The following is a 115,343-nucleotide window of genomic DNA, read 5'->3' on the forward strand; positions in this document are numbered from 1 at the left end:
TTCCTAGCTTGAGCTCTTCTTTAATCCGCTCATAGGTGATAATGTTGGCGTCAACAGCCATCCCGACACCTAAAATGAGAGCGGCAATTCCCGGAAGTGTAAGTACAGCATTCATCCAGTCAAAAATCTGGAGCGTAATGTATACATAAACCGATAGTGTTATCACCGCGATTAATCCCGGCAGACGGTAATAGAAAAGCATAAATAAGAAAATAATTGCGATACCGACAATACCGGCAAATACTGTATCATGGAGAGCCTGCTGGCCGAATTGTGCGCCTACTGATGTTGAATATTTTTCAGTCAGTTTTACAGGAAGTGCGCCTGCGTTTAAAATGCTGGCTAAATCTTTCGCTTCTTGAGCTGTGAAATGACCTTCAATTTTTACATCAGTTGTATTTAGCTCCTGACTTACATTTGGAGCGGATACAAATTTAGGATGCTCTTTTTGAACTTCTTTCTTAAAGGAATCACCTTTATCATAATCCAGCCAAATGACAAGCTGGTTGTTTGGCGCCATTTTCATGACCTTTTTGGTCACTTCTCCAAATTTATCAGCGTCTTTCAGCTTAATCGTGACAATTGGCTCATTTGTTGTGCTATCATAAGTTTGTTTAGCGCCGTTTTCGACTAGATCAGCACCGTTTAACAGTTCCTTATCATTTGCATCTCTGAAAGAAAGCTGCGCTTCAGTCGCCAGAATTTCACGCGCTCTGTTTTGGTTTGTCACACCAGCAAGCTGAACGCGAATCCGGTTATTCCCTTCAATTTGGATGTTCGGTTCGCTGACACCGAGAACATTGGCCCGGCGGTTCAATGCCTCTACAGTGCTGACCAGAACGTCTTTTGTGATTTTGTCACCTTTTTTTACAGGCTGTACATCATACAGCACCTCAAATCCGCCTTGCAAATCCAATCCTAACGTAATATTGTTAGCAGCAGGCTTCGTAAAGTAGCCCAAGCCCGTGCCGATCAATAGAACGAAAAGGAAAAACGCAATCAAGCGTCCTTTTTTCATTATGTATATCCTCCCTTAAACCTGTGCGAATCAACCTGCTATCTCAGCAGTTCTTCCAATGCTTCCTGGCCCTCTTCACTGCCCAGCCAATTAGACGTTTTAAATGACTCAACGGTTGCATAGTTCATAAATTCGCCAATTTTCACTGATAAAATATCACTCGCCAGTTCATAAATGTTCAGTTCCGTTTTCTTTTTCCACTTCTTATCTGTTAAGTATGACCACAAACTTTCGAGTTCAACATCATCATACCCGAGAATCTTAAACTCTTCCAGTTTGCTGTAAAGAAACGGCCTGACGTGGTCTTTATATAGATCGGCTGGATGCTTCTCCACGAATTCCACGCTCCTTTTTTATTGTTTTTCAAGAAGACTTGTCATGCTTGGACGACATATACGCATATCTTTATTGTATATGATTCCAGGTAGTTTGAGAAGGCAGGGGGTAAAAATGGCGAAACAGACGTTTTTAAAGGGCACTCTTATCCTTATCGCAGCAGGAATGGTTACAAGAATGCTCGGGTTTGTCAACCGGGTGGTTATCGCCCGTTTTATCGGTGAAGAAGGAGTCGGGCTTTACATGATGGCAGCGCCCACCTTCTTCTTGGCCACTACATTAACTCAATTCGGTCTGCCGGTCGCGATCAGCAAGCTAGTCGCTGAAGCTAGTGCGCGCGGAGATCATCAAAAAACGAAAAATATTTTAGTCATGTCTCTGACCATTACGGGAGTGCTCAGCCTCATCTTTACACCGCTGTTTCTGTTTTTCGCCCCGGTTATGGCTGAAACGATGCTGACAGATAAGCGAACACTGTATCCGCTCTTGGCCATTACGCCGGTTGTGCCGATTATTGCTATATCGAGTGTGCTGAGGGGATACTTTCAAGGAAAACAAAATATGAACCCGCTTGCTATGTCACAAGTCCTTGAACAGGTTGTCCGCATTTCACTCGTGGCTGTCTGCACAACGATTTTTCTCCCTTACGGAATTGAATATGCTGCAGCGGGGGCAATGCTATCCTCAGTGGCAGGGGAGCTGGCATCACTTCTTTATTTATTCGTTTGCTTTAAGTATAAAAAGACAATTAAAATCAGAAAGCATTTTTTCCAGTCAATTAAAAACGGAAAACAAACCTTTACCCAATTAATGAGCGTGTCACTTCCAACAACCGGGAGCCGCTTTATCGGAAACCTCTCTTGGTTTTTCGAGCCAATTGTCGTCGCTCAAAGCCTTGCCATCGCCGGTGTGGCAACAGTTGCCGCAACAAAGCAATACGGGGAACTGACCGGCTTTGCCATGACGCTGCTGACTCTGCCCAGCTTTATTACATATTCTTTGTCGACCGCGCTTGTTCCTGCGATCAGTGAAGGAATGGAGCAGAAAAAATTGCAGGTGGTGGAATACCGCTTGGAACAGGCGATGCGTCTCTGTCTGCTCAGCGGAGGCATTTCAGTTGTTATTTTATTTGTATTTGCAGATGAGCTGATGAGAGTGATGTACGGTTCCTCAGGCGCAGCTGTATTTATAAAAGTAATGGCCCCATTTTTTCTGCTTTATTATTTCCAAGGCCCGCTTCAAGCTGTGCTGCAGGCGCTTAATTTGGCTGGAGCTGCGATGATGAACAGCTTAATCGGAGCGCTTGTCAAAACAGGCCTTATTTTTGTCCTTGCCACAAGGCCTTCTCTTGGCATTATGGGCGCGGCATTAGCCATTGTGACAGGCATGGTGCTCGTCACGCTATTGCACGCAGCAACCGTAAGCAAAGTGCTGCCGATCAGCATCAAAATCAAGGAGTACGCGCTCAGCTTCGCTGTTATTGTAATTTGCGGATTTATCAGCTCCGCCATCAAACAATATATAAGCTTTGGAGCATCTGAGGCTGTCAATCTAGCCGGATGGATTGCGGTGAGCGCCGCCATTTATATAATCCTCCTGCTCGTTTTCCGTTTAATTAAAAAAGATGAGCTTCGCCGCATTCCCATTATCGGACGTCTAATCGTCCGATAACGGTTACGGGCGGTGCCCATCTTTTTCATCAATAAATAATTCTCCGTCTGTAAACGAGCAAAAAGAAATATCTGAAGGGTTTGTGTATCCGTGTTTTTGCAAACTTTCGAGCAGCCATTTTTTATCTTTACTGATTCTGGACAGGTTTTCTGTTTGAATGAAGCCGTCTATAATGAGCGGCATTTCGAGCTGTCGATGCTCTCCGCTGTTTTCTTTCTTAACAATAGTCAGTTTGCCCGACGGCTCTAAAATAGCAAATGATACGTCAGCTACTCTGTCGATGCTATTTTCTCTGAGCTGAACCATTAAATCATCAAAATTATAACGCTGTGATTTCATGGCGTCTTCGTCAATTTTTCCATATTTGATAATTATGGTCGGCTTACCGTCAAGAAGCTGGCGGACTTTTCGGTTTTTTAAAGAAAAGTATGCCAAAGTCACTTGAATGATCATTAATACAAGCATTGGCAAAATGGTATGAAATAGATGATCGTCTACGTTTTCTATGGCTAAAACGGCAATTTCAGCCATCATGATAAAGACAACGAGATCTAATATACTAAGCTCTCCGATCTCCCGCTTGCCCATGAGACGAAAAATGATCAATATCACAAAATACAATACGACTGTGCGAAACGCAATAGTGAGAAGCTCTTCCATCATGCACCTCCAACTCATTATAGGTTGCAACAAAATGATCAATTTATGTAAGAAAAACCGATTGCATTTCACAAAGCTTTTACGTCTAATTCATGGGATAAGGGAATACATTTTTACAAAGACGAGCCATCAGCATGTCTGACGGCTTTGTGCAAAAAGAACAGAAGCCTTTTAATACAGGCAGAAAGGAGACAATCATGGAGGAGACGAAACAAGTTGGAAAAGGCATTCTTTACGGCTTAATCGCCATATTTGCAGCCATGCTCCTGACAAGTTTGGCGGTTTCACTTTTATTGACCGCAACCTCGCTGGAAGAATCATCATTTAACTGGCTGATCACAGCTATCTCATTTCTCTCTTTATTTATCGGCGGGTTCATTTCAGGCGGGAAAGGCAAGGAAAGAGGCTGGATGATTGGAGCATTGACTGCCTTAAGTTTTTCTCTGATTATCTTATTGTTTCAGTATTTAGGATTCGGAAAGACATTTACAGCAGAACAGCTGATCTTCCATCTGGGATTTTTAGGGGTGTGCATGCTGGGCGGGATTTTCGGCGTGAATATGAGGGGAAACAGGTCTTCCACATAAAAAAGAGCGGGCTCACTCGCCCGCTCTTTTTTGTTTGCTATGTATAGCTCCTGCTGTTATTCAGCAGCAGAAACTTCTCTGATCGCGCGGCGGTCGAACGTAAGACGTGTGTTATCACCAGTCTTAATTACGACTTTGCTTTCGTCGATAGAGTCAACAGTACCGTGCAATCCCCCGATTGTCACTACTGAATCGCCTTTTTTCAGTTCCTCTTGCATTTGGCGTACAGCCTTTTGCTGCTTTTGCTGAGGACGAATCAGCAAGAAGTAAAGGACCGCAAACATTAAAATAATAGGAACCAATGTACCTAAAGTGCCAGTCATCATTTTCACCCCTTTCTGTAAGCCTGTTATGTTTATTTAGAAGCTTTTCGCATTTGGCTTGTTATAGCCGTAACGCTCAAAGAACTCTTCTCTGAAATCACCCAGACGATCCTCGCGAATAGCCTGTCTTACCTGCTCCATTAAGTGTAACAGAAAATGAAGGTTATGGTAAGTTGTTAATCGAAGGCCGAATGTTTCATTGCAGCGAATCAAGTGCCTAATGTACGCGCGAGTGTAGTTTTTACATGTATAGCAATCACACTCTTCATCAATCGGACGGAAGTCTCTTTCAAATTTCGCATTTTTCATATTGAGTCGTCCTTCAGCAGTAAACACTGTGCCGTTTCTTGCAATCCGTGTAGGCAGCACACAGTCAAACATATCGACCCCGCGGATCGCTCCGTCGATCAGTGCATCCGGAGAACCTACTCCCATCAGATATCTCGGTTTATCCTTCGGCAAGAGCGGTGTTGTAAATTCGAGTACACGGTTCATGACATCCTTCGGTTCACCTACAGACAATCCGCCTATAGCATATCCCGGAAAATCAAGGGAAATCAAGTCCTTCGCACTTTGTGTCCGCAGATCTTCATATTCTCCGCCTTGTACAATACCAAACAGCCCTTGTTCATCCTGACGATTGTGGGCATTCAGGCAACGTTCCGCCCAACGGCTTGTCCGTTCAACTGACCTCTTCATGTAGTCGTACTCCGCCGGGTATGGCGGGCATTCATCAAACGCCATCATAATATCAGAGCCGAGTGCGTTTTGGATCTCCATCGCTTTTTCCGGAGATAAAAACAGCTTGTCTCCATTTAGATGATTGCGGAAATGGACACCCTCTTCCTCTATATTACGAAACTTGCTTAAAGAAAAGACCTGAAAACCGCCTGAATCGGTTAAAATTGCGCGGTCCCAGTTCATAAATTTATGGAGCCCGCCCGCTTCTTTGACAATGTCTTGGCCCGGACGAAGCCATAGATGATAAGTGTTGCTCAAAATGATGCCTGCATCCATTGCTTTCAGCTCTTCAGGCGACATTGTTTTGACTGTCGCCAGTGTGCCGACCGGCATAAAAACCGGCGTTTCGAAGGAGCCGTGAGGCGTATGCACTTTGCCCAGCCGCGCTCCTGTTTGTTTGCATTCTTTTATAAATTCATAGCGTATTGGTTGTTCAGCCACTTTTGATGAGGCCTCCTGTTCTCAAATTATATAATCAGCATCGCGTCTCCGAAGCTGAAGAAACGGTATTCCTCTTCCACTGCATGGTTATAGGCACGCAGAATGTTTTCTCTTCCAGCAAGCGCGCTGACCAGCATAATCAATGACGATTTCGGCAAATGGAAGTTTGTAATCATTCCGTCAATGGCTTTAAATTCATAGCCCGGATAAATAAAAATAGATGTCCAGCCGCTTGATGCTTTAAATTCCCCGTCATGTTCCCCGGCAATCGTCTCAAGCGTGCGTGTCGAGGTCGTGCCGACAGAAATGATTCTGCCGCCATTTTCTCTTACTTTGTTTAAGGCTGCAGCCGTTTCTTCTGACATTTGATAAAACTCTGCATGCATATTATGCTCTTCCACTTCATCGGCACTCACAGGGCGAAACGTTCCAAGGCCTACGTGGAGTGTGATGAACTCAATTTGCACGCCTTTGTCTTTCAGCTGCTGTAAGATTTCTTCCGTGAAGTGAAGGCCAGCTGTAGGCGCAGCAGCAGAGCCGATTTCTTTTGAATACACTGTCTGGTAGCGCTCTTTGTCATCAAGCTGTTCTTTGATATATGGAGGGAGCGGCATCTCTCCAAGGGATTCGAGCACCTCGTAGAAAATACCGTCATATTGAAATTCCATCTTTCTGCCGCCGTGCTCAAGCTCTTCCGTGCAGATTGCCTTCAATCTTCCGTCTCCAAATGTGACAACAGTTCCTTTTTTCACCCGTTTCGCCGGTTTGGCAAGTGTTTCCCATTTATCACCGGTTTCCTGTTTCAACAAAAGAAGTTCCACTTTCGCGCCGGTATCCTCTTTTGTGCCGAATAACCGCGCAGGCAGCACCCGGGTATTGTTCAGGACAAGACAATCGCCTTCGTTAAAGAAGCTGATAATGTGTTTAAACGAGCTGTCAGTAAGCTCTCCTGTATGTTTATCGAGCACCATCAGCCTTGAAGCATCACGCTGCTCCAACGGCACTTGTGCAATTAAACGTTCTGGTAGTTCAAAATCAAATAAATCGACTTTCATGATGATTTCACCTTTATTCTAGTCTTTTGTTATTTCATTCTGCCAAAAAGATTGAGCAAAATTGATAATACCACACTTATAATAATACAAGTGACAACCGGGAAGAAAAACGTGACATTTCCTTTTTTTACAAAAATATCTCCCGGCATCTTGCCGACAAAATGCAAAACTGCTCCGATAATAAGCAAAACAGCACCAAGAATCATAATGATCTTAGGAAATTCAGTCATATCGGGGAGCCTCCATTTGGAAATGATGATAAACGGCCGGTGTCACGATCCTTCCACGCGGCGTTCTTTGTATAAATCCAATTTGCAGCAGATATGGTTCATATACGTCTTCAATCGTATGCGATTCCTCGCCGATGGTAGCTGAAATCGTATCAAGGCCTACTGGGCCGCCGTTGAATTTTTCGATCATGCCCATCAGCAGCTTATGATCAATATGATCCAAACCGAGGCGGTCAACCTGAAGCCGCTCCAGCGCATTCTGAGAAATGTCTTCCGTAATCCTGCTGTCACCCAGCACTTGGGCGAAATCGCGCACCCTTCTCAGCAGGCGGTTCGCCACGCGGGGCGTCCCTCTCGATCTTCTTGCAATTTCAAGAGCCGACGGTTTATCAATCTCAACCTCGAATACATCAGCGGTTCTTGTGACAATATCCGCCAGTTCTTCTTGTGTATAGTACTCAAGGCGAGACATCACGCCGAATCTGTCTCTTAAAGGAGCCGTCAAAAGCCCCACCCTCGTCGTGGCTCCCACCAGCGTAAAAGGCGGAAGGTCGAGCCGAACCGAGCGGGCAGATGGGCCTTTGCCAATCACAATGTCCAGGCAAAAGTCTTCCATTGCAGGATAAAGCACCTCTTCGATCGATCTGTGCAGCCTATGTATTTCATCAATAAATAATACATCTCCCGGTTCCAGCGCCGTTAATATAGCAGCCAAATCACCAGGCCTTTCAATCGCAGGCCCTGATGTCGTCCGCAATTCCACTCCCATTTCATTGGCTACAATGGAAGCAAGCGTTGTTTTTCCGAGTCCGGGCGGCCCGTACAGAAGAACATGATCCAGCGTCTCCTGTCTCATTTTCGCCGCATCTATAAACACGCGCAAATTTTCTTTTACCTTATGCTGCCCGATATACTGTGCCAGATTTTGCGGCCTCAGGCTTTGCTCTATCACTGATTCATGGTTGTCTGCTTCACTTGAGACGAGCCGTTCATCCATGAACATCACCTTACTTTAATAGTTTTTGTAATGCTTTTTTCACATATTGGTCTGTTGTCAGCCCAATTTCTTCTTTAAGGTGAGGAAGCACCTTTTTGATTTCTTTTTCAGCATATCCGAGAACCCTGAGGGCTTCAAGTGCTTCTTCAAGAGCCGTTTCCGCTGTTTGCTTTTCAAGCCTTTCTTCATGATTAAACAGATTTTCAATCATTTCAGGCACAACATCTGCCAGCTTTCCTTTTAAATCTAGAATAATCTGGCGTGCGGTTTTCTTTCCTACTCCAGGAAACTTGACCAAAAAAGCTTCATCCTCATTTTCAATTGCTTGGATGACCGCTCCGGGATCACCCGAGCCCAAGATGGCAAGTGCTCCTTTCGGGCCAATTCCGGTCACGTTTAACAGCTTTGTAAAGAGCGCCTTCTCCTCTCTTGTTGAAAAACCGTAAAGCGAAAAAGCATCCTCTCTGATATGATGGTATGTAAAAATCGTTTCTTGGCTTCTCTCCTTATATATAAACGGATTCGGCGTGAAAATCTGATAGCCGATGCCGCCGTTCTCTATGACAATATATTGGGGAGATACATAATCAATCGTCCCTTTAACAAATTCAATCACGCAAATTCACCTCTTTGACTGTTCTTCATTGTACCATAAAAACAGCCAAAGTCTTATAGAAAAGTTAACATATGTTCGCTTCTCTCTCATTCTTTCACGAAAAAAAAGACATGAATACATGTCTTCAATCAGCGGACGCTACCCGCTGTATGTCTTCATATGTTCGATGACATCCTCAAACTCCGCTTTTGTCCGAAATGGAATGCCTTTCAGCAGATTTTTTTGCATATGGCTTTCCAGCCTTTCTAAATCAATTTGAAAAAAAGACTGAATTGGTTCGGAAGCTGGCTCAGGCCGCCCATGAAAAGTGGAAATCACTCCATTATCCGATACACCGATATACCCGTTGACCTTGCTGAGCGGAGAAATATCGTCCATTTGCTTCCGGAAGAGCACATATCCCTTTTTTTGTTCCACAAGCGTCCATCCGGCATAAGCTGCCCAAAAATCATCCATAGAAAACACTTTTTCATGCTTATGCTCAATGCTGACATCGCCGTCCAAATACACCTTTTCAAGCTGCACATGCACCTGCAGCGGCTCATAGTGCTCCACTTCCGCGCCAAGTGCGCGGGAAGGAGCTACTATTAAAAATACTGCCGCTGAGCAAAGAATGCCCAGCAAAAGATACGCCGTGCTGAATCGTTTCACCCTCTACACCTCTTTGCACACGTTTATGATTAGTTTGACCAAAGAGGCTACTGCTTAACCGTTTTATCAAAATTTGTCTGCACATTTTCCCTGACAAACCGTTCCTCAGTATACACATCTGTGCTTTGCTCAGAAATTGTCAAGAATCGCGTCAGAAAGGCACTGAAAAAATACAATGCCGCAAAGATCCAAATCACGCCGCCTGCACCGAGCGGCCCAATGAAAAGACTCACGATGCCCGGCGCGATAAACGCACATAAACCAGATCCCAAATTCAACACTGACATGGCAGCACCTTTATTATCAGGTGCAAGCGTCGGCAAAAGCGCGCTTAATGGAACGTACCCTGCTAAAGCCGCGCCGTAGCAGCAGGCGATAATCATGAGCACCCAATACTGATGCCCGATCAGCTGAGGCGTGTAATACAGCGCCAGCGTAAAAATACCGCATCCGACACCGCCAAACCACATGACCGTATTGCGCCAGCCAAGTTTATCTCCGACTGCACCGAAAATGATATTAAACACAATATTCACAAAAAACAGCGTCCCCCATATTTGCAGCCATTCCGAAACCGAATACCCGTATCGTGCTAAATAAGTAGGAAGAAAGATGGCAAATCCAAATTGTCCTATCGCATTAATCGTCTTGACCACTCCGCCGATGCCTACCTTAGGGTTTTCAAACATAATCGTAAATGCCTTCGACAGTTCTTTCCATTTCGGCTGATCTTGTTTTTGTATCGGAGTAAATTTATCTTTGTTAAAAAATAAGGCAAGAATTCCGCCTGCCGCCACAAACAGTAAAGCGCTCCAAAGCGTATTGATTTCTCCAAAGGCCGGAACTGCATAGCTGGAATAGAACGGGCCGAGCACGTTAAGGCCGCACGTAAACATAAACCAAAACCAGCCGACGGCTTTTCCGAGAATATTTTGAGAGGTGCTGTATGACACCCATACGAGAAAAGAGTATGCAAACAGCGGATATCCCAAGCCTCTAAGAGCATAGCTGCCCAAGAGAGCCGGATAATACATATGAGGAATCGCCCAGCCGATAAAAGCGGCCGAACCGAGGATAAATGCAAGCAATCCGACAGTCATCGTTTTTCTCGGCCCCCAAGTTTGGACAAACGTTCCTGAAAGCCAAGCTGAGATGGTGACAGCAATGCCGTACATGGTAAATAACGATGCGGATTGCTGCATACTGAGACCATGATCAACGAGAAAAGGAGACAGCCAGCCTTGTTCGAGGCCATCTCCAACCATAAAGATGACAACGCCAATATAACCCCAAACCATGTGAGAAGGAATTCCGATTTTGTTCAAAACATTTCCTTTAGCATGTACTGTATTCATTTTCTCCACCGCCTACTTAAAGTATCAATGGAGTATATACCCAAGCTTGCTGAATTGTAATCCTGTTAGATTAAAAAGCGATTTTTTCAGTGTGCTCAATGCTGACAGGCATGCCAAAAGCAAGCGATTGCTGTGCTGCTCTGGCGATCCTTCCGGCCTGTAAACCGTCATTACCGGTGCAGGGAGTCTCCTGGTTTGTGCCGATCGCTTCTGCAAAACGGAGAATCTCCTCCTCATATGCATCCTTATAGCGTTCAAGGAAAAAGAAATGCGGTTTATCCTTCATCACAAAATCAGCTGTTGACACCTCAACCGTCGTCGGCCTGCTATTGTCAGCCGCTGCAGAGCCTTTCGTCCCGAAAACCTCAACCCGCTGGTCATATCCGTACACAGCTTGGCGGCTGTTATCAATCACAGCCATGGCACCGTTTTCAAAGGTCAGTGTAATAACAGCTGTATCAATATCACCCAGCTCCGCAAAAGAAGGATTCACCAAAGCCGCCCCTTTGGCATACACTTCCGTCACTTCGCTTCCCATAATATATCTGGCCATATCAAAATCATGGATCGACATATCCATAAACAATCCGCCTGACGTACGGACATAATCTATATTCGGGGGTTCTGGGTCCCGGGACGTGATTTTTAATAAATGAGGTGTGCCGATTTCACCATTTTCAACAATCGTTTTGATTTTCTTAAAATGAGGATCAAAGCGGCGGTTAAATCCGACTTGAAGTGTTACCCCGTGTTTCCGGACAGCCGCAAGCGCTTCACTCGTTTCGGCCAGAGAGAAACTAACGGGCTTCTCACAAAATATATGCTTTTTCGCCTCGGCTGCTTCTTTGATCATCTGTGCATGTACGGCTGTAGGAGAACAAATCAAAATAGCATCAATATCAGGATCATGTAATAAATCACGATAATCAGAGGTTATGTATTCAATCTGATGACTGTCGGCCCAGCTTTTTATACGGCTTGCCTGAATGTCAGAGACTGCTTTTATTTTCATGTGAGGAATCCGGCTTATATTTTGAACATGAAGTTTGCCGATGCGGCCTGCACCGATAATCCCTGTCACAATCTGTTTTGTCATGGCTTCTTCCCCCTTGATCATTCACGAAAGCGCTTTATTTAAAATTAATACTATCCCATTTGTAAGCGCTTTTCAAGAATGGAAATTAAACGTTCTATGTCTCTTTTATCACAATTCATGCTTATAAGTAGCCTTCTTCTTCAAGACCAGATACACTAGAATTAGGCTCTTTTTCCTGAACAGTTTATGATTTTCCTATAAACAGCTGCATAAAATAGAGCAAAGAAGGTGAATGAAATGCTGACAAAAGCAGAGGCACTGGCCCATTCCGTCATATACCGCAAGAACAGCAGATTTGATAAAGTCAAAGAGAAATCCGAGGAATTAACACTAATCGGCAAGGGAAGAAGCGCCTATGTGTTTGCCTTAACAGAAGGCGGTCGAAAAATGGCGCTGAAAGTATTTTTTCCGGAATATCAAGCGACAGCAGTCAAAGAAGCAGCGATCTATGAAAAATTAGCCGGGTCCGCATTCTATCCTGACATTTACGAAACTGGCGATTCATTTATTCTCATGGAATATATTAAAGGTGAAACCTTTTATAACTGTCTGAAGAAAGGCATTGCAATCAGTGATGACATGATTCAGCAGGTTGAAGAAGCGCTTTCTGACGCCCGGGCAGCCGGACTGAACCCGTCAGATATTCATTTGCGGAATCTGATATTGACAGAAACCGGGGCGGTGCGGGTGATTGATGTTGCGAGATTTGAGCAGACAAAAACATGCACGCAGTGGGACGATTTAAAATCCGCATATCATGCACTCTACAAAAAACCGATATTCCCCAAAAAGATTCCGGGTTTTTGGCTGGAGATCATCGCATTTTTATATAAGAAAGTTTGGTTTCAAAAGCATTTCGCACAGCGGAAAAGAAAATATTCTTAAATCAAAAAGGCAGCCGCACAAGCGGCTGCCTTTATCATGTATTTTTTACTTTCTGACGGCAGAAATCAGTTTCATTTGTTCAGGCGACAGCTTAATTCGATAGCCTCTCACAGTTAAGTAGACCGCTTCTGGGTCCTTCTCGCCGGAATGACAATACGTTTTTTCCATTTCTGTCTCCCCCCACCCTTTACTGGCTTTATTTCATCTTATCATTGCTTTATTGAGGTAATTTTAAAGAAATGTAAAGATCATATGAATCCGATATATAGTAAAATGAGAGAAAAAAAGGGAGAGAGTCACATTAAGACACGCAGCAACATCCCGCTTATTATGTTTGCCCTGCTGGTCTTCTTCGGCGGCGCCATCTATTGGATGTTATTTTCACTAAAAACGTTCCGAAAGGCAATCTCGTCCAATCGGTTGAATCGCCGGACGGCAGCTATACGTTAAAAACTTATGTATCCGAAAACACCTTGAGCTTAGATGCAGCCAGAGGTGAACTTGTAAATGAAAAAACACTTGTCAAGAGAACAATCTACTGGAATTACCCGGACAGCCGCCCAGCAGTGACGTGGATCAATCACAATACAGTGAAAATCGGCAATCAGACTTTACATCTCGATACTGATGAAACGTATGATTGGCGAAAAGATGATCATTGGATCCGAGAAGAACCGCCGCAGGCGTCAGTGAGGTGATGAAACATGAATAAGATGAACGGAACAAATGATGAAAAGCATTTTAATCATTTTGTGATTGCTTTATCCTTTATATACGGTTTGACTGAACTAGGCTATTTGTTGCTGAAGGATTTTATAACAATTGCCATAAGTTTGCCTCTGTAGAAAAACGCAGCGTAGTCGATACGCCGCGTTTTTTCTTTTTCCCTTCCTCTTCTTATTGATAATTGCAGGTCATATAATGTGACAAATCGATTGTAGAAATAGTTCGATTAGACCAAAATCCTTTTTATACATGTATTCGAATTTGAAGTGAGGGGGAAGCTTGATGGCAGATTTTGTTGCTAGTTTGAATGCGGTCTTATGGAGTACGCCCGTCATTTATATTTTATTGGGAATTGGATTCGCCTTTTCAATTATGACCCGTTTTTTACAAGTCCGACATTTAAAAGAAATGATTGTTCAGATGTTCACAGGCAAGAGCTCTGAAGCCGGCGTTTCATCTTTCCAAGCGTTATCGATTGCGCTGTCCGGCCGTGTGGGCACAGGAAACATCGCGGGAGTGGCGACAGCAATTGCATTCGGCGGACCCGGTGCAGTGTTCTGGATGTGGGCGATTGCCTTTATCGGGGCGGCGAGTGCCTTTGTAGAATCAACGCTTGCTCAAATTTACAAAGTGAAACAAGACGGTCAATATCGGGGCGGTCCTGCTTATTATATAGAAAAAGGCTTAGGCATTAAGTGGTTTGCCGTCTTATTTGCCGCTGCTGCCCTTATTGCAATGGCCTTTCTAATGCCGGGCGTACAGTCCAACTCCATTGCGGCTGGGATCCAAAATGCATTCGGCATCTCTCCTTTCGTCACAGGGTGTGGTCTGGTTTTATTATTAGGGTTTATTATTTTTGGCGGCGTCAAACGAATTGCCAATGTGGCGCAAATGATTGTTCCATTTATGGCCATTGGATATATCCTGCTGTCTTTGATTATTATTGTCATGAATGTGTCTGAATTGCCTGCTGTGATCTCATTAATATTCAAAAGTGCTTTTGCATTGGATTCCGCTTTTGGCGGCTTGATCGGCATGGCGATTTCCTGGGGCGTTAAACGTGGCATTTACTCAAACGAAGCCGGCCAGGGAACAGGCCCGCATCCGGCAGCTGCTGCAGAGGTTTCTCATCCGGTCAAGCAGGGACTGGTTCAGGCATTTTCTGTTTATATTGACACCTTGTTTGTATGTTCCGCTACAGCTTTCATGATCTTGTTTACCGGCATGTACAATACCCAGGCTGCAGATGGTTCCTTTATCGTTCACCAGCTTAAAGGCGTAGAAGCAGGACCTGGTTTCACACAAGCGGCAATTGACAGTGTTCTTCCCGGATTCGGTGCAGGCTTTGTTGCCATCGCTTTATTCTTCTTCGCTTTTACAACAATTATGGCGTATTACTACATCGCAGAAACAAATATCGCCTATTTAGCACGAGGCAGAGAAAGCAAATGGGCAATGCTTGGCTTAAAACTGATTATTTTAGCCGCCACGTTCTATGGTACTGTGAAAACAGCTTCACTTGCTTGGGCATTAGGGGATGCAGGGCTTGGCATTATGGTATGGCTGAACGTCATTGCCATTGTGCTGCTTGCCAAGCCGGCGCTTCTTGCTTTAAAGGATTATGAGCGCCAAAAGAAGCAGGGCTTAGACCCGGTCTTTGATCCAAAAGCGCTGGGTATCAAAAACGCTGATTTCTGGGAGAAAGAATACACTCATGAAAGTGAACGTGTCTCCTGAACATACTTAAACCGGCCCGATATGACCTCGTGCCGGTTTTTTATGAACGATAGTTTGTATACACTTCTTGAACATCATCGTCATCTTCAAGGACGTCTATTAATGTTTCCAGCTTCTCAACAGCCTGATCATCGGCTTCTGCATAGGTATTGGGAAGCATGGTCACCTCCGCCGAAGAAATTAGATATTTCGATTCGAGGGCTGTTTTCACCTCTTCAAAATGCTCAGGCTCTGTGAAAACCTCATATAGGTCTTCTTCAATTCGCAGCTCTTCTCCTCCTGCTTCAAGCACATCAAGCATGAGCTCATCTTCTTCTATTTGCCGTTCAGTACAGTCTATCGTAATGTACCCCTTTCGTTCAAATAAAAAGGCTACACATCCGCTTTCTCCCAGACTTCCGCCATTTTTATTAAAGGCTGTCCGCACATTTGACGCCGTTCGGTTTTTATTATCTGTTACGCATTCAACCATGACGGCAATCCCTGAAGGGCCGTAGCCTTCATAGGTGATTTCTTCATAGCTGCTTCCGTCTTGGCCTCCCGCAGCTTTTTTAATGGCCCGATCTATATTTTCATTCGACATATTGGCGCCTTTTGCTTTTTCGATGACAAGACGCAATGCTGAATTTGCTTCTGGATCCGCTCCGCCTTCTTTCGCTGCCACATAGATTTCTTTTGCCAGCTTCATAAATATTTTCCCGCGCTTTGCATCCTGTGCATTTTTTCTTTTTTGAATGTTTTTCCACTTGGAATGGCCTGCCATGTTTTCACCTTCTTTTACATTTTCTATGTACACTTTAATGGGAATTGTTCGCTGATGCAAAGAAAAAGGCTGCCGAATATCACTTCCGGCAGCCCTTCCTTCCTAGCGGTTGTTCATTTTATGAAGTTTTCTGAACAGCCCTTTATCTGTTGATACTTGGACGTCACGGCCATTTGCATAGTTGCGCGCTGCTTTTACGACATTATCTCTGTCAGACTTTGTGAACTCTCTGTGGCTTTTGACTGCGATAACTACTCGGTCATCCGATACCATAACTTGTGTGTCATTGACGTTTTTCACTTGTTTCACACGGTTGGCAATTTTTGCAGCCAGTCTTCTGTTTTCTTGGTTGTCATACCCGTTGTTCGCTGCATTCCGATTCATGTTTCGGTTATTCGTGTTGTTATATGTTCCGTCAGTTGCCAAAGGAACACGATCGTCAGCGGTAACACGGTCACGGTTATTTACATTCGTGGTGTTTCGGTTACCGTCGTTCTGATCCTCCATTAATTCAGAAACAGGACCATCGTGGTCGATTCCGTCTCCCTGTCTATCGGCGTCATTTTCATTTGTATAATATCCGATTGGACGGGTATTGCCGTTATTGCGCGTATCATTCATAGCATTATCGTTTGCTCCGCATGCTGTTAAGCCGGCTGTCATTAGAATCAGGCTAGCGATCGTCATTTTTTTACCCAATGGAAAAACCCCCCGTGGACGAATTGAGCATGTTTGCTCGCTTTTATCATGTGCGTATGGGGGGCATGTTAAGCGTGTCAGTTCTCTCCATTTGGCAGTGATCTGCTTGAAAACAAAAAAAGGAACGATTTACATCGTTCCGAACGATCACTCATTTTCTTCTTCTGGCCGGCCAAACATTTGGTTTACAGAAGGCTGGTTCGTCATTGGCATAGAAACTCCTGCCGAATATGGGTTTGGATTTGGGTTAGCTGTGCCATATGGCATATTAGGGCTTCCATAAGCTCCCATTCCCGAATGGCCAGGCGCAGAGAAATATGGCTGATGATCACCGTCACAGCCGCAGTCGTCATGATCTTTGTATGGCATGTAACCATGAGCCGCAGCAGGCTGGTATGCTCCCATTACTTGGGGAGTGCCGTAATAAGGGCCATACGGCATATGTCCATACGGAGATCCATAAGCCGGAGATGCGTATTGCGGCGCACCGTATGAACCGTAATGTCCATGATGGCTGTTTTCATGATGCTGGTTTTCATAACCCGGGTCATACTGAGGCGATACAAAGCCTGGCTGGTATCCATGCATCGGATGCATTGGATAAGCTTGTGCCGGATAGTACGGATAGCATAACCCTGATCCTGGAAGAATTGGCGAAACAGGCACCGGACACGGTACGAAATGAGCCGGATAATGATAATAAGGCTGAACAGCCGGCATATTCGGAACTGTGTGATGAACGTTTTCTTCTTCTACACCGCCTACCTCTGGCGCCTTTGGCATATTAGGCATATTCGGATAATTTGCATTTTCCATATTACTCATAGCCTCCTGTTGTGGAAATTGGTCTTGCATATGATACATATGATCCATATTTCCGTCATGATGTTTTTTCGGCTCCTCCGGTTTAGGAGGCGACCAAGGCTGGAAAAGCTGTTTCATATCATAATAATCGTTCACATCAGCTTCAGGGTACACATTTTCCTGCAAATTAGGCATCGGCGGGACATACGGCATGGACTTCTTTTCTTTCGGCTTTGTGTCTTCTACATCGACAACGGATTTAGGCTTCTCTTTCGCATACGGATGTTCTTGCTTCACACTCCCGGCCGCAGGACTTTTGCCCGCTTTTGGCTCTTTTCTGACCGGGACTCCTTCTGACGGCACTTTTATTTTCATTCCAGGCATGATTAAGTCTGGATTGCTAAGCTGTGTATTGAGTTTTTTCACTTCCTCAACATCGACTCCGTACTTTTCAGCTATTTTCCAGAGCGAATCGCCTTTTTGAACGATATGGATTTTCAACGTTTTCCCCTCCTATGCAAAACGTGAACAGTTCAGCTGTGATTACAATATGTTTCTTCACAACATATGACTGAACAAAAGAAGTTATGAGTACAGGAAGGGAAAATATTTCTGATCTACGTGATCGAAAGCATTCGATTCAGGGCAAGGAGTGCATCTTCCTGAATGGCTTTTGGCACCTTGATGACGCCTGAAGGTTCTCCTTTTTCAATTTGTTCCAACGACCACAACAAATGCGGCAAATCAATTCGGTTCATTGTCAGGCAAGGGCACATGTCAGGGTTGAGTGATTCAATTTGTTTATCTGGATGCTCGTGAATGATCCGCTGAACAAGATTCATTTCTGTCCCGATTGCCCACTTGCTTCCCGCCGGAGCCTGGTTGATTGTGTCGATAATATATTTCGTTGATCCGTTATCATCGCTTAGTGTCACGACTTCGTGTGAGCATTCCGGGTGCACAATGATCTGAATGTCGGGGTCTCGCTCTCTCATATCATGGATATTTTTAGTGGTGAATTTCTCGTGAACAGAGCAATGCCCTTTCCACAAAATCACTTTCACATTCGTATGCCCGGATTCAGCTACTAATTCATCTTTCATCGGGTCCCACACAGCCATATCTTCAAGCGCAATGCCCAGATCATAAGCCGTATTTCTCCCTAAATGCTGATCAGGCAAAAATAAAATTCTTTTTTTCTGTGTAAACGCCCATTCAAGCACTTTTTTCGCATTCGAAGAAGTCACAGTTGCTCCGCCATGCTTTCCGACGAATGCCTTGATCTCCGCAGTGGAGTTCACATAAGTTAAAGGTATGATCGTATCTCCAAATATATGCTGAAGCTTCTTCCATGCCCTATTGGTCTGCTGCATGTCAGCCATGTCAGCCATAGAACATCCAGCTCTCATATCTGGCAGGACGACCGTTTGCTGCTCGCTTGTCAGCATATCGGCGGTTTCTGCCATAAAGTGAACGCCGCAAAATACGATATAATCCGCTTCTTTGTTTTTTTCCGCTACTTGGGCCAATTGCAGGGAGTCGCCTGTTTGGTCAGCAAATTGTATCACTTCATCCTTTTGATAATGATGGCCTGGTATAAAGAGCCTGCTGCCGAACTTTTTCTTAATGGCGGCAACGCGCGTTTCCATATCCTTTCTCGATAGTTCTTTATAACTTTCGGGCATCATATCATTCGATTGTTTGATCACATCAAGAATTGACATAACGGCATTCCTCCACAGATTCATTTGATAACGTAACATCCATGCTGATATCTAAACTTTTGACGGAATGAGTCAGAAATCCTAATGAAATATAATTCACACCCGTCCCTTTAAAAGCAGGCAAAGATTCTAACGTAATCCCGCCGGAGGCTTCAGTTTTTATATGCTCCGGTGTGAGCTTTGCAAAATGACGGACCGTATCAGGCGGACAGTTGTCAAACATAATAACATCCGCGCCAGCTGCAATTGCTTCCCGCAGCTGTTCCTCCGTTTCAATTTCCACCTCGATATTTACCATGTGCCCTGCGGCCTGACGGGCTTTTTTGCACGCCTCTAAAATAGAACCGCATGCTGCGATATGATTATCTTTAATCATGATGCCGTCATACAAACCGAATCGATGATTATACCCGCCGCCGGCTCTGACAGCATATTTCTCCAGCATTCTGAGCCCCGGTGTTGTTTTTCTCGTGTCACAAATTTTAATCTGTTCATCATCCAGACAACGAACAGCCTCTCTTGTCATTGTCGCAATTCCTGACAGCCTCTGAATAAGATTTAATACGACCCGCTCTCCTGAAAGGAGCGCAGCTGCGGGACCTTGTAACTCGGCAATCACTTCACCTTTATGCAACATGTCCCCATCTGATTTGCGTAATATGGTTCGAACACTTTCGTCCAATAACGAAAAGCCTTCTTTTATGATCGCTGCTCCTGCAAAGATACCCTCTGACTTTGCAACAATCTCCGCTTCACAGCTCTGTACTCCAAAAATAGACTGCGATGTAAGATCCCCTGTCCCAATATCCTCAAGAAAAAAGTGATTCAGTAATTTTTTCAGCTGTAAATGATTCATTGTTCCAAATCCCCCCGTTTTTTCTGATCTTCGTTCCTTTTTTTGTATGGACAATTTGTCTTCCTTGCCAGCTCACCTCAGCATGAGGAAAATCGGTGCGGAAGTGAGCCCCTCTGCTTTCCTCCCGCAAAAGCGCAGAAAACGTCATCAGCTTTGCAGTTTGCCATAGATGAGAAAGCTCCATCTGCCGAATTGTGATATCCTTCACATTCATTTCCTGAAAAGGCAGCGTATGAAGCCAGATGCTAAGCTCAATCAAACTGCTTTGTTCCCGCAGAATAGACATGTGGCTTGTCATTTTGCTTTGCAGTTCATGCATCTCTATATCCGGCACCTCGTAGACGACACTGGTTTCTAGCCTTGATTGATATTGCCTGTTATAAACCGGTTTTTGGATAATATGCTCTGCTGCCCTTTTTCCAAATACCAGCGCTTCCAATAAAGAATTGCTTGCAAGCCGGTTTGCTCCATGTAAACCGGAGCATGCTGTCTCGCCAATCGCATAAAGTCCCGGCACTGTCGTTTCTCCCCAGCGATTAACTGAAACACCTCCCATTAAGAAATGCATTCCCGGAGCAACAGGAATTTTTCCGCTGTGGATATCAACCCCTGCTTTTTCACAAATAGCGGTGATGGTAGGGAAACGCGTTTCAAAATCAGAAATCTCACTGAAGTCTATATAAACGCGATTTCCTTTTGCCATTTCTTCGTGAATAACCCGTGAGACAATATCTCTTGGAGCCAGGTCACCTAAGGGATGCCGTTCAGCCATAATCCTGCGGCCATTTTCGTCTACTAAACATCCGCCTTCCCCTCTGACAGCTTCTGAAACAAGCCCGTAGGAAACACCATTTTTCACAAGCAGTGTCGGGTGAAATTGAGTAAACTCCAAATCCGTTAATTCCGCCCCGGCCCGGTAAGCCAGAGAAAGACCGTCACCTGTGACAGTAGGATCATTCGTATGGTGAAGAAACAGGTTTCCACAGCCGCCGGCAGCCAGCACAACTTCGTCTGCGTGCCTTACCTTGAGCCGCCCTTTGCTGTCTTTTGTCATGACGCCGATACATCGTCCGTCCTCTATAAGCAAATCTGCTGCCATTTCATTCTCGATTAACTTGATTTTGCTGTTGATCCCTTTGAGCAAATAATCGATAAGCAGCCTGCCTGTTGCGTCTCCGCCTGCATGAAATATGCGGTTGTATGAGTGGGCCCCTTCTCTTCCAAGACAAACACCGCCTCGTTCATTGCGGTCGAATGGAAATCCACGCTCCAATAGGCTTTGAACCATCATTTTTCCATCATGTAAAACGTCTGCTGCAATAGCTAGATTATTATGGCCGCACCCTGCGTATAACGTATCCTCCAGATGGGCTTCAATCGAGTCATCTTTTGCATAGGCCGCAGCAATCCCGCCTTGTGCATAGACAGAATTGCTGTTTTTGACGCTTTTTTTTGTGATAACAGTCACTTCGTATGATGGCGGGAAAGCTGCAGCTAAGGAAAGTGCCGCCGCCCCTGAACCGATGACTGCAATCGTCTTTTTAGACATATGTCATCCTCCTGTTGTTTACACCTGTCTTGACACCTATATTTACACAAGGATAAAATAAACTCAAGAGTTTTTTATGGAGAACGGATGGAGGAAGACCGGATGATTTATTTAGATTATGCAGCGACAACGCCTATTTGTGAGGAAGCCCTTACCGTATATCAGAAGCTTAGTATGGATGTGTACGGAAATGCCAGCAGCCTGCATGATGCAGGAGGAAAAGCAAAGCACATACTGGAGTACTGCCGTAAAAAAATCGCCAACATCATTGGCGGAGAAGCAAGCGGCATCTATTTTACAAGCGGCGGCACTGAATCCAACTTTCTGGCCATTCAATCATTGCTAAACGGTCTGCCAAAAACGAAAAGACATTTTATTACGACTGCCATGGAGCATCAGTCCATTCATAATTGTGCTGCTTTTTTGGAACAGCAGGGATATGATGTAACAGTCATTGAACCGAATGAATACGGGCTTATTACCGAGGAAATATTACTAGCCCATATTCGGCCGGAAACAGGCCTTGTATCTATTCAGCATGCAAATTCTGAAACCGGGATCATTCAGCCCATTCAACGCCTGTCTTCATACCTGCACAATAAGGGGATTCTTCTTCATTGCGACGCTGTTCAAACGTTTGGAAAGATCCCGATCAATACAAAAAATCTGGGAGTAGATGCACTCTCAATGTCCAGCCATAAAATCCACGGTCCTAAAGGAGTAGGGGCGGTCTATATCCGACCGGATGTCCCTTGGAAACCCGTTTATCCTCTGACTACTCACGAATACGGATTCAGAGCCGGCACCGTAAATGTTCCCGGGATCGGTGCCTTCACTGCCGCTGCAGAATTGATCGTAAGCGAAATGGAAAAACAGATATCCCGTAATGAGGCATTAAGAACTTACTTTCTAGACCAAATCCGTATTCGGTCTCTCCCTGTAACCCTTGCGGCAGACACTTCGCAAGCAGAATGTCTTCCGCATATTATAGGGTGTTTTTTTCACTCATTTGAAGGACAATATGTTATGTTAGAATGTAATCGGAGTAATATTTGCATTTCAACCGGCAGCGCTTGTTCTGCAGGTTACCACGGTCCGTCTGAAACAATGAAAGCATTAAGAAAAACCGAACAAGAAGCTCTGCAATTTATCCGCATCTCTTTTGGCAGGCATACAACAGCTGAACAGCTGGAACAGTTATTACATACGTTTACAGTGCTTTGGGAACAAAAGAAAGGAGAATTTGATATTGACCGAAGAATTAAAGCTAATGGGCGCCAACAGGCGTGACCAGCTTCTTCTGTGGCTGAAGGAATCTAAATCACCGCTGACAGGAGGAGAACTCGCAAAAAAAGCGAACGTTTCAAGACAGGTTATTGTACAGGATATATCCCTCTTGAAAGCGAAAAATGTACCGATTATCGCCACAAGCCAAGGATATGTATACATGGATGCAGCCGCTCAGCAGCACCAGCAGGCAGAAAGAATCATAGCATGTATGCACGGTCCTGAACGGACAGAAGAGGAACTGCAGCTCATCGTCGACGAAGGCGTTACAGTAAAAGACGTAAAAATCGAGCATCCCGTATACGGAGATTTAACTGCAGCCATCCAAGTAGGCACCCGGAAGGAAGTTAGCCATTTCATCAAAAAAATCAATTCTACGAATGCTGCCTACTTATCACAGCTGACCGACGGCGTGCACCTGCATACACTGACAGCACCTGATGAACATCGCATCGATCAAGCCTGCCAAGCACTTGAAGAAGCCGGCATTTTAATTAAAGACTAAAAAAAGCCCTCTAGTGGGCTTTTTTTATAATTGGTAAGACTGGTATGCACCCAGAAGCCTCACTTTGCAGCCGAGCGCTTCAAGCTCCTGCATGGCCCCTGGAATCAATACATCATCAAACGATTTCTCAATATCAATAATAAAGAAATAATGGCCTAATCCGGTTTTAGTCGGACGTGACTCAATTTTTGACAGGTTTAAATTTCTCCAAGAAAATGCAGACAGCACTCTATGCAGCGCCCCGGACTGATCATCTTGCGGCAGCATGACCATTAAGGTCGTTTTGGGCCTAGAGCTCAATTTTGAATTCACTTCAAAAGATATGTTTTCATCAGGAGATAGAATAACAAATCTTGTATGATTGTCCCTATAGTCCTGTATATCCCGTTTCACGATTTTTAATTCGTATGTAGAAGCTGCCATATCATTGGCAATGACCCCGATATTCAGCTCGGGATGGTCACTGACAAACTTTGCTGCCGCCCCGGTAGAATTGGCGTATTCATATGGAACGGAAGGAAAATGTCGATGAAGAAATTTATGGCATTGCGCAATCGCGTGTGAATGTGAGTAAATTTTGTCGAGCTCTTTCCATGCATTCTCTCTAGAGGGATGGACGAGCAAGTGCTGATGGATCGGCAACGTCATTTCACCCACGATTGGCAAGGGCTGTTCATGTATTAAATAGTCTATTGTTAGATTAACAGATCCTTCTAAAGCATTTTCCAAAGGAACAAAAGCAAAATCAACTTCGCCTGCAACGGCTGCATCTATACACTCCGGAATGGTGCGGTAAGCAACATGTTCGGCGCCGTTTTGAAAACAAGAACTGACTGCTAGATGTGTAAATGTAGCTACTGGACCTAAATAACCGACTTTCATGACGATTTTCTCTCCCTTATGCACCTGAACCTAATATTTCAACCTTTTCTACAAAATCAAACTTCCTGAGCTTATTCATTAATGTATGAATGTCTTCTTCCATTGCCGACGTACTGATAGACAGTGTCACATTTGCTCTGCCTTGAAGCGGAATGGTCTGGTGAATGGAAAGAACGTTGCTTCCAGAATCAGCTACCGCCTGAAGAAGCTGAGATAACGCACCTGACCTATCCTCTAAATGAAAGAAAAGTGTGATAATTTGTTCTTTTACCATGGTGTAGAATGGAAAAACAGCATCCCTGTATTTATAAAACGCACTTCTGCTTAAATCGACCTTTTGAACGGCATCTGCTACTGAATCTGCTTTTTTTCGATCAAGCAGCTTTTTGACTTCCAATGTTTTTCTCATTGCATCGGGCAATACATCTTCACGGACAAGATAAAATGTCTCCTCTTTCATTTGCATCCCCCCTTTAAAATAGAGAGCCTGACACCAGGCTCTCTTTTCAGCCAACATTCATTAATCAATAAATTCAAATTCAAATTCCAGAAGCCTGATTATATCTCCATCCTTGGCTCCGCGTTCTCTGAGTGCTTCATCAACACCCATTCCGCGCATCTGTCTTGCAAACCGTTTAACCGATTCATCACGTGAGAAATCAGTCATCTTGAATAACCGCTCAAGGCTGTCTCCTGAAAGCACAAATACACCGTCTGGATCGCGTGTAATGTTAAATGGCACTTCTTCATTTTCCATCGTGTACATGACACGGTTTTGTGTAAGCTCTTCCTCGTCATACAGCGGGAATTCCGGTGTGTTCTCAAGCTGATTGGCAACCTCAAACAGAAGCTCACGCAGACCTTCTCTTGTCACCGCACTGATCGGGAATACCGGATAATCATCCGTCAGCTTTTCTTTAAAGGCTTCGAGATTTTCCGCAGCCTCCGGCATGTCCATTTTATTTGCAACGATAATTTGCGGACGCTCAGTGAGACGCAGATTGTACTCGCTCAGCTCCTGGTTAATCGTAAGATAATCCTCATACGGATCGCGGCCCTCTAAGCCCGACATGTCAATGACGTGAACAATAACCCTCGTCCGTTCAATATGGCGCAAAAACTGGTGGCCCAGTCCGACGCCTTGGTGTGCGCCTTCAATCAGTCCTGGCAAATCAGCCATGACAAAGCTGCGTCCGTCATCCGTTTCAACCATGCCGAGATTCGGGACAAGCGTTGTAAAGTGATAGTCCGCAATTTTCGGTTTTGCAGATGAGACAACAGACAGCAAAGTCGATTTTCCCACACTCGGGAACCCGACAAGTCCGACATCTGCAAGCACTTTTAATTCAAGAACAATGTAGCGTTCTTTTCCCGGCTCGCCGTTTTCTGAAAGCTGAGGCGCGGGATTAGCCGGTGTAGCAAAGCGGCTATTTCCTCGTCCGCCTCTTCCGCCTCTTGCAATGACAGCCCGCTGTCCGTGCTCTGTTAAATCAGCGATGACCTGTTTCGTATCATCGTCTGTCACAACGGTGCCCGGCGGAACTTTAATGACCATATCATCAGCATTTCGTCCGTGCTGGTTTTTGGACATGCCATGCTCGCCGCGAATCGCTTTAAAGTGTTTTTTGTATCTAAAATCCATCAGGGTGCGGAGACCTTCATCTACTTCAAAAACGACGTCTCCTCCCTTTCCTCCGTCACCGCCGGCAGGGCCGCCTTTCGGCACATATTTTTCACGGCGAAACGCAACCATACCGTTGCCGCCGTCGCCGCCTTTTACATATACTTTGACCTGATCTACAAACATAATGTCCTCCGTTCTAAACCGTTAAAAACTCCGCTAGTCCAACCCAATTTCAATCAGACATTCGTGACTCGTGATTTCAAAACGCATGATATCAATGTCCTCATATCCATTCTGCCGAATATCATTAAAAGCAGATGGATCGGCAAAGGCGCCGTGAAAATCAAGGTACAGAATCAGCTGTCTGTCAGGATGATCTGTTTGAAGCGAAACCGTTAAATGATTTTCACTCTCTCTGCTGACTGCTTGATCAAACAGATGAAACAGCTTTCTCATCAGTTTCGCCAGCTTTTGATCATAAGCCGACAAATCCTTAATTTCTCCGAGAACTTCATATTCAAGCGTCATATAATGGGTTTTCCAATTAAACGTAAGAAAATCAAACGCCAAATGCGGTGTTTTCAGGTTTGAGAGCTTTGATTCGTGCTTTGCGTCTATAACCATTTCTTCAATCATTTCAAAGACGCGGTCATACTTCTGCAAGCTTAAGTTTCCTTTAATCAGCTGCAGCTTATTCATCCAATCATGCCGGGAATGGCCAAGCAGATGAATCAGTTCGTTTGTTAATGCCGTGTCGTCGCTTATATTTTCTTCTTGATTTTTTGAAACATCCTTCATTTTCGCACTCCCAATCATTTAATTTCTTATTTAGGAGTCTGTATAAGTGTGTATTATGAATTATAACAGAGAAGGCTTTGTTAGAAAAACAATTGTTTTTCCCAGAAATATCATGTTCCTTTTTTCTGGCTTTGGTTGATTTGCAGCCAGGCAGAACATTTTATGTATTACTGCTTGGGGAACATATCCAGTGGGTTTGAGATGTTTATTCTCATTCTTGGCGGGGTCTGCTCGCACATACTCTGCATTTCATTCTAGGTGTTTACTCCGCATATTGCAAAAAAAACTCCAGTCATCATCGACCGGAGTTTTTTGAATCATTATTGAGCTACAGGATATACGCTCACTTTTTTGCGGTCACGGCCGAAACGTTCGAATTTAACAGTTCCGTCGATTTTCGCAAATAGAGTGTCATCTCCGCCGCGGCCCACGTTTTCACCTGGGTAAATTTTTGTTCCGCGTTGACGGTAAAGGATAGAACCGCCTGTTACGAATTGACCGTCAGCACGTTTAGCACCTAAACGTTTAGCCTCAGAGTCACGTCCGTTCTTTGTAGAACCTACTCCTTTTTTAGAAGCGAAAAACTGAAGATCTAATCTAAGCATGTAGCTCACCTCCTATATTATGTTTGTGGTCACACGCAAGTTGTCTTTGTAATCCCGTTCGATTGTCTCCAGCGAAACAATCATGCCTTCAATCAGCAGCTGAGCTTTTTGGCGTGCCTCTGGATCAAGAGATTCAGGGAATTCAAAATAAAAATAACCCCCGTCCTCCCCTATATCAAGAAGCGGCTCGAAGCCCGCGAGCACAATGACCGCGTTAACGGCTCCAAACACAACGGCTGTCACTCCGGCACAAACAAGATCTTGTCCATGTTCAGCAAAATTCGCATGGCCCGTCATTTCAAAAGACAATATGCCTTTATCATGAGACCTTCTGATTGTTGCCTGAATCATGCTTACGCGTTGATTTTTTCGATCGTCACTTTAGTGTAAGGCTGACGATGACCTTGTTTTTTATGAACGTTTTTCTTTGGTTTGTATCTGAAAACAGTGATTTTTTTCGCGCGGCCTTGTTTTTCAACTTTAGCCGTTACTGTTGCGCCTTCAACTGTAGGGTTGCCGACTTTCACGTTGTCTCCGCCAACAAACAAAACGTCTTCAAAAGTAACTGTTTCACCTGCTTCAGCAGCAAGTTTTTCGATGTAAACAGTTTGGCCTTCTTCAACTTTGATTTGTTTACCGCCTGTTTTAATGATTGCGTACATTCTCTGCACCTCCTATTAGACTAAGACTCGCCAGATACCAGGGGGCTGTAAAAGCTCTTAACACCTGTACTGAGCGGTTGTAGCAATGGTGCTACATCCATAACATTAAAAAATATACCAAAATACAAGGCGTTTGTCAATCAGTTTTAGTAGGGCAGCAGCAGTTCCTCCATGGAAGAATTCGTCCGCTTATCGGCAAAGTAAGCGTGCAGCACTTCATTCTCGTCAAGCTGGCTGAGCTTTTGGCCTGATTTTTCTATAATAATCGGATGCTTACAGCCACGTTTGAACTCGGCCATCACATGATAGACTTTATCCTCCGCCCTTACTGTCAGCGGCAGAAGTTTCTCAAGCTCCCTGTTTTTTCCGTAATACCTTTCGAGGAGAAATCTCACATGGGTATAGTGCCTTTGCCGATATTCCTCAAACAAGGAAACAGCCAGAAAGACAAACAAAACCCATGCGCTGATTTGCAGAGGAATCACGAATAAAACCCAGCACCCGAGCAACAGGCAGAAGCAGAGCGACGTTTTTAGATTAAGCCGGTGAGCCTTTTGAAAAGGCAGCTGTTTGGAAAACAACAAAAATAACAGTTTTCCTCCATCCAGCGGCCAGATCGGCAGTAAATTGACAAATAAGATAGAAAGATTATAAAAGGTGAAGAGTTCAAAGGTATGCTGATGAATCACTGAGACTTCTGCAAGCATCCAGGCGGCAAACTGAAGCCAGATGTGCTGAAGAGGGCCGGCAATAATAACCGCAAACTCTTCCTTTAACGGTCGATTCCCGTGCTCTTCCACTTCGACCGTTCCCCCAAACGGCAGCAAAAAAACACGCTTGATTCTCCAAGAAAAAAACACGGCCAGAGCAGCATGCCCCAGCTCATGAATCAATACAATCAGGAGCAGACATAATAATGCTTTCATATGGCCTGTGAGCAAGCCCAATGCCGCGATAATCCAAAGAAAAGGATGCACATGGATCTTTAAGATAAGGTCGAGCCATTTATTCAAATGAAATCACCTGAATCGGATCAATAAATTTATCGCCGTCTTTCATGGCAAAATAATAGACCCCTTTATTATGATCATCAAGCTTAATCGAACCGAGCTTTTTGCCTTTATCAACAAAATCATATAAAGCAACATCCACATCTTTGAGCTCGCCATAAATACTATAGGTGTTGTCAGCATGCTGCACCTTAACCGTCAGTCCCGTCTGGCTGTCTTTGCTGACTTCAACCACATAGCCTTCTTTTACACTATCAATCTTATCGCTGCTTGTTTCGACTTTAATTCCTTCCCCATTGTCCTGAAAATCCTGCTGTACTTTCCCGGATGCAGGCGCGATCAGATCTTTGCCTACTTCAATCTGCTGTTCCTTATTTTTGTGTTCAGGAGCCAGGAAAGCAAGCGGATTTCCGAATTTGGTTTCGAACCAATGGCTTGCTGAGGCAAATTGAAATTCAGTTTCAAAGGTTTTGGCTACGGCGGGTTTAATCTGACTGACGGGTCCAATGTTTGTTTTATAGGCTATAGCTGAAACGAGAACAAGGCAGGCCGACAGAAGACATTTCAGGATAATTGAATCTGTTTTCACCAATGGGTGTTTTCCGTTGAATGTTGGCATGTTATCTTCGTAGACCGGAAGTGTTCCATGCTTTTCCTGATCCGTTACCATCACCCAGGACGGGGGTTTCTGCTTTTCAGAAACTGTCTGAGTAGAGAAACGTTTTGAGCCGGAAAGCTGCTTTCTTCTTTTCTCTAATCGTTTTCTGATTTCATCTGCTCTGTGACTCATTGCCATCATCCTTTGCATTCGTTGGGTTTGTACATCATATGTCTTGTCCATGGCAAATATTCGGTTTAGTCAAGAACAAAGCAGGCAAAAACAAAAAAACCTGACATAGCATTTGCTTTGTCAGATTCTTCTCTTTGATTCTATCACATTAAGATCTTACTCCGAAAAATGACTTAATCTTAGCCATCATTCCTTTGTTTTGCTCTTCAAGCACCTGTAAAGGAACAGATTCACCTAAGATGCGGCGGGCAATATTGCGATATGCAATAGAAGCGCGGTTTTTCGGGTCCATCGCAATCGGTTCACCATGGTTGGAAGCTTTGATGACTTCATCATCATCAGCCACGATTCCTAGCAAATCGATCGACAAATGCTGTACGATTTCGTCGATATCCATCGTATCACCGTTTTTCATCAGGTGATTTCTGATTCTGTTAACAACGAGCCGCGGCGGTTCAATATTTTCCTCTTGCTCCAGCAGTCCTATAATACGGTCAGCATCACGAACAGCTGAGATTTCAGGCGTAGTGACCACAATCGCTTTATCAGCTCCTGAAACGGCATTTTTGTACCCTTGCTCGATTCCGGCAGGACAGTCTATGATGACATAGTCAAATTCCTGTTTAAGCTCTTGGACCATGTTTTTAATTTGTTCAGGAGCAACAGCTGTCTTATCGCTCGTTTGAGCAGCGGGCATTAAATAGAGCAGATCATCGAAACGTTTGTCTTTTACGAGCGCCTGATGCATTTTGCATCTGCCCTCTACAACGTCTACCAGATCGTAAATAATTCTATTTTCAAGACCCATTACAACATCAAGGTTGCGCAGTCCTATATCAGTATCTACTAAGCATACGCGCTTCCCTAAAATGGCTAAGGCGGTACCGAGGTTCGCAGATGTTGTTGTCTTACCTACTCCGCCTTTTCCCGAAGTTATTACGATAGCCTCACCCAATTCACATTCCTCCCTCAAGCCTTGTTAGATCAGGTCTTAAATGAGCCAAATGTTGAAGGCGTTCAATGACCATATTTCCGTCTGTATCTAAATAAGCACATTCCATTTCGTTCCCTTTTTGAATGTGGTCTGGGGAGCGATTTAACACATGATTGATTCTTAATTGTGTCGGAAGCATTTCAGAGGCGGCGATGACCGCTTGATTATTTCCATTAAATCCGGCATGCGCGATTCCTTTCAGTGAGCCCAGAACAAAAATGTTCCCTCCGGCCCTGACTGTTCCGCCGGGATTCACGTCACCGATCAGGAGCAAGTCGCCTTTTACCTGCAGCACTTGGCCTGAACGGACAATTTTTGATACAGAAATAATTTCGGCTTCCTCTCTTATCTGCTGTGCTTCTTTTTTAGTAATGACTTCACTGTCAATAGAATGAACAAACAAATCTTTCTTTGACGCAATCAATTCGGTCAGCTGTTCCTCTTGCTCCTTATATAAAAAGCGATTTCCCAGCTTAACATGGACGCTGATTTTCTGGCCTTTTCCATCGGTATATTGTTCAATTGACAGCATATTCTGAAGACCATCGAGAAGCTCATCAAAAGAACACGCATCATCCAGATGCAATGTTAGTCCATTCTTTGTTCCTTTTATTGTTACATATTGCTGCTTTTTGGTCTTCACAATATTCACCTCAACAACATACTCATTTCGTCAAAAAAAGATAAAATCCTTTTTACTCATCTCTCAATTCTTTCTTTAGACTCATAAAAAACAATCTAAATGGCAGAACAAGAATAAGAGCTGCTGCAATATTTAATAAAATTGTCGGTATAAACCGGTCAAGCACAAATCCGTTAAACGTCATTATGTCTTTATGAATCAAAGACTGAATGCCGAATACGTAAAATTCGAGCAGACAGACAGCGAGAACTGCTATCAATATCACTACAAATGCGTTTGTATGCAACACTTTAAACGCTTTTGAAGCCAAATAGCATAGCCCTGCAAAACCAAACATGTAAACGCCTAATAGACTTGTATAGTTCATGTCATATAGAAAACCAAAAATAAATCCGTAAATCATCGCGTGTTTTTGGTTGATAAAAGCCGACATGAATATCAATACAAGCATCAAAAAACGCGGGGCGAGCACTTGGTCATCTGTAACGAAAGGAAAATGCACCAAATCTGTAAAAATGCTTTCCACAGAAAAAACAAGCATCATAACGAAAGGGAGAAGGAAACGTTTCACGATCCTTCCTCCTCTGTATCGACAGTCGGCACGTCACGGTTAACAACGATCACATTATTTAAATCGGTAAGGTCAGCCGCAGGTTTTACATAAGCAACCTTCGTTAGTCCATAGGAATCTGACTCGATATCAGTCACTTCACCGATTGTCAGCCCTTCTGGGAAAACACCGCCTGTCCCTGATGTTTCAATAAGATCGCCTTTTTTCACGTCTTGTTTATCCTTACGCTCAATAATTGTCATCTTAAGACGTTTTTTCTCTTTGTCATATCCTTCGATCAAGCCGTAGCCTTTGCTTCCTTTTTTTCCGGAAATTTTCGTCGCGACTCTGTTATTGCGGTCAGTATCGCTTAAAAGCTGAACAGTAGACGTAAAATTATTAAGTCCGGAACTTTTGATCTTGCCGATTAATGCGCCTTTTTCGTTTGTAACGGCCATATCTTTCGCTACGTTTTGCTGAGTCCCCTTGTTAATGGTGACCTGTTTCGCCCAATTATCAGGGCTTCTGGCGATGACCGTTGCTAAAATCGGCTTGTAATCTTTAATCGATTTGACATGGCCAAGCTCGTCTCGCAAGGATTTGTTTTCTTCTTCAAGCTCTTGAAGCTTGGCTTCATATTGTGTCTGTCCGTCAAGCTTTTCTCTTAGACGCTCGTTTTCTTTGTATGTGTTTTTTAAATCATTGATGTTCTCAAATATTCCTGCAAAAAATTCGGCAGGCGTATGAAAAATATTTTGAAATACTCCCGTCGTATCGCCGATCACTTTCTCAGGCCAGGTGGTATTGCGGCCGCCCTTCAGCGAAAATCCAATCATAGCCACCAATATGATAATACACAGAAGTAATAGCATTAACCGCTTATTCGGCATCGTGTTACACCTCTTCTATTGAACTCCCGATTATCTAGTTTTCCCTTTGAAAAGATGGATGTGCTCCAGTGCTTTCCCTGTTCCGATCGCTACACAATCAAGCGGATCTTCGGCGATAAGGACCGGCATTTTCGTTTCTTCGCTGATGACTTTGTCCAAATTGCGCAAAAGCGCTCCGCCGCCGGTTAACACTATACCTCTGTCCATGATATCTGCTGCAAGCTCAGGCGGTGTTTTTTCGAGTGTGCTCTTCACTGCTTCGACAATTGTAGATACAGTGTCGCGTAGAGCATTAGAAATCTCTTTTCCTGTAATTTCAATTGTTTTCGGCAGACCTGTGAGCAAATCGCGTCCGCGGATTTCCATGTTGTCGGATTCTTCAGGAGCTTCTGCAGATCCGATTTCCATTTTAATCGCTTCAGCCGTACGGTCACCGATCATCAGGTTGTACGTTTTTCTGATGTAGTTGATAATCGCGTCATCCATCTCATCACCGGCTACACGGATTGACTGAGAAGTTACAATGCCTCCGAGGGAAATAATCGCAACTTCTGTCGTACCGCCCCCGATATCAACAACCATGCTTCCAGTTGGTTCCCAAACTGGCAGATTGGCTCCGATTGCTGCGGCAAAAGGCTCTTCAATCGGATACGCGTCACGCGCTCCAGCCTGTCTTGTCGCATCGATAACAGCGCGTTCTTCAACAGCTGTAATGCCTGATGGGACACATACCATTACATATGGTTTTCTGGCAAACATGCCTTTATTTTTTATGGCCTGATTGATGTAATATTTCATCATCGTCGCCGTTGTTTCATAATCAGCGATAACGCCGTCTTTCATCGGGCGAAGAGCCACCACGTTGCCCGGTGTCCGTCCAATCATATTTTTCGCATCATTTCCGACAGCGACAATCGATTTCGTATCCGTCTGCAAAGCGACAACTGACGGCTCTCTCACAACAATTCCTTTTCCTTTTACAAAAACAAGCGTATTCGCAGTTCCAAGATCTATACCAAGGTCTCTAGCACCAATTCCAAACATATGTATGTATCTTCCTTTCTTAAAGCAAAAATACCCTAAAGGGAAAAACTCATAAACTCTATTATAGCTTAATTCGACGAAAAAAAAAGTGTTACAAATATCCTTTTTCCTTTAAACTCACAAATTTTTTATCCCCGATCACCAAATGGTCAAGCAGCTCGATGCCAATCAGGTTTCCGCATTCAAACAGCCGTCTTGTCACTTCAATATCTTCCCTGCTCGGTGTCGGATCTCCAGAAGGATGATTATGAACACAAATAAAGGAAGCGGCAGATCGTTTAAACGCTTCTTTAAACACCTCTCGCGGGTGGACAATAGATGAATTCAGGCTTCCGATAAATATGGTGCGTTTATGGATGACTTGATTTTTTGTATTTAAGTATAAACAGACAAAATGCTCCTGGGTTAAAAAGCGCATATCCTCCATGACAAGATTAGCGCCGTCTTCCGGGGAGCGAATAACGAAATGTTCTTCGTTGGCTAATTTATGAATCCGGCTTCCAAGCTCAACTGCAGCCAGTATTTGAATCGCTTTTACCATACCGATTCCCGGGATGCTTGACAGCTCTTCAACCGATGCTTCCTTGAGCAGACGCAGCCCATCAAATGAGCGCAGCAGCCGGTTTGACAGGTCCAAAACAGATTCGTGTTTAGTCCCTGTCCGCAATAATATAGCCAAAAGTTCATGGTTCGCTAAGTTCTCGGCTCCGACTTTCAGAAGCCGTTCTCTTGGCTTTTCTTTGATTGGGAAATCTTTGAGTTTTAATGGCAGATCGTGTATGACCAAGCACTCCTTTTCTTTCCCTTCCCGTTTATAGAACCGTCATGCCCTTATATCAAAATGGCGAAGAGCTCTCATTGTTTTTGATATAGGAAGGCCCATGACTGAATAATAATCTCCGTCTATTTTCTTTACAAAAAGCGCGCCTCTTCCTTGGATGCCGTATGCACCTGCTTTATCCATCGGCTCTTTTGTTTCAATATACGTCCAAATCTCTTCTTCACTGAGGGACCAAAACGCAACTTCTGTCTTATCATAAAAAGTCTCGCTGTGATTTTCAGCTTGAATGCTGACCGCGGTTATTACTGAGTGACTTCGGCCTGAAAGCCTCCGCAGCATAGAAGCAGCTTCTTCTTGATCCTGCGGTTTGCCAAGACATTCGCCGTCAAGGCATACCATTGTATCAGCACCGATAACGATTGCATGCGGGTGGAGATCAGCTACAGCCTTAGCTTTTTGTTTTGCCAACCATTGGACGTTTTCTTCTGGTGAAAAGTTTCGATTTAATTTTTCTTCTACTTCACTGACAATAATGGAGTAGGGCAGCTGGAGAAGATCGAGGAGTTCTTTCCTGCGCGGAGATTGTGATGCAAGTATTAGCGGTTTTGTCATGTTCGTCATCCTTTCAGGGTTTGCTTAAGAAAAAAAGATACTCGTTTATCCTACCAAATCACGAGGCTTGTCACAATTTCAGAAAAATAACTTTTTCATGACAAAATAAAAAAAGCCTGTCACTAAAGGACGAAGGCTCAGGGCACTATCTCTTATTTTACGACGGCTAACAGCTCCTGCTGAGCCTTCCACCCGGCTTCAGCACTTGGATCCTCTAATTCCTTTAAAGCCTGCAAAATCGCTTTTTTCTCTCCTGTTTCTGACGCTTTTGTTTCACCAAGCGACTTTTCTATTTTCTCTACACTCGCTTTTGTAATGTCTTCACCGAGAATCGCCTTTGCTGCAAGCTCCGCTGTTTCCTTAAAAGTATCTGTCATATCTGACTCTATTGATAAGGAAAGCTCCTTGCCTCCCCAGGCTTCAAAATCACTGTCGATTAAAACCTGTCCTAACTGCTGTGAGACATTCTTATCACTGGCTAAGCCCGCGATGACATACGTATACCCGTCATCCTTTGACAGTGACACGGCGGAATAACCCTTTTCGGTCAATTGTTCTGTTAACGTTTCGGCACCCTTTTCATTTGAAAATTTCCCGGCTTGCACAGCGTATGTTTTGTATGTACCTTCAGTTTGTGCTGCTTGTTTTTCTGCGCCTGAGGTTTGTTTATCAGCAGAAGTATCTCCGGCTTTTGCCGTTTGGCTGCCCAGAGAATCCTCTAAAGAGGCCGGTGCTGACGCTTCTTTATTCCCCGATATGCTTAACGCGAATAGCCCTAATCCAGTGCCAATGACAGCCGCGAAGGCAATCGTCGCAGCCACTCTTTTTACTGGTTTGGCAGTCCCGGTCTTTCCTTTTGCATAAGACTTTGTTTTTTTCTTTTGATAAGGAGGAACAACTTTGGGGTCCTCTTTAAACACCTTGTCCTCCTCGGAATCCCAATTAAATTCATCTTCATCAGGATGTTCCTGGGATGCCGCAACCTCTTGTTCTGCCTGTCTTTTTTCCTCCCAATTTGAGAATGTCATGCTTTTATCCGCCTCTGTCTCAGGCGTCTCTTGTTCGTAAACCGTCTCTTCTTTTCCATTAATCGTCACCTTGAGGGCTTTTTCTGCGGCTTTACTGTTTTTTTTATTCTTTCTTTTTTTCAATTCCGCTTCCTCCCTTCATTTGCTTGACCGTTCTTGTCGGCTTTTCATGCTACACACTTTAGCACAGGCAAAGAAAAAAAGAACAAGACTTTTGTCGCCTTGTCCAAAAAACGTTCGTCAAATTTTTCAGCAGTCAGCCCAATGCCATTTTGATATAAAAAGAAATGATAGAGTCACCGTATAAATAGGCTAAAATGCTCCCTGCGGCTATAGCGGGGGCGAAGGGAAGCGGCTGCCTTTTAGCGAGTCTACCAGTCAGAACAGCTGCCGCTCCATATAATGCACCTATCAAAACAGAAAAGAAAAAGGCAGCTGCCAGCATTTTCACACCAAGCACAAAGCCAATCACCGCAAATAATTTAATATCTCCTCCCCCTACTCCCCCATGGGTGATTGCGGCAATTACAGCCAGAAATAGAAATCCGGCTGCCGCACCTAACAGGCCTGCATACCAGGAATCAAGCGGAGAAATCAATCTCGCGGCCGCCAAAAAGGGAAGAAAGAAAATCAATATTCGATTTGGAATCAGCATAAAATGAAGATCTGTCACTGCAACAATAATGAGAAGAGAGATAAACACCAGAGCGGGAAACAGTTCCAGCGACGTGCCAAAGCGTATTCCTGCGGCGGCAAATAAACACGCTGTCACAAGCTCTGCTGCGGGATACATAAAAGAAATCCTATGCCCGCAGCTTTTACATTTACCTTTTTGAATTAGGAATGACAGGATGGGAATTAATTCTGCAGGAGTTAATGTCCGCCGGCAAAACGGGCATGATGAACGGGGCGCAATAATAGATAGATGTAAGGGGATACGGCACCCGGCCGTATAGTAAAAAGAACCAAGGATAAGCCCGAAGATAAAAAGAATGGATAGCATAGACAACACACCTTTACTCATTGAGTTCTGGTATGGATTGTAGCAAAATGAGCATCCTGAGCTCCAATTGGGGATATTCAATTTTACACATAAAAAAAACGGCAGAATCTTTTTTTGATTCTGCCGGAGCCGGATGCTTTTATTTCAACCTTTTGCGAATGTCAGAAATAAAGTAAAGAGATCCGGTAATCAGCACAATTTCATTTGAGCCCTTTTTACTTTCTATGAATTTGATCACATCGTCTGGATCTTCACTCCAGCTCTTATTGCTGATTTCACTTGCATCATAGAGATCTTTTGCAAGAGAAGCACGCGGGAAATCAAAAGAAGCAAAATGAATCGCATGAGCAATGATTTCCAGTCTTTTAATCATGTTCTGATACGGTTTGTCCTTTAACGCGCTAAACACCACAGAAATGCGTGAATTGGCGAAACGCTGCTTCATCGTTTCCGCCAGCTTTTCGACACCTTCTTCGTTATGCGCACCGTCTAAATATACCGGAGGATGCTCCTGAACAAGCTCTAACCGTCCCGGCCAAGCAGCATTCACAAGCCCTCTCCTTAACGCTTCGTCACTGATATGGGCAATATTCTCCTTATTGAGCCACTCCGCTGCCAAAATGGACAAAGCAGCATTTTGTCTTTGATGGGTGCCAATCAGAGATGTCCGAATATCTTCATAGCATTTCTCTTCCGTTTTGAATGAAAACTGTTCTCCTGCAGGCAGAGCCTCTTCATTGAAAATAACACATGCATCATGCAATGACTGGAACGGCGCAGCATGCCGTTGAGCTTCATGGCGGATGACCTGTAAAGCTTCCGGCTGGGTAACTGCTGTAACGATTGGAATACCTTCTTTAATAATACCGGCCTTTTCTCCTGCAATTTCTTCAATGGTGTTTCCCAAAATGTTCATATGATCGTGTCCGATGCTTGTAATCACAGTTAAGAGCGGTTCAACCACATTAGTAGAATCGAATCTACCGCCCAGACCTGTTTCAAAAATAACAAAATCGACCTTATGAAACTCTGCGAAATATAAAAATGCACAAGCTGTCATAATTTCAAATTCTGTCGGCTGTCCGTATTCCGTTTGATCAAGGGCTTCAACGTGCGGTTTCATTTGATTGACAAGTGCTGTCCATTCCTCATCTGAAATCGGTATCCCGTTTACGCTGATCCGTTCATTAAACGTAATAATATAAGGCGATGTAAATGTTCCAACCGTATATCCGGCTTCCTGCAGCATAGAACGGATAAAAGCGACAGTTGATCCTTTACCGTTTGTTCCTGCGACGTGGAACGCCCGGATTTTTTTTTCAGGATGTCCTAACCGCGCCATCAGCTGTTTCATTCGGCCAAGTCCGGGCTTCACCCCGAATTTCAGCCTCCCGTGAATCCAGCTGCGCGCATCTTGATATGCAGTAAACAATGATAATCCCCTCTTTTATAAGACAAGGCGGTTTCTCTAGAAACCGCCCCGGCTTTTCATTAACCCTTCAGCTCAGCCATTCGTTTTTGAACAGCGTCACGCTTCGCCACATAATCTTTTTCTTTTTCACGTTCTTCATCAATTACGTGTGCAGGCGCTTTTTTCATAAATCCTTCATTTCCAAGTTTCTTTTGGACACGCTCAACTTCTTTTGTCAGTTTATCAAATTCTTTTTGCAGACGGGCAATTTCTTCATCAATATTGATTAAGCCTTCAAGCGGAAGAATAACCTCTGCTCCTGAGACAACGGCCGTCATCGCCTTATCAACAGCCTCAATATCGGTGCCGATTTTAAGCACGCTCGGATTCGTAAAACGTTCAACATATGAACGGTTCGCTTCGAGGCGGGCCGCTATTTCGTCTGTGCTTGTTTTAATATATAGTTCAACCTGCTTGCTCATTGGCGTATTGACTTCACTGCGGATATTACGCACAGAACGGATCAGCTCAACAAGAAGCTTCATGTCAGCTGCCGCTTCAGTATCGGTATGCTCCGGCACTACTACAGGCCATTGACTTACTGTAATCGATTCCCCTTGGTGAGGAAGGTGCTGCCAAATTTCCTCCGTTAAGAATGGCATAAACGGATGGAGCAGACGCATCGTTTGATCAAGTACGTAAGCAAGGATGGAACGGGTAGTTTTCTTAGCCGCTTCGTCTTCTCCATAAAGCGGAAGCTTCGCCATTTCAATATACCAATCACAGAAATCATCCCAGATAAAGTTATATAAATGGCGTCCTACTTCACCAAATTCATATCGGTCAGCAAGCTGGGTCACGTGCTCGATCGTTTCATTTAATCGCGTTAAAATCCACTTGTCAGCGACTGACTTTTCGCCTGACAGATCAAGCTCATCGTACGTCATGCCATCCATATTCATTAATGCAAAACGGGAGGCATTCCAAATTTTATTGGCAAAATTCCAGGTCGATTCCACTTTTTCATAGCTGAAGCGCAGATCCTGGCCAGGAGAGCTTCCAGTCGCAAGGAAATAACGCAGAGAATCGGCTCCATACTTGTCAATCACATCCATCGGGTCGACACCGTTGCCAAGAGATTTACTCATTTTCCGGCCTTGCTCGTCACGGATTAAGCCGTGGATTAAAACATCTTTGAACGGGCGCTCGCCTGTAAATTCAATGCCTTGGAAAATCATGCGTGATACCCAGAAGAAAATGATATCGTACCCTGTCACGAGAACATCTGTCGGATAGTAGCGTTTAAAGTCTTCAGCCGTTACATCAGGCCAGCCCATTGTGGAGAAAGGCCATAGCGCAGAACTGAACCATGTATCCAGTACGTCTGTATCCTGTTCCCAAATTTCGCTGTCTTCCGGCGCTTCAAGCCCGACATATAGCTCGCCTGTTTCTTTATGATACCAGGCAGGAATACGATGGCCCCACCACAATTGACGGGAGATACACCAGTCGCGAATGTTTTCCATCCAGTGTAAATACGTTTTTTCGAAACGGTCAGGCACAAAGTTGACCTTTTCTTCTTTCTTTTGCAACTCAATCGCTGCATCAGCAAGCGGCTGCATGCGCACAAACCATTGTGTAGAAAGATAAGGCTCCACAACAGCCCCGCTTCGTTCACTATGGCCGACAGAGTGCATATGATCCTCGATCTTGAAGAGAACTCCCGCCTCCTGTAAATCTTTTACGAGCTTTTTGCGGCATTCAAAACGATCCATACCTTGATATTGCAGCGCATTTTCATTCATCGTGCCATCTTCATTCATGACAAGAATGCGTTCTAAATTGTGGCGGTTGCCAAGCTCGAAGTCGTTCGGATCATGAGCAGGCGTAATTTTCACGGCACCTGAACCAAATTCCATATCAACATAGTCATCACCGACAATCGGAATTTCACGATTTACAATCGGCAGGATCACCGTTTTTCCGATAAGGTGTTTATAGCGCTCGTCTTCAGGGTGAACGGCAACAGCTGTATCACCGAGCATTGTTTCAGGACGTGTCGTCGCAATTTCAATTGAGCCTGAACCGTCAGCAAGCGGATAGCTCATATGATAGAACGCGCCTTTAACATCCTTGTAAATCACCTCAATGTCGGATAGGGCTGTTTTTGTCGCTGGGTCCCAGTTAATAATATATTCGCCTCTGTAGATCAGGCCTTTTTCATAAAGCTTAACGAATACTTCCCTTACCGCTTTGCTCAAGCCTTCATCCAGCGTAAAACGTTCACGGGAATAATCTAGGCCAAGACCTAATTTCGCCCACTGGCTGCGAATAAAGTCAGCATATTCTTCCTTCCACTTCCACGTTTCTTCGAGGAATTTTTCACGGCCTAAATCGTAGCGGGATTTGCCTTCTTCACGAAGTTTCGCCTCTACTTTAGCCTGTGTCGCGATGCCGGCGTGGTCCATGCCAGGAAGCCACAGCACATCATAGCCCTGCATGCGTTTCATTCTTGTTACAATGTCTTGCAGCGTTGTGTCCCACGCGTGGCCAAGGTGAAGTCTTCCTGTTACGTTTGGCGGCGGGATGACAACAGAGTATGGCTCTTTTGTCTGGTCACTGCCCGCTTCAAAAAATTTGCCTTTTAGCCAAAAATCATATCGGTCTTTTTCAACCGCTGCCGGATCATATTTCGTCGGCATTGTTTGTTCATTCGTTTCCATCATAACCCTCCAGCATGTTTAAAAATGGCTGAGAACGAAAAAAGAGCTCTTCATCCCTGTAAAAGGACGAAAAGCTCTTTCGCGGTACCACCTTTTTTCATGAACTCTATCAGTTCATGCACTTATAACGGATAACGGGTGTTTCCCGAATTTCTCTACTCTTCTTTCAAGAAATTATGCTCCCGGGCGACCTTCCAATCAGACAACATAAGAAGCCTTTCAGCAAACGGCTTCTCTCTCTGCATGCGCCTTTTTTGTACTCTTCCCGTTCTAAGCAGGTGTATTTATCAGCTCATTGTATACATTATTTATGTTCTTTATTATAGTAAAAGTGTTTTTGATTCGTCAATCATCTTTTCCAAAAACACCGCTTTCTATACAGATGGGCAGGCACCTATTGCCCAAGTTTACATATGATGCTTGTAAATGCGTAGAGGAGGATGCACCGTGAAGAAACGTTTCAGCTCTTATTCGCTGCCGCCATGGGTAAGGCAACTTCGGCTTGTATCCGCACAAGTGATTATTCCCATTACGATTTTTCAAGGAATCAGAACCATTTTCTTTCCGACAACCTTTGATGTTTTGCTGCTCGCAATCCTAATCTTTTTAGCTTGCGCCCTTCATTTAGAATGGATATAAACAAACAAGTCCGCGCCATTAAGACGTGGACTCGTTTTCAGCCTGAAATTTTTTCTCTTGTTCAATCTGATGAATTTTCATCACAAACGGCTCTATGTTTTTCATTTGCCAATAAGCCTTTAATAATTGTGTACATTCCTCTTTTTCATGCTGTCTTTTCCCAGTTTGATAACCGTTCAGCACCTTGTACATGGCTGCCGGATATGCCATATAGCTGAGAAAAAGGCTGACTTCCGCTTCACGCAAAGGGAATGATTTCGTATATCCATAAAACCATTCGACGCATTCCGGACAAGCTTTCGGAAAGCCTCTGAACATTTTTGTATAAAAGCCGAGCAGGTCGTTTTGCGGCGGACCGACAGATGCTCTTTCGAAGTTTGTAAAATATCCGGTCCCAGCATCATTATACAGAAAATGGTGTATAGACAGGCTGCCGTGGTTCATTACAACCCGTGAAACGTCCTTTTCCTTTGCAGACTCATACCAGTCCTCCAACCGTTCCAGCGCAAAATTCACCGCGGAAATGGTTTCTGAAAAATAGGTTATGGCCTGGAGTTCAAAAGGAGAAAGGTACCATTCCTTCTCCGCTCTATCCACAAACTGCTCATAGAAAATTTTATCTTGTTCCCACTTTTTTTTCGTTTGCCCGTAATAACGTTCAATCTCATCACGTCTAACCTTTAGTTCCTGTGCAGTTCTCTCGTGAAGACGGGCTGTTTCTCTAAATAAATAAGCATGCTTCTGATCCCGCTCTTCCTCTTGGTCAAATTGGAGCCAAGGCATTAAATAGTAGGTATCTCCGTATTGTATGCCTGCTGAGAAAAACTCACCGCTATTTGTTCTGTAAACGGGAACGAATGAACGAAAGCCTTTTTCCTCAATCGCCACCATATGATCTGTAAAATGCTTGCCGCGACCCTCTTTCAATTTTTTCAGGGCAAATATGCCGTAGTCTGTATACACTTTCCAAACAAGAGGACTGACAGGCTCAATAAATTGAGCAGTCAGTCCGTATTCCTGAAGAACCGATTGGGTATCTTCCATTTCATTCACCACATTTTCCGATCACTTACGGTTTACGCATGGCTATTTTTATATTGAGGAATATAGAGAATCTGTCCTGCTTTTAATTCATCATCCAAGGCTAAAGAATTCATCCTGATCAGCTGCTGGGATGTAATTTCATACCGTTCGCATAAACGCTCGATCGTATCTTCCTGCTGCACAATACAAATTTTCATTCTCGAAAACTCATCCGCTTCTTTTGTAAAGAGTTTGGTTAAATAAAGAGAATTATCACTTTCCTTTGTTTGAGGTTCCTTCGTTTCAGCAGCAGGAGCAACCCTAGGAACAGCATCCGTTTCCTTCCTTTCAGTCTCAGAAGATTCAGGCAGCTGGAAGGATTGAAAAGGTGTTTCTTCCTTAGGCTCTTCAGCTGATGGTGTTTTTCTCACTTCAATTTCGAAGCTCTCTTCCTCTTGTTCTTCCTCCTCCAGCAGCTTAGGCGCTGAATAAAAAGAATCCTCCTCTTCTTGTTCAGGCAGGAAGGTACGGTATGCCGGTTCAGGCAATTCTTCTTGAGATGCCTCCTCCGAGCTTGTTTTTTGATTGAAATGGAAATGTAAATCGGCTTTGTCATTCTCCACATATACAGCTGAAGCTGTTTCTCTGCTATCTTCTACGGAGAGAGCGGCCTCTGATACACTCTCCAAAGCTTCATCCGGTTCCGCCTCTTCTTGGCAAAGCGCAGGATCAGCCTGATCCGATTGAGCTGCTTCTTCATTTTGAGCCTCTTGGCGCAGCGCATATTCATGATTGGGAGACACTGTTGTTTCCGTTTTTTCCTCTGCAATCACAGTCTCTGAATGAAGTTCAGCTTCCAAAGCAGGCGATTCTTCTGCTCCGGCGTGTTCACGAAGCTCAGTCTCCGCTGGAGCGTCTGCTTCTTCACGAACATCCGCTATTGCAGCTGCCGGCTCTGCCGTTTCTTTTTTTGCTTTAACGATCTCTTGAATCTCTATTTCTGAAGGATCAGGTTCTGGCTCAGATTCTTCTGTTTCCGATTCAGCACGAACCTCCGTTTCCGGCACAGCAAGCTCTTCTGACTCTTCTTCCTCTTTCACATCTTCTCTGGCCTCTGGTTCTGAAGCAACCGATTCAGGCGGCTCAGATTCTGCTTTTTCTGTCTCCAGTTCTTCACGGAGCCCCGCTTTCGAGATAAAAAGTTCTGGCGGTTCGGCTGGCGGTTCATGCTGAATAACTGCTTCCTCTGCCGATGATGCACCCGGTTCTTCTACTACACTATGTGCCGGCGGCTCTGAAAGTTCTTCCTCCCTGAATGCCGCAGGAGCTTCATATAAAGGTATCTCCTGCTCTTTGTCTTGCGTATCGTCCAGAAGCCCTTCGATCGCTAAATCAGCTTGAATTGTTAAAATGCGCGAATCCGTCAATTGATAGTCAAATGCGTCAATAAAGACGAAGACATCCTGTAAATGGCTCACTTTATTTTTCGGAATGGTAATATCCACAGGAAAACAGTGAGTCAGTTCCGCACTTCCATCCTCTCTCTTTCTAACTTGTTCAACAAACCGCTTATCTGTATAAATCTCTTCGGTATGTTTGTTTTGATCTATGTTGTACTCACCTGTAAGTTCAAGCGATCCTATGATTGATACATAATCATTTACTTCCTGAACCCTAATATCAGGATCTAATGAAATAGAAAGCAGTTCAGAAACTTCCTGTCCTTTTTGGAAACAGATCGATTCTTCTACAGAAAATTGCAATCGATGATTTTGCGGCAAGTTCATATCCTCCTTTCATCTAATCCTTAAAATTAGATGTCACTAAAGGTGTATGTATGAACTGGAGAAAATATGAGTGGGAGAGCACGAAAAAACCGGCACAAGGAGTCCTTGATACCGGTTTTCACTCTTATCTGCGGCTGATCTCAGCAAATACTTTCTCAGCTGCCTGGATTGTGTTTTCAATATCTTCATCAGTATGGGCCGTTGAGAGGAAAAGACCTTCGAATTGTGATGGCGGAAGGAATACCCCTTCATTTGCCATCCCCTTATAATAGCTTGCGAACAGCTTCAAATCAGATGATTTCGCTGTTTCATAATTGATGACTGGTTCGTTTGTAAAGAAGAAACCGATCATCGAACCTGCACGGTTAAAGGTATGCGGAATGCCATGAGCCTCGGCGGCTTTTGAAATTCCTTCTTCCAGTCTGTCGCCTTTTTTGATGAAATTCTTGTAGGAATCAGGTGTCAGCTGTTTCAATGTCTCTAAGCCAGCCGTCATTGCAAGCGGGTTGCCTGACAATGTACCAGCTTGATAGATCGGACCGCTTGGAGCGATCTGCTCCATGATTTCTGCCTTTCCGCCATAGGCCCCGACAGGAAGTCCGCCCCCAATTACTTTTCCTAAACAAGTCAGATCAGGCGTTACGCCGAAGTAGCCTTGAGCGCAGTTATAATCGACCCGGAAGCCAGTCATCACTTCATCAAAAATCAGCAGAGAGCCGTACTGCTCAGTGATATCACGCAGACCCTGCAGGAAACCTTCTTGCGGCGGAACAACACCCATATTTCCGGCAACTGGCTCTACAATGACTCCCGCAATGTCTTCACCGAATTGCTGGAAAGCAAGCTTTACACTTTCTAAATCATTGTACGGAACGGTGATGGTGTTTTTCGCAATGCCTTCAGGCACCCCCGGGCTGTCAGGCAGACCGAGAGTGGCAACACCTGAACCAGCTTTAATCAAGAGAGAATCGCCGTGCCCGTGGTAGCAGCCCTCAAATTTTAAAATCTTGTTGCGCCCTGTATAGCCCCTTGCCAAACGGAGGGCACTCATTGTAGCCTCTGTTCCGGAGCTTACCATTCGTACAATTTCTACAGATGGCACACGATCAATGACGAGCTTAGCCAGTTCATTTTCCACTTCAGTCGGAGCACCGAAGCTTGTCCCGTATTCAGCCACTTTTTTGAGGCTTTCTACGACACGGTCATTTGTATGCCCTAAAATTAAAGGCCCCCATGACAAGACGTAGTCAATATATTCATTCCCGTCAATATCAAAGATTTTCGAGCCTTTTCCGCGTTCCATAAAAATCGGGTCCATGTCTACCGATTTAAATGCGCGAACGGGACTGTTCACACCGCCCGGCATGAGTTTTTGCGCTTCTTTAAAAGCCGTTTTTGATTTTTCATAGCTTCTCATCTGCCTCAACTCCTGTCAACTGAATAAAATTACTCCGCAAGCCATTTCGCTGCGTCTTTCGCATGATACGTAATAATCAGGTCGGCACCCGCGCGCTTCATGCTTGTCAAAATTTCCAACACAATTTCTTTTTCTTTGATCCAGCCGTTCTGCGCTGCAGCCTTCACCATTGAATACTCTCCGCTTACATTATAAGCGACGAGCGGCAAAGTAAACTCATTTTTTACGTCACGCATGATATCCATATAAGAAAGCGAAGGTTTGACAATCAAAAAGTCCGCGCCTTCCTCGACATCTGATTGTGCTTCGCGGAGTGCCTCCATACGGTTGGCAGGGTCCATCTGATATGTTTTGCGGTCTCCGAATTGCGGTGTGCTGTTTGCTGCATCACGGAACGGACCGTAAAACTCGCTAGAATATTTCACAGCGTAAGACATGATTGGAATATTGACGAATCCTTCTTTATCAAGTGCTTCTCTGATCACTGTAACAAATCCGTCCATCATGTTTGATGGCGCAATGATATCCGCACCTGCTTTCGCTTGGCTGACAGCTGTCTGCGCCAAAAGCTCCAGCGATTCATCATTGAGGATGACCCCGTCTTTGACAAGTCCGCAATGGCCGTGGTCTGTATATTCGCACAGGCACGTGTCAGCGACAACAACCATTTCAGGGAAGTGTTCTTTAATTTCTGTGATGGCTTTTTGGACAATTCCGTGATCATGGTACGCTTGTGTTCCGCAATCATCTTTTTCTTCCGGGATGCCGAACACGATAACAGATTGAATGCCCAGTTTGACCAGCTCCGCTACTTCATCCTTCAATAAATCTAATGATACATGGTAAACATCAGGCATTGACGGAACAGCTTTTTTGCCTTCCAGACCTTCAACGACAAAAATCGGATAAATAAAATCTGATGGATGCAAACGTGTTTCCTTTACCATTTCTCTCATTGCTTTTGATGTCCGCAGGCGGCGGTGTCTATTAAATGATTGACTCATATTCTCTCTTCCTCTCTTGACATGCTGCACATTAATTCAAGCATGCCATCTATTGTAAATGTATCAGGCGTATGCGATGTGATGCCGTACGTCAGAAGGGCATCACTTGTTAAAGGCCCAATGCTGATACAGGCCGTCCCATTCGCCTTCCACTTTTTTAATTCTTCTCCCAAGACATGCATAAACGTATGTACGGTTGATGAACTCGTAAATGTTACATAGTCAAAGGAATATTGACCCGCAGCGTCTTTCAGTTCCTCAATGCCTTCTTCATCCGGAATCGTTTCGTAGAGAACCCATTCCTTTACTTCAAAACCGAGCGGGACAAGCTCTTGTTTTATCACATCACGTGACAAATTCCCTTTCATCACGGTAATGGGCTCCCCCGGTTCAGCATGCTGCTTAAGAGCGTCAGCCAATTGTTCAGCAATATACTCCTGTGGCATCACATCAACCGATACGTTATGCGTTTTTAAACGGCGGGCGGTTTTTTCACCGACGGCTGCAATTTTTTTATGCGCAGGGAGAATAAGCTGATTTTCCTTCAGATAAGAAAAAAAGAAGTCTGCCCCGTTCACACTTGTAAAAACAAGCCAGCCTGGCACGGCAAGATCCTCTCTTACTTGTTCCGCAACATCATTCGGCAAAGCGCGGCGAAACGTAATCAAAGAGGTTAAAACCGCTTTACCGCCAAGCGCCCCCACTTTTTGCTGAAATGATGTTGCCTGTGCCTTATTCCGGGTGACAAGCACTGTTTTTCCTTTCAACGGAAAATCATTTTCCATCCTCATCAAGCTCCCGTTTTACACGATCAATTATATCTTTTGCTCCTTTGTCAGCCATAAGAGCGGCACAGCGCTTTCCTACTTCCTCCGGATCGTTTCCGGTGACGGTTTCTTTAAAAATGATTTTGCCGTCAGGTGAAGCGACAAGACCTGTCATTTCAATTTCATCCTGTCCATTTAACACGGAGTAGCCTGCGATCGGAACCTGACAGCCGCCCTCCATCGCGTTTAAAAAAGCACGTTCCGCTAAGACAGTCCGTTTTGTATATTCATCTGTAAACTGAGAAAACAACGCCAACAGCTCTTCATCCGATTCTCGGCACTCAATCGCCAGTGCTCCCTGCCCCACAGCAGGCAAACAGCGCTCAGGCTCAAGGAATTCGGTTACGACATCTTGCTTCCAACCCATTCTAGAAAGGCCGGCAGCCGCTAAAATAATCGCGTCATAATCCTCTGTTTCCAGCTTTTGAAGTCTTGTATCTATATTACCTCTAATCCATTTAATTGTAAGGTCAGGGCGCTCAATCAAAAGCTGCGCGCTTCTTCTTAAACTGCTTGTGCCAATGACAGCACCTTCCTTCATTTCTGAAAGCTTTACGCGATTCTTTGAAATAAGGGCATCACGAGGATCTTCCCGTTCAGGAATACAGCCGATCACAAGGCCTTCAGGCAAAACAGCAGGCATGTCCTTCATGCTGTGCACTGCCATATCAATCTCTTCGTTTAAAAGCGCCTGTTCAATTTCTTTGACAAACAGCCCTTTTCCACCCACTTTTGAGAGTGTAACATCGACAATCCGGTCGCCCTTTGTCACGATCTCTTTAATTTCAAAAGCAAACAAAGGATTGATTTCCTTCAGTTTTTGAATAACCCATTTTGTTTGAGTCATAGCGAGTTTGCTTCGTCTGGAACCTACTTTAATCGTTCTCATCATTTCTTTCCTCCCGAATCTGCTTGGGACATGTTTAACTGAACCAATGGAATTGCGACAGGCTTCCAAGCAGGAAATAATTGATCATCAGCACCAGAAAACAAGCCGTATTCCACAGTGCAGCGACCTTTCCTTGCAGCTCTTTAATCAGCCTGATATAAAGATAATAGCTGTACAGCAGCAGGACGACAAACGAACCAAGCACTTTGGCGTCAAACCAATACAGCGTTTCTAGTGAGACATATGCCCAAATGACGCCGAGAATCAAACTCAGCAGCAGCATCGGAACCCCAATGACATTTAAAACATACGCCATATAATCAAGCTTAGATAAATCTTCTATTCTCAACAGCCATTTTCCCCACTTTTTCTTTTTCAGCAGATGATATTGAAACATATATAGCACAGAAAAAACGAAAGAAAGGGAAAAAGCGCCGTATGAAAGAATCGCCATTGTAATATGAATCACCAAAAGCTCGGATACAAGCTGCCCGGAAAAAGCAGCTGACTGCTGCTCTGTCGGTGAAAATGTGTGAATGGCGATCATAGAAAATCCTATAACATTTGTAAAAAACACGATAAAGTCAACACGTAAAAGCTTTGTCAGTACAAGTGACAGCGTGACAAGCACCCAGGCATAAAAATAAAGCGCCTCCGTCACATTTAATACCGGAAACCGCCCCGTCACCCACATAAAATAGGCCAAATACACGGTTTGCAGAGTCCAGACAATAGAAAGCAACCAGAAGGCCATTTTTCCAGCCTTCCGGTTGTGTTGAAGAAAATCTATAAAATAAAAGAGTACACTTAACGCGTAAATGACGATTGTCCCCTCATTAAGTCTTGCCATTGCAGTATCAATCATTCAGCTTTCACTCACTTACAAGTGGGCTAAAGCCCGCTTTTGATTCAGCCTTCTTAAAAGAGTGGACCTTCTGGCTGCTTTCAACGGTTTTCATCATTTGACGGCCCGCAGCTTCTTCAATATCAAAAATCTGCATAAACAACGCGAGCTTTTCTTCAGAATCAGCATCTGCCGCAAGCTCTTTCACCTTTAAAATCGGATCACGAAGCATTTGGTTAATAATACTTTTGGTGTGTTTGTTCAACAGTTTTTTCTCTCTTGTGCTTAAGTGAGGCAGCTTACGCTCGATGCTGTCCATCGTTTCTGACTGGATGGCAAGCGCCTTTTCGCGCAATGCAGAAATAACCGGCACAACACCAAGTGTATTCATCCATTGTTTAAATTCCACAATGGTTTCTTCAATTAACAGTTCAACTTTTTCAGCTGTTTCTCTCCGTTCTTTCATGTTCGCTTCTACAATGCCTTCCAGATCGTCGATATCATAAAGAAAAACACCTTCAAGATCATTCAGCGCCGGATCAAGATCTCTAGGCACGGCAATGTCGACCATAAACAGCGGACGTCCCTTGCGAAGCTTATTCGCGTTTTCCATCATCTCTTTGGACACGACAAATTCACTTGCACCGGTTGAACTGATTAAAATATCAGCCTCCGCAAGCGCGCTTTCAAGCTGATTCAAGCTTCTCGCTTCACCTGAGAAACGGTCTGCAAGCTCCTTCGCTTTCAAGTATGTTCGGTTAATGACAGTGACCTTGCCGATTCCCTGTCCGTGCAGGTTTTCCGCAGCAAGCTCGCCCATTTTTCCCGCACCGAGAATCAATATGTGCTTGCTTGAAAGATTCCCGAAGATTTTTTTAGCAAGTTCAACTGCAGCATAGCTTACTGACACCGCATTTGAGCCAATGTCTGTTTCGGCGTGAGTCCGTTTGCCCACTGTAACCGCCTGCTTAAACAGCTCATTAAAAATAGTCCCGATCGTTTTTTCTTGCTGAGCTGTTTTAAAGCTGTCGCGTACCTGTCCGAGAATCTGCGTTTCGCCAATCACCATAGAGTCAAGTCCGCAGGCTACACGGAATAAATGCTCAACAGCGGCATCGCTCTCATAAAACGTTAAGAACGGTGACAGCTCTTCTTTGCTTAATTGAAACCAATCAGCTAAAAACTTTTTTATATAATAACGGCCGGTATGGAGCTGGTCGACTACCGCATAAATTTCAGTGCGGTTGCAGGTTGAGACAATGATGTTTTCAAGAATGCTTTTCTCTTCTTTCAGCTGCACCATTGCTTCTGCCAGCTCATTCGGCTGAAAACTTACTTTTTCACGTATCTCAATAGGGGCGGATTTATAATCTACTCCCACAACAAGTATATGCATCGCTCTAATTACACCCCCAACACCGAATCTTAATTTATAATCATTCTAACATAGAACTCATTATTTATAATAATTATAACATAGTTTCTTTCACAAAATGTGAACAGATTTTAAAATTCTTATGCTATATTAGAAAAAGCTTCAGGGAAAAGAAGCATTCCTATTGACAATACCAAAAACAGCAGAAATTTACTACACATCAGCTCTAAAAAACAAGAAGGTGATATGCATGAAACAAAAATCAATTTTATTCCCTTGTCTGCTGCTTGCCGCTTCTGTATATGCATGGCTAGAAAGCGGCCAAGCCGAACTGTTTTCAGGGCAGGATCAATGGCCTGTTCTCCTCATGCTGTTAGGCGCAGCCTTTGTATATCAAGGAAAAAAAGAAGCCGTTACACCCCATTTCTTCATCGGTTTACTTCTCTTCGGGATCGGTTTACACTTTTTTGCCAAGCCGAAATGGGTATGGTGGCCGGATGATTTTGAAATGCTCCTCTTTATGATCGGCTTCTCACTTCTCGTTTCAGCCGTTCAAAAAAAAGAATATGTATATGAAGCTGTGTCGATGATTTGTTTTTCCCTGTTTTTGTACTTTTTTAAACAAATTATGGCATGGCTTGAGTCTGCGCATATTCCAACAGCGCTTCTGAAGGAGTATTGGCCGTTTGTCTTTATTGGAATCAGTTTATTGTTATTATTGATAAAACGAAAAAAATCTATACGATAAATAAAACCGGTAGAGGATTCTCTACCGGTTTATCATTTTTTTGATCGCTCCCCAAGCTTCGTCTTTTCCCTTTTTCGTTTCTGAGGAAAAGAGAATCAGCTCGTCTTCCGGATCAATATTTAATGTTTGTCGGACAACCTTCGCGTGTTTGTCCCATTTGCCTTTCGGGATTTTATCCGCCTTTGTAGCGATAACAATAACAGGAATGCCGTAATACTTTAAAAATTCATACATCTGTACATCATCATTAGATGGCGCATGCCGCAAATCAACGATCTGCACCACAGCTTTTAATTCCTCGCGTGTCGTGATATAGGTTTCAATCATTCTGCCCCATGCTTCACGCTCAGACTTTGACACTTTGGCAAAACCGTAGCCCGGCACATCCACAAAATGCAGCTCATCATTGATAATATAGAAATTAAGCGTTTGTGTTTTTCCTGGCTTTGATGACGTTCTCGCAAGATTTTTGCGATTGATTAATGAATTGATAAAAGACGATTTTCCTACGTTCGATCTTCCGGCCAATGCGATTTCCGGAAGCCCCCCTTCAGGGTACTGTTCCGGTTTTACTGCACTGATCACGATTTCTGACTTTGTGACTTTCATTTCTTCTCTCCTACTAAGGCATGTTCCAAAACCTCGTCTAAGTGGGACGCCAATATAAATGTCAGCCCCTCCCTGACGCTTTCCGGAATATCCTCTATATCTTTTTCATTATCTTTAGGCGCAATAATGGTCGTTAATCCCGCTCTATGTGCGCCAAGCGCTTTTTCCTTCAAGCCGCCGATCGGCAGCACGCGCCCGCGAAGCGTGATTTCTCCAGTCATGCCGACTTCACGCGAAACCGCCCGTCCCGTTAAAGCAGAAACAAGCGCTGTTGCCATCGTAATACCGGCTGACGGACCATCTTTTGGCACCGCACCCTCTGGTACATGTATATGAATATCATACTTCTCATGAAAGTCAGGTTCAATGCCAAGTTCTTCTGTTTTGGATCGCACATAGCTGAATGCAGCCTGAGCTGACTCTCTCATAACATCTCCGAGCTTTCCTGTCAGGATTAATTTCCCTTTCCCCGGAGAAAGCGATACTTCAATCGACAGCGTATCTCCGCCAACGGTTGTATAAGCAAGCCCTGTCACTACACCAACCTGATCCTCTGTTTCAGCTTGTCCATATCTGAAAATACGTTTTCCGATAAAGTCTTGAAGGTTCTTCTCAGTAACCGTAATCCGTTTTCGCTCTTCAGCAACAATGGCTTTTGCAGCTTTACGGCAAATCGCGGCAAGCTGGCGTTCAAGGCTTCTCACACCAGCTTCTCTCGTATAGTAGCGGATAATATCAAGAATCGCCTGATCACGCAGCTGCAGGTTGCTTTTCTTCAGCCCGTGTTCTTTGATTTGCTTTGGGAGCAAGTGATCCTTTACGATTTCAAGTTTTTCTATTTCTGTGTAGCCTGCGATATTAATAATTTCCATTCTGTCTCTGAGCGGGCCCGGGATTGTGGCCAAATTGTTCGCCGTTGCGATAAACAGCACTTTGGATAAATCAAAGGTTTCTTCAATATAGTGATCACTGAAGCTGCTGTTTTGCTCTGGATCAAGCACTTCAAGCATAGCGGATGATGGGTCTCCTCTAAAATCAGATGACATTTTGTCAATTTCGTCTAATAAGAAGACCGGATTCAGCTTGCCCGCTTTTTTCATCCCTTGAATAATACGTCCAGGCATTGCTCCGACATAGGTCCGTCTGTGTCCGCGTATCTCTGATTCGTCCCGTACTCCTCCGAGTGAGATTCTGACGAATTTGCGTCCCAAGCTTTTTGCAATTGATTTGGCTAAAGACGTTTTTCCGACACCTGGAGGTCCTGCCAAACAGAGAATCGGGCCTTTCAGGGATTTGGTCAGCTTCTGGACAGCCAGATATTCTAAAATACGTTCTTTTACTTTTTCAAGCCCGTGGTGCTCTTCGTTCAAGAGACGTCCTGCTTCTTTCAAATCAAGCTTATCATCTGTTTCATCCGTCCACGGAAGAGCAACCAGCCAGTCGATATAGTTGCGGATCACGGAGCTTTCCGCAGAACTTGACGGAATTTTTTCATATCTGTTCAATTCTTTAAGCGCTGTTTCCTTCACATGCTCAGGCATGCCTGCTTCTTCGATTTTTTCCGTCAGAGTCTGAACTTCGCCAGTTTTGCCTTCTTTATCGCCAAGCTCTTTTTGGATCGCCTTCATTTGTTCACGCAAGTAGTATTCCTTCTGCGTACGCTCCATCGAACGTTTGACGCGCTGGCCGATTTTTTTCTCAATCTCCAGCACTTCTTTTTCATTATTAATAAAATCAATGACCTTGTTCAGCCTGTCTTTGACATCAGCCGTTTCTAAAATATCCTGCTTATCCTTTAGTTTAAGGGGCAGATGAGAAGCAACGATGTCTGCCATTCTCCCCGGCTCTTCGATATCAGTAACCGCGGCGTACGTTTCGGCCGAGATTTTTTTAGAAATTTTTATGTACTGATCAAAGTGGTCTAGCAAAGTCCGCATCAATGCTTCGTCTTCTGTATCTTTTGAATCATCTTCATGAATAAGTTGAATGTCGACCGACGTGTAATCCTCGTGTTCATTGTATTTGACGATCTGGGCGCGTTTGAGGCCCTCCACCAACACACGAATCGTACCGTTCGGAAGCTTCAGCATTTGCTTAATTTTTGTATAGGTGCCGACAGTGAAAATCTCGTCTTCACCAGGTTCGTCTATCGAAATATCCTGCTGAGTGGCTAAAAATATCATATGATCATGCATCATTGCCTGTTCAAGAGCTTGAACCGACTTGTCACGTCCTACATCTAAATGCAAAACCATCGTCGGGTACACTAATAAACCTCTTAAAGGGAGGAGCGGGATGCTGCGTTTTAATTCTTCTGCCATGTGACTGACACCTCCGTGACTTTAGTATGAACCATTATAATACAACTTTTTCATCCTTGTACAATAAACGGCATGGTTCCATTTTCTATAAAACAGTCTCCTCGTAGTATACCCTTTCTTTCTGATATGAAAAAGGAAAAGATGTCCTTCATGAAAAAAACCCTATTATCAAAATAGGGTTTAAACGGATTCTTTATTGATTTCAATATGAAACGGTTTTTGTTCCGTTGGCGGATTCACTAAAATTTCATCAAGCACTTCCTGGAACGTCTTCACTGCAATAATCTTGATCCCGTCAATCTGCTTTAAGATCGCCTGCTGATTTTCATATGGGATAATCACCTTTTTCGCACCGGACTGCTTGGCCGCTTTTATTTTCGGAATGACGCCTCCGATGGGTTTCACAAGACCGTTCAGGCTGATTTCGCCCGTCATCGCAACGGTATTGTCAATAGGAATTTTGTGTATCGCCGAGAAAATCCCCGCCGCCATCGCAATGCCTGCTGACGGCCCATCAATTGGAATCCCTCCTGGGAAATTGATGTGAATATCATAATCAGAAGGCTTCATTCCCATTGTCCGGAGCACGGTTAATACATTTTCAACCGAACCCTTCGCCATGCTTTTTCGTCTGATTGATTTTGATTGGCTGCCGATGCTTTCTTCTTCAGCTATTCCTGTGATGTTAATTGATCCTTTATCTTGAGCCGAGGTTACACTCACTTCGATTTCCAGAAGCGATCCGCTGTTAGGCCCATAGACTGCAAGCCCATTTACAATGCCAACCTGTGGTTCAACACCGATTTTTTGCTCGTGCTTTGGAGTAAGCTGACTGGAGTGAATGACCCATTCAATATCCTCAATCGTAATGTCTTTCCGATTCTCCGTTACAGCCATCCCCGCTGCGATTTGAATCATATTGACGGCTTCCCGCCCGTTCCGCGTGTAGCTGGTCAAAAGATCCAGTCCTTCTTCGGAGATATTTTTTTCAATTTTATCAGCTGCTGTTTTAGCAACCGTTTTCAGCTCGTCCTTTTCAAGCTCGCGGAAAAAAACCTCCAAACAGCGGGACCGGATAGCTGGCGGAATTTCGTTTGGCATTCTCGTGGTCGCGCCAATCAAGCGAAAATCAGCCGGCAGCCCATTTTGAAAAATATCATGAATATGATTCGGAATTTGTGTATTTTCCTCACTGTAATACGCACTGTCTAAAAAGACTTTTCTGTCCTCAAGCACCTTCAGCATTTTATTCATTTGAATAGGATGCAGCTCCCCTATTTCATCAATAAACAGCACACCGCCATGGGCATGGGTGACAGCTCCCTGCTTCGGCTGCGGAATCCCAGCCTGTCCCATCGCTCCGGCCCCTTGGTATATAGGGTCATGGACAGAGCCAATGAGCGGATCGGCAATTCCTCTTTCATCAAAACGGGCTGTTGTCGCATCGAGTTCCACAAAGACAGCCTGCTCTTTAAACGGTGATTGTTTATGTTTTTTTGCTTCTTCCAACACAAGCCGCGCAGCAGCCGTTTTCCCAACTCCCGGTGGCCCATAGACAATCACATGCTGAGGATTTGGCCCGCATAAAGCAGCCTTTAATGCTTTAATGCCGTCTTCCTGTCCGACGATATCTTTAAAGCTTTTGGGGCGGACCTTCTCAGATAATGGCTCGGACAAGCTGATAGCGCGCATTTTCCGAAGCTGCTCCATTTCCTTCTTTGATTCTTTATCTATCGTGACCTTTTGTGTCCTTTGATTTTTAAGCAAATTCCAAAAATACAAACCGATGATGATCCCAAAAAACAGCTGAATAAATAACGCGATCCCTGTCCAACTCATGGTGGTCCCTCCTGAAAAACAATTTATGTATCCAATTCATTCCTCTGATTGCTAGTATCTCCCATAGAAGACGGGAATAAACGTTTTTCCAGAAGAGTTGCATGCAAAAAAACCTCCTGAGTGTTACCACTCAGGAGGTTTGTACTTATCTTTATGCAGATGTTTTATCTTGGCTTACCTCAGTGCCGTCTTTTAATAAGAGGCGAGGAGGCTCTCCGTGTGTCACAGTTGCCCCGGTGATTACACATTTTTCAATGTCATCACGAGAAGGCAGCTCAAACATCACATCAAGCATGATGCCTTCAATGATGGAACGGAGTCCGCGTGCTCCAGTCTTGCGTTCAATTGCTTTTTTAGCAATTTCAGAAAGCGCTTCTTCTTCAAACTCAAGCTCAACGTTATCAAGCTCAAGCATTTTCTTGAATTGCTTAACAAGAGCGTTTTTCGGTTTTGTTAAGATCGCAACCAATGCTTCTTCGTCAAGCTTTTCAAGGCTTGCAATAACCGGAAGACGTCCGATAAATTCAGGAATTAACCCGAAACGGAGCAAATCTTCAGGAAGCACTTTTGAAAGAAGGTCTTCTTTCTCAAGATCAGCAGCTTTATTGTCGGCACCGAATCCAATCACTTTTTGGCCTAAACGGCGTTTGATGATTTGTTCGATACCATCGAAAGCTCCGCCGCAAATGAACAAAATATTTGTTGTGTCAATTTGAATGAATTCTTGATGAGGATGCTTACGTCCACCTTGAGGCGGTACGCTTGCCACTGTACCTTCAAGAATTTTAAGCAATGCCTGCTGTACACCCTCACCTGACACATCACGTGTGATAGACGGGTTTTCAGATTTTCTAGCCACTTTATCGATTTCATCAATATAGATAATGCCTTTTTCGGCTTTTTCCACATCATAATCAGCAGCTTGGATGAGCTTCAAGAGAATATTCTCTACATCTTCACCCACGTATCCAGCTTCAGTCAAAGATGTAGCGTCTGCAATCGCAAACGGCACATTTAAAATGCGAGCCAATGTTTGCGCCAGAAGGGTTTTACCGCTTCCCGTAGGGCCGATTAATGAAATATTACTTTTTGAAAGCTCAACATCATCAACTTTGCTGTTAGAGTTAATGCGCTTATAGTGGTTATACACAGCCACAGCAAGTGATTTCTTCGCTTGATCTTGGCCGATGACATATTCATTCAAAATTTCACGAATTTCCTGAGGCTTTGGTACGTCTTTAAATTCTACTTCTTCTTCTGTTCCGAGTTCTTCCTCTACAATTTCAGTGCAGAGTTCGATACATTCGTCACATATATATACACCAGGTCCAGCTACAAGCTTACGAACCTGATCTTGTGTTTTTCCACAGAACGAGCATTTTAATTGTCCTTTTTCCTCGTTAAATTTAAACATTCTTTCACCCCTTAATCTTGTCTCACTTTTTCTTTTACCGGCAGAGCAAAAGAAAATGATTCTTGAAACGAACGAGTATGTATTGCATTTTACCATACTTTCCAAAAAGACGGTAACAATGTGTTTCTGACTTGCACATTCTATATGTATGACAAAAAACAGCCCTGCATTAACTATATTGCCCCAAGAAAAAGAGATAACTCATAATTGTACAAAACAAGGCACGAATGATTCGCGCCCTGTTTTATTAGTACTATTATTATGCACCATATTAACGGTTTTCTACAAGAAAATCAATTGCTTTGCGAACTTTTAAATCTTCTTTCATCGCGTCAGTAGAACCGATGGCTTGTTTAATATTTTCAACAGGCATGTTGTATGCTTCAGCCATTTTAGTAAGCTCAGCATCAACTTCCTCATCTGATACTTCAAGGTTTTCCGCTTTCGCAATCGCCTCAAGAGTCAGGTTAGATTTTACGCGTTTTTCAGCATCTTCTTTCATTTGCTCTTTAAGTGCAGCTTCATCTTGACCTGAGAATTGAGTGTAAAGCTCAAGGTTCATGCCTTGCATTTGCAGACGCTGTTCGAATTCTTTCAGCATGCGGTCAAGCTCAGTGTCGACCATTGCTTGCGGAACGTCGATTTCAGCATTTTCAGAAGCTTTCAGAACAAGCTCTTCACGTAATTTAGCGTCAGCTTCGTTTTCTTTTGCTTCTTCCAGACGTTTCTTTGTTTTTTCAGTTAATTCAGCAAGTGTTTCCACTTCTTCATCGATATCTTTTGCGAATTCATCGTTAAGCTCAGGAAGCTCTTTCGCTTTGATTTCGTGAATTTTCACTTTAAACACAGCTGGTTTGCCTGCAAGCTCTTCAGCGTGGTATTCTTCTGGGAATGTCACTTCAACATCCTTTTCAGCGCCTGCTTCAAGACCAACTAACTGATCTTCGAAGCCAGGGATAAATGAGCCAGATCCTACTTCAAGAGAGTAGTTTTCAGCTTTTCCGCCTTCGAAAGCTTCGCCGTCAACGAATCCTTCGAAATCAAGAACAACTGTGTTTCCTTCTTCAACGGCGCCTTCTTCATTTACAACAAGCTCAGCTTGACGCTCTTGAAGGGCTTTTAGTTCGTTTTGAACATCTTCGTCAGTTACAGTTGTGTCGTCTTTTTCAATGCCCAGGCCTTTGTATTCGCCAAGCTTCACTTCAGGTTTTACTGTTACTTTCGCAGTGAAGATTAAGCTTTCGCCTTTTTCGATTTTTTCAACATCGATTTCAGGACGGTCTACAGGCTCGATTCCAGCTTCTTCAACCGCTTTAGGGTATTCTACAGGAAGAAGAATATCCAAAGCATCTTGGTAAAGAGCTTCTACGCCAAAGCGCTGTTCGAATAATCCGCGAGGAATTTTACCTTTACGGAATCCAGGAATTGAAACTTGTTTTACTACTTTTTTAAATGCATCATCAAGTGCTGTTTTAAACGTTTCAGCATCAACTTCAACCGTTAAAACGCCTTCGTTGCCTTCTTGTTTTTCCCATTTTACAGACATGTGTTTCCCTCCAAAAATCTATTCAGGTTGTGTCGGTCTTCCATTCTAAAGCAATCATTCGGCTTCGTCCAACAAAAACAAAGCTGCCAAAGATCAGAATCATTATGTATAGATGTTAATAATGAACTGCAAAGCCTGTCCAACCGTATTTCTTATAACCCGTTATACACAAATACAACCACTATATTATAACATAACACATAGCGCTTTCAACTATATGGCGCGATTTACAAATAAGAAATTTCTTCAATATCTTTTAACATTGTGCAAGCTTCATCGAGTTCTCTGTCTGTAAATTCATACATCATATGAAGTTCTTCGCTTTCAATTTCAATCCCGTGCATCTCGTAACCGACTTTATGAAGGGCAGCCGCCCAAAGGTCAGCCGACAGCAATTTCGGCTGGAACGGATATAAAACGTACAAATGTCTTCTCCACAATTCTTCTACTGCCGCATATAAGGTTGGATTTTCATTTCCAAGTGTCTCATCCAGCACCCTGAGAACACGGTGCAGAATCGGGGCGGCATCAGGCGGAACAATATCAGACGGTTCAATTGTCAAAGACTCGCCAAATTTACTAATGTGCACAGGTTTACTGTACTCATGCTCAGCCAACAGCATGACAATCATCGTTTTGATAATCGGATGGGCTGAGGGGTCTTGGAGAATTGTTTTGAGCAATCCTGTATACTTTGCTACGTTACGGTCTTTTAAGGAATGAATGAGATTCATTTGCTCCTCAGGGCTTGCCAGCACTTTCTCGGTGTCAATTGTATCCTCATATTCTTCGGCCCAAGCCTCGTCCTCACGATCCGGATCGGTCATTTTCCGGCTGAAATCCAGCAGCTTATAAAATTGCTCGGCGCTTTCTGCCGGCAGCTGATTTTCTTCCAAAACGGCTTCAATGGTGCTTTTGACTTCTTCATATTTTTTGAGCTGAATTAAGATGGTCATGTACACCTGCAAAACCGTAAAATAATGGCCATAACCTTCTTTGAGCATCTTCTCGCACACGCTTTTTGCCTCTTCCAGCTCGCCCAGCTCTAAAAAGCAGATGGCCATCCCTAAGTGAAGATCGGATTCAGTATCATCATATTTCATCGCTTCTGAAAACAGTTCAAGCGCTTCTTGATACTTTTTTTCCTTTAGTGATGACATCCCTTTTTCCACAAGGCGGTCTTTCAGATGAGGAAAAGGAATAATTTTTGCGTTCTTCTTGTCATGCGTCATACCTATATTCCTTTCAGGCATTTATTTTGTTCAAGTGTATCAACACCTGTGAACAAACACAAGAATTGAAAGGTTTCATTAGGCAAAAAAAGCCGCCGGACAAATACCGGCCGCTTTTTCAGGCTTGAAGCCAAGAGCTTCTTTGTGATTCAAATTGCTTGATTTCATCCTCCAGCAGCAGCGTTAATGAAATTTCATCATATCCGTTGATCAGCATCTCTTTCCAATGCGGATCAACTTCAAATGAAATTTGATTGCCTTCACTGTCATGAATCAGCTGATTTTCAAGGTCAACAGTCATTTGCAATGACTTGTTTTCATACTGGCCGACAAGCTGTTTCCAATTGTCATATGGCATGCGGATCGGAAGCATGCCGTTTTTAAAGCAGTTCTGATGGAAAATATCAGCAAATGACGGTGCAATGATAACTTTAAACCCATAATCATCAAGTGCCCACGGAGCGTGTTCACGCGATGACCCGCAGCCGAAGTTTTCCCCCGCTATTAAAATGGAAGCTCCTTGATAAACAGGCTGGTTTAATTCAAATTCAGGGTTCGGTTCACCATTCGCATCATATCTCCAGTCAAAGAATGCAAAACGCCCGTAGCCTGTTCTTTCAATCCTCTTCAAAAATTGCTTAGGAATAATCTGGTCTGTATCCACATTGATCCGATTTAATACGGCCGCTTTCCCCGTATGTGATTTCAAAGGTTCCATCTCGCGCACTCCTTACACAACTGTTTTTTCCTGATAAAACTTTCTGACATCAACGAAGTGTCCGTGAATGGCAACCATCGCAGCCATTGCCGGGCTGACGAGATGTGTTCTTGCACCTTTTCCTTGTCTGCCCTCAAAGTTGCGGTTAGAGGTTGATGCACAGCGCTCTCCCTCAGGAACAACATCATTATTCATACTCAAACACATGCTGCAGCCTGACTCTCTCCATTCAAATCCAGCTTCCAAGAAAATCTGGTCAAGCCCTTCTTTTTCAGCCTGAAGCTTCACGCTTTGGGATCCGGGCACGACGATGGCCCTTACGCTGTCAGCTACCTTCTTCCCCCTGATCATATCAGCAGCCTGGCGAAGGTCAGTCATGCGGGAATTCGTGCAGGAACCGATAAATACGTGCTCCACTTTAATGTCTTCAATTTTCTGATGAGGAGTGAGTCCCATATATTCATAAGCGCGAATCGCTTCTTTTTTGTCATCTTCTGCAGAAAAGCTTTCCGGCGCAGGAACTTCAGAATCGACAGGAAGAACCATTCCCGGGTTAATGCCCCATGTCACCATAGGGGAAATTTTGTTGCCGTCAAGGACGATAGATTTATCGTAAACAGCGCCCGGGTCTGTGCGCAGCGCCTTCCATTCCTCTACGGCCTTGTCAAATTCTTCGCCTTTTGGCGTGTACTTGCGATTTTTGCAATATTCAAACGTCACCTCGTCAGGTGCAATCAAACCTGCTCTTGCTCCTGCTTCAATTGACATGTTACAAACAGTCATTCGTTCATCCATCGTCATATTTCTGAATACTTCCCCAGTGTATTCAATGACGTAGCCTGTGCCGAATTTCACACCGTATTTGCCGATGACAGCAAGGATGACATCCTTTGCCGTTACCCCTTTTTGAAGCGTTCCATCTACGCGCACTTCAAGTGTTTTTGGACGCTGCTGCCAAAGTGTCTGTGTGGAAAGGACATGTTCAACTTCACTCGTCCCGATACCAAATGCAAGAGCGCCGAATGCGCCATGTGTTGATGTATGACTGTCACCGCACACAATCGTTTTCCCTGGAAGCGTTAAGCCCAGTTCAGGGCCGACGACATGGACAATCCCTTGATCCACACTGTGAAGATCGGCAAGGCGCACGCCAAATTCCTCACAGTTTCTTTCAAGCGCCGTTACTTGGCGTTTCGCAACTTCATCCTTTATCTCAAAACGATTGACAGTCGGGATGTTGTGGTCCATTGTCGCAAATGTATTTTGGGGTCTTCTGACCTTTCTTCCCTTTTGTCTCAAGCCTTCAAATGCCTGAGGAGACGTCACCTCATGAATGAGGTGCAAATCAATATAGAGAAGATCCGGCTTTCCCTCACCATGTTTTACAATATGCTGATCCCAAATCTTTTCGATGATTGTTCGAGGCATCATCTTTTATTTCCTCCCTCTACCTAGAGCTAAGACCGCTTAACGTAAGCTGTCACACATTAGAAATTGTATTTTCACTCATGATTGCTGCCTTAACTTCCTCTGTAATGGCCTGAGTGCTGCTGAACTCTTCACCCCGTGCCAAGTCTCTTGTTCTTTTTCCGGAAGCCAAGACTTTGTTTACCGCATCTTCTACAGCTTTCGCTTCCTCTTCAAGCCCGAAAGATGTTCTCAAAAGCATTGCCGCTGACAATATGGCTGCGAGCGGATTTGCCATCCCTTTACCGGCAATATCAGGCGCGGAGCCATGAACAGGTTCAAACAGATGAAGGCCAGAGCTTGATAGGCTGGCTGACGGGAGCATTCCGAGCGAGCCTGTAAGCATGGACGCTTCATCGCTTAAAATATCACCGAACATATTTTCAGTCACCACGACATCAAATTGATTCGGTGCATAAATTAGCTGCATGGCCGCGTTATCCACAAGCATGTGCTCAAGCTTCACATCAGGAAACTCTTGTGCAACGTCCTCAGCCACTTCACGCCAAAGCCGGCTTGATTCAAGAACATTCGCTTTATCTACAGAGGTCACTTTGCCTTTTCTGGCTGCCGCCATTTTGAAGCCCTCTCTGATCACTCGTTCAATTTCCGTTCGCTTATAAAACAGTGTATCTACTGCTTCCTGCTCACCTTCAGTGTTTACATAGCGTTTGCTCGGCTGGCCGAAATACAAGCCGCCTGTGAGCTCACGAACGATAACGAAATCAACATTATCTATATATTCTTTTTTCAAAGGCGAAGCGTCAGAAAGGCTTTCAAATACCTTCACAGGCCGCAAATTCGCAAACAAATCAAGCTGTTTTCTGATGCTGAGCAGCCCTTTTTCCGGTCTCAGTTCCGAAGGATTTTGATCCCATTTCGGTCCGCCGACAGCACCAAGCAATATCGCGTCTGCATTTTTACAAGCAGCAACGGTTTCCTCCGGGAGGGGGTTATGATGTTCATCAATAGCCGCCCCTCCAATCAGGCCATATTCAAATTCAAATTCATGGTTAAAGCGTTCGGCAACACTTTTCAGTACGTCTGTCGCTGATTCTAATACTTCAGGGCCGATCCCGTCTCCGGGCAATAGAGCAATACGTTTCTTCAAGTTAACCGTTCTCCTTTCTTTTATGATCCGACAGCTGTGTAGTTTTTCAATCCGCTCATATTCGACTGGAAAACCAATTGACGGTTTACTGCGTTCAAATAGGCTTTCGCTGATGCTTCTAATACGTCTTGCGCTATGCCCCGCCCTGCTGATTCTTTTCCGTTCACCAAAACTCTTACATACACCTGGGCAAATGCATCTTCGCCTTTTCTGTTAGACTGAATGCGGTAGTCTAAGAGCTCCACATCCTTATCGATGCAGCGCTCAAGCGTATTGTAGATTGCTTCCACGCTTCCAGCTCCAGTTGCAGCTTCCTGAATAAGCTCTGCGTTTTCTTGATTTTTCAAAGAAAGAGTAGCCGTAGGGACCTGACTTGTTCCGTAATGTACTTGCAGAGAAAGAAATTCATACCCAATCTTGCGATCTGTTACTTTTTCTTCTAAAATAAGAGAAACAAGATCCTCATCAGTGATTTCTTTTTTCTTCTCAGTCAACTCTTTGAACATCGTAAAGAATTTATTAATCTCTTCACTGTCAAATTGGAATCCTAAAGCAGTCAGCCGGTCTTTAAATGCGTGGCGTCCGGAATGTTTACCTAGGACAAGCGCATCTGCGGTTACGCCGACAAGCTCCGGTGAAATAATTTCATAAGTCGATTTTTCTTTTAAAAAGCCGTCCTGATGGATGCCTGATTCATGAGCAAATGCATTATCTCCAACAACCGCTTTGTTGCGCGGGACAGCCATGCCTGTCAGTTTGCTTACTAAATCACTTGTTCTCTTAATCTCGTTTAGTGTAATACCTGTTTCGACTTGGTAGAAATCTTTTCTGGTATGGAGGGCTACGGCAATTTCCTCTAATGCCGCGTTTCCGGCTCTTTCACCGATCCCATTCACAGCGCATTCGATTTGATCAGCGCCATTTTCAATCGCAGCAAGAGAGTTTGCGACTGCCATTCCTAAATCATCATGACAGTGGGCTGAAAGCTTTGCTTTGTGAATGTTCGGAACGTTTTCCTTCATATATTTAAAGATATTTCCGTATTCCGCCGGGGCCAGGTAGCCGACAGTGTCCGGAAGATTGATAACACTGGCGCCTGCGTCAATCACTTTCTCGACGATTTCTGCTAGAAACGGCAGTTCAGTGCGGCAGGCATCTTCAGCTGACCATTGCACAATCGGAAAACGTTCTTTTGCGTATTTCACCATTTCAACCGCTCTTTCAATGACTTGCTCACGTGTCATTTTCAGCTTGTGCTTCAAATGAATGTCCGATGTGGCGATAAAAACATGAATTCTCGGGTGAAAACCTTCTTTTAACGCTTCCCAAGCAGCATCAATATCACCTTTTACACAACGGGCCAGACCAGTTACTGAACAATTTTTAATGGTTCTTGCGATTTCCTGAACAGCTAAAAAGTCACCTCGGGACGAAGCGGGAAATCCCGCTTCAATGATATCTGCCCCGAGTCTTTCGAGCTGCTTAGCTATGGCAAGTTTCTCCTGTGTATTCAAGTTCACTCCAGGGGACTGTTCACCATCACGAAGCGTCGTATCGAAAAAATTAATTTTGCGCAACGGAGACCACCGCTTCCTTCTTCTTGCCTTGTTTCACAAACGGCATCATTTCACGAAGCTTTCTTCCCACTACTTCGATTTGATGTTCGTTCTCGCTTGCATTGATAGCGTTGAAACGAGGACGGTTTACTTGGTTTTCGACGATCCACTCTTTTGCGAATGTACCGTTTTGGATATCTTTTAATACTTCTTTCATAGATTCTTTTACTTTAGCGTCCACAACGCGAGGGCCTGATACGAAATCTCCCCACTGTGCTGTGTCAGAGATTGAATATCTCATTCCTGCAAGTCCTTCTTCATACATAAGGTCTACGATTAATTTCAGCTCATGAAGACACTCGAAGTATGCAAGTTCAGGCTGATAACCTGCTTCAGTTAATGTTTCAAATCCGGCTTTGACAAGCGCGCTTAATCCGCCGCAAAGAACTGCTTGCTCACCGAACAAATCTGTTTCTGTTTCTTCTTTAAATGTCGTTTCTAATACGCCCGCTCTTGCGCCGCCGATTCCTTTAGCATAAGCGAGGGCTTTGTCTCTTGCTTCTCCAGTCACATCTTGATAGATTGCGAACAATGCAGGTACGCCAGCTCCTTGCTCATATGTTCTTCTGACCAAGTGTCCCGGGCCTTTAGGCGCCACTAAGAATACATCTACATCCGCCGGAGGAACAATTTGATGGAAATGAACGTTAAATCCATGAGCGAATACTAATGATTTTCCTGCTGTCAATTCATCTTTGATTTCAGCTTCGTATACTTTTTGCTGCTGCTCATCCGGAAGCAGAACCATGATGATTTCGGCTTGGGCTGCCGCTTCTTTTACTGAAAATACTTTATGTCCGTCTTCTTGGGCTTGAGTGAAAGATTTTCCTTGTCTAACACCGACGATCACGTCTACTCCGCTTTCTTTAAGGTTCAGGGCATGTGCGTGACCTTGCGAACCGTACCCGATAACCGCTACTGTTTTTCCAGCCAATACGTTCTCTTTGATATCACCGTTATAATATACTTTTACCATTTTAATCTCTCCCTTGTTATGTTTTATACAATAGATATTGTTTTATTGGATGACGCCTTTTGCTGGGTTCCCCTCGCAAAAGCCGTTGTACCTGTTCTCGCGATTTCTTTAATACCATAAGGTTTTAATAAATCAATAAGTGCTTCAATTTTGTTAGATTCACCTGTCACCTGAACAACGATGCTGTCTCTGCTGACATCAACGACAGAGGCTCTAAACGGTTCTATGATTCCATTAATCTCTGTTCTCGTTGAAGGTGCGGAGACAACCTTGATTAAGGCCAGCTCCCTCTGGACAATCGATTGATTTGTGATGTCTGTGACTTTCAGCACATCAATCTGTTTGTTGAGCTGTTTCGTTAACTGTTCAACATCATTTTCTCCTTCAACGTGAACGACGAAGGTGATTCTGGAAACGCCGGCTGTTTCTGTGTGTCCAACTGTAATGCTTTCAATGTTGTAATGCCTTTTTGTGAATAGACCGGTGATCCGGTTTAACACTCCGGAGCGGTTCACCACAGTCAATGTGATAATTCTTTTCAAGGTTTCACCCCCACCATTTCATGCAGCCCTTTCCCCGGAGCCACCATCGGGAATACTTTTTCTTCGCTGGCAACCCGCACATCAATGACAACAGGTTCTCTTGATGTTAATGCCTCTTCCAGCTTTTCCTTTGCTTCCGCTTCTGATGAAATTCTGATGCCTTTAATGCCGTACGCTTCGGACAATTTGACGAAGTCAGGCTGAGAAGCGAATTTAGATTCTGAATAACGTTCTTCATAGAAAATTTCTTGCCACTGTCTGACCATTCCGAGACAAGCGTTATTTAAAATCACTACCTTAACCGGAAGATTTAATTCGCGAATAACATCGAGTTCTTGAAGCGTCATTTGGAATCCGCCGTCTCCGACAACCGCGACAACAGTAGCATCTTTTTCGGCCAGCTGTGCGCCGATCGCCGCCGGAAGACCGAATCCCATCGTTCCAAGTCCGCCTGACGTGACCCATTTATCTGCTTTTAGGAACGGATAAAATTGCGCTGACCACATTTGATGCTGGCCTACATCCGTTGCGACAATGGCCTCTCCTTTTGTAAATTGATGAATATATTCAATCAATTTCTGAGGTTTAAAACCTTCTTCTTCATTATCTACATACCAGAGCGGATACTCTTCTTTCCATTCGGCGAGCTGTTTTTTCCATTCGCTTGAATCGCTTTGTTTGCCGTCTTGTTTGATCAGCTCCTGCAGGACAATTTTGCTGTCTCCGACTACAGGAATCTGTGTTTTCATGATTTTTCCGATTTCAGCTGGATCAATATCGATGTGGGCAATCTTTGCGTTTCTGGCAAAGTGTTTCAGGTTTCCTGTGACACGGTCATCAAAACGGGCGCCGATACTGATTAATAGATCACATTCATGAAGGGCCATATTGGCTGTATAAGTACCATGCATTCCCGCCATCCCTAGGAAAAGCGGATGGTCAGCCGGGAAGCCTCCGAGTCCCAAAAGGGTGTGTGCCACAGGGATTTGCTGCTGTTCAGCATAATTTTTTAATTCTTCTGACGCTTTTCCGTGCAGTACGCCCGCACCCGCCAGGATCACCGGTTTTTTCGCACTGCTCACGGCTTCCACAAGCTTGCGGATCTGCAAATAATTCGGCTCTGTTGTCGGCTGGTATCCCGGGAGATTCATCTCATGATCGTAGCTGAATTCTCCTTCAATTGTTGCTACATCTTTCGGAATATCAATCAATACAGGTCCGGGTCTTCCAGTTGTTGCAATATGGAACGCTTCTTTAATGATGCGCGGCAGATCTTCCGGCTGGCGAACCTGGTAGCTGTGTTTTGTTACTGGCATCGTAATCCCTAAAATGTCCGCTTCCTGAAATGCATCGCTCCCGATTACAGAGGTTGCTACCTGCCCTGTAAAGACGACTAATGGCAATGAATCAATCATGGCATCAGCAAGGCCTGTAACAAGGTTTGTCGCTCCCGGTCCTGACGTGGCAATGACGACACCCGGTTTTCCAGAGACTCTTGCGTATCCCTCCGCTGCATGAATTGCTCCTTGTTCGTGACGGGGAAGGATATGTACCAACCCTGAATTGTATAGCTTATCGTAAATCGGAAGCACAGCCCCGCCCGGATAACCGAAGATCATTTCTACTTTCTCTTTTTTTAATGATTCAATCAGCATTAATGCTCCGCTCATCGTCTGTGTACATTTGGCAGATGCTGAATCCACCTGTACATTAGTCCCCATTTTAGTTCCTCCTTTTGGATTTTCATCCTTTAAAGATCATCTTTTCATTAGCTAGATAGCTGATTATTCAATAAAAAAAGCCCTTCCGCCCACAATCAGCCGCGCAGTAACTGCGATAGCTAAAAGGGGCGAAAAGGCTTTTCTTTCCGCGGTACCACCCTTGTTTACGGCCTGTTAATCGGCCGTCTCATGGATATTTCTATCCGCTTTAGTAACGAGTGAATCAAGTTCACCCGGCCAAGTCCTACTGTCATTTCAGACTGGCACTCTGAGGCGAGTTCACCTTGTAAAGCTTCGCCGGTTCTCAGCTACCCCGGTTCTCTGTGGAAAGCTTTTTCAAGGCTACTTATCCTCATCTGCGCTTTTCATATTCAGCCTTCGGAACGGCTTTCCAGCTGTTCAAGAAGGTCGTTTGTTTTTCATTTTTTTAGAATCATACTGCGATGATTTTCGCTTGTGAAGCTTGCGTTTATCTTTTGTTGAACTCATATTACGCCGCTTTGGACGCAGTGTCAACAGCATTTTTTAAAATTATTAGACAATTTTGATTAATCAATCTATATTGTATACGCTTTCATTATTGGTACAAAAGGAATTGCAAATGTTAAAAGTTTTTATAATTTTTTTATTAATCTATCAATAATACACCAGAATTATTTAATTTTATATAAACATGTAAGGTTTTATAACACGCTATGGTTCGTATATGGATTGAGTCTGACAGATCATCTTGCAATCCATTTCAATTTCGGATAGGCACCCCTATTATTCCCCGGCATACATTAATGGTATCTTGCAAAGAAAAGGTGATACGATGAATAAATCATTAGCAGACATGCAAGGATTCCCTGCAGGCTTTCCAAGCTTCCCGAGCTTTCCGCAGCAGTACTATCCTGCTGTCCCTGCCTTTTACCAGCAAAGCCATCAGCCATTTGGAGGCTACGGATACGGACAGCCGTTCAGCCAGGCATATAGCCCGTTGACCACTCCCTCTGCTATGTACTCCTCTTATCCATACACTTCAGATTTTTTCGGGCAGCAATTTTCAGGCACTGGCTTCAGCGGCCATAGCGGCGGGTTCAGTATTCCGGCGACACACGTCGGCGGGTTCAGCGGAACAGCCGGTGTGCATGGAGGCTTTAGATATTAAAGAAAACTACAAGGGCCGAACAACGATTTCGGCCTTTTTTTCTTTCAAGCATCTTCTGCAACTCATACATTCCAAAAGTGCTTCAATACTGTCAGATTTTCTGTCTTTATAGTTGGAAACAGGATGGAATATGATTAAGATGAATGTTTGAGGAGGAATAAAATGTATATAAAAATAGATGATTTAACTGGACATCAGGTGGTTTCACTGGTGAATGAGCATTTACATAGCATGACGCTTATGTCCCCGCCGGAAAGCATCCATGCCTTAGGTTTAGAGAAACTAAGAGGCCCTGGAATAACATTTTGGAGTGCATGGGAGGGTGATGAACTAGCCGGTTGCGGAGCGCTAAAAGAACTGGACAGCCGGCACGGAGAAATCAAATCAATGCGAACATCTGCATCACATTTAAGAAAAGGCGTTGCCAAACAAGTTCTCCAGCATATCATTGAAGAAGCTGGAAAGCGAGGCTATGAGCGGTTAAGCTTAGAAACGGGTTCAATGGCTTCATTTGAGCCGGCAAGAAAGTTGTATGAAAGCTTCGATTTTCAGTACTGTGAACCGTTTGCAGACTATGTTGAAGATCCAAACAGTGTGTTTATGACGAAGGAATTGTGAGACTGCTTTATGAGGATAGATAGGTGCAGGGGAAGGTCTGTCTATCTCTTACCGTTTCCCTTCTAAAGTTTAATAGAGTAAGTCAACAAGAACCATCCAACATTGCATTGGATGGTTTTTGGATGGATGGATGGATGGTTTATTTATATTTATTTACTTCGTACATCAAGATGTTTTTAAACACAACATAATCCTTTTTACTTTCAAAAGGCCCTTTGTTGTTGTCATGCTCATCTATTTCATAAAAGCCTGGTCCCTCTCCGGCATCACGCTGCTTGTACCATTTGAGGAATCCGTTCACTTCTTTCATAGACAGCTGATATTCTTTTTGCAAACCGTTTACCATGGTGACAACAAGAAGGGCGTCTCCGTCTTCTGCTGAGTTATCCTCAGAAGGTGTTGTTGATCCTTTATCCTTATCTCCCGGAGTTTCCTCCGAATCGGATGGTATGTTTAAATCCTTCAATGAAATTGACATTACTGATTTAAATTTAGAGGCTGCACTTCCAGTAAAACTGGATGTTTCCTCTCTTCCACCGATTACGTAAAGAGTATCATCAATGACGGCAGAAGAATGAGCCATTCTGTAGGGGGCTTTAGGGTTTTTTACCGCTGTAGCTGATTGACTTTTAGGATCGTACACCTTAATTCGGTTTACCCCTCCAGTCATCAGAATTTTTCCTTTGTAAGTAAGAGCAGAATAATACCCTGCTGTGAATCCTTTACCATTTTCTACCCATGTGTCTTTTTCTGGATCATAAACATAAACGATTTGGGGTATATAATGAGTTCCGCCAAGAATATATAGTTTATTATCAATTACTGCTGTAGAAGCTCCGGTTACTGCTCCGGTTACTTCATAATTTAAATTCTGTTTTTTCTGCCATTTTTTCGTTTCGAGATCGTAACTGTAAGTCGTTGCATATCTAGAATTTTCAAAGGCCACAACATATATTTTCTTTCCAATAGCTTCTGCATAAATCTTATAGGCTGGAACCTTTCTTTCAAAAGGAAGATCATCTAATTTTTCCCACGTGTCTTTTTTTGGATCATATACTTCTATTGTGTTGACAGCTCCATCGTTTGACATTCCGCCCAAGACATAAATTTTCCCATCTACAGTAACTGATGCAGCTCCCCCCCTCGCTGTTGGCATGTCGGCTTTTCTTGTCCATTCATTTGTTTTAGGATCATAGACAAACGTTTGATTCCCATAAGTACCTGGTTTTACAGTTCCGCCACCTATCACATATATCTTTCCATCTACTACACCGCTGCTTGCGCCGACACGCGGCTCAGGCAAATCTGCTCTTTCTTTCCATTCAACTGTTTCCGCGCTAACTGTTTGGAGCGATTGAAACAGCGCAATAACAAATAAGAAAAAAACAACGAACCATTTTTTCAAAAGAAAACACTCCTTTATTTAATTGTTTCACATAACAAATATCGGCAAGACTATGAATTTTTTCATATCTTTTCCTGTATATTCATTTTTCAGGAAACTCTAATTAAAGTTTTCTCTAAAAAACTCGGATGTTTTCAATCTTGTTTATTTTAAAGAACAGCGGGAATTACAAACGACATGAACGATATAATGCAAATTCATAAAGGAGGAGATTGATATGAAAAGCATAGTTGGTGTATATGAAACTCCGCAGGAAACCATCGCAGCGATTGAAGGCTTACTCACAAAAGGCTATGATTCTGATGACATTTCTGTTGTGACAAGCCGGCGAGATACAGATTATTTGGAGTCACGTACAGGAACAGAAGTCAATCAAGCTATCGATGCACATCAGGACGAATCTGAATCTTTTTTCGATAAACTGAAAGATTATTTCACAATGGATGATACTGCTACACACAGCAAAGCATTATCCGACTTGGATATTAAAACTGATGACATAGACAAGTATCAAGAAGATTTGGATGACGGAAAACTTCTGGTAGCCGTCGATACAGATGCAGATGTAAATGCTCCTATTGATAACGGCAATGCCCTTTCAGGCGGCTTTTCAAGCACAAATGAATTGGATTATACAACGAAAGAAGAAAAAACGATGCCGCTCCGGGAAGAACAGCTGAAAGTCGATAAGGAAGACGTTCAAACCGGCGAAGTAGAAATAGGAAAAGAAGTGAAAACAGAAAAAAGAGATATGGACATTCCTGTGAGACATGATGAAATTTATGTCGAACGCCGTCCAGTGGATGAAAATAAAACGGACGCTGCTCCCGTCAACGATTCGGAAGAGATTAGAGTTCCAATCGTTGAGGAAAAGCTTGAAGTGACTAAAAAACCGGTTGTCACTGATGAAGTGGTTGTCGGCAAACGCACTGTTGAAGAAAGTGAACATATTTCTGAAACTGTAAAAAAAGAAGAACCTCGTCTGAATAAAGAAGGAAAAGTTGACGGCTTGGATGATGATCCGTTAAATAACAAATGAAAATCATAAGACGACAACAAAAAACCTCAAATCCTAAATGGATTTGAGGTTTTTCTTTTGGTACGTCCCAGGAGAGATTCGAACTCCCGACCGACGGCTTAGAAGGCCGTTGCTCTATCCAGCTGAGCTACTGGGACACGTTTTGTTTTTTTGTTTTTCGCTTTAACTATCAGCGACAAGATTTATTATATATGGGATGCAACAATAAGTCAACGGTTTTTTAGAATTTTTTTCATGAGGAAGAAAATTTTCTTCCTCATGACATTTTCATAGTGTGACTCGGTTTTGCAGATCCTCAATTTCATTGCCTGCTTGGTCGTAAAAACGGACTGTCGCAGCATCATTTTCTAATGTCAGTATAGCATAGCTTTCTGTCCTGCGCACCCTCGGAAGCCGGATGCTGCCTGGGTTAATCATCAGTTTGCCCCGCAGCACTTCGCTTCCCGCGATGTGCGAATGCCCGAAGCAGATAATATCCGCTCCGAGCTCCTCTGCACGATAGTATACGTTTAACAAGGTCTGTTTTATACCGTGAAGGTGGCCGTGTGTGACCAGTATTTTTCTTGAACCGGCAGTCAGTAGAAGCTCGTCCTTAAAATCGCCGGCAAAATCGCAATTGCCTTTTACAACCGCATAAGGCTCCAATGCAGGATGCCTCGTTTCAAGCTCAGAGTCCCCGCAATGAATCATGAGATCAACTTCTGCCTCATGCCGTTTCGCAATGGTTTGGAGTTCTTCTTCAAGCCCATGGCTGTCACTGATAATCAGCACGTTCATGTACAAGCTTCCTCCTTATGCCTCCAAAAGCTTAGACAGCTTTTTAAGCGCGTCAGCCCTATGGCTGATTTTATTTTTTTCATCACTTGTCAGTTCAGCCATTGTCTTATCTTTATCTTTCACGATAAAGATTGGGTCATAGCCAAAGCCATATTCTCCTCTCGGTTCTTCGGCAATATACCCTTCAACATGGCCTTCGACTGTTTTTGTTTCCTCACCGGGAATACTCACGGCCAGTGCGCAGCGGAAACGGGCGGTGCGCTGTTCTTTTTCGATACCTTTCAGCTCGCTGAGCACTTTTTCGATATTTGCCTGGTCGTCTTTCTGTTCTCCTGCATAGCGGGCTGAATAAACCCCGGGTCTGCCGCCAAGATTATCGATGGATAGACCGGAGTCGTCCGCAATCACCATTTTGTTCACTGCTTTGGCAACAGCTTCCGCTTTCAGAATGGCATTTTCTTCAAATGCATGGCCTGTTTCTTCAATTTCTTCTGTGAACCCAATTTCAGCTAAAGATTTGACATCATAGCCTCTTGGCTCAAGAATTTCTTTGAATTCCTTCACTTTTCCCGGATTATGTGTTGCAATAATTGCCTCTTTCATGATGATCAAGCCTTTCTGTCTTTATTTCAGTTCTGGCAGAGAATCACCCAGCACTTCTTTTTGCTTGTCAATCAGCTCTTGAATTCCTTTTTCCGCAAGACCGAGAAGACCGTTCAGATCCTCTCTTGAAAAAGTCGCCTCTTCCCCGGTTCCCTGCAGTTCCACAAAACGGCCGCTGCCTGTCATGATGACATTCATGTCAACTTCAGCGGAGGAATCTTCTTCATAATTTAAATCTAACAAAATTCCCTGTTCCTTATCAATTCCAACAGAGATTGCAGCAAGAAAATCAGTGATCGGATTTGTCTTGATTGTTCCTGCTTTGATCAGCTTGCCAATCGCAATCGCCATCGCAAGAAATGCGCCTGTAATGGAAGCTGTTCTAGTTCCTCCGTCAGCCTGAATGACATCACAGTCAATCCAAATCGTCCGTTCACCGAGCTTTTCCAGATCTACAACAGCTCGAAGCGCGCGGCCGATCAGGCGTTGGATCTCCATTGTTCTGCCGGAAATTTTCCCCTTAGAAGATTCTCTGATTGTTCTTTGGTTTGTTGCCCGCGGCAGCATGCTGTACTCTGCTGTAATCCAGCCTTTCCCTCCGCCCCGCAAAAACGGCGGTACGCGGTCCTCAACAGACGCGTTGCAGATTACCTTTGTATTTCCCGCTGTTATTAGAACAGAACCTTCCGGATGGCTGATAAAATCCAAATCGAATGTGATTGGACGCAGCTCATCGTGTTGTCTTCCGTCATGTCTCATGTTTTACCTCCGATTGTATGTACATAAACCATTTTTGTCCCGGAATTGAATAAAGAAAGAGGCAGCCGGAACGCTAACCTCTTTCTTTCTAGTATATCAAAAATCCCAATTTAAAAACTACCCGTATTCACTTGAGAAGGTCTGGAGACCGGTTCTGTGAGCTTTTCGCCTTTTTCATTTACAAGCTCTGATTTTCCGTTCACTTTAACAGTGACGCTTTTTACATCCGACTGCTCCGTTAACGTCAGCACAATGCTGTTCAGAACTTCTGAAGAAATCATTTTCGTCTTCTCATCGGCGCTTCCGAATATAGATTGATTGAAATCCAACGTCACGCGCCCGTCTTTAATTTTCGGTTTGCTGACCAGCTTTACATCTTCACTGAAGTCTGTTAACAGCCCGCTCACCTTGCTTGGCCCTTTAGCCAATTCATTGACGGCTGCCGTGATGTCGTCTTTTTCCGAATTGTCGATTCGTTTGGTCACAGGCACGTAGTATTCACTGTCTTCGTTTTCCGCCAAATAGTAGACTGTCAGCGGATGGGTAGCAGTGAGATCATTTACACCGGCTGTTTCCAAATTAATGCCGTCTTTGCGGCTTAAATCATCTGAGATCGGCGTCCCTCCTACAGGCATCTCCTTCAATTCATGCCCGTTTATTCTCAGCTTCACTTTATCTATCGAACTAAATTGCGTCAGCGTCCACGTCACAGATTGAACGATTTTCTGTTCGTCTTCTTTCTTATAATTTTTGAACTCATTAGAGAAATCAGCTATCGCGGTTCCATCTTTTTTGATGTCAACGTTAACGGTGGTGTCAGCCGGCAATACAGCTCTGAAGCCATTCGGAAGAATTTCAGACACAGGCCCGCCCTGTACGAGGTATTCAAGCGCCTGCTTAGCCGTGCTCTCACTTTTAGGAAGAGGCAGCGTTTGTGCAACAACATACCCGTTTTTATCAATGAGATAAAGCTCCCTCATGACAGTAGATGAGGCTTGATCCGCTTTTGCGGTATCGCTTTTTTCACTTTCTGTTTTTTTGGCTGCTGTTGCATTTGAATTGGCACCCGCTTCATCGTTCACGAATGTAACGTCTTGAGGCGGATCAATTTCCTCGGCTGCCTTATCAGATTGAAACAAACCGCATCCGGATAAAAGCAAGGCAGAGGTGAGACAAGTGGCACCAATGACTGCAGGTCCTTTTTTCAGCATACTTTTCCCTCCTAAGGATGTTTGTACTATTATGTATACGAGCCTCTTTAGGAAATAGACCGAAGAATTCCGGCAAAACAGAAAAAAACCCGCAACATACCGTTGCGGGGAAAACTATCTTCTAATCGGTTCTTGCAGTGAGATGCATTCCACATGGCCCACCTCATGCCCAAACCAATCGTCTGCGATTTTCGCAAACTGATCACGCGCTCCTGTTGTCAAGAACTGATGATCCGGGGCATTCGCAGACTGGTTCAGCAGCCCTTTATACGAGAGAATCGTGCTGACTTCCCGGGCTGTTTCATCGCCGGACGAAATAATGTTAACGTGTTCTCCCATATATCTTTGAATGGCTTCTTTCAAAATGGGATAGTGGGTGCAGCCTAAAATCAGCGAATCAATCGATGTATCTTTTAACGGATACAGCGAGGTTTTGACAATCTCGTCTGCTGTTTTGTCAAGAAACTTCCCGCTTTCCACAAAAGGCACAAGCAGCGGGCAGGCAAGGTTTTCAACCTTCAGATCAGGATTTAATGCCAAAAGCGCCTCTTCGTACGCATTGCTCTTAATCGTATTCTCTGTGCCGATGACACCGATATGCTGATTATCCGTCACTTTTATCGCTGCTCTCGCACCAGGCTGAATCACTCCGACCACCGGTATACCGACGCTTCGCTGGATGTCATCCAATGCGATCGCTGTTGCTGTATTACAGGCGATCACGAGCATTTTGATATGGTGGTTTTCGAGTAAATAATTCGTCAGCTCCCACGTATATTGAAGCACCTCTTCTTCAGGGCGCGGCCCATAAGGACACCGTTTCGTATCCCCGACGTAGATAATATTTTCTTTAGGTAGCTGTCTCATGATTTCCTTCGCAACGGTTAAACCGCCAACCCCGGAATCAATGACTCCTATTGGTTGTTCCAACAAAATCGCCTCATTTTCTCTTCATTTCATGCTGCAGTTTCATCAAAGATTTTTCGAAGATGGCTATTTCTTCATCTGTAAACGATTCGAACATATCACGCAGATATTCCTGTCTTTTTGTAATGACCTCTTGGATAATACGTTCTCCTTCAGGCAGCAGATGTATCCGGACAACACGTCTGTCCGCCGGGTCCTTGACCCGCTCAACAAGCTCATTTTTTTGCATGCGGTCGATTAAGTCCGTTGTCGTGCTGCATGCCAGATACATTTTGCCCGATAATTCACCGATTGTCATATCTCCTAATTCATAAAGCCATTGCAAGCCGACAAATTGCGGCGGCGTAATCGCATATTGGTTAAGGATTTCTCGTCCTTTTTGCTTAATGATCGCGGCAATGTGGCGGAGTGACTTTTCAATATCCGCAACATGCTCCAAAGGTTTTGATGTCATTTGTCCATCCCTCACTCAAGGATCTCTTACGCACAAAAGCGTTCCGTGTCTATTTTCCTTCTTTTTTGAAGAAAATGCAAGACTCGCAGGAGAGAAATAGAGGACTTTAGTCAAACAACATCAAGTAATGAAATTTATTTTATGACTTGCCTACGTTTTGCACAGCATTCCAAATATGGTTTCGAATGTTCCAACAAACAGCAATAACCGGCTCCTTCTTAAAAGAAGGAATACCGGCAAGGATTAAAGCTCTAGCTCACCCATTCTAAGAAGCTCAACAACGGCTTGCGAACGCCCTTTCACACCCAATTTCTGCATGGCATTTGAAATATGGTTTCGAACGGTTTTCTCACTGATAAATAGCTCGCTTGCAATCTCCTTTGTTGTCTTATCTTGAACGAGCAATTCGAACACTTCTCTTTCTCTTTTCGTTAGCAGCGGCTTCGATTGAAATTCTTTCTCCTTCAAGTATTGTAACCCTCCTTGCTAAGGTGAGAGCGAATCAGAAACGAATGGGTTTTGATATAGTCGAGATATCATATGTAAGAAGGGCGCAGGAGGTGACGTTTACAAGATAATTAGTTTATCGTGTATGAAGAAGCGTTTCTTTTTCCTCATCCGTCCAGCTGACAGCCTTGCCGCTTTCCTTTGAGACTTGAACCATCACAACTGTCCCGGTGAAGCAGGGCTCGCCTTCGAGGTTCTCTCCGAGATAGTGCAAGGTAAGAGATGAACTGCCGACTGCGCTTGTTTTCACATAGATACGCAACTCTTCATAAGGCATGACTTGGCGCAAATAATCGCATTGCTGGCTTGCCACGACTGTCATGGTCTGTTTGTTTTCACTCATCATATTCAGCTTTTTAAAATAAGAAATCCGCGCCTCCTCAAAATATATAAAAGGGGTTACATTATTCATATGCCCAAACATGTCTGTCTCGGAAAATCTTACGGATACCTCATTGAAAAAAGAAAAGGATGTTTTCCATTCTTGAAACGGCATATCAATATAAGCGGGAAGCTTCATCTTTTTTCATCTCCTTATTGTTTAAAAAAACCTCTCCCATGCGGAAGAGGTTTTTTCTTCTTATACTCTGTCGCTTCCGAAGAAATTGCGGAATGCTTGTAAGTTTGTATCTCTATTCAAGGCTGCAATCGAAGTGGTAAGCGGAATCCCCTTTGGACAGGATTGAACACAGTTTTGCGAGTTGCCGCAATCTGCAAGACCGCCTTCATCCATTAATGCTTCTAATCGTTCAGATTTATTCATGGCGCCTGTCGGATGTGCGTTAAACAGGCGGACTTGCGACATCGGTGCAGGCCCCATGAACTTCGATTTGCTGTTCACATTCGGGCAAGCTTCGAGGCAGACGCCGCATGTCATGCATTTTGATAATTCATATGCCCATTGACGGCGTTTTTCCGGCATTCTCGGCCCCGGTCCTAAATCGTACGTACCGTCAATCGGTATCCACGCTTTAACTTTTTTCAATGAATCAAACATTCTGCTGCGATCAACCTGCAAATCACGAACGACTGGGAATGTTTTCATTGGTTTTAAACGGATCGGCTGTTCAAGCTGGTCAATAAGCGCCGTACAAGACTGGCGGGGTTTTCCGTTTATGACCATTGAACATGCGCCGCATACTTCCTCAAGACAGTTCATATCCCATGTGACAGGGGTTGTCTTCTCACCTTTGACATTAACCGGATTCCGGCGGATTTCCATCAGAGCGGAAATGACGTTCAGATTCGGGCGGTATGGAATCTCAAATTCTTCATCGTAAGGCGTGCTGTCGGCTGTATCTTGACGTGTGATAATAAATCGTATGGTTTTTTGTTCACTCATGATTATTTCGCCACCTTCTTCTTCGAGTAATCCCGTTTCCGAGGCGTTATCAGTGATACATCGACATCCTGATACTCAAATTCCGGCGCTTCATACGGGCTTACATGTTTAGCCATTGTTGTTTTGAGCCATTCGTCATCATTACGTTCAGGATAATCTGGTTTATAATGGGCGCCCCGGCTTTCATTACGGTTGTATGCGCCAAGGGTAATCACCCTCGCAAGCTGAAGCATGTTCGAGAACTGGCGTGTGAACATCGCTCCCTGGTTGCTCCATTTTGTCGTGTCATTGATGTTGATCTTTTTGAAGCGCTCCATTAACTCCTGAATTTTGTCATCCGTTTTCAAAAGCTTGTCATTATGGCGGACAACCGTTACGTTCGCCGTCATCCACTCACCGAGCTCTTTGTGAAGAACATAGGCATTTTCGGTTCCGTCCATACTCATAATATCAGCCCATTTTTCTTCTTCTTTCTTAACGTGAGCGTCGAATAAGGATGAAGACATGTCTTCCGCTGAAGATTCTAAGCCGTTTACATATTTCACCGCATTCGGTCCGGCCACCATGCCTCCGTAAATCGCAGACAGCAGGGAGTTCGCTCCCAAGCGGTTGCCGCCATGCATAGAATAATCACATTCCCCAGCCGCAAACAGTCCAGGGATGTTTGTCATTTGATCGTAATCCACCCATAAACCGCCCATAGAATAATGGACCGCCGGGAAGATTTTCATTGGAAGCTTCCGCGGGTCGTCTCCCATGAATTTCTCATAAATCTCAATGATGCCGCCAAGCTTAATATCAAGCTCTTTCGGATCTTTATGAGACAGATCGAGATATACCATGTTTTCACCGTTAATGCCGAGCTTCTGGTTCACACACACATCAAATATTTCGCGTGTCGCAATATCACGCGGCACCAGGTTTCCGTATGCCGGATATTTTTCCTCCAGGAAATACCACGGTTTGCCGTCTTTATATGTCCACACGCGCCCGCCTTCTCCACGCGCTGATTCACTCATCAGTCTTAGTTTGTCATCGCCCGGTATGGCTGTCGGGTGGATTTGAATGAATTCTCCGTTTGCATAATACGCTCCCTGCTGATAAACGATTGATGCAGCAGATCCTGTATTAATCATGGAGTTCGTTGATTTTCCAAAAATGATTCCCGGTCCGCCCGTCGCCATAATGACAGCGTCTGAACGGAAGGATTCAATTTGCATGTTTGTCAGGTTTTGTGCAACAATTCCGCGGCAGGTTCTGTCATCATCTAAAACAGCGCCAAGGAATTCCCAGCCTTCGTATTTTGTGACCAGACCCGCAACTTCGTATCTGCGCACTTGCTCGTCCAGTGCGTAAAGCAGCTGCTGTCCCGTCGTCGCACCAGCATAAGCAGTTCTGTGGTGCTGTGTACCCCCGAATCGGCGGAAATCAAGCAGGCCTTCAGGCGTCCGGTTAAACATGACGCCCATTCGGTCTAATAAGTGGATGATAGAAGGCGCCGCTTCACACATCGCCTTGACCGGCGGCTGGTTGGCAAGAAAGTCTCCCCCGTATACCGTGTCATCAAAATGTTCCCACGGAGAGTCACCTTCCCCTTTTGTATTGACCGCTCCGTTTATGCCGCCTTGCGCACAAACCGAATGAGAACGTTTGACAGGAACGATGGAAAACAGCTTAACCGCCATTCCTGATTCCGCTGCTTTAATTGTCGCCATGAGGCCGGCAAGACCCCCGCCGACTACGATAATGCTTGATTGACTCATGATAGCCCCTCTCCCTCTAGTAATCTAGTACTCTTAAACAAATGCAAAAATCGCTTTTAAGCCTACGTATGACAGTGCAACAAAAATAATCAGCGTAACGTATGTCGAAATTCTTTGAGAACGAGGCGTTACCGTGATGCCCCATGTAACAGCGAAAGACCATAAACCGTTCGAGAAGTGGAAAATTGTTGATAAAACACCGACAATGTAAAAACCAAGCATAGCCGGAGAGCTCAAAATATTCGCCATCATGTCGAAATTGACCTCAGCGCCCATTTGTGCAGCAATGCGGGTTTCCCACACGTGCCAGCTGACGAAAATGAGGGTGATGATACCGGTTACACGCTGCAGGACGAATAGCCAGTTTCTCATGTAGCTGTATTGGCCTGCGTTATTTTTCGCAGTAAACGCTATGTACACACCATAAACTGCATGATAAATTAATGGTAAGAAGATAATAAAAATTTCCAAGGCATACCTGAAAGGCAGACTATCCATAAAATGAGCAGCGCTATTGAATGCTTCAGCGCCCCTTGCGGCAAACTGGTTGACGACTAAATGCTGAATAAGAAAGATGCCGACCGGTATGACGCCAAGCAAGGAATGCAATCTTCGAAAATAAAACTCTCTGTTCCCAGACATTACTTTACCCCCTGTTTGATAAGTGCGAAATGTGCTAAATCTCTTCCCCCACTTCTTTCAATTGTAAGCACTTTATTAAGATTTATTGACAATTTCATTTTACTCCTCCCTCAAAAGGGCGTCAAGAAAACGCGTACATAAATTATAATTTTCCGAATTGATTAGTTGATTGAAAAATTTTATTTTATCAATATATATTTCTTGCTTAATTTTTCATAAGAATTACAGGATCATTCTGTAATCCTCCCCCCTGTTTGAGCTATAATATACGCAGGAGAGAGGGGAGACAGATATGAAGTCTAAATTTGAAGCATCTATTGACAACCTAAAAGAAATTGAAATGAACGCCTATGCCTACGAACTAATACGAGAGATCGTTCTCCCAGATATGCTTGGCCAAGATTACTCTTCCATGATGTATTGGGCAGGAAAACATCTCGCCCGTAAGTTTCCTCTTGAATCATGGGAGGAATTTCCGGCCTTCTTTGAAGAAGCGGGCTGGGGAACCCTCACCAACGTAAGCGCTAAAAAACAGGAGCTTGAATTTGAACTTGAAGGGCCGATCATTTCCAACCGGCTTAAACATCAGAAAGAACCTTGCTTTCAGCTGGAGGCTGGTTTTATCGCTGAACAAATTCAATTGATGAATGATCAGATTGCCGAATCTTATGAACAAGTGAAAAAGAGAGCCGATAAAGTGGTTCTGACTGTGAAATGGGATATGAAAGACTCAGTGTAATCAAAAAGGCGGTGACTGCATAGTCCCGCCTTTTTGATTGTCATTACACAGCTGAAGGGTGTTTTGAAAGCTCAAATGCATCGTGAAGCGACTCGACTGCTTTCACCATGTCATTTTCGCTTACGACTGTTGACACTTTGATTTCAGATGTGCTGACCATTTTGATTAAAATGTTTTTTTGCGCCAGTACAGCAAACATTTCAGCCGCTACACCAGGATTTGAGACCATGCCGGATCCAACAATGGATACTTTAGCCAATTTGCTTTCTGTCTCAATTTTCTCAAATTCCAGCGCGTCTTTATACTCTTCAAGCACCGCAACGGTTTGGTCTGCATCTTCTGTTTTGACAGAGAAGGAAATTCCAGTCTTGTCCTCGGCCTGCGTTTGGATAATGATATCCACGTTTATGTTTCTTTTGGCAAGTGTCGTAAAAATAGTAGACAAAGTTGTCAGGCCGCTAGTCAGCCCGTAAATGGTTACTCTTGTGATTTGATCTTCAAATGCAATGCCTCTGACAATTAAATTCTGTTCCATGGATGATTCCTCCTCAATTAATGTTCCCGCTTCGGTTTCTGTACTTGAACGCACTTCTAACGGCACTTGGTAATTTTTCGCGAACTCAACTGCTCTTGGATGAAGAACGCCGGCGCCTAAATTGGCAAGCTCAAGCATTTCATCGTATGAGATGCCCGCAAGTTTTCTCGCTGATTTCACATAGCGCGGATCGGTTGTAAACACGCCTGGCACGTCTGTGTATATGTCACATTTATCAGCTTTTAAAGCGGCAGCCAAAGCAACTGCTGTTGTATCTGAACCGCCCCGGCCCAATGTCGTAATTTCACAATCCTCTGTCATGCCTTGGAATCCTGCAACAATGACAATTTTTCCTTTTTCAAGCTGGTCTGCTAAACCCGAAGTGTCGATATCTGTAATTCTGGCGTTTCCGTGAATGGCCTCCGTACGGATTCCCGCCTGCCAGCCAGTATAAGACACAGCGTCATAGCCTTTTTCCTGCAATGCCATTGAAAGGAGTGAAATCGTGACCTGCTCGCCTGTCGCCAGCAGCATATCCATTTCGCGTTTGCTCGGCTGGTCAGAAATAGCTTTTGCAAGGCTGACCAATTCGTCAGTGGATTTTCCCATTGCTGAAACGACGACAACGACTTGATGGCCTTTCTGTTTTTCTGCAATTGCGCGGTTTGCCGCATTTTGAATTTTTTCGACTGAGCCGACGGAAGTGCCTCCGAATTTTTGTACAATAAGACCCATGTATTACCACCCTTTACATTTTGGTTCGTGCGGGTGAGGAGAAAGAGCGCTTTGTCCACAATAAAAAAAGCAATGAGAGGAATACTCTCATTGCTTATCAATTAATCATCATAAATGATTATGAACAACGAGATAGCCCTCCAAGAAAATGATTTCTTGACAGCCTTACATTTATTCAATGCACGGCCAGCAAATAATACCGATGGGGTTTTATTTGCTTCGGCGACGCTCCCCTTTCAGCCTTTTTCACAGAATCCATCTTTCTCCAAAGGCATACTCTTGAAGTTCGCACCTCTATCTTCACCATATAACACGATCTAACTATGAAATTAGTTCACATTTTATCAGATCTTATTTAAAAGGACAACATTATTTTTGCAATTTGTCGTAAAGGAGCTGAGCCGCCGCTGCGGGAACACCGGCTTTTTTGATGTCCTCAAGGCTTGCTTCCTTCATTTTTTTAACGGAACCGAAATGCTTTAACAGCATTTTCTTTCTTTTCTCTCCGATACCCGGGATGTCGTCCAAAACGGATTGAAACGCGCTTTTTCCGCGGATTTGCCTGTGAAAACTGATTGCAAAACGGTGCACCTCGTCCTGAATGCGCTGCAGGAGGTAAAATTCCTGGCTGTTTCGTTCCAGATACACCACCTCCAGCGGCTCACCGATCAGTAAATTTGAGGTTCTGTGTTTTTCATCTTTCGCTAAACCGGCGATCGGGATATCCAAGCCGAGTTCATTTTCAATGACATCCCTTGCTGCGTTGATCTGCCCTTTTCCTCCGTCAATGATGATCAGATCGGGCAGCGGCAGATTCTCACGAAGCACTCTCGTATAGCGTCTTCTGACAACCTCTCTCATAGAACCGTAATCATCCGGCCCTGTAACAGTTTTGATTTTATATTTGCGGTATTCCTTTTTGTATGGTTTGCCGTCGATAAACACAATCATCGCGGAAACCGGGTTTGTCCCCTGTATGTTTGAGTTATCAAACGCTTCAATTCTGTGCGGCGTATAAATATTTAATGCCTCACCTAGCTTCTGCACAGCCCCGATTGAACGCTCCTCGTCCCGTTCGATTAAAGAGAATTTTTCTTTCAATGCGATTTTCGCATTTTTATGGGCAAGCATGAGCAGTTCTTTTTTCGGGCCTTTTTTCGGCTGGTGAACGTTTGTTTCCAGCAGCTGCTCGATCATGGATTGATCTACGCTGTCCGGAACTAAAATCTCCTTCGGAAGGAAGTGGTTGTTTTTTGAATAGAACTGCCCGATGAACGTGAGGAACTCTTCATCTGCTTCCTGATAAAGCGGGAACATGCTGACATCGCGTTCAATGAGCTTTCCTTGGCGGATGAAAAAGACCTGCACGCACATCCAGCCCTTATCGTACGCGTACGCGAATACATCACGGTCGACTAGATCGTTCATCGTCATTTTTTGTTTTTCCATCGTTGATTCAATATGGGCAATTTGGTCACGAAGCTCTTTTGCTCGTTCAAACTCAAGATTCTCAGCAGCTTCATGCATTTTCTCTTCAAGCTCTTTTTTGACCTCATTATAGCCGCCCCTTAAGAAACGTGTAATGCTTTCAACCAGCTCTCTGTTCGTCTCTTCGGAAATATCCTTTACGCACGGAGCGAGGCATTGGCCCAGATGATAGTAAAGGCACACTCTGTCCGGGAGCTTGGAGCATTTTCTGAGAGGATACAGACGGTCGAGCAGTTTTTTTGTTTCCCTTGCTGCCTGTACATTCGGATACGGCCCGAAATAGCGCCCTTTGTCTTTTTTGACATTGCGGGTGACAATCAGCCTTGGGTGGCGTTCATGGGTGAGTTTTATGAAAGGATAGGTTTTGTCGTCTTTGAGCATGACGTTGTATTTCGGATCATGCTTTTTGATCAGATTCATTTCTAAAATAAGCGCTTCAAGATTGGAGGACGTCACGATATATTCAAAATCCTCGATTTCCGTCACAAGCCTTTGGGTTTTCGCGTCGTGAGAACCGGTGAAGTAGGAGCGTACTCTGTTTTTCAGCACTTTTGCTTTCCCTACGTAGATCACAGTCTGCTGCCGGTCCTTCATGAGATAACAACCCGGTTGATCAGGAAGGAGGGCGAGTTTTTCTTTCAGTTGTTTGTTCATATGTTACCCTTCCTTATGTTTAATCCTTTATTCCTAGTTTAACACGAACGTTTGTTTTTCTCTATGATTCACAATTGGCGAATAAAAAAAGCGATCCCTCAATCGGAATCGCTCTGGCATGTAAGCAGCGGAAAATTAAAGATGTTTGTTTACAAGCTCTTGAAGCGCTTCTTTTGGTTTGAAGCCGACTGAAGTTTCAACTACTTCGCCGTCTTTTAACACAAGAAGAGTCGGGATGCTCATAACGCCGTACTTTCCGGCAGTTTCTTGGTTTTCATCTACATCGATTTTTACGATTTTCAGTTTGTCTCCCATTTCTTGATCCAATTCTTCAAGAACAGGTGCAATCATTTTACAAGGTCCGCACCAAGGAGCCCAGAAGTCTGCCAGTACGACGCCTTCGCTTGTTTCAGCTGAGAAAGATTGATCAGTTGCTTTTACGATAGCCATTATTGAATTCCTCCAATGTGAAATGATGATTTTTAGTATAGCATCTCCCATTCGTTCACGCTATTTTAATGCTTACAAATTATTTTTTCCTGATCACAGCCGGTTTACTCATTTTTATATGGTTGAATGGGATATGCTCTTTTTTTAAAACACAAATCTGATAATGGCCCCGATCACTACAATTGCCCCAATAATCATTAAAATGGTACGAAGCATAAGATCACATCTCCTCTTCACTGTCATGTACTTTACCATGCCCTGCCGGAGCTGTTTTAAAACCTGAAAAAGAGCGCCGGCATGAAGCTCCGGCGCTCTTACGCGATTAAGAATCAGCACGCAGCGTAAGTAAGACGACTGACATTGGCGGGAGTTTTACTTTCAGTTTGTTTTTGCTGAGCGTGTATTGTCTGAAGGATTCCGGTTTGACATGATGAGGATCGTCAAACGTGTTATGCGCATTCATTTTTTCTGCCGTGAGAATGACTCCGGAATGGTCCGCTGCCTTGTGTAGGCCCCTCAGCTCGATTTGCGCCTCCGCTTTGTTTTGGTGATCGATGTTGCAAATAGTGATATTGATATCACCTTCAGCTTGTTTCGACGCTGAAATGCTGATTTGCGGAAGCGTTTCACCGTTCCATTCATAGTCGGCAGACATTGTCTCTGTGGCTAAAAGAGAAGCGTCCTGGTGCACCTTAAACATATTGAATACATGGTACGTCGGTGTCAAAAGCATCCGCTCTCCCTCAGTCAAAATCATCGCTTGAAGAACGTTGACCGTTTGGGCGATATTTGTCATTTGCACCCGGCGGCAATGCTGATGGAAGATGTGGAAATGAGAAGCCGCCACCAGCGCATCACGAATGGTGTTTTGCTGATATAAGAAACCGGGATTCGTGCCTGGCTCGGGATCAAACCACGTGCCCCATTCATCAATAATCAGCCCGACCCGCTGCTCCGGATCGTACCGGTCCATAATCGTGCCGTGTTTTTGAATCAATTCATCGATGTATTTGGCTTTTTTCATCGTAATAAACCATTCATCTTCCGTGAATTCTGTGGCTGATCCTTTGCCCTTCCAAAAATCCCCCGGAATCGTGTAATAATGAAGACTCAACCCGTCCATCAGGCCAGCGGCTTTTTTCATAAGCACATCCGTCCAATTAAAATCATCCACATTTGCGCCGCCGGCAATTTTATAAATGTCATTCCCGCTGTAATTACGGACATAAGTCTGAAAACGCCGGTACAGATCTGCGTAGTATTCGGGATGCATGTTGCCGCCGCAGCCCCAGTTTTCATTGCCCACGCCGAAATATTTCAGCTTCCAAGGCTCTTCTCTTCCATTTTGTTTTCTCCAGTCTGACATCGGCGTGCCTTCTTCAAATGTCATATACTCAATCCACTCCGCCATTTCCTGAACGGTTCCGCTTCCGACATTGCCGCAAATATATGGCTCGCATTCAAGCAGCTCGCAAAGCATCATAAATTCATGCGTTCCGAATTCATTTGATTCAATTGTACCGCCCCAGTGAGTGTTCAGCATTGTCTTACGGTCACCGACACCGTTTGCCCAATGGTATTCGTCCGCAAAACACCCGCCCGGCCATCTGAGGACAGGAATGTGCAGCTGTTTGAGCGCCTCCAGCACGTCCTTTCGTATCCCGTTGATATTGGGGATGTCTGAGTCCGTTCCGACCCAGATCCCCTCATAAATCCCTCTTCCTAAATGCTCAGCAAAATGACCGTATATATTTTTGTTAATGGTTCCTTTTACGATATCTGTTTGAATCACTGCTTGATGTTCAGACATGCCTCTGATCATTCCTTTCATACGGATATGAAAAGCACCACAGTCAAATATGTGATCTGTCTTTTGCCTGAGGAGTCATCATGAATGTAAGCGCTTTTAAAGTAACCATATTATATATGTTCGTACATGTCAACGACATTTTCTATTGTTTTTATATTTGTACGTATGTATTTATAACTATGAAAAAATCCCGAACTTTTAAAGTCCGGGATTTCCTTTATGAGTGTATATTCAATTGTTTGAATTCCTCAGTTAATAACGGGACAACTTCAAATAAATCACCGACGATGCCGTAATCCGCTATTTTAAAGATATCGGCTTCGGGGTCTTTATTGATGGCGACGATCACCTTGCTGTTTGACATGCCGGCCAAATGCTGGATGGCGCCGGAAATGCCGCATGCAATGTACAAATCCGGAGTGACGACTTTCCCCGTCTGCCCGATTTGAAGAGCGTAATCGCAATAATCAGCGTCACATGCCCCGCGAGAAGCCCCGACTGCGGCCCCTAGCACCTCTGCAAGCTCCTGCAGCGGCTGAAATCCTTCCATGCTTTTGACTCCTCGGCCGCCCGCAACGATAATTTTCGCTTCGGAAAGATCAACACCGTCCGCCGTTTTTTTGACGACCTCTTGAATCACGGTGCGAAGGTCAGTAAGAGAGACATTTATGCTTTCGATGCTTCCCGACCTGCTGGTGTCTTTTTCTGAAGCTTGAATGTTATTGGGGCGAATTGTTGCAAAGATCATCGGATCGGTTGAAATGACGCGTTCAAAAGCTTTCCCCGAGTAAATCGGCCGTGTGAACACAACATTCCCTCCGGTAACGCTTACATCTATAGCATCAGAAATTAAGCCTGTTTGCAGCCGGGCAGCAAGCTTCGGTGAAAGATCCTTGCCCATTGCCGTATGCCCGAAGATGACTGAATCAGGATTTTCTTGCTCGATAACACCTCTCATGACCTGGCTGTACCCGTCTGCCGTGTATGTTTTCAGCTTCGGGTCCTCAGCGGTAAGAACTTTATCTGCTCCGTAATGAATAAGCTCTTGTGCAATGCTTTGTACATTTTCACCGATGAGAACACCGATGACTTCCCCATCTCCTGAAATGGTTCTTCCTGCAGCTATTGCTTCAAAGGTGACATTCCGCAATTCCCCATCGCGTATTTCTCCAAGCACGATCACTTTTTTTCCCATTCTAACATCCCCCTGTTTCTTTGAATGTCCAAGCTTTAAATGACTTTAGCTTCGCTGCGGAGCAATGAAACAAGCTCTTTTGCCTGTTCGGCAGGCTCACCTTGGAGAAGCTTCCCGGCTTCTTTTTTCGGCGGCAGAAAACGTTCAATGGTTTTCAGCTTTGGTTCAGCATCCTCTTCGTCCAGATCAAGATCATCAAGTTCAAGCTCTTCAAGCGGCTTTTTCTTAGCCTTCATAATTCCCGGAAGCGATGGATAGCGCGGCTCGTTTAAGCCCTGCTGAGCTGTGACAAGCAATGGGAGCATCGTTTTGATTTTTTCAACATCCCCTTCGACGTCCCTTTCTGCTTCTGCATCAGTGCCGTTGATTTCGAGTTTGGTGATCGTAGTGATACACGGAATGTCCAGTAGCTCGGCAAGCCGAGGCGCCACTTGTCCTGATCCTCCGTCAATGGCAACATTTCCGCCGAGAATCAAATCAAACTCCTGATCCTTCATATAGTGGTATAAAACTTGAGAAATGGAATATTGGTCGGGTTCTTCAAGATCATCTTCTATGTTGATTAAAACAGCTTGGTCACAACCCATGGCAAGCGCCGTACGCAATTCTTTCTCCGCTTCTTCACCGCCGACCGTGACAGCGGTGATCGTGCCGCCATGCTTTTCCTTCAGCTGGATGGCTTCTTCTATCGCGTACTCATCATATGGATTAATGATCCATTCCGCTCCGTCATCCTGAATCTTTCCTGTTTCAATGACGATTTTTTCTTCTGTGTCAAACGTCCGTTTCATCAGTACAAATAGATTCATGATCATATCCCCTTTTATTCGCCTTTGAACTGAGGCTTTCTTTTTTCGAGAAATGCCTGGATGCCTTCCTTGGCGTCCTCTGACTCAAATGCTTCCCCAAATCGCTTTGCTTCAAGCTTTAAGCTGCCTTCATAGGAATACACCTTGTTGGAATAAAGAAGTTCAAGCAAAGATGCCAGCGTTTGCGGGCTTTTCTCTGCAAACTTAGCGGCAAGTGCTTTTGCTTTTTCAATCACTTCTGCCTCATCTTTCGCTCCAATTGAGACAAGTCCGAGATCAAGCGCTTCTTTTCCGGATATCGGTTCTCCTGATCCGATGAGCTCTAATGCTTTGGCTGTACCGACATATCTCGGAAGGCGCTGTGTCCCCGCAAAACCTGGAATGATACCGAGATTAAGCTCCGGGAGCCCCAGCTTAGCATCTTCTGTTGCAATTCTGATATGACAGGCCATCGCAAGCTCCAGCCCGCCTCCGAGAGCAGCGCCGTGAATCGCTGCGATAATCGGTTTTGGAAAGCTTTCGATTCTCTCCATTAACTGCTGGCCGCGCTCAGCGAGCAATGAGGAATCCTCATTGCCTTTAAGCGATGTAAATTCTTTAATATCAGCGCCGGCTGAGAAAAATCTTCCCTCGCCGTGAATGATAATGCTTCGTACGCCTGCATCTGTCTCACATTGATCAAGACAGGAAGACAGCTCTTCTAATATCCGGCTGGAAAGCGCATTTGCCGGCGGATTGTGAATCGTCAAAACTGCCACAAATTGATCAACTGCCAGTGATATTGCATTCATAGGACAGAACTCCTTTACTTATTATGAATTCCGGACACCAATAATTCTAAAACGCTGTCTGAAAGCGCAGCGAGATCGTACTTTTGGTCATTCATCACCCAAGTTGTCACGGTTTCGTCAATCGTTCCAAAAATCATCTGCCGGGCGAGGCGGACGTCGAGGCCTTCTTTTAATTCGCCTGATTGTATACCTTCCGTCAAAATGCCATCCAAAATATTTAAGTAGCCTTTTAATATTTCGTTGATTTTTTGTCGCAGCTCCAAGTTGGATTGGCGGAGCTCGAGCTGCGTGACAATCGCGAGATTATGGTCACCCGCTAAAAGGGAAAAATGCTTTGAAATGACAAGCGCCAATTTCTCTTTCGCTGTTGTTTTTTCTTTAATGTCCTCTTCCATCCGCTCAATAAATTGACCCATTTTTTCTTTGAAAAGAGAAATTAAAATATCTTCTTTGTTTTTAAAATAGAGATAGATGGTGCCGTCCGCTACCCCGGCTTGTTTGGCAATTTTGGATACCTGTGACTGGTGGTAGCCGTTTTCTGCAATGACTTCTACTGCTGCATCAATAATCTGCATATACTTTGGCCGTTTTTGCTTCAATGTTCATCGTTCCTTCCTATAGAAATGAATGACTATTCATTCATAATTTTATGATAAGAAGGATTTTCATGTTTGTCAAGTTTATTCATAGACGTTCTCTTTTTTTATTTGATATGATGATTTTCGGTTTCTTCTTCAAGTAAACGCCTTCTTAAAATTTTTCCCACCGCCGTTTTCGGCAGCTCTTTTCTGAACTCATAGGCTTTGGGCACCTTATAGGGAGCTAGACGTGATCTTGCAAAAGTGTCTAGTTCTTCTGCATCGGCTTTTGCGCCTTTCTTTAACACCACAAATGCTTTTACTGTTTCTCCCCTGTAGGAATCGGGAACGCCTGCGACAACAATTTCCTGGATGGCTTCATGTTCATAAAGCGCTTCTTCTACCTCACGCGGGTAAATATTGTAACCGCCGGCAATGATGATATCCTTCTTCCTGTCAGCAATATAGAAAAAGCCTTCTTCATCCATATAGCCCATGTCCCCGGTGAACAGCCAGCCATCTCTCAGCACTGCGGCGGTTTCCTCTGGTTTATTCCAGTATCCTTTCATGACTTGCGGACCTTTTACAATGATTTCTCCATGCTCATACGGAGCGGCAAACTCACCCGTCTCTTCAGAATAGATCGCAGCGTCCGTACTCGGCCAAGGACAGCCGATACTGCCCGGCTTGTTTTTTCCCCAGATAAAGTTAGCGTGCGTCACTGGGGATGCCTCAGACAAACCATAGCCTTCCACAAGCTTTCCGCCAGTCACCTTTTCAAATTTCTGCTTTACCTCCACGGGGAGCGCTGCTGATCCGCTAAGACAGCTTTTAATGGATGACAGATCATAATGCTGCAATTCAGGGTGATGCAAAAGGCCAATGTAAATTGTCGGTGCGCCAGGAAAGAGCGTTGGTTTGTGTTTGTCGATGATTTTCAGTGTTTCGAGCGGATCAAACTTAGGAAGAAGAATCATTTCGAAGCCTAGTTTAATCGAATAGTTCATGACTGCCGTCAGTCCGTAGACATGAAAAAACGGGACGATGCCCAGCACTTTTTCAGCGCCTTCTTTCACGTCATACATCCAAGCGGCGCACATTTCAGTATTTGCCAAAATATTTTGGTGCGTGAGCATGACCCCTTTTGGAGCTCCGGTTGTTCCTCCGGTATACTGGAGGACAGCGATATCATGCTCAGGATCGATCTTCGGGATTGTCAGGAGTTCAGTTTTTTCCTGCTTCATACTGGAAGCAAACGTGTGAATGTTAGCTGTTTTGTCAAAATCGATATGCACTTTTTGTTTTTGCGTCAGCGGGTAAAGAATATTCTTCGGAAAAGGCAAATAGTCTTTTACGCTGGTTATCAAAATCTGGTCGACTATTGATAACGTTTTCATTTTTATTGCCTTCGGGAAAAGCAAATCTAAGGTGATGATCACACTTACCTGAGCATCTCTAAGCTGGTATTCAAGCTCATGCTCGGTATAAAGCGGATTCGTCTGCACCACGATGCCACCGGCAAACAAGACGCCATAATAAGAAATCACTGTTTGCGGGCAATTGGGCAGCATAACAGCCACTCTGTCTCCTTTTTGCAGGCCATTGCACTGCAAAAAAGCTGCAAGTTTAAGAGCATCCGTCAGAATGTCATGAAAGGTGAGTTTTTTTCCATAAAACGATATTGCGGTTTTATCAGGGAATCGTGCGGCGGAGTCTGTCAGGATGGATTGCAGGGTTTTATTCGGCAATGGAAGCTCATGCGGGATATCGTTGGGATACTCGGCAAGCCACGGCTTTTGAGACTGCATAAAACCTCCCCTTTCGATTTTAGAGATCCACCTTATCATTATAGCAGATGGACGGCAAAAAAAAGAAAAAGAAAGGTAAATCTTTCTTTTTCTCATAATATGAACAGATATATAAGACCAATTAACAAAAAGATTCCCGCCGCGGCGAGCAGTATTTTCGCAAGCTTTTCCATCTATTCTCCGTCCCCTTATATTCCGGCTGCCACCACAAATGAAAGCCCGACAGAAATGACAAATGAAATAAAGCCGACAGCCCGGTTATCATTTTCGATTTCCTGATCAATTTTAAACCGCGGAGTCAAAAACTCAAAAATAAAGTAACTGATCAGAAGCATAACAAACCCGTAAACGCCCCAGCCGATCATTTGCAGCAGCGAATTATGCTGGGAGATGGAATGCTGAAATACGTTTGCGATTCCCAAAATTTTTCCGCCGGTCGCCATTGCCACCGCAAGATTTCCTTTTTGAATCTCTTCCCAGTTTTTATAAGCCGTCACCAGCTCAAACACAGTCAAAAAGAGGACGAGGCAGAGAACCGCGACACTGTAATATGCCGCGATTTCCACAAGCTCGTTTTCCCAAAAATCACTCATGGCCATACTCCCTTTTATTTTAGTTCAACAACCGTAACGCCTGATCCTCCCTCACCTGCTTCACCGAAACGGGAACTTTTGACGCTGCGGTGGTTTTTCAGAAGATCCTGTACGCCTTTTCTTAAAGCGCCGGTTCCTTTTCCGTGGATGATTGACACTCTTGGATATCCGGCTAACACCGCATCATCCAAGTATTTTTCAACCCGGCTGAGGGCATTTTCATAGCGTTCGCCGCGGAGATCAAGTTCAAGCGATACGTGATAGTCCTTTCCCTTGACCGCTGTAATGATTTTTTCTTTTTTTGGCTCCGGAGCTGATTTGATAAACTCCAGATCTTTTTCTTTTACTTTCATCTTTAAAATACCGATTTGAACATTCCATTCATTGCCGCCTGTTTTTTCGAGCAATGTTCCTTTTTGCCCGAAAGTGAGGACTTTCACCTCGTCACCAGGCTTAAAGTCGCGTTTTTGCGCTTTTGGCTTTTCCGGTTTCTTGGACTTTTCAAAAGCCGGCATAGCGCCTTCTAACCGTTTCTTCGCGTTAATCAGCTCGTGATCCTTGAAGGATTTGTGTTCTTCTTTTATGGAGCGCAATTCATGAATAATGTCCTCGGCTTCTTTTATTGCCGCTTTTACTTTTTCAGCAGCCTGCTGTTCTGCCTCTTCAAGCATTTTGTCTTTTTTGCTGTTAAGCTCGATGATTTGCTGCTGCAGCTCTTTATGCAGTTTTTCCGCTTCTTTTCTGATTGATTCTGTCTCAGAAAGCTCTTCTTCCGCACGTTTTTTGCTTTGTTCCAGCGACGCAATCATCGTATCGACTTCGTTATGCTCGGCCGTCATTTCTGACTTCGCCTGCCCGATGATATGGTCCGGAAGCCCGAGGCGTTTTGAAATTTCGAAAGCATTGCTTCGACCCGGCACACCAATTAAAAGTTTATAGGTCGGTGACAGCGTTTCAATGTCAAATTCAACGCTGGCATTCATGACGCCTTCTCTGTTATAGCCGTACGCCTTCAATTCCGGATAATGCGTCGTAGCTAACACTCGTGCATTGGTGCGATGCACGTCATCCAAGATGCTCATGGCGAGGGCCGCCCCCTCCTGCGGATCTGTCCCTGCACCAAGTTCATCGAAAAGCACAAGGCTGTTTTCATTGACCTGTTCTAAAATGCCGACAATGTTCACCATATGGGATGAGAACGTACTTAAACTTTGCTCAATCGACTGTTCATCACCGATATCAGCGAATACGTGCTCAAATACTGCCGCTTCTGACCCTTCATCTGCCGGGATATGAAGACCTGATTGCGCCATTAAGGTTAGCAGGCCTAACGTTTTAAGGGTGACTGTTTTCCCCCCGGTGTTTGGCCCTGTGATGACAATGGTTGAAAAATCGCGGCCAAGCTCGATGTCATTGGCAACAACCTGGTCAGGCGGAAGCAATGGATGGCGGGCTTTTTTCAAACGGATAAAGCCGGTGTCGTTCATAATCGGTTTTGTCGCTTTAACCGCTTTTGCATATCTAGCTTTTGCAAAAATAAAGTCAAGCGTCTGCAGCACTTGCAAATCTAGAAATAGCTCCTCTGTATGCTCTGCCGTTTTCTCTGTCAGCACACGCAAAATCCGTTCAATTTCTTGCTTTTCTTTCACTTTCGCCTGCTGAAGGGAATTGTTCATATCTACAATCGCCTGCGGTTCAATGAATAGTGTCGCACCAGAGGATGAGGTGTCGTGCACAATTCCTCCATAGCTGGATCTGTACTCCTGTTTGACCGGGATCACAAAGCGGTCATTCCGAATCGTAACAATCGTATCAGACAGCATTTTCGAAGCGGAAGAGGAACGCAGCATCGACTCTAACCGGTCTCTGACTCTTGATTCGAGTGTTCTGAGCTGTGTGCGGATTCCTCTTAATGTTTCCGATGCATGATCAAGCACTTCTCCGTGATCATCAATGCAGGAATTAATGTCCCGCTCTAAATCGGACAGCGTGATAAGCTGTTCAGCATGCTGATGGATCAGCGGAATGTCGACACCGTCTTCAGCCATTTGGGTGATAAAATGTTTCATTTGTTTAACTGCATAAAGCAGGCCTGAGATTTCAGTGAATTCAGAAGGACTGAGAACGCTGCCGATTTCCGCCCGTCTTAACGCTCCTCTGATATCTACAAGGCCGCCAAATGGCGCTTGGCCTCTCAGCCGGATAATGTCAGAAGCTTCGTCTACTTCATCAAGCTGTTTTTTGATTTCGTCTATAGAAGCAGAAGGCTTAAGCTCGAGAAGCATTTCTTTTCCGAGCGATGAAGCGGCATGCCCAATAACCTGTTCTTTCACTTTATGAAATTCAAGAGCTGATAATACTTTTTGCTGCACGATTGTGTGAGCCTCCTTACTTAATCGTTGCGCTTCAGAAATGCCTCTACGTCTTTAAGCGACCGGGCATTCAGAACGTTTTTCGTTTCCGTCCATCCTTTGCGCGCGGCAGTAACGCCAGTTTTCATATCGTCTAACATCTCAATATTATGGGCATCAGTATTAATCACCAATGTAACCCCTTGTTCGTTTGCTTTCATTAAATGCTCTGTGCGCAGATCAAGGCGCGCAGGGTTGGCGTTGAGTTCAAGCGCCGTATTTGTTTTCCTCGCAAGCTCAATCAGCTGATCAATATCGATTTCGTAACCGGCCCGTCTGCCGATAAGGCGCCCGGTCGGGTGTGCGATAATGTCAACATGCTTGTTTGTCAGTGCCGTCTCAAGCCGTTTCATAATCACGTGTTCCGGCTGATTAAAACTGGAATGAATCGATGCAATAACGATATCCATTTCCGCAAGCACATCGTCATCATAATCGAGCGTACCGTCAGGCAGGATATCCATCTCAACGCCTTTCAAAATACGGAAGTTTTCAAACTCTGCATTCAGCGCGTCAATTTCTTTTGCCTGCTGCTTAAGTCTTTCTGCAGTAAGCCCGTTGGCGACCTTTAAAAATTGTGAGTGATCGGTGATCGCCATGTATTGATAGCCTTTTTTGATGCAGGCTTCAGCCATCTCTCTGATCGAAAATGCGCCATCGCTCCACGTTGAGTGCATGTGGAGATCACCTTTGATTTGCCCGATCTCTATCAGTTCAATGCTGTCGCTGTAAGTTTCCACTTCCTGTCCGCTTTCACGAATTTCCGGCGGAATCAGCGGCAGGCCGAAGTGCGCATAAAATTCACGTTCACTCGGAAATGTTTTGATCTCTCCGGTTTCAACTGTCTCAACGCCGTATTCACTGATCCGCTCGCCGCGTTCTTTGGCGATTTGGCGCATCTTAATATTGTGATCCTTTGAACCCGTAAAATGATGGAGTGTTGTCGGAAACTGCTCTTCCGTCACAAGACGGAAATCGACGCTTGTTTCATATTCAAAGGAAAGGATGACGGACACCTTCGTATCTCCGCTTGCGATCACGCTTTTGATGTTTGGCAGCTCAAGAAGCTGCTCTCTTACTTCAGCCGGATGATCTGTAGCAATGATATAATCCAGATCCTTCACCGTTTCCCGCGCTCTGCGGAGACTTCCGGCACGAGAAAATTTGATGATATGCGTAAATTGAGAAAGATGCTCCTCAATTTCCCGCGCGATCCGGAGGGCGTATCCGATCGGGAACCGTTCAGGCTGTTTTCCGGCTTCCCCGAGCGCCTGTAATATTTTTTCTTCCGATTTTTTGCCGAAGCCCGCAAGACCTTGCACCTTTTGCTGTTCACAGGCTTCCTTCAGAGATTCTGCATCATGTACGCCGAGCTCTTTATATAGCTTTGCGATTTTTTTGCCGCCGAGGCCCGGCAGCTTCAATAAAGGCACGAGTCCTTCCGGCACTTCTTTCTGCAGCGATTCGAGCGTGCTTGACTTTCCTTCATCTATATACTCTTTAATGACGCTGTACGTTCCTTTTCCAATGCCGGACAGCGACATCATATCGTCCATTTCTGATAAGCTTCGGTCGTCCTGTTCCAGGGCTGCCGCCGCTTTTCGGAAGGCGGATACTTTAAACGGGTTGTCCCCTTTTAGTTCCATATAGACTGCAATGGTTTCAAGCAGCCGGATAATATCTTTTTTATGCATATCATAACCCCCAGACGTTCACATATGTTTCCATCATACTTGAAAAAAACTTCTCCGGACAAGAGAAGTTTTTTTATGCCCCGTACTGTGTCCACAGCTCTTGTAGGAGCCCTGACAAGTATGGTGTATGGTTAATGATCACATTTGCGAGGGACGATTGCCCCATCATTTGCTGCAGTGCATCTACCGGCAGAACGGATGCGACATACAGCAGCACAAATGTAAATAAATAGACTTCTAGAAAACCGAGAACGGCGCCCAGCATCTGGTTGATTTGTTTAATCACCGGAATGCCGGCTACAATACTCAGGAACGAGCCGATGATTCTCAGTAAGATTTTAGCAATGATAAATAAAACGATAAACGCAATCGCATTATAGTACGCTGCTTCCAAATTCCCCGTAAAAAAAGAAAGAGCCGGCTGTCCCGCTGAAAAATCGGGTGCGGGAATCCAATGTAAATGCGGTGCCACGTTTTTATAGAATAAAGCCGCAAAGGCAATTGATAAAATAAAGCTCGTCAAGCGGATAAACTGCAGGATAAAACCGCGTTTTAACCCCAGTAAAGTCCCCATCAGGAGCAAGATTAAGATGATGATATCTAGCATAGTTGTTCAATCCTTTTCTTTAAGCTGACGCTCCAGTTTTTCACATTTCTCTTGTAATTTGACATAATCGTGCACCACATTTACCGCTGTCAGCACTGCAAGTTTATTTATATCAAGGTATGGATTTTTTTCATTGATTTCTCTCATTTTATCATCAACAATTCCGGCGACATACCTCATATGGGCTCTGCTTTCTTCACCGACAATCGTGAAGTGCTGGCCGTAAATGTCAACGGTTGTTTTTGTTTTTTTGCCGTCAGACAACGTTTCTCCTCCATTCCGCGAGAATCCTAGTTCTTATCATAACACGTTTATTAAATGAATGGAAAGACGAGCCTCCCGCTGTTATGATACACTGGTATATACAGCGAAAAGTGTAAAAAAAGGAGATTATTACGTGTCCCATTCAGTGATAAAAGTATCGTTGTCTGCTATTGACCAAATGAAAATGACATACAGCGGTTCGCTTACAGCCTCTGTTCCGCAGGGAGCCGTTTTTCAGGCGAAACCGCCCGGCTGTACCATTACAGCATATAAATCAGGCAAGGTCTTGTTTCAAGGCAAAAACGCAGCGGCAGAATCCGCGCGCTGGGGAACAGCAGAGCCGGAAAAGAAGAAAATGGCCAAAAAGCCGGCTGATCCCCGCTATGCCCCTCCGGCAGATATCGCCGGAATGTCTGTTATCGGTTCTGACGAAGTCGGAACCGGAGATTACTTTGGCCCAATGACGGTTGTATGCGCGTACGTCGACAAAACCATGCTTCCTTTAATGAAGGAACTCGGTGTTAAGGATTCTAAAGATTTAAAAGATCCGCAAATCATCGAGATTGCCCGAAACCTGATCAAAACTATTCCATATAGCCTGCTGGTTTTAAAAAATGAAAAGTATAACAGCATGCAGGAAAAAGGCATGAGCCAAGGGAAAATGAAAGCTTTGCTGCACAATCAGGCGATCACCCATTTATTAAGAAAATTGGATGGAGTAAAGCCTGAAGCCATTTTGATTGACCAATTCGCTGAGCCAGGCGTCTACTTCAATCATTTAAAGGGCAGAGACATTGTGAAGGAGCGGACCTATTTTAGCACAAAAGCTGAAGGTATTCACCTGGCTGTCGCCGCTGCTTCAATCATTGCAAGATATTCGTTTTTAATGGAAATGGATAAACTATCACGCGAGGCAGGAATGACGCTTCCAAAAGGGGCCGGTCCTCACGTCGATGAAGCGGCCGCCAAGCTGATCCTCAAAAAAGGGGCATCTGCACTCAGAACCTTTACAAAACTCCATTTCGCCAATACGCAAAAAGCGCAGCGCCTTGCTGATAAAAAACGTTCATAGAAAAAAGCTTGCAGATTTCTCTGCAAGCTTTTTTATCAGCCTCTTAAAACAGCTTGATATGTGTCTTCTAACGCTTTCAGCACTTTGCTGTGCGCCTTTGTCACTTCTTCTTCAGTCAGTGTTTGTTCAGGGTTGACATACTGGAGTGAGAAAGCGACTGACTTCTTGCCTTCCTCCATATGTTCGCCTTCGTATACGTCAAAGACGGTTACCTCTTTCAGAAGCTTGCCGCCAGCCTCTTTAATGACGCTCTCAAGCTGGCCGCTTGTGACGGTTTTATCTGTTACAAGGGCGATATCACGTGTCACAGACGGATATTTCGGAATCGCCTTGTAAACAAGCGGTGCTGTTTCTGCTGCGAGCAACGCATGAAGATCGAGCTCAAATACGTATGTTTCCTTTATATCCAGTTCTTTTTCCAATGAAGGATGGACTTGGCCAATGAAGCCGATCAGAGAACCATTTAATAAAATGTTCGCTGTTCTGCCCGGATGCAGCTGTTTGCGTTCTGACTGTACAAATTCAATGCTGTCTAGGACGTTGAGTTTGTCTAACAGCCCTTCCACAATTCCTTTGACAACAAAGAAATCAACTGGTTTCTTTTCACCCTGCCATAGCTGCTTGCGCCATAATCCGGTAACAGCTCCTGCTACGCGTTCTGTTTCAACAGGTTTTGTGTCCTCTTCCTTCGTCAGGAAAACGGAGCCGACTTCGTACAGTGCAACTGAGTCAGTCTGCCTCGCGAGGTTGTAAGAAACAGAATCAAGCAGATTCGGAACAAGACTGTGTCTGAGAATGCTTCTTTCTTCACTCATTGGAAGCGCAAGCACAGTATTCAGTGATTTTTCAATCGCAAACGCTGCCGCTTTCTTCTCATTTGTCAGTGAGTAAGTGATGGCTTGTGATAAGCCTGCGCCTTCAAGGAAGCGTCTGACTTTACGGCGTTTTGCCTGGTATGGCGTTAATCCGCCTGTAGTTCCCGCTGTCTCAGGAAGCGTAGACGGAATGTTATCGTAGCCGTACAGTCTTGCCGCTTCTTCGATTAAATCCTCTTCTATTGTAATGTCGCCGCGGCGTGATGGGACAGTCACAACGAGAAGTTCACCCGCTTCACCGACCGTAAAACCGAGACGTTTATAAATGCTGATCAGTTCTTCTTTACTGATCGTCAGGCCTAGAACGCTGCTCACTTTGTCAGCAGATACGTGAATGTTATTTGCTTCGATTGTCAGGTGATCTTCCTCAACTGTTCCAGCAAGCACCTCACCGCCGGCATACAGATGGATCAGCTGCGCAGCCCGTTCTGCTGCAAGACGTACGCGCGCCGGATCAATTCCTTTTTCAAATCTTACGCTTGATTCACTTCTCAAACCAAGGTCTTTGGAAGCCTTGCGAACCGTCTGCCCATTGAAATACGCAGCCTCAAGCAAAATCGTTTTCGTATCTTCCTGAACCTCTGACTCTGCTCCTCCCATGACACCCGCAACAGCCTGCGCTTTCGTTCCGTTTGTAATGACAAGGTGATCGGCGGACAGCTTACGTTCTTGATCATCAAGAGTGACGAGCATTTCATTCTCAGCTGCTTTTCTTACTACGACTTCCTTAGAGCCAAATCTGTCATAATCAAACGCATGAAGCGGCTGTCCGTATTCCAACAGGACAAAATTTGTGATGTCAACGACGTTGTTGTGCGGACGAATGCCTGCATTCATCAGCTTTGTCTGCATCCAAAGCGGTGATGGAGCAATCGTGACATTTTTAATGATTTTTGCAGTGTACAGCGGGTTCGCTTCTTGATCTTCAATTTTGACTGCAATGTAATCAGACGCTTGTTCTGAAGCAGCCGGGTAATCCGTTTGCGGAAGCTTTACCTCAGTGTCTAAAATCGCGGCAACCTCGTAAGCAACACCAAGCATGTTCATGGCATCCGCGCGGTTTGGCGTTAAACCCAGCTCAAGAATCGCATCGTCAAGCTGTAAAGCCGCTAAGGCATCGCTTCCTGTTTCAGCGTCATTAGGGAATACGAAAATGCCTTCTGCATACTCCTTCGCCACAAGTTTGCTTTCGATACCAAGCTCCTGTAAGGAACAGATCATGCCATTTGATTCTTCACCGCGAAGCTTGGCTTTTTTGATTTTGAAATTGCCCGGCAGCACCGCTCCGACAGTTGCAACCGCGACTTTTTGTCCCTTATCCACATTCGGCGCGCCGCAAATGATTTGTACAGGGGCTTCAGCACCGATATCCACAAGGCACTTATTCAGCTTATCAGCATTCGGGTGCTGCTCGCGCTCCAGCACATGGCCGATGACAACGCCTTTGATGCCTTCTCCTTTGTATTCAATTCCTTCAACCTCAATACCGGCTCTTGTAATTTTTTCAGCAAGAACAGCCGGGTCCATGCCTTTTAAATCAACATAATCCTCTAACCATTTATAAGAAACAAACATCCTTGCATCCTCCTCTTACGCCTGTTTAAACTGCGAAATAAATCTGACATCGTTTGTATAGAAGTGGCGGATATCATCAATGCCGTATTTCAGCATGGCGATGCGCTCAACACCCATTCCGAATGCGAAGCCCTGATATTCCTTCGGATCAAAGCCAGCCATTTTAAGCACGTTCGGGTGAACCATTCCGGCACCGAGGATTTCAATCCAGCCTGTTCCTTTACATACTGAGCAGCCGTTTCCACCGCATTTAAAGCATGTCACATCCACTTCTACTGAAGGCTCAGTAAACGGGAAGAAGCTTGGGCGGAGTCTGATTTCACGGTCTTGCCCGAACATTTTTTTCGCAACGAGTTCAAGCGTTCCTTTTAAATCACTCATGCTGATGTTTTTGTCAACGACAAGCCCTTCAATTTGCATAAATTGGTGAGAGTGCGTCGCATCATCGTTATCACGGCGATATACTTTACCCGGGCAAATGATTTTAACGGGACCTTTGCCTTCATGCTTTTCCATCGTCCGTGTTTGGACAGGAGAAGTTTGCGTTCTCATCAAAGTCTCCTCTGTGATGTAAAAGCTGTCCTGCATATCGCGCGCAGGGTGTTCTTTCGGAAGATTGAGCGATTCGAAGTTGTAGTAATCCGTTTCAACCTCTGGCCCTTCCTCGACTGTGTAGCCCATACCGATAAATAAATCTTCAATTTCTTCAATGACAACAGTGAGCGGATGGCGGCCGCCGACTGCAACAGGGTTCCCCGGCAGCGTGACGTCAATTGTCTGTCCTGCAAGCTTCTGCTTCATTTCCTCTTCTTCAAGCTTCTCGTTTTTGTCAGCAATCGCATTGGCAATACGCTCCCTTACTTCGTTCGCGAGCGCCCCCATTTTTGGACGTTCCTCAGCAGAAAGCTTGCCCATTCCGCGCAGCACTTCTGTAATCGGCCCTTTTTTTCCGAGATATTGCACCCGAATATCATTGACAACCTTCAATGAGCTTGCCGCTTCTACTTGTTCTAAAGCTTCTTGTTCCAGCTGTTTTAGCTTTTCTTCCATTTTGCATCCTCCTTTTATGTAAACAAACCGTCATATGTCTTTGGAAAATAAAAAAAACCCGTCCCTTGTACAAGGGACGAGTTGTGGCCGCGGTACCACCCTTATTTCAGACAGACTGATGCTGTCGTCAGCTTCATTGACATAACGGAATCAGATTCCGGTTCACCTTTACGCGCAGTGTACGCGGTCCCGGCGACAACTCAAGAGGTGAAGCCAATTTCCGGCTGCGTTAAAAATGCTCTCAGTCAGCGGCATTTTCTCCCTGGAAAGCAGTTGATCAGAAATTGAGGTCCTCTGTCACGGTTTTTGAAATATTATGTTCTATTATAGAGAAATCCAACGCTTGGCGCAACACTATCCTCGCAAGTGATACACGAGGATGGCAGCCGCAACCGCAACGTTTAGTGATTCAGCCTGTCCGTAAAGCGGCACGTATAGGTTCAAATCCGTTTTTTCCAGCAATGCAGCATCCACCCCTGCACCTTCATTTCCTACAATGAGCGCAAAGGATTCAGACTGAGGAATCTCCTGATAAGGCGCTCCGTTTTGCAGCGCCGTGCCGTATACTTTTACGCCCTCTGCCTTCAATTCGTCCACATATGAAGGCAGGTTTCTTCTCACAACAGGAATATGGAAGTGAGATCCTTGAGCAGATCGCAGTGTTTTTCCGTTAAAGGCGTCCGCCGTGCCGTCACCGAGTACAACCGCATCCAAACCGGCCGCATCAGCCGTTCGAATCATTGTGCCAAGGTTTCCCGGATCTTGAACAGCGTCAATCAGCAGCACCTTGCGTGCCGTTGCCAGCTTTTCTTCAGGCATATGGCACACAGCGGCAATCTGCTGCGGCGTTTCGGTTTCAGTCACAGCTGAAAACGCATCTTCACTCAGCGTATAGCACTGGATACCAGTCTCAAGATCTGAAGGAATCTTCGTTTCATCCTTTACAAGGATTTCTTTCACAATGCCCGGGCTTTTCAACGCCTCTTCAACGAGGTGTTCTCCCTCTATCAGAAATGTATTTGTTTTTGTTCGTTCTTTTTTTGTGTGAAGCTTTTTCCAATCCTTCACTTTTTGGTTTTTTGCCGATTCTATTTGTTTCACTGTCTATGTGGCGCTCCTTTTTTTAACATGATGTTATTATATCGCAAGAACAGCACATAATAAACCAGGTGCAGGGTTAGAATATACGTATTACATTTTAGAAAAAGGAGCGTTTTACATGGATCTTAATTTACGTCATGCCGTCATCTCCAATGTCACCGGCAATAATCAGGAGCAGCTTGAGCATACAATCGTAGATGCGATTCAAAGCGGTGAAGAAAAAATGCTTCCAGGGCTCGGCGTTTTATTCGAAGTCATTTGGCAGCACGCATCTGAAAGTGAGAAAAACGAAATGCTGAAAACGCTTGAAGACGGATTAAAACCCGCCGAATAAGACATGAAACCGGGTGACAGCGCCCGGTTTTTTTCTTATATAATAAAAACATGATGAGGGGGAACGCCATGTTTTTACAGCCGTTATTAGCGAAAAAAATTATTGCTGAAGTTAAAAAAATGTACGAACGTGAAGTCATTATTGTAAACACGGACGGTCTTATTATGGCAGGCACAAACGATGAGCGTGTCGGACAATTTCATGAGGGAGCGCTTATCTGCGCAAAAGAAAGACGCAGCGTGATTATTACAAGAGAAGATGAAACAAGGTTAAAAGGAGTGAAAGCAGGCATAAACCTCCCTGTATTTTTTGACCATGATGTGATCGCCGTCTTCGGGCTGACAGGTGAGCCTGCAGAGATTCAGCCATTCGGAGAACTGCTTCGAAAAATGACAGAGCTGTTCATTAAGGAATCGCGGCATTTAGAGCAATCCCAGTGGCGTGAGAGAATGCTGGAGTCCTTTATGATCGATTGGCTGCAATTAAAGGAGTGGTCTCCCAGTTTTCTTGAGAAAGCTCAGCTTCTTGGTGTTGACCTTTCCTCCCGGCGCCAAATGATTCTGATTCAGGGGTATGAGTGGTCACGTCATGATATTGAACAAATGGCACGCAGCTGGAAATCCTCGTACCCTGCGGATTTGTTCATCAGGTGGGGAAATGAACGGATTTTGATTAATCATGAAGTGCCGCAGCATGAACAAAGGGATCAGCTTTTACGGAAGATCCTTCACATTTGTTCGTTTGCCAATACCGCAAGCAGCCAATATACAGCAGCTGGCGCCGGAAGGGCCGTCGCAAGCTCCAGCCTGACAGATTCATACGAGCAAGCGGAAAAAGCGCTGGCTGTCAGCCTTAAGCGAAAAACGCCCATATTTGAAGAGGATCTGAAGCTTGATATGTGTCTAACGGAGATCAGCCCGGGAACCCGAAACGAATTTCCGCAAAGAGTATTAGGAGAGGCGCTAGAGCATCAGGAACTTATGAATACGTTACGGACTTTCTTTCATCTCGATTTGTCTTTGAAACAAACCGCAGAAGATATGCATATTCATATCAATACATTGCGATATCGTCTGGCTAAGGCTGAACAGCTGACGGGTTTACGTTTTGACCGTACCGAGGACATCGTCACGATGTACGTCGCCCTCTATTTTTTAGAGCAAGACACAAAATAGAGAGAGTTTCAGTTTCATTTTTTGTATGTTTCTCCATGGAAGGCTTTGCTTTTTTTCTTTTACAATAGATTGAAAGCGTTTTTTGACAGGGGGATGGGTAAAATGATCACCAAGGATGTAAAGGAGCAGCTGATTCGGGTCTCCGGACCAGAAAACTTTGATGACTCGACTGCCGGCCGTCTCGTCTATTCATATGATGCGACGCCTCAGTATCAGTCTATGCCTGATGCCGTGATTGCTCCGAGGAATACTGATGAAGTATCACGCATTTTAACAATTTGCAGCGAACATCGAGTGCCGATCGTTCCAAGAGGATCAGGGACAAACCTGTGCGGCGGCACGTGCCCGACTGAAGGCGGACTTGTGCTTCTCTTTAAGCACATGAACCAGATTCTTGAGATTGATGAAGAAAATTTAACTGCCACAGTTCAGCCGGGCGTCATTACGCTGGATATGATCCGCGCGGTTGAAAACAAGGGTTTGTTTTATCCGCCTGACCCGAGTTCTATGAAAATATCAACCATGGGCGGAAACATCAATGAAAATTCCGGCGGGCTCCGCGGATTAAAATACGGCGTCACCCGCGACTATGTTATTGGACTGGAGGTTGTGCTCGCAAATGGTGACATCATCCGCACCGGGGGAAAACTCGCGAAGGATGTGGCCGGATACGATCTCACACGTCTTTTTGTCGGCTCAGAAGGGACACTGGGCATTGTGACAGAGGCAATCGTCAAGCTCGTTCCAAAGCCTGAAACAAAAAAGACGCTGCTTGCCCTATATGAAAATATCGATGCCGCTGCTCAAACGGTATCAGACATCATTGCCGCAAAAATCATACCCGCCACGCTTGAATTTCTCGACCAGCCTACACTATTGGTGATTGAGGATTATGCCAAAATCGGACTGCCGACAAACGCAAAGGCGGTTCTATTAATTGAGCAAGACGGACCGCTTGAAATCGTGGCACGGGATATGGAAAAGATTGAGGCGATTTGCAAAAAAGGCGAGGCCGTTTCCGTTCAGACCGCACAAACGGAGGAGGAAGCATTCGCCCTAACTGAAGCACGGCGCTCTGCACTTTCTGCCCTTGCCCGTCTCAAGCCGACGACGATTTTAGAGGATGCGACCGTTCCTCGCTCAGAAATCGCCAATATGGTTAAAGCGATTAATCATATTGCTGCTAAATATGATATTTCCATCTGCACCTTTGGCCATGCGGGAGACGGGAACCTTCACCCGACATGCACGACAGACATAAGAAATGAGGATGAAATGGAACGTGTCGAACAGGCTTTTGCCGAGATTTTTGAGAAAGCGATTGAACTTGGCGGCACGATAACCGGAGAGCACGGAGTCGGGGCAATGAAAGCGCCTTACTTGGAAATGAAGCTGAAAAAAGAAGGCATTGATGCGATGAAAGCGCTGAAAGCGGCATTTGACCCCCGGAACATATTAAATCCGGGCAAAGTGTTTGCGAAAGATGCCAGAAAACGTGTGGTGGCGGAAAGATGACAACAGAAAAAGAAATGAAACAGATCCAAAATGAGTTTAAAGAACGCATGGATGAAGGCGAGCTTTTGAATTGTATGCGCTGCGGCTTCTGTCTTCCTTCCTGTCCGACCTATATCGTATCGGGATTTCAGGAAACACACTCTCCACGTGGGCGTATCGCCTTAATGAAAGCCGTAGCCGACGGTATGATTGAACCGGATGAAGATGTCGAACGGTCGCTGTCACTTTGCCTCGGCTGCCGCGCCTGTGAACCTGTATGCCCGTCAGGCGTGAAATACGGACAGCTGCTTGAGGAAGCCAGAGATATTATCCACCAAAACAAAAAACACTCGCTCGGCGCACGTGTCATGCGAAAGACGGCTTTTCACGAGCTGTTTCCGCACCAAAACCGCATGCGATCAGCTGTAAGCCTTATCGGTTTGTATCAGCGGTCAGGACTGCAAACCGCTGTGCGAAAATCAGGCATGCTTCGGGTCCTGCCTGAGCATTTGCGAACGATGGAAGCCGTTCTTCCTGATGTTCCTAAAAGCAAAGACATGAAACATCGGCCGCGTTTCCTGCCGTCCATTGGCCCCATGAAAAAGCGGGTTGCCTTTTTTTCCGGCTGCTTAATGGATACAATGTTTTTACCGACCAATAACGCCACATTGAAGCTTTTACAGCTGGCAGGCTGCGACATTGTCATTCCGCCTGAACAGGCTTGCTGCGGGGCGCTTCATGGACACAGCGGTGAAAAAAACACAGGGAAAGAGCTCGCGAAACAAAATATCGCTGCTTTCGAAGCATTAGACGTGGATGCAGTCATTACAAACGCAGGAGGATGCGGAGCCTTTCTTACCGAATATGATCATTTGCTGAAGGATGACCCGGAATGGTCGGAGCGAGCCGCCGCTTTTGTTCAAAAGCTGAAGGATTTTTCTTCCGTTTTGGTTGAACTCGATTTCCATCAAATGGACTTAGCGCTCGAGACACCTCAGGTCGTTACCTACCAAGATTCATGCCACCTAAGAAATGTAATGCATACGTCGCTTGAGCCCCGCCAGCTTCTTAAAAGCATCAAAGGGGCGGAATTCAAAGAAATGGAGAAAGCAGACAGCTGCTGCGGGTCAGCGGGAATTTACAACATCGTCGAAGCTGAAATGTCTATGAAAATACTGGACAGCAAAATGGCTGCCGTCAAAGCAACCGAAGCGATCCTCATTGTAACAGCAAATCCCGGCTGCCTGCTGCAGATGAAGCTCGGGATTGAACGCGAAGGACTAAGCGGTAAAGTCAGAGCCGTTCACCTGGCTGATCTGCTATTGGAAGCAGCCGGGCACAAAACATCATGAGAAAGCCCAAAACAGAAATTGTTTTGGGCTTTTGTGCGTTATTCCATCGGACTGCAAATTTCGATATAATGTCCATCCGGATCAGCGATATAGGCGACCGTCTGCCCCCATGGTTTCACTTTCGGCTCCCCGATAATCGAGACGCCTTGTTCTCTCATCCTTTTGATGACCGCTTCTACATTTTCAGTAACAAACCCGATTTCAAATGTGTTTGAAGCAGATGTATCCGGAATGTCCAGCGCCGTGATGTCTCTGGCGCTTTCCGCGTATTAAGCGCCAATATCGTAGACCCTGTATCAAATTCGATATACGTTCCGTGTTCAGCACGAATCGGCAGTCCTAAAATATCCCGGTAAAAATGAATAGCCCGCTTGCTGTCCGATACGTATAGAATAAGATATTTCATTGATAGATTCATTGCCAACCCCCCTCAGCATTTTCAATAGTCCTTCTAGCCCGGTATAGACGCTTCCATCCTTAAGCTCGGATCTTTCCACATCTGCGCCCATTTTTTCACAGCCGCCACGATAATGATGAAGCCTAACACCAGCATGATGATAGATAATACGCCATTCAATACACTATATCCTGCTGCTTCAGGATTGAGATACACATTGCGCACCATCCAATAGCCCGCATAATTGACAGTGACATATAAATAGGCAAGCGGGATAAGGCAAGTCAGAATGTACCGGCGTTTATCAGCGATTTTCAGCACGATGGTCGCTCCGATAATCAGCCCCACTGAAGCCATCAGCTGATTAGAAACGCCGAACAGCGCCCAAATGGAACCGATATCTCCTGAATACAGCAAGTACCCCCACATCAAACAGGCAAGCGCGCTGGCAAATACAGAGCCCGGAATCCAGTCTGTTTTCTTCAGCGGTTTATACACCTCCCCGAAGAAATCCTGGATCAAATAACGGGCAACGCGTGTGCCGGCGTCAATCGCTGTTAAAATAAATACCGCTTCAAACATAATGACAAATTGGAAAAAGTATGAGGCCAAATGGCTGAAAAACGGCATTCCGGTAAAAATATAAGTCATTCCCACCGCAAGTGTGACGGCTCCCCCTGTTCTTCCTTCTAAGTCCAGACCGATTTCCCTGCTCAATTCAGGCAAATGTACGATATTCATGCCAAGCGTACGGAAAACCTCAGGCGTGCTGTTAATCGCAAAGTAATCAGCAGGCTGTAAAGCGGTCGCTGCAATCAGCGCCATGATGCCGACAAGACACTCAACAAGCATTGCGCCAAACGCAACCGGCTTCATATCACTCCATTTATTCAGCATTTTCGGTGTCGTTCCTGAACCGACAAAGGCATGGAACCCAGAGATCGCCCCGCAGGCAATGGTTATTGAGATGAACGGCCAGACAGGTCCTGCCAGCACCGGCCCGCCGCCTTTTACGAATTTTGTAAACGCAGGGAACGGAATGGACGGATTGACGACAAACACACCAACAATCAAAGCGATAAAAACACCGATTTTCATAAAGCTGCTTAAATAATCACGCGGAGCAAGAAGCAGCCAAACGGGAAGCGCAGCCGCAAAAAACGCATAAACAGGAAGCGCGATTGCAAGCGTTTTCGTATCTAGCGTTAAAAAGTCACCGAGCGCGGTAGTCTGTACCCATGGACCGATAAAGACTCCTGCCATTAAAAAGAGAAAGCCGACCGTTGAAGCGAGCTTTAAATTTCCCGTTTTCTTATAAAATAAGCCCACACCCATCGCAATCGGAATCGTAATCCCTACCGCAAATGTTCCCCATGGATTACGTTCAAGCGCATGCAAGACAACCATCGACAGGCCCGCCATTGTGATCGTGATGATAAACAGCATGGACAGTCCTGTACAAAATCCTGCAACAGGGCCAAGCTCATCCTTCGCCACTTCTGACAGCGATTTTCCGTTTTTGCGCATCGATGCAAACAACACCACAATATCATGGACGGCTCCCCCAATTACCGCCCCGATTAACAGCCACAATAATCCCGGCAAATAGCCAAACTGCGCCGCCAGAATGGGTCCGACCAACGGCCCGGCCGCTGCGATCGCAGCAAAGTGGTGGCCGAACGAAACCCATTTATTTGTAGGCACATAGTCTTTCCCATCCTCAAGCGCATGAGCAGGTGTTGGCTTGTCATCATTCACTTTGAGAACCTTCACCATCATAAATGTTCCGTATAAACGATAGGCAATAGCCAAAATACACATTGATGCTATCACAATTGTAACCGCATTCATTTTCTCCCATCCCCTTTGCTGTTTTTCATAAATATATCACAATTTCATGGTGAAAAGCGGTCATTTTTTCCTATACAAAAAGCCGGCTTGAACGGGCCGGCTCGTGGCAGTTGAAAGACAAGAGCCGGAGAGAAATCTCCGGCCAAGCTTCTCTTATGACTGTTTTTTCAGGCGGATCACATTCCAGGAAAGCGGCGTGAAATGAGCAGTTAAGCCATTTTCACTGACAGACGATGATCCGTTGGAATGCGGAACGACATTTTTTCTGTTATGCTGGTTTGTCGCTTTGATATCCTGATGCTCAAGTACGATGTGTTCTGCGATTTGGTAGGATTCAAAGCCTCTGAGCGAAATCTCCGTCTCCATCTGATCCTCAGCCTTGTTTACCGCAAAAATAGTGAGGGTTTCTTCCTCTTCAGAGTACACAACAGCAGCATCAACATATGGCACATCAGTGAAATCAGAACAATCGTACTTAGGAGAAGAAATAAGCGGTTTCAGTGACTCGCCCCTTCCGTAAACAGAAGCATGCATGTATGGATAGAAAATCGGCTGTCTCCATGCTTCTCCGCCTTTTTCCGTCATGATCGGCGCGATGACATTGACAAGCTGTGCAAGACACGCAATTTTCACACGGTCTGCGTGCTGCAGCATCGTAATGAGCAGAGAGCCGACTAATAAGGCATCTTCAAAATTGTAAATATCCTCTAAAATCGGACGCGCAGTGATCCACGGCTCGACTTTTTTATCAGCCTCATTTGAGTGGTACCAGACGTTCCATTCATCCAGAGAAAGATTGATTGTTTTCTTGCTGCGTGTTTTCGCTTTTACATAGTCACAGGTCGCAGCGACTGATTTGATAAAATGATCCAGATCCATAGAACGGGCCAAGTAGTTTGGCAGATTGTTATCCCGGTTTCCGTAGTAGGTGTGAAGAGAGATATAGTCAACATGCTCGTACGTATGCTCCAGCACCTTCGCTTCCCAATCGATAAAGGTCGGCATGCCGCTGTTTGAGCTGCCGCAGGCAACAAGTTCAATTGATGGATCAACCCATTTCATGACCTTTGCCGTCTCTGCGGCTAGCCGTCCGTATTCATCAGCTGTTTTGTGGCCGATCTGCCACGGTCCATCCATTTCGTTTCCTAAGCACCATGTTTTGATGCCATACGGCTGTTCATAGCCATGCGATCTTCTTAAATCACTCCAGTAAGAGCCTTTCGGATGGTTGCAATATTCAACGAGATTACGGGCGGCATCTATGCCTCTTGTGCCAAGGTTGACGGCCATATTGACCTCAGTGTTCACCTTTTTTGCCCAAGATAAAAATTCATTTGTTCCCACTTCATTGGTTTCTGTCGTTTGCCATGCCAAGTCAAGCCGTCTCGGGCGGTTTTCGACTGGTCCGACACCGTCCTCCCAGTTGTATCCGGATAAAAAGTTTCCGCCCGGATAGCGGATGATGGGAACCTGTAATTCTTTGATCAGCGACTGAACATCTTTTCTAAACCCATCTTCATCCGCTTCAGGGTGATCAGGCTCGTATATGCCTTCATATACCGCACGACCCATATGTTCGATAAACGAGCCATAAATTCGTTTATCTACTTCACCGATTTTATATTCTTTGTCTACAATCATTCGCGCTTTTTTCATCACACGTTTCCTCCTTCATTAACCTTTGACTCCCCCTACCGTCAGGCCGGAGATAAAGTACTTTTGGAAAAACAAGAAAATGATAATCACCGGCAAAATCGCAAATACTGAGCCGGATATAAGCATGTCGTAATTATTTCCATAAGGGCTCAGCAAGCTGGACAGCCCTATTGGAAGCGTAAACATTTCTTTCGACCGAAGCACAATCAGCGGCCACAAGAAGTTGTTCCAGCTGTTTAAGGACTGAAGGATAATCATCGCGCCGAAAGCCGGTTTCATCAGCGGTGCCATAATCCTGAAAAAGATGCCGAATTCCGTACAGCCGTCCATTCTTGCAGAGTCCAGCAGATCTCTTGGAAGGCCAAGAGCATATTGCCTGAAAAAGAAAACGGCAACAGGTGAAACGATAAACGGCAATATGACACCCGTATATGAATCGATCAAGTGCAGTCCGACGGTAAGCTTAAACAGTGGAAGCATCATCACTTCCAGCGGAACCATCATGATAATCAGCACAAGAACAAAGATGATGTTTCTGCCCTTAAAATCATAAACCGCAAGCCCGTACCCGATCATCGAAGAAAAAAACAGGGTGAGCACGGTTGTGAAAAGCCCAAGTACAAGACTGTTAAAAAACCATTTGAAATAAATGCTTCCGCCGTTAAACAGAAATGTATAATTATCAAGACTCATTACTTTAGGATCAATGTCAAGATTGAGCCCCACACGCAAAAGCTCAGATGACGGCTTTAATGATCCTAAAAGCAAACAGAAAATCGGAAAAAGATACAATAGGCTCAGCATAATAAAAAACAGGGTTAGCGCAATTCTATAAACGCTGAACTGAGGACTGTGCCGCAACATTTATCCCTCCCCCTTAAACGAGCCTGACAGCTTTAATGAAATCAGGCTGACAACAAGGATCACAATCAAAAGCACGATGCCGATGGCCGCTCCGTACCCCATTTCGTTGTAGGCAAGCCCCTGCTGATACAAATATCCGACAAGCGTCAGACCAATATTACCCGGGGAATTATTCTGCCAAAGGACGTAGCTTTCCTCAAACATCCTGAATCCGCCGATGATGCTGATGGTCAGTACATATACGGTTACAGGCTTAAGAAACGGCAGCGTGATGTGCAGAAATTTTTTCATTGTATTCGCGCCGTCTATATCAGCGGCTTCGTACAGCTCTTTCGGCACATTTTGCAAACCGGCTAAAAAGTAAAGGATGTTGATTCCCATCCATCTCCATGAAGCAAGCAGCACCATCAAAAACATGCCGGTATGTTCATTGTTCATCCAGTTCTGAGGTGAAAAGCCGAGTTTGAGTAGGATGGAATTGGCCAGAGACGTTTCCATTTCTCCGAAGATCAGCCGAAAAATGATCCCCGCTACAATGGTGGAGGTCAATGCCGGGATGAATAGCGCTGATTTAAATATATTTCTAAATTTGACCAGCTTTGAATTCAGGAATATGGCCAGAAGCAATGGGACAGGAATCAGCACGATCAGCGTCCAAAAGGTGTATTCCAGCGTATTCCAAAGGGCGGTATAGAACGTCGGGTTGTTTAGCGCTGTATAATTAGTCAATCCGACAAAGGACACCTCTCCCGGCAAAATTCTTTGGAAGCTCATGATGAAGACACTAATGATGGGGTATAGAAAAAATACGAGAAAGGATAAAACGAATGGCGCTGTAAACAGATAGGGCGCCGCTTTTTTTGAATAAAATAGATCTCGCCAGCCTGATTGTTTCGCAGCTGAAGGAACGGGATGAACCGTTCCTGTTTTCACAGGTTTCATGAGAACCTCCCCGCTTTCACTTTTTGAATGGGATTCTATTTCTGTTTCAGTTCACCTGCCGCTCTGTCCAAGGCCTGTTTAGGCGTTTTTTGCTGAGATTTAAGTGCGTCGAACAACACGCTTCTGTTGACAAGGTCTGAAGCCTTGGCAAAATCCTCATGTAAATAAATCGGATTGATTTCATCCTTGATATCGAGCAGCACGGAAAAAATGCCTGTTC

Annotated in this window: 116 protein-coding genes, 1 tRNA gene, 2 pseudogenes, 1 riboswitch and 3 other annotated features (2 of these 123 cut by a window edge); of the genes and pseudogenes, 22 read left to right on the forward strand and 97 right to left on the reverse strand. The window is 44.6% G+C overall.

The genetic code is table 11. From position 1 onward, the window contains the following. Nucleotides 1-1,018: the 5' portion of a protein translocase subunit SecDF gene (secDF, locus tag NYE49_RS13945; RefSeq protein WP_047182963.1), read on the reverse strand. The gene continues 1,196 nt to the left of window position 1, outside the view; 1,018 of the gene's 2,214 nt are visible here — the first part of the coding sequence; it begins with the start codon at nt 1,016-1,018; the stop codon falls past the left edge of the window. Nucleotides 1,019-1,056: 38 nt separating this feature from the next. Further along, nucleotides 1,057-1,353 (reverse strand): post-transcriptional regulator ComN, encoded by a 297-nt coding sequence (comN, locus tag NYE49_RS13950; protein ID WP_003229735.1) that lies wholly within the window; start codon nt 1,351-1,353, stop codon nt 1,057-1,059. Nucleotides 1,354-1,468: 115 nt separating this feature from the next. Here comN and spoVB point away from each other — a divergent pair, with 115 nt between their 5' ends. Continuing rightward, nucleotides 1,469-3,025: a stage V sporulation protein B gene (gene spoVB / locus NYE49_RS13955; protein ID WP_015251562.1), complete on the forward strand. Its 1,557-nt coding sequence runs from the start codon at nt 1,469-1,471 to the stop codon at nt 3,023-3,025. Nucleotides 3,026-3,028: 3 nt separating this feature from the next. Here spoVB and NYE49_RS13960 read toward each other — a convergent pair whose 3' ends face one another. Then, entirely contained in the window at nt 3,029-3,685 is a 657-nt protein-coding gene (locus tag NYE49_RS13960; RefSeq protein ID WP_015483509.1) for a DUF421 domain-containing protein, read from the reverse strand. Between the two features lie 197 nt (nt 3,686-3,882). Between NYE49_RS13960 and NYE49_RS13965 the strand changes: the two genes are divergently transcribed. Next, nucleotides 3,883-4,272: a TIGR04086 family membrane protein gene (locus NYE49_RS13965; protein ID WP_031315243.1), complete on the forward strand. Its 390-nt coding sequence runs from the start codon at nt 3,883-3,885 to the stop codon at nt 4,270-4,272. A 56-nt stretch (nt 4,273-4,328) separates the two neighbouring features. Here the strand turns inward: NYE49_RS13965 and yajC are convergent, their stop codons facing one another. The 9 genes from yajC to iolG all read right to left on the reverse strand — a co-directional run bounded on the left by yajC (nt 4,329) and on the right by iolG (nt 11,777). Continuing rightward, entirely contained in the window at nt 4,329-4,595 is a 267-nt protein-coding gene (gene yajC / locus NYE49_RS13970; RefSeq protein ID WP_004398708.1) for a preprotein translocase subunit YajC, read from the reverse strand. Between the two features lie 36 nt (nt 4,596-4,631). After that, nucleotides 4,632-5,777 carry a tRNA guanosine(34) transglycosylase Tgt gene (tgt, locus tag NYE49_RS13975; protein ID WP_003229725.1) on the reverse strand — a complete coding sequence of 382 codons (1,146 nt, stop codon included), beginning with the start codon at nt 5,775-5,777 and terminating at the stop codon, nt 4,632-4,634. Between the two features lie 26 nt (nt 5,778-5,803). Then, a complete protein-coding gene (gene queA, locus NYE49_RS13980) occupies nt 5,804-6,832 on the reverse strand; it encodes a tRNA preQ1(34) S-adenosylmethionine ribosyltransferase-isomerase QueA (protein WP_015483511.1) in 1,029 nt (342 codons plus the stop codon). 29 nt (nt 6,833-6,861) lie between these two features. After that, complete coding sequence (locus tag NYE49_RS13985; RefSeq protein ID WP_003222669.1) at nt 6,862-7,062, reverse strand: DUF2905 domain-containing protein; 201 nt, start codon at nt 7,060-7,062, stop codon at nt 6,862-6,864. Next, a complete protein-coding gene (gene ruvB / locus NYE49_RS13990; protein WP_003229718.1) occupies nt 7,055-8,059 on the reverse strand; it encodes a Holliday junction branch migration DNA helicase RuvB in 1,005 nt (334 codons plus the stop codon). Before ruvB ends, NYE49_RS13985 begins: the two co-directional genes overlap by 8 nt. A gap of 10 nt (nt 8,060-8,069) precedes the next feature. Then, nucleotides 8,070-8,675 (reverse strand): Holliday junction branch migration protein RuvA, encoded by a 606-nt coding sequence (gene ruvA / locus NYE49_RS13995; RefSeq protein WP_003229717.1) that lies wholly within the window; start codon nt 8,673-8,675, stop codon nt 8,070-8,072. 138 nt (nt 8,676-8,813) lie between these two features. Further along, on the reverse strand, nt 8,814-9,326 hold the full coding sequence (gene bofC / locus NYE49_RS14000; RefSeq protein ID WP_047182964.1) for a sporulation cell-cell signaling protein BofC: 513 nt from the start codon (nt 9,324-9,326) through the stop codon (nt 8,814-8,816). A 47-nt stretch (nt 9,327-9,373) separates the two neighbouring features. Next, nucleotides 9,374-10,681 carry an MFS transporter gene (locus NYE49_RS14005; RefSeq protein ID WP_003246197.1) on the reverse strand — a complete coding sequence of 436 codons (1,308 nt, stop codon included), beginning with the start codon at nt 10,679-10,681 and terminating at the stop codon, nt 9,374-9,376. Between the two features lie 70 nt (nt 10,682-10,751). After that, complete coding sequence (gene iolG, locus NYE49_RS14010; RefSeq protein ID WP_342410329.1) at nt 10,752-11,777, reverse strand: inositol 2-dehydrogenase; 1,026 nt, start codon at nt 11,775-11,777, stop codon at nt 10,752-10,754. Between the two features lie 237 nt (nt 11,778-12,014). Between iolG and NYE49_RS14015 the strand changes: the two genes are divergently transcribed. Continuing rightward, nucleotides 12,015-12,662 (forward strand): phosphotransferase, encoded by a 648-nt coding sequence (locus tag NYE49_RS14015; protein WP_047182966.1) that lies wholly within the window; start codon nt 12,015-12,017, stop codon nt 12,660-12,662. Between the two features lie 45 nt (nt 12,663-12,707). On the opposite strand, the gene NYE49_RS14020 is transcribed toward NYE49_RS14015, so the two are convergent. Continuing rightward, nucleotides 12,708-12,830: a hypothetical protein gene (locus tag NYE49_RS14020; protein ID WP_003229707.1), complete on the reverse strand. Its 123-nt coding sequence runs from the start codon at nt 12,828-12,830 to the stop codon at nt 12,708-12,710. Between the two features lie 84 nt (nt 12,831-12,914). Here NYE49_RS14020 and NYE49_RS14025 point away from each other — a divergent pair. The 4 genes and pseudogenes from NYE49_RS14025 to NYE49_RS14040 all read left to right on the forward strand — a co-directional run. Next, nucleotides 12,915-12,989, forward strand: a pseudogene (locus NYE49_RS14025) (hypothetical protein); the annotation flags it as partial. Nucleotides 12,990-13,030: 41 nt separating this feature from the next. Continuing rightward, entirely contained in the window at nt 13,031-13,360 is a 330-nt protein-coding gene (locus NYE49_RS14030) for a DUF5412 family protein (RefSeq protein WP_250540414.1), read from the forward strand. A 6-nt stretch (nt 13,361-13,366) separates the two neighbouring features. Then, nucleotides 13,367-13,507: a hypothetical protein gene (locus NYE49_RS14035; RefSeq protein WP_004398683.1), complete on the forward strand. Its 141-nt coding sequence runs from the start codon at nt 13,367-13,369 to the stop codon at nt 13,505-13,507. 163 nt (nt 13,508-13,670) lie between these two features. Further along, nucleotides 13,671-15,125: an alanine/glycine:cation symporter family protein gene (locus NYE49_RS14040; protein ID WP_047182967.1), complete on the forward strand. Its 1,455-nt coding sequence runs from the start codon at nt 13,671-13,673 to the stop codon at nt 15,123-15,125. A gap of 40 nt (nt 15,126-15,165) precedes the next feature. Here the strand turns inward: NYE49_RS14040 and NYE49_RS14045 are convergent, their stop codons facing one another. From NYE49_RS14045 to nadB, 6 genes are all read right to left on the reverse strand, one after another. Then, the gene (locus NYE49_RS14045) at nt 15,166-15,888 is read right to left on the reverse strand and encodes a YebC/PmpR family DNA-binding transcriptional regulator (RefSeq protein WP_047183572.1); all 723 of its coding nucleotides are present in this window, start codon (nt 15,886-15,888) and stop codon (nt 15,166-15,168) included. A 102-nt stretch (nt 15,889-15,990) separates the two neighbouring features. Further along, nucleotides 15,991-16,587: a spore germination protein SgpA gene (gene sgpA / locus NYE49_RS14050; RefSeq protein WP_003245996.1), complete on the reverse strand. Its 597-nt coding sequence runs from the start codon at nt 16,585-16,587 to the stop codon at nt 15,991-15,993. A 147-nt stretch (nt 16,588-16,734) separates the two neighbouring features. Then, nucleotides 16,735-17,892: a spore coat assembly protein SafA gene (safA, locus tag NYE49_RS14055; protein ID WP_015384261.1), complete on the reverse strand. Its 1,158-nt coding sequence runs from the start codon at nt 17,890-17,892 to the stop codon at nt 16,735-16,737. 116 nt (nt 17,893-18,008) lie between these two features. Further along, nucleotides 18,009-19,115: a quinolinate synthase NadA gene (nadA, locus tag NYE49_RS14060; RefSeq protein WP_003229691.1), complete on the reverse strand. Its 1,107-nt coding sequence runs from the start codon at nt 19,113-19,115 to the stop codon at nt 18,009-18,011. Further along, on the reverse strand, nt 19,102-19,971 hold the full coding sequence (gene nadC / locus NYE49_RS14065; protein ID WP_047182968.1) for a carboxylating nicotinate-nucleotide diphosphorylase: 870 nt from the start codon (nt 19,969-19,971) through the stop codon (nt 19,102-19,104). The genes nadA and nadC overlap by 14 nt, the downstream gene beginning before the upstream one ends. Next, nucleotides 19,925-21,520, reverse strand: a complete 1,596-nt coding sequence (gene nadB, locus NYE49_RS14070) for an L-aspartate oxidase (RefSeq protein WP_047182969.1) — start codon at nt 21,518-21,520, stop codon at nt 19,925-19,927. Before nadB ends, nadC begins: the two co-directional genes overlap by 47 nt. A 102-nt stretch (nt 21,521-21,622) precedes the next feature. Here nadB and nifS point away from each other — a divergent pair, with 102 nt between their 5' ends. Together nifS and NYE49_RS14080 are read left to right on the forward strand one after the other, a co-directional pair. Next, complete coding sequence (gene nifS / locus NYE49_RS14075; protein WP_063335536.1) at nt 21,623-22,810, forward strand: cysteine desulfurase NifS; 1,188 nt, start codon at nt 21,623-21,625, stop codon at nt 22,808-22,810. Continuing rightward, nucleotides 22,770-23,312, forward strand: a complete 543-nt coding sequence (locus NYE49_RS14080) for a transcription repressor NadR (protein ID WP_015483519.1) — start codon at nt 22,770-22,772, stop codon at nt 23,310-23,312. The genes nifS and NYE49_RS14080 overlap by 41 nt, the downstream gene beginning before the upstream one ends. Before the next feature lie 24 nt (nt 23,313-23,336). On the opposite strand, the gene pheA is transcribed toward NYE49_RS14080, so the two are convergent. Genes pheA through spo0B form a run of 4 tightly spaced genes read right to left on the reverse strand, consistent with a single transcriptional unit; the run spans nt 23,337 to nt 26,616 of the window. Further along, a complete protein-coding gene (gene pheA, locus NYE49_RS14085) occupies nt 23,337-24,194 on the reverse strand; it encodes a prephenate dehydratase (protein ID WP_047182971.1) in 858 nt (285 codons plus the stop codon). 16 nt (nt 24,195-24,210) lie between these two features. Continuing rightward, on the reverse strand, nt 24,211-24,654 hold the full coding sequence (gene thrR / locus NYE49_RS14090) for a transcriptional regulator ThrR (RefSeq protein ID WP_003222630.1): 444 nt from the start codon (nt 24,652-24,654) through the stop codon (nt 24,211-24,213). A gap of 60 nt (nt 24,655-24,714) precedes the next feature. Next, on the reverse strand, nt 24,715-26,001 hold the full coding sequence (gene obgE / locus NYE49_RS14095) for a GTPase ObgE (RefSeq protein ID WP_003229675.1): 1,287 nt from the start codon (nt 25,999-26,001) through the stop codon (nt 24,715-24,717). 33 nt (nt 26,002-26,034) lie between these two features. Further along, the gene (gene spo0B, locus NYE49_RS14100; RefSeq protein WP_015483521.1) at nt 26,035-26,616 is read right to left on the reverse strand and encodes a sporulation initiation phosphotransferase Sop0B; all 582 of its coding nucleotides are present in this window, start codon (nt 26,614-26,616) and stop codon (nt 26,035-26,037) included. 77 nt (nt 26,617-26,693) lie between these two features. Here spo0B and NYE49_RS14105 point away from each other — a divergent pair, with 77 nt between their 5' ends. Beyond that, entirely contained in the window at nt 26,694-26,816 is a 123-nt protein-coding gene (locus tag NYE49_RS14105; RefSeq protein ID WP_003229671.1) for a hypothetical protein, read from the forward strand. A 120-nt stretch (nt 26,817-26,936) separates the two neighbouring features. On the opposite strand, the gene rpmA is transcribed toward NYE49_RS14105, so the two are convergent. From rpmA to valS, 16 genes are all read right to left on the reverse strand, one after another. Beyond that, nucleotides 26,937-27,221: a 50S ribosomal protein L27 gene (gene rpmA, locus NYE49_RS14110; protein WP_003222623.1), complete on the reverse strand. Its 285-nt coding sequence runs from the start codon at nt 27,219-27,221 to the stop codon at nt 26,937-26,939. 12 nt (nt 27,222-27,233) lie between these two features. After that, entirely contained in the window at nt 27,234-27,572 is a 339-nt protein-coding gene (locus NYE49_RS14115) for a ribosomal-processing cysteine protease Prp (protein WP_003229669.1), read from the reverse strand. A gap of 2 nt (nt 27,573-27,574) precedes the next feature. Further along, the gene (rplU, locus tag NYE49_RS14120) at nt 27,575-27,883 is read right to left on the reverse strand and encodes a 50S ribosomal protein L21 (protein WP_003229668.1); all 309 of its coding nucleotides are present in this window, start codon (nt 27,881-27,883) and stop codon (nt 27,575-27,577) included. A 13-nt stretch (nt 27,884-27,896) separates the two neighbouring features. After that, nucleotides 27,897-27,972 (reverse strand) — a sequence feature (ribosomal protein L21 leader region). A 57-nt stretch (nt 27,973-28,029) separates the two neighbouring features. Continuing rightward, a complete protein-coding gene (spoIVFB, locus tag NYE49_RS14125) occupies nt 28,030-28,896 on the reverse strand; it encodes a stage IV sporulation intramembrane metalloprotease SpoIVFB (RefSeq protein ID WP_015483522.1) in 867 nt (288 codons plus the stop codon). Then, entirely contained in the window at nt 28,889-29,683 is a 795-nt protein-coding gene (gene spoIVFA, locus NYE49_RS14130; RefSeq protein WP_004398684.1) for a stage IV sporulation protein SpoIVFA, read from the reverse strand. Before spoIVFA ends, spoIVFB begins: the two co-directional genes overlap by 8 nt. A gap of 148 nt (nt 29,684-29,831) precedes the next feature. Next, nucleotides 29,832-30,638, reverse strand: coding sequence for a septum site-determining protein MinD (gene minD, locus NYE49_RS14135; RefSeq protein ID WP_004398624.1), 807 nt, complete (start codon nt 30,636-30,638; stop codon nt 29,832-29,834). A 1-nt stretch (nt 30,639) separates the two neighbouring features. Then, nucleotides 30,640-31,320, reverse strand: a complete 681-nt coding sequence (gene minC, locus NYE49_RS14140; protein ID WP_004398901.1) for a septum site-determining protein MinC — start codon at nt 31,318-31,320, stop codon at nt 30,640-30,642. A 52-nt stretch (nt 31,321-31,372) separates the two neighbouring features. Then, entirely contained in the window at nt 31,373-31,891 is a 519-nt protein-coding gene (gene mreD, locus NYE49_RS14145) for a rod shape-determining protein MreD (RefSeq protein WP_342410339.1), read from the reverse strand. After that, nucleotides 31,888-32,760: a rod shape-determining protein MreC gene (mreC, locus tag NYE49_RS14150; protein WP_003222609.1), complete on the reverse strand. Its 873-nt coding sequence runs from the start codon at nt 32,758-32,760 to the stop codon at nt 31,888-31,890. The genes mreD and mreC overlap by 4 nt, the downstream gene beginning before the upstream one ends. A 30-nt stretch (nt 32,761-32,790) precedes the next feature. After that, on the reverse strand, nt 32,791-33,804 hold the full coding sequence (mreB, locus tag NYE49_RS14155; protein WP_003229650.1) for a cell shape-determining protein MreB: 1,014 nt from the start codon (nt 33,802-33,804) through the stop codon (nt 32,791-32,793). A 91-nt stretch (nt 33,805-33,895) separates the two neighbouring features. Continuing rightward, on the reverse strand, nt 33,896-34,591 hold the full coding sequence (gene radC, locus NYE49_RS14160) for a DNA repair protein RadC (protein WP_015384272.1): 696 nt from the start codon (nt 34,589-34,591) through the stop codon (nt 33,896-33,898). Between the two features lie 36 nt (nt 34,592-34,627). Further along, the gene (locus NYE49_RS14165) at nt 34,628-35,197 is read right to left on the reverse strand and encodes a Maf family nucleotide pyrophosphatase (protein ID WP_004398496.1); all 570 of its coding nucleotides are present in this window, start codon (nt 35,195-35,197) and stop codon (nt 34,628-34,630) included. A 152-nt stretch (nt 35,198-35,349) separates the two neighbouring features. Further along, nucleotides 35,350-36,348 carry a stage II sporulation protein SpoIIB gene (spoIIB, locus tag NYE49_RS14170; protein WP_047182972.1) on the reverse strand — a complete coding sequence of 333 codons (999 nt, stop codon included), beginning with the start codon at nt 36,346-36,348 and terminating at the stop codon, nt 35,350-35,352. Between the two features lie 133 nt (nt 36,349-36,481). After that, nucleotides 36,482-37,228: an A24 family peptidase gene (locus tag NYE49_RS14175; protein ID WP_080344219.1), complete on the reverse strand. Its 747-nt coding sequence runs from the start codon at nt 37,226-37,228 to the stop codon at nt 36,482-36,484. Nucleotides 37,229-37,367: 139 nt separating this feature from the next. Further along, on the reverse strand, nt 37,368-38,660 hold the full coding sequence (locus tag NYE49_RS14180) for a folylpolyglutamate synthase/dihydrofolate synthase family protein (protein ID WP_015384275.1): 1,293 nt from the start codon (nt 38,658-38,660) through the stop codon (nt 37,368-37,370). 59 nt (nt 38,661-38,719) lie between these two features. Then, nucleotides 38,720-41,362 (reverse strand): valine--tRNA ligase, encoded by a 2,643-nt coding sequence (gene valS, locus NYE49_RS14185; protein ID WP_015483523.1) that lies wholly within the window; start codon nt 41,360-41,362, stop codon nt 38,720-38,722. Between the two features lie 59 nt (nt 41,363-41,421). Beyond that, nucleotides 41,422-41,644 (reverse strand) — a binding site (T-box leader). 165 nt (nt 41,645-41,809) lie between these two features. Between valS and NYE49_RS14190 the strand changes: the two genes are divergently transcribed. Continuing rightward, the gene (locus NYE49_RS14190; RefSeq protein ID WP_047182973.1) at nt 41,810-42,001 is read left to right on the forward strand and encodes a hypothetical protein; all 192 of its coding nucleotides are present in this window, start codon (nt 41,810-41,812) and stop codon (nt 41,999-42,001) included. A gap of 18 nt (nt 42,002-42,019) precedes the next feature. Here NYE49_RS14190 and cotN read toward each other — a convergent pair whose 3' ends face one another. From cotN to hemA, 8 genes are all read right to left on the reverse strand, one after another. Further along, nucleotides 42,020-43,045, reverse strand: coding sequence for a spore coat protein CotN (gene cotN, locus NYE49_RS14195; RefSeq protein ID WP_014480462.1), 1,026 nt, complete (start codon nt 43,043-43,045; stop codon nt 42,020-42,022). 32 nt (nt 43,046-43,077) lie between these two features. After that, the gene (gene spoVID / locus NYE49_RS14200; RefSeq protein ID WP_047182974.1) at nt 43,078-44,805 is read right to left on the reverse strand and encodes a spore coat morphogenetic protein SpoVID; all 1,728 of its coding nucleotides are present in this window, start codon (nt 44,803-44,805) and stop codon (nt 43,078-43,080) included. 130 nt (nt 44,806-44,935) lie between these two features. After that, nucleotides 44,936-46,228 carry a glutamate-1-semialdehyde 2,1-aminomutase gene (gene hemL / locus NYE49_RS14205; RefSeq protein WP_015384279.1) on the reverse strand — a complete coding sequence of 431 codons (1,293 nt, stop codon included), beginning with the start codon at nt 46,226-46,228 and terminating at the stop codon, nt 44,936-44,938. 29 nt (nt 46,229-46,257) lie between these two features. Beyond that, nucleotides 46,258-47,232: a porphobilinogen synthase gene (gene hemB, locus NYE49_RS14210; protein ID WP_015483525.1), complete on the reverse strand. Its 975-nt coding sequence runs from the start codon at nt 47,230-47,232 to the stop codon at nt 46,258-46,260. Next, nucleotides 47,229-48,017 (reverse strand): uroporphyrinogen-III synthase, encoded by a 789-nt coding sequence (gene hemD, locus NYE49_RS14215; protein WP_047182975.1) that lies wholly within the window; start codon nt 48,015-48,017, stop codon nt 47,229-47,231. Before hemD ends, hemB begins: the two co-directional genes overlap by 4 nt. Then, nucleotides 48,007-48,951, reverse strand: coding sequence for a hydroxymethylbilane synthase (gene hemC / locus NYE49_RS14220; RefSeq protein WP_342410342.1), 945 nt, complete (start codon nt 48,949-48,951; stop codon nt 48,007-48,009). The genes hemD and hemC overlap by 11 nt, the downstream gene beginning before the upstream one ends. 31 nt (nt 48,952-48,982) lie before the next feature. Next, nucleotides 48,983-49,813, reverse strand: coding sequence for a cytochrome c biogenesis protein (locus tag NYE49_RS14225; protein WP_003222575.1), 831 nt, complete (start codon nt 49,811-49,813; stop codon nt 48,983-48,985). Between the two features lie 7 nt (nt 49,814-49,820). Beyond that, nucleotides 49,821-51,188 (reverse strand): glutamyl-tRNA reductase, encoded by a 1,368-nt coding sequence (gene hemA, locus NYE49_RS14230; protein WP_004399038.1) that lies wholly within the window; start codon nt 51,186-51,188, stop codon nt 49,821-49,823. A gap of 229 nt (nt 51,189-51,417) precedes the next feature. Here hemA and NYE49_RS14235 point away from each other — a divergent pair, with 229 nt between their 5' ends. Next, on the forward strand, nt 51,418-51,915 hold the full coding sequence (locus tag NYE49_RS14235) for a hypothetical protein (RefSeq protein ID WP_014477563.1): 498 nt from the start codon (nt 51,418-51,420) through the stop codon (nt 51,913-51,915). Nucleotides 51,916-51,936: 21 nt separating this feature from the next. On the opposite strand, the gene yihA is transcribed toward NYE49_RS14235, so the two are convergent. The 13 genes from yihA to ilvB all read right to left on the reverse strand — a co-directional run bounded on the left by yihA (nt 51,937) and on the right by ilvB (nt 69,027). After that, on the reverse strand, nt 51,937-52,524 hold the full coding sequence (gene yihA, locus NYE49_RS14240) for a ribosome biogenesis GTP-binding protein YihA/YsxC (RefSeq protein ID WP_003229621.1): 588 nt from the start codon (nt 52,522-52,524) through the stop codon (nt 51,937-51,939). Next, on the reverse strand, nt 52,521-54,845 hold the full coding sequence (gene lon / locus NYE49_RS14245) for an endopeptidase La (protein WP_047182976.1): 2,325 nt from the start codon (nt 54,843-54,845) through the stop codon (nt 52,521-52,523). The genes yihA and lon overlap by 4 nt, the downstream gene beginning before the upstream one ends. A 180-nt stretch (nt 54,846-55,025) precedes the next feature. Continuing rightward, the gene (lonB, locus tag NYE49_RS14250) at nt 55,026-56,684 is read right to left on the reverse strand and encodes an ATP-dependent protease LonB (protein WP_015483529.1); all 1,659 of its coding nucleotides are present in this window, start codon (nt 56,682-56,684) and stop codon (nt 55,026-55,028) included. A gap of 151 nt (nt 56,685-56,835) precedes the next feature. Next, nucleotides 56,836-58,098 (reverse strand): ATP-dependent protease ATP-binding subunit ClpX, encoded by a 1,263-nt coding sequence (gene clpX / locus NYE49_RS14255; RefSeq protein WP_003229613.1) that lies wholly within the window; start codon nt 58,096-58,098, stop codon nt 56,836-56,838. A gap of 271 nt (nt 58,099-58,369) precedes the next feature. Beyond that, nucleotides 58,370-59,644, reverse strand: coding sequence for a trigger factor (gene tig / locus NYE49_RS14260; RefSeq protein ID WP_047182977.1), 1,275 nt, complete (start codon nt 59,642-59,644; stop codon nt 58,370-58,372). Between the two features lie 227 nt (nt 59,645-59,871). Further along, a complete protein-coding gene (gene ddcA / locus NYE49_RS14265) occupies nt 59,872-60,876 on the reverse strand; it encodes a DNA damage checkpoint antagonist DdcA (RefSeq protein WP_047182978.1) in 1,005 nt (334 codons plus the stop codon). A gap of 118 nt (nt 60,877-60,994) precedes the next feature. Further along, on the reverse strand, nt 60,995-61,594 hold the full coding sequence (gene leuD, locus NYE49_RS14270) for a 3-isopropylmalate dehydratase small subunit (RefSeq protein ID WP_015384286.1): 600 nt from the start codon (nt 61,592-61,594) through the stop codon (nt 60,995-60,997). A 12-nt stretch (nt 61,595-61,606) separates the two neighbouring features. Next, nucleotides 61,607-63,025 carry a 3-isopropylmalate dehydratase large subunit gene (leuC, locus tag NYE49_RS14275; RefSeq protein ID WP_047182979.1) on the reverse strand — a complete coding sequence of 473 codons (1,419 nt, stop codon included), beginning with the start codon at nt 63,023-63,025 and terminating at the stop codon, nt 61,607-61,609. Nucleotides 63,026-63,074: 49 nt separating this feature from the next. Then, the gene (gene leuB, locus NYE49_RS14280) at nt 63,075-64,172 is read right to left on the reverse strand and encodes a 3-isopropylmalate dehydrogenase (protein ID WP_047182980.1); all 1,098 of its coding nucleotides are present in this window, start codon (nt 64,170-64,172) and stop codon (nt 63,075-63,077) included. A 20-nt stretch (nt 64,173-64,192) separates the two neighbouring features. Next, nucleotides 64,193-65,749 carry a 2-isopropylmalate synthase gene (locus tag NYE49_RS14285; protein ID WP_047182981.1) on the reverse strand — a complete coding sequence of 519 codons (1,557 nt, stop codon included), beginning with the start codon at nt 65,747-65,749 and terminating at the stop codon, nt 64,193-64,195. Then, entirely contained in the window at nt 65,736-66,764 is a 1,029-nt protein-coding gene (ilvC, locus tag NYE49_RS14290) for a ketol-acid reductoisomerase (RefSeq protein WP_003222549.1), read from the reverse strand. Before ilvC ends, NYE49_RS14285 begins: the two co-directional genes overlap by 14 nt. Nucleotides 66,765-66,787: 23 nt before the next feature. Continuing rightward, entirely contained in the window at nt 66,788-67,306 is a 519-nt protein-coding gene (ilvN, locus tag NYE49_RS14295) for an acetolactate synthase small subunit (RefSeq protein WP_047182982.1), read from the reverse strand. Further along, entirely contained in the window at nt 67,303-69,027 is a 1,725-nt protein-coding gene (ilvB, locus tag NYE49_RS14300) for an acetolactate synthase large subunit (protein WP_047182983.1), read from the reverse strand. The genes ilvN and ilvB overlap by 4 nt, the downstream gene beginning before the upstream one ends. A 121-nt stretch (nt 69,028-69,148) precedes the next feature. Then, nucleotides 69,149-69,395: a binding site (T-box leader), on the reverse strand. Nucleotides 69,396-69,841: 446 nt separating this feature from the next. Between ilvB and cotQ the strand changes: the two genes are divergently transcribed. Both cotQ and NYE49_RS14310 read left to right on the forward strand, forming a co-directional pair. Further along, nucleotides 69,842-70,177: an inner spore coat protein CotQ gene (cotQ, locus tag NYE49_RS14305; RefSeq protein WP_015483533.1), complete on the forward strand. Its 336-nt coding sequence runs from the start codon at nt 69,842-69,844 to the stop codon at nt 70,175-70,177. Between the two features lie 162 nt (nt 70,178-70,339). Beyond that, nucleotides 70,340-70,795 carry a GNAT family N-acetyltransferase gene (locus NYE49_RS14310; protein WP_047182984.1) on the forward strand — a complete coding sequence of 152 codons (456 nt, stop codon included), beginning with the start codon at nt 70,340-70,342 and terminating at the stop codon, nt 70,793-70,795. Between the two features lie 139 nt (nt 70,796-70,934). On the opposite strand, the gene NYE49_RS14315 is transcribed toward NYE49_RS14310, so the two are convergent. Further along, nucleotides 70,935-72,200 (reverse strand): DUF1668 domain-containing protein, encoded by a 1,266-nt coding sequence (locus NYE49_RS14315; protein ID WP_047182985.1) that lies wholly within the window; start codon nt 72,198-72,200, stop codon nt 70,935-70,937. A gap of 217 nt (nt 72,201-72,417) precedes the next feature. Here NYE49_RS14315 and NYE49_RS14320 point away from each other — a divergent pair, with 217 nt between their 5' ends. Then, on the forward strand, nt 72,418-73,239 hold the full coding sequence (locus NYE49_RS14320) for a YsnF/AvaK domain-containing protein (RefSeq protein WP_047182986.1): 822 nt from the start codon (nt 72,418-72,420) through the stop codon (nt 73,237-73,239). Between the two features lie 63 nt (nt 73,240-73,302). Here NYE49_RS14320 and NYE49_RS14325 read toward each other — a convergent pair. The 12 genes from NYE49_RS14325 to sdhC all read right to left on the reverse strand — a co-directional run bounded on the left by NYE49_RS14325 (nt 73,303) and on the right by sdhC (nt 82,224). Next, nucleotides 73,303-73,376: transfer RNA gene (locus NYE49_RS14325), tRNA-Arg, on the reverse strand. A gap of 130 nt (nt 73,377-73,506) precedes the next feature. Next, entirely contained in the window at nt 73,507-74,016 is a 510-nt protein-coding gene (locus tag NYE49_RS14330) for a metallophosphoesterase (protein WP_015384295.1), read from the reverse strand. 15 nt (nt 74,017-74,031) lie between these two features. Next, nucleotides 74,032-74,628 (reverse strand): XTP/dITP diphosphatase, encoded by a 597-nt coding sequence (locus NYE49_RS14335; RefSeq protein WP_080344220.1) that lies wholly within the window; start codon nt 74,626-74,628, stop codon nt 74,032-74,034. Between the two features lie 12 nt (nt 74,629-74,640). Further along, nucleotides 74,641-75,378, reverse strand: coding sequence for a ribonuclease PH (gene rph / locus NYE49_RS14340; protein ID WP_003246039.1), 738 nt, complete (start codon nt 75,376-75,378; stop codon nt 74,641-74,643). Nucleotides 75,379-75,488: 110 nt separating this feature from the next. Beyond that, nucleotides 75,489-76,589: a spore germination protein GerM gene (gerM, locus tag NYE49_RS14345; protein WP_342410354.1), complete on the reverse strand. Its 1,101-nt coding sequence runs from the start codon at nt 76,587-76,589 to the stop codon at nt 75,489-75,491. A gap of 114 nt (nt 76,590-76,703) precedes the next feature. Beyond that, nucleotides 76,704-77,522, reverse strand: coding sequence for a glutamate racemase (gene racE / locus NYE49_RS14350; RefSeq protein WP_015251521.1), 819 nt, complete (start codon nt 77,520-77,522; stop codon nt 76,704-76,706). 7 nt (nt 77,523-77,529) lie between these two features. Continuing rightward, entirely contained in the window at nt 77,530-77,970 is a 441-nt protein-coding gene (locus NYE49_RS14355; protein ID WP_003229573.1) for a MarR family transcriptional regulator, read from the reverse strand. 243 nt (nt 77,971-78,213) lie between these two features. Then, nucleotides 78,214-78,438: a spore germination transcription factor GerE gene (gene gerE, locus NYE49_RS14360; protein WP_003184172.1), complete on the reverse strand. Its 225-nt coding sequence runs from the start codon at nt 78,436-78,438 to the stop codon at nt 78,214-78,216. A gap of 115 nt (nt 78,439-78,553) precedes the next feature. Then, nucleotides 78,554-78,997 carry a thioesterase family protein gene (locus NYE49_RS14365; RefSeq protein WP_015384296.1) on the reverse strand — a complete coding sequence of 148 codons (444 nt, stop codon included), beginning with the start codon at nt 78,995-78,997 and terminating at the stop codon, nt 78,554-78,556. Nucleotides 78,998-79,057: 60 nt separating this feature from the next. Further along, on the reverse strand, nt 79,058-79,819 hold the full coding sequence (sdhB, locus tag NYE49_RS14370) for a succinate dehydrogenase iron-sulfur subunit (protein ID WP_003229569.1): 762 nt from the start codon (nt 79,817-79,819) through the stop codon (nt 79,058-79,060). A 2-nt stretch (nt 79,820-79,821) separates the two neighbouring features. Further along, a complete protein-coding gene (sdhA, locus tag NYE49_RS14375; protein WP_003229567.1) occupies nt 79,822-81,582 on the reverse strand; it encodes a succinate dehydrogenase flavoprotein subunit in 1,761 nt (586 codons plus the stop codon). A gap of 33 nt (nt 81,583-81,615) precedes the next feature. Continuing rightward, on the reverse strand, nt 81,616-82,224 hold the full coding sequence (gene sdhC / locus NYE49_RS14380) for a succinate dehydrogenase cytochrome B558 (protein ID WP_003222512.1): 609 nt from the start codon (nt 82,222-82,224) through the stop codon (nt 81,616-81,618). A 292-nt stretch (nt 82,225-82,516) separates the two neighbouring features. Here sdhC and NYE49_RS14385 point away from each other — a divergent pair, with 292 nt between their 5' ends. Then, nucleotides 82,517-82,963, forward strand: a complete 447-nt coding sequence (locus NYE49_RS14385) for a YslB family protein (protein WP_047182989.1) — start codon at nt 82,517-82,519, stop codon at nt 82,961-82,963. Nucleotides 82,964-83,006: 43 nt separating this feature from the next. Here the strand turns inward: NYE49_RS14385 and NYE49_RS14390 are convergent, their stop codons facing one another. The 14 genes from NYE49_RS14390 to zapA all read right to left on the reverse strand — a co-directional run bounded on the left by NYE49_RS14390 (nt 83,007) and on the right by zapA (nt 99,385). Beyond that, nucleotides 83,007-84,233, reverse strand: a complete 1,227-nt coding sequence (locus NYE49_RS14390; RefSeq protein ID WP_047182990.1) for an aspartate kinase — start codon at nt 84,231-84,233, stop codon at nt 83,007-83,009. A 125-nt stretch (nt 84,234-84,358) separates the two neighbouring features. Continuing rightward, a riboswitch (Lysine riboswitch) is annotated at nt 84,359-84,538 on the reverse strand. 64 nt (nt 84,539-84,602) lie between these two features. After that, the gene (gene uvrC / locus NYE49_RS14395; RefSeq protein WP_038828019.1) at nt 84,603-86,375 is read right to left on the reverse strand and encodes an excinuclease ABC subunit UvrC; all 1,773 of its coding nucleotides are present in this window, start codon (nt 86,373-86,375) and stop codon (nt 84,603-84,605) included. 135 nt (nt 86,376-86,510) lie between these two features. Beyond that, nucleotides 86,511-86,825, reverse strand: a complete 315-nt coding sequence (gene trxA, locus NYE49_RS14400) for a thioredoxin (RefSeq protein WP_003222500.1) — start codon at nt 86,823-86,825, stop codon at nt 86,511-86,513. 322 nt (nt 86,826-87,147) lie between these two features. Next, nucleotides 87,148-88,635: an alpha-L-arabinofuranosidase AbfB gene (abfB, locus tag NYE49_RS14405; RefSeq protein WP_047183573.1), complete on the reverse strand. Its 1,488-nt coding sequence runs from the start codon at nt 88,633-88,635 to the stop codon at nt 87,148-87,150. Between the two features lie 217 nt (nt 88,636-88,852). Next, on the reverse strand, nt 88,853-89,830 hold the full coding sequence (gene etfA, locus NYE49_RS14410) for an electron transfer flavoprotein subunit alpha (protein ID WP_173614223.1): 978 nt from the start codon (nt 89,828-89,830) through the stop codon (nt 88,853-88,855). 35 nt (nt 89,831-89,865) lie between these two features. Beyond that, complete coding sequence (etfB, locus tag NYE49_RS14415) at nt 89,866-90,639, reverse strand: electron transfer flavoprotein subunit beta (RefSeq protein WP_342410358.1); 774 nt, start codon at nt 90,637-90,639, stop codon at nt 89,866-89,868. Between the two features lie 14 nt (nt 90,640-90,653). After that, on the reverse strand, nt 90,654-91,430 hold the full coding sequence (locus tag NYE49_RS14420; protein WP_038828015.1) for an enoyl-CoA hydratase: 777 nt from the start codon (nt 91,428-91,430) through the stop codon (nt 90,654-90,656). 14 nt (nt 91,431-91,444) lie between these two features. Next, nucleotides 91,445-92,029, reverse strand: coding sequence for a fatty acid metabolism transcriptional regulator FadR (gene fadR / locus NYE49_RS14425; protein ID WP_268548224.1), 585 nt, complete (start codon nt 92,027-92,029; stop codon nt 91,445-91,447). Between the two features lie 104 nt (nt 92,030-92,133). Next, nucleotides 92,134-93,816: a long-chain-fatty-acid--CoA ligase LcfA gene (gene lcfA, locus NYE49_RS14430; protein ID WP_326210152.1), complete on the reverse strand. Its 1,683-nt coding sequence runs from the start codon at nt 93,814-93,816 to the stop codon at nt 92,134-92,136. Between the two features lie 188 nt (nt 93,817-94,004). After that, nucleotides 94,005-94,409, reverse strand: coding sequence for a DUF350 domain-containing protein (locus NYE49_RS14435; RefSeq protein ID WP_003237674.1), 405 nt, complete (start codon nt 94,407-94,409; stop codon nt 94,005-94,007). A gap of 14 nt (nt 94,410-94,423) precedes the next feature. Continuing rightward, on the reverse strand, nt 94,424-96,781 hold the full coding sequence (locus NYE49_RS14440) for an endonuclease MutS2 (RefSeq protein ID WP_015384309.1): 2,358 nt from the start codon (nt 96,779-96,781) through the stop codon (nt 94,424-94,426). A 20-nt stretch (nt 96,782-96,801) separates the two neighbouring features. Further along, nucleotides 96,802-98,514, reverse strand: coding sequence for a DNA polymerase/3'-5' exonuclease PolX (gene polX, locus NYE49_RS14445; protein WP_047182992.1), 1,713 nt, complete (start codon nt 98,512-98,514; stop codon nt 96,802-96,804). Nucleotides 98,515-98,587: 73 nt separating this feature from the next. Beyond that, nucleotides 98,588-99,121, reverse strand: a complete 534-nt coding sequence (locus tag NYE49_RS14450; protein WP_003229537.1) for a CvpA family protein — start codon at nt 99,119-99,121, stop codon at nt 98,588-98,590. A gap of 6 nt (nt 99,122-99,127) precedes the next feature. Then, the gene (gene zapA, locus NYE49_RS14455) at nt 99,128-99,385 is read right to left on the reverse strand and encodes a cell division protein ZapA (protein ID WP_003229534.1); all 258 of its coding nucleotides are present in this window, start codon (nt 99,383-99,385) and stop codon (nt 99,128-99,130) included. 133 nt (nt 99,386-99,518) lie between these two features. On the opposite strand from zapA, the gene rnhC reads away from it, so the two are divergent. Beyond that, nucleotides 99,519-100,457 carry a ribonuclease HIII gene (gene rnhC / locus NYE49_RS14460; RefSeq protein WP_014480506.1) on the forward strand — a complete coding sequence of 313 codons (939 nt, stop codon included), beginning with the start codon at nt 99,519-99,521 and terminating at the stop codon, nt 100,455-100,457. A gap of 35 nt (nt 100,458-100,492) precedes the next feature. Here the strand turns inward: rnhC and pheT are convergent, their stop codons facing one another. Both pheT and pheS read right to left on the reverse strand, forming a co-directional pair. Next, complete coding sequence (pheT, locus tag NYE49_RS14465) at nt 100,493-102,907, reverse strand: phenylalanine--tRNA ligase subunit beta (protein WP_047182993.1); 2,415 nt, start codon at nt 102,905-102,907, stop codon at nt 100,493-100,495. A gap of 15 nt (nt 102,908-102,922) precedes the next feature. Next, a complete protein-coding gene (pheS, locus tag NYE49_RS14470) occupies nt 102,923-103,957 on the reverse strand; it encodes a phenylalanine--tRNA ligase subunit alpha (protein ID WP_004398818.1) in 1,035 nt (344 codons plus the stop codon). An 81-nt stretch (nt 103,958-104,038) separates the two neighbouring features. Between pheS and NYE49_RS14475 the strand changes: the two genes are divergently transcribed. Further along, nucleotides 104,039-104,245, forward strand: coding sequence for a hypothetical protein (locus tag NYE49_RS14475; RefSeq protein ID WP_004398812.1), 207 nt, complete (start codon nt 104,039-104,041; stop codon nt 104,243-104,245). Nucleotides 104,246-104,311: 66 nt separating this feature from the next. On the opposite strand, the gene NYE49_RS14480 is transcribed toward NYE49_RS14475, so the two are convergent. Then, nucleotides 104,312-105,058 carry an RNA methyltransferase gene (locus NYE49_RS14480; RefSeq protein WP_015384314.1) on the reverse strand — a complete coding sequence of 249 codons (747 nt, stop codon included), beginning with the start codon at nt 105,056-105,058 and terminating at the stop codon, nt 104,312-104,314. A 118-nt stretch (nt 105,059-105,176) separates the two neighbouring features. Here NYE49_RS14480 and sspI point away from each other — a divergent pair, with 118 nt between their 5' ends. The 4 genes from sspI (at nt 105,177) to NYE49_RS14500 (ending at nt 109,413) form a co-directional block, all read left to right on the forward strand. After that, a complete protein-coding gene (sspI, locus tag NYE49_RS14485; protein WP_015384315.1) occupies nt 105,177-105,392 on the forward strand; it encodes a small acid-soluble spore protein SspI in 216 nt (71 codons plus the stop codon). A 68-nt stretch (nt 105,393-105,460) separates the two neighbouring features. Further along, nucleotides 105,461-106,567: a CdaR family transcriptional regulator gene (locus NYE49_RS14490; RefSeq protein WP_047182994.1), complete on the forward strand. Its 1,107-nt coding sequence runs from the start codon at nt 105,461-105,463 to the stop codon at nt 106,565-106,567. 102 nt (nt 106,568-106,669) lie between these two features. Beyond that, the gene (glcD, locus tag NYE49_RS14495; RefSeq protein WP_047182995.1) at nt 106,670-108,082 is read left to right on the forward strand and encodes a glycolate oxidase subunit GlcD; all 1,413 of its coding nucleotides are present in this window, start codon (nt 106,670-106,672) and stop codon (nt 108,080-108,082) included. After that, nucleotides 108,079-109,413: a (Fe-S)-binding protein gene (locus tag NYE49_RS14500; RefSeq protein WP_047182996.1), complete on the forward strand. Its 1,335-nt coding sequence runs from the start codon at nt 108,079-108,081 to the stop codon at nt 109,411-109,413. The genes glcD and NYE49_RS14500 overlap by 4 nt, the downstream gene beginning before the upstream one ends. Before the next feature lie 38 nt (nt 109,414-109,451). On the opposite strand, the pseudogene NYE49_RS14505 reads toward NYE49_RS14500, so the two are convergent. The 7 genes and pseudogenes from NYE49_RS14505 to NYE49_RS14535 all read right to left on the reverse strand — a co-directional run. Further along, nucleotides 109,452-109,819 (reverse strand): annotated as a pseudogene (locus NYE49_RS14505) (VOC family protein). Next, the gene (locus tag NYE49_RS14510; RefSeq protein ID WP_100506469.1) at nt 109,734-109,922 is read right to left on the reverse strand and encodes a hypothetical protein; all 189 of its coding nucleotides are present in this window, start codon (nt 109,920-109,922) and stop codon (nt 109,734-109,736) included. Before NYE49_RS14510 ends, NYE49_RS14505 begins: the two are co-directional and overlap by 86 nt. Continuing rightward, nucleotides 109,865-111,661, reverse strand: a complete 1,797-nt coding sequence (gene cstA / locus NYE49_RS14515) for a carbon starvation protein CstA (RefSeq protein WP_047182997.1) — start codon at nt 111,659-111,661, stop codon at nt 109,865-109,867. Before cstA ends, NYE49_RS14510 begins: the two co-directional genes overlap by 58 nt. Nucleotides 111,662-111,814: 153 nt before the next feature. Beyond that, the gene (gene abfA, locus NYE49_RS14520) at nt 111,815-113,317 is read right to left on the reverse strand and encodes an alpha-L-arabinofuranosidase AbfA (RefSeq protein ID WP_004398747.1); all 1,503 of its coding nucleotides are present in this window, start codon (nt 113,315-113,317) and stop codon (nt 111,815-111,817) included. An 18-nt stretch (nt 113,318-113,335) separates the two neighbouring features. Then, complete coding sequence (gene araQ, locus NYE49_RS14525) at nt 113,336-114,181, reverse strand: arabinose ABC transporter permease AraQ (RefSeq protein ID WP_015251504.1); 846 nt, start codon at nt 114,179-114,181, stop codon at nt 113,336-113,338. Continuing rightward, nucleotides 114,182-115,123: a sugar ABC transporter permease gene (locus NYE49_RS14530; protein ID WP_047182998.1), complete on the reverse strand. Its 942-nt coding sequence runs from the start codon at nt 115,121-115,123 to the stop codon at nt 114,182-114,184. Nucleotides 115,124-115,158: 35 nt separating this feature from the next. Then, nucleotides 115,159-115,343, reverse strand: the 3' portion of a protein-coding gene (locus NYE49_RS14535; RefSeq protein ID WP_047182999.1) for an ABC transporter substrate-binding protein. The gene runs 1,117 nt beyond the window's last position; the window shows 185 of its 1,302 coding nt (coding positions 1,118-1,302); its start codon lies off the right edge, out of view; the stop codon is at nt 115,159-115,161.

The organism is Bacillus sp. FSL L8-0358 (assembly GCF_038593095.1).
In the GTDB taxonomy this organism is placed as follows: Bacteria; Bacillota; Bacilli; order Bacillales; family Bacillaceae; genus Bacillus; species Bacillus subtilis.

What these genes read in the sequence shown, in the direction of transcription:
- NYE49_RS14390 (WP_047182990.1), bottom strand. Translation starts at nt 84,233, where the DNA reads ATGGGTCTTATTGTACAAAAATTCGGAGGCACTTCCGTCGGCTCAGTC.
- NYE49_RS14225 (WP_003222575.1), bottom strand. Translation starts at nt 49,813, where the DNA reads ATGATTGATACTGCAATGGCAAGACTTAATGAGGGGACAATCGTCATT.
- valS (WP_015483523.1), bottom strand. Translation starts at nt 41,362, where the DNA reads ATGGAAACGAATGAACAAACAATGCCGACGAAATATGATCCGGCAGCG.
- gerM (WP_342410354.1), bottom strand. Translation starts at nt 76,589, where the DNA reads ATGCTGAAAAAAGGACCTGCAGTCATTGGTGCCACTTGTCTCACCTCT.
- leuD (WP_015384286.1), bottom strand. Translation starts at nt 61,594, where the DNA reads ATGGAACCTTTGAAATCACATACGGGGAAAGCGGCCGTATTAAATCGG.
- nadA (WP_003229691.1), bottom strand. Translation starts at nt 19,115, where the DNA reads ATGTCAATTCTTGATGTGATCAAACAATCGAATGATATGATGCCCGAA.
- NYE49_RS14115 (WP_003229669.1), bottom strand. Translation starts at nt 27,572, where the DNA reads ATGATTCAGGCAACAATCAGAAGGTCTCATGATAAAGGCATATTGTCT.
- NYE49_RS14165 (WP_004398496.1), bottom strand. Translation starts at nt 35,197, where the DNA reads ATGACAAAACCGCTAATACTTGCATCACAATCTCCGCGCAGGAAAGAA.
- leuC (WP_047182979.1), bottom strand. Translation starts at nt 63,025, where the DNA reads ATGATGCCTCGAACAATCATCGAAAAGATTTGGGATCAGCATATTGTA.
- NYE49_RS14020 (WP_003229707.1), bottom strand. Translation starts at nt 12,830, where the DNA reads ATGGAAAAAACGTATTGTCATTCCGGCGAGAAGGACCCAGAAGCGGTC.
- NYE49_RS14435 (WP_003237674.1), bottom strand. Translation starts at nt 94,409, where the DNA reads ATGAGTGATTTTTGGGAAAACGAGCTTGTGGAAATCGCGGCATATTAC.
- abfB (WP_047183573.1), bottom strand. Translation starts at nt 88,635, where the DNA reads ATGTCTGAACATCAAGCAGTGATTCAAACAGATATCGTAAAAGGAACC.
- sspI (WP_015384315.1), top strand. Translation starts at nt 105,177, where the DNA reads ATGGATCTTAATTTACGTCATGCCGTCATCTCCAATGTCACCGGCAAT.
- sdhA (WP_003229567.1), bottom strand. Translation starts at nt 81,582, where the DNA reads ATGAGTCAATCAAGCATTATCGTAGTCGGCGGGGGTCTTGCCGGCCTC.
- NYE49_RS14045 (WP_047183572.1), bottom strand. Translation starts at nt 15,888, where the DNA reads ATGGCAGGCCATTCCAAGTGGAAAAACATTCAAAAAAGAAAAAATGCA.
- nifS (WP_063335536.1), top strand. Translation starts at nt 21,623, where the DNA reads ATGATTTATTTAGATTATGCAGCGACAACGCCTATTTGTGAGGAAGCC.
- NYE49_RS14310 (WP_047182984.1), top strand. Translation starts at nt 70,340, where the DNA reads ATGTATATAAAAATAGATGATTTAACTGGACATCAGGTGGTTTCACTG.
- NYE49_RS14035 (WP_004398683.1), top strand. Translation starts at nt 13,367, where the DNA reads ATGAATAAGATGAACGGAACAAATGATGAAAAGCATTTTAATCATTTT.
- NYE49_RS14385 (WP_047182989.1), top strand. Translation starts at nt 82,517, where the DNA reads ATGAAGTCTAAATTTGAAGCATCTATTGACAACCTAAAAGAAATTGAA.
- cotN (WP_014480462.1), bottom strand. Translation starts at nt 43,045, where the DNA reads ATGGAAGATACCCAATCGGTTCTTCAGGAATACGGACTGACTGCTCAA.
- NYE49_RS14500 (WP_047182996.1), top strand. Translation starts at nt 108,079, where the DNA reads ATGACAACAGAAAAAGAAATGAAACAGATCCAAAATGAGTTTAAAGAA.
- NYE49_RS14530 (WP_047182998.1), bottom strand. Translation starts at nt 115,123, where the DNA reads ATGAAACCTGTGAAAACAGGAACGGTTCATCCCGTTCCTTCAGCTGCG.
- pheT (WP_047182993.1), bottom strand. Translation starts at nt 102,907, where the DNA reads ATGTTTGTTTCTTATAAATGGTTAGAGGATTATGTTGATTTAAAAGGC.
- yajC (WP_004398708.1), bottom strand. Translation starts at nt 4,595, where the DNA reads ATGACTGGCACTTTAGGTACATTGGTTCCTATTATTTTAATGTTTGCG.
- lonB (WP_015483529.1), bottom strand. Translation starts at nt 56,684, where the DNA reads ATGAGTTGGACAGGGATCGCGTTATTTATTCAGCTGTTTTTTGGGATC.
- sdhB (WP_003229569.1), bottom strand. Translation starts at nt 79,819, where the DNA reads ATGAGTGAACAAAAAACCATACGATTTATTATCACACGTCAAGATACA.
- cstA (WP_047182997.1), bottom strand. Translation starts at nt 111,661, where the DNA reads ATGAATGCGGTTACAATTGTGATAGCATCAATGTGTATTTTGGCTATT.
- araQ (WP_015251504.1), bottom strand. Translation starts at nt 114,181, where the DNA reads ATGTTGCGGCACAGTCCTCAGTTCAGCGTTTATAGAATTGCGCTAACC.
- NYE49_RS14015 (WP_047182966.1), top strand. Translation starts at nt 12,015, where the DNA reads ATGCTGACAAAAGCAGAGGCACTGGCCCATTCCGTCATATACCGCAAG.
- clpX (WP_003229613.1), bottom strand. Translation starts at nt 58,098, where the DNA reads ATGTTTAAATTTAACGAGGAAAAAGGACAATTAAAATGCTCGTTCTGT.
- queA (WP_015483511.1), bottom strand. Translation starts at nt 6,832, where the DNA reads ATGAAAGTCGATTTATTTGATTTTGAACTACCAGAACGTTTAATTGCA.
- lon (WP_047182976.1), bottom strand. Translation starts at nt 54,845, where the DNA reads ATGGCAGAAGAATTAAAACGCAGCATCCCGCTCCTCCCTTTAAGAGGT.
- glcD (WP_047182995.1), top strand. Translation starts at nt 106,670, where the DNA reads ATGATCACCAAGGATGTAAAGGAGCAGCTGATTCGGGTCTCCGGACCA.
- NYE49_RS14365 (WP_015384296.1), bottom strand. Translation starts at nt 78,997, where the DNA reads ATGAAGCTTCCCGCTTATATTGATATGCCGTTTCAAGAATGGAAAACA.
- NYE49_RS13960 (WP_015483509.1), bottom strand. Translation starts at nt 3,685, where the DNA reads ATGGAAGAGCTTCTCACTATTGCGTTTCGCACAGTCGTATTGTATTTT.
- NYE49_RS14320 (WP_047182986.1), top strand. Translation starts at nt 72,418, where the DNA reads ATGAAAAGCATAGTTGGTGTATATGAAACTCCGCAGGAAACCATCGCA.
- thrR (WP_003222630.1), bottom strand. Translation starts at nt 24,654, where the DNA reads ATGAAAGAGGAGACATTTTATCTTGTCCGTGAAGATGTATTGCCCGAT.
- ruvB (WP_003229718.1), bottom strand. Translation starts at nt 8,059, where the DNA reads ATGGATGAACGGCTCGTCTCAAGTGAAGCAGACAACCATGAATCAGTG.
- hemL (WP_015384279.1), bottom strand. Translation starts at nt 46,228, where the DNA reads ATGAGAAGCTATGAAAAATCAAAAACGGCTTTTAAAGAAGCGCAAAAA.
- rph (WP_003246039.1), bottom strand. Translation starts at nt 75,378, where the DNA reads ATGAGACATGACGGAAGACAACACGATGAGCTGCGTCCAATCACATTC.
- NYE49_RS14040 (WP_047182967.1), top strand. Translation starts at nt 13,671, where the DNA reads ATGGCAGATTTTGTTGCTAGTTTGAATGCGGTCTTATGGAGTACGCCC.
- spo0B (WP_015483521.1), bottom strand. Translation starts at nt 26,616, where the DNA reads ATGAAGGATGTTTCAAAAAATCAAGAAGAAAATATAAGCGACGACACG.
- spoVB (WP_015251562.1), top strand. Translation starts at nt 1,469, where the DNA reads ATGGCGAAACAGACGTTTTTAAAGGGCACTCTTATCCTTATCGCAGCA.
- NYE49_RS14420 (WP_038828015.1), bottom strand. Translation starts at nt 91,430, where the DNA reads ATGAATGCAATATCACTGGCAGTTGATCAATTTGTGGCAGTTTTGACG.
- NYE49_RS14005 (WP_003246197.1), bottom strand. Translation starts at nt 10,681, where the DNA reads ATGAATACAGTACATGCTAAAGGAAATGTTTTGAACAAAATCGGAATT.
- lcfA (WP_326210152.1), bottom strand. Translation starts at nt 93,816, where the DNA reads ATGCAGTCTCAAAAGCCGTGGCTTGCCGAGTATCCCAACGATATCCCG.
- hemD (WP_047182975.1), bottom strand. Translation starts at nt 48,017, where the DNA reads ATGGAAAATGATTTTCCGTTGAAAGGAAAAACAGTGCTTGTCACCCGG.
- yihA (WP_003229621.1), bottom strand. Translation starts at nt 52,524, where the DNA reads ATGAAAGTCACAAAGTCAGAAATCGTGATCAGTGCAGTAAAACCGGAA.
- NYE49_RS14510 (WP_100506469.1), bottom strand. Translation starts at nt 109,922, where the DNA reads ATGGGCGCAGATGTGGAAAGATCCGAGCTTAAGGATGGAAGCGTCTAT.
- spoIVFA (WP_004398684.1), bottom strand. Translation starts at nt 29,683, where the DNA reads ATGAGTCACAGAGCAGATGAAATCAGAAAACGATTAGAGAAAAGAAGA.
- iolG (WP_342410329.1), bottom strand. Translation starts at nt 11,777, where the DNA reads ATGACAAAACAGATTGTGACAGGGATTATCGGTGCAGGCCGCATCGGC.
- etfA (WP_173614223.1), bottom strand. Translation starts at nt 89,830, where the DNA reads ATGGGAAAAAAAGTGATCGTGCTTGGAGAAATACGCGATGGGGAATTG.
- polX (WP_047182992.1), bottom strand. Translation starts at nt 98,514, where the DNA reads ATGCATAAAAAAGATATTATCCGGCTGCTTGAAACCATTGCAGTCTAT.
- NYE49_RS14450 (WP_003229537.1), bottom strand. Translation starts at nt 99,121, where the DNA reads ATGCTAGATATCATCATCTTAATCTTGCTCCTGATGGGGACTTTACTG.
- ddcA (WP_047182978.1), bottom strand. Translation starts at nt 60,876, where the DNA reads ATGACGCATGACAAGAAGAACGCAAAAATTATTCCTTTTCCTCATCTG.
- NYE49_RS14355 (WP_003229573.1), bottom strand. Translation starts at nt 77,970, where the DNA reads ATGACATCAAAACCTTTGGAGCATGTTGCGGATATTGAAAAGTCACTC.
- ilvB (WP_047182983.1), bottom strand. Translation starts at nt 69,027, where the DNA reads ATGGGGACTAATGTACAGGTGGATTCAGCATCTGCCAAATGTACACAG.
- trxA (WP_003222500.1), bottom strand. Translation starts at nt 86,825, where the DNA reads ATGGCTATCGTAAAAGCAACTGATCAATCTTTCTCAGCTGAAACAAGC.
- NYE49_RS14235 (WP_014477563.1), top strand. Translation starts at nt 51,418, where the DNA reads ATGAAACAAAAATCAATTTTATTCCCTTGTCTGCTGCTTGCCGCTTCT.
- tig (WP_047182977.1), bottom strand. Translation starts at nt 59,644, where the DNA reads ATGTCTGTAAAATGGGAAAAACAAGAAGGCAACGAAGGCGTTTTAACG.
- ilvC (WP_003222549.1), bottom strand. Translation starts at nt 66,764, where the DNA reads ATGGTAAAAGTATATTATAACGGTGATATCAAAGAGAACGTATTGGCT.
- pheA (WP_047182971.1), bottom strand. Translation starts at nt 24,194, where the DNA reads ATGAAAGTCGGTTATTTAGGTCCAGTAGCTACATTTACACATCTAGCA.
- rpmA (WP_003222623.1), bottom strand. Translation starts at nt 27,221, where the DNA reads ATGCTTAGATTAGATCTTCAGTTTTTCGCTTCTAAAAAAGGAGTAGGT.
- uvrC (WP_038828019.1), bottom strand. Translation starts at nt 86,375, where the DNA reads ATGAACAAACAACTGAAAGAAAAACTCGCCCTCCTTCCTGATCAACCG.
- obgE (WP_003229675.1), bottom strand. Translation starts at nt 26,001, where the DNA reads ATGTTTGTAGATCAGGTCAAAGTATATGTAAAAGGCGGCGACGGCGGC.
- cotQ (WP_015483533.1), top strand. Translation starts at nt 69,842, where the DNA reads ATGAATAAATCATTAGCAGACATGCAAGGATTCCCTGCAGGCTTTCCA.
- NYE49_RS14490 (WP_047182994.1), top strand. Translation starts at nt 105,461, where the DNA reads ATGTTTTTACAGCCGTTATTAGCGAAAAAAATTATTGCTGAAGTTAAA.
- nadB (WP_047182969.1), bottom strand. Translation starts at nt 21,520, where the DNA reads ATGTCTAAAAAGACGATTGCAGTCATCGGTTCAGGGGCGGCGGCACTT.
- mreB (WP_003229650.1), bottom strand. Translation starts at nt 33,804, where the DNA reads ATGTTTGGAATTGGTGCTAGAGACCTTGGTATAGATCTTGGAACTGCG.
- mreC (WP_003222609.1), bottom strand. Translation starts at nt 32,760, where the DNA reads ATGCCGAATAAGCGGTTAATGCTATTACTTCTGTGTATTATCATATTG.
- NYE49_RS14330 (WP_015384295.1), bottom strand. Translation starts at nt 74,016, where the DNA reads ATGAACGTGCTGATTATCAGTGACAGCCATGGGCTTGAAGAAGAACTC.
- abfA (WP_004398747.1), bottom strand. Translation starts at nt 113,317, where the DNA reads ATGAAAAAAGCGCGAATGATTGTAGACAAAGAATATAAAATCGGTGAA.
- rplU (WP_003229668.1), bottom strand. Translation starts at nt 27,883, where the DNA reads ATGTACGCAATCATTAAAACAGGCGGTAAACAAATCAAAGTTGAAGAA.
- etfB (WP_342410358.1), bottom strand. Translation starts at nt 90,639, where the DNA reads ATGAATCTATTTGTACTGATGAAACGGACGTTTGACACAGAAGAAAAA.
- nadC (WP_047182968.1), bottom strand. Translation starts at nt 19,971, where the DNA reads ATGAATCATTTACAGCTGAAAAAATTACTGAATCACTTTTTTCTTGAG.
- NYE49_RS13985 (WP_003222669.1), bottom strand. Translation starts at nt 7,062, where the DNA reads ATGACTGAATTTCCTAAGATCATTATGATTCTTGGTGCTGTTTTGCTT.
- NYE49_RS13965 (WP_031315243.1), top strand. Translation starts at nt 3,883, where the DNA reads ATGGAGGAGACGAAACAAGTTGGAAAAGGCATTCTTTACGGCTTAATC.
- pheS (WP_004398818.1), bottom strand. Translation starts at nt 103,957, where the DNA reads ATGGAAGAAAAGCTAAAACAGCTGGAACAAGAAGCTTTAGAACAAGTA.
- NYE49_RS14175 (WP_080344219.1), bottom strand. Translation starts at nt 37,228, where the DNA reads ATGCTATCCATTCTTTTTATCTTCGGGCTTATCCTTGGTTCTTTTTAC.
- hemB (WP_015483525.1), bottom strand. Translation starts at nt 47,232, where the DNA reads ATGAGTCAATCATTTAATAGACACCGCCGCCTGCGGACATCAAAAGCA.
- sdhC (WP_003222512.1), bottom strand. Translation starts at nt 82,224, where the DNA reads ATGTCTGGGAACAGAGAGTTTTATTTTCGAAGATTGCATTCCTTGCTT.
- hemC (WP_342410342.1), bottom strand. Translation starts at nt 48,951, where the DNA reads ATGATGAGAACGATTAAAGTAGGTTCCAGACGAAGCAAACTCGCTATG.
- hemA (WP_004399038.1), bottom strand. Translation starts at nt 51,188, where the DNA reads ATGCATATACTTGTTGTGGGAGTAGATTATAAATCCGCCCCTATTGAG.